The 115,343-nt window shown below is 69.7% G+C and carries 95 protein-coding genes (1 of these 95 running past the window's edge); 40 read left to right on the top strand and 55 right to left on the bottom strand.

Going from position 1 to position 115,343, the window contains the following annotated elements; translation table 11 throughout:
* From DC434_RS04585 to DC434_RS04575, 3 genes are all read right to left on the bottom strand, one after another.
* Positions 1 to 3,645, bottom strand: partial view of an Ig-like domain-containing protein gene (locus DC434_RS04585; protein WP_243408806.1) — the 5' portion only. 2,394 nt of this gene lie to the left of the window's left edge; 3,645 of the gene's 6,039 nt are visible here — the first part of the coding sequence; the start codon lies at positions 3,643 to 3,645; its stop codon lies beyond the left edge, outside the window.
* Between the two features lie 149 nt (positions 3,646 to 3,794).
* A complete protein-coding gene (locus tag DC434_RS04580; RefSeq protein ID WP_116634127.1) occupies positions 3,795 to 4,364 on the bottom strand; it encodes a DNA-3-methyladenine glycosylase I in 570 nt (189 codons plus the stop codon).
* A gap of 28 nt (positions 4,365 to 4,392) precedes the next feature.
* Positions 4,393 to 5,439, bottom strand: coding sequence for an NAD(P)-dependent alcohol dehydrogenase (locus DC434_RS04575; RefSeq protein ID WP_116634126.1), 1,047 nt, complete (start codon positions 5,437 to 5,439; stop codon positions 4,393 to 4,395).
* Positions 5,440 to 5,528: 89 nt separating this feature from the next.
* On the opposite strand from DC434_RS04575, the gene DC434_RS04570 reads away from it, so the two are divergent.
* Positions 5,529 to 6,482 carry a hypothetical protein gene (locus DC434_RS04570; protein ID WP_116634125.1) on the top strand — a complete coding sequence of 318 codons (954 nt, stop codon included), beginning with the start codon at positions 5,529 to 5,531 and terminating at the stop codon, positions 6,480 to 6,482.
* 12 nt (positions 6,483 to 6,494) lie between these two features.
* On the opposite strand, the gene DC434_RS04565 is transcribed toward DC434_RS04570, so the two are convergent.
* From DC434_RS04565 to DC434_RS04555, 3 genes are all read right to left on the bottom strand, one after another.
* On the bottom strand, positions 6,495 to 8,579 hold the full coding sequence (locus tag DC434_RS04565) for an acyl-CoA dehydrogenase (protein ID WP_116634124.1): 2,085 nt from the start codon (positions 8,577 to 8,579) through the stop codon (positions 6,495 to 6,497).
* Positions 8,580 to 8,735: 156 nt separating this feature from the next.
* Positions 8,736 to 10,505: a glycoside hydrolase family 3 N-terminal domain-containing protein gene (locus DC434_RS04560; RefSeq protein ID WP_116634123.1), complete on the bottom strand. Its 1,770-nt coding sequence runs from the start codon at positions 10,503 to 10,505 to the stop codon at positions 8,736 to 8,738.
* Positions 10,502 to 11,800 carry an MFS transporter gene (locus DC434_RS04555; RefSeq protein WP_116634122.1) on the bottom strand — a complete coding sequence of 433 codons (1,299 nt, stop codon included), beginning with the start codon at positions 11,798 to 11,800 and terminating at the stop codon, positions 10,502 to 10,504. The genes DC434_RS04560 and DC434_RS04555 overlap by 4 nt, the downstream gene beginning before the upstream one ends.
* Before the next feature lie 131 nt (positions 11,801 to 11,931).
* On the opposite strand from DC434_RS04555, the gene DC434_RS04550 reads away from it, so the two are divergent.
* Entirely contained in the window at positions 11,932 to 13,206 is a 1,275-nt protein-coding gene (locus DC434_RS04550) for a TetR/AcrR family transcriptional regulator (RefSeq protein WP_116634121.1), read from the top strand.
* A gap of 12 nt (positions 13,207 to 13,218) precedes the next feature.
* Here DC434_RS04550 and recQ read toward each other — a convergent pair whose 3' ends face one another.
* Positions 13,219 to 15,279, bottom strand: coding sequence for a DNA helicase RecQ (gene recQ / locus DC434_RS04545; RefSeq protein ID WP_116634120.1), 2,061 nt, complete (start codon positions 15,277 to 15,279; stop codon positions 13,219 to 13,221).
* An 89-nt stretch (positions 15,280 to 15,368) separates the two neighbouring features.
* Here recQ and DC434_RS04540 point away from each other — a divergent pair, with 89 nt between their 5' ends.
* Both DC434_RS04540 and DC434_RS04535 read left to right on the top strand, forming a co-directional pair.
* Positions 15,369 to 15,701, top strand: coding sequence for a GNAT family N-acetyltransferase (locus tag DC434_RS04540; RefSeq protein ID WP_116634119.1), 333 nt, complete (start codon positions 15,369 to 15,371; stop codon positions 15,699 to 15,701).
* On the top strand, positions 15,698 to 16,633 hold the full coding sequence (locus DC434_RS04535) for a pirin family protein (RefSeq protein ID WP_116634118.1): 936 nt from the start codon (positions 15,698 to 15,700) through the stop codon (positions 16,631 to 16,633). The genes DC434_RS04540 and DC434_RS04535 overlap by 4 nt, the downstream gene beginning before the upstream one ends.
* A gap of 41 nt (positions 16,634 to 16,674) precedes the next feature.
* Here the strand turns inward: DC434_RS04535 and DC434_RS04530 are convergent, their stop codons facing one another.
* The 7 genes from DC434_RS04530 to DC434_RS04500 form a co-directional block, all read right to left on the bottom strand.
* Complete coding sequence (locus DC434_RS04530; protein WP_116634117.1) at positions 16,675 to 18,132, bottom strand: cation acetate symporter; 1,458 nt, start codon at positions 18,130 to 18,132, stop codon at positions 16,675 to 16,677.
* A complete protein-coding gene (locus tag DC434_RS04525; RefSeq protein ID WP_116634116.1) occupies positions 18,129 to 18,503 on the bottom strand; it encodes a heavy metal transporter in 375 nt (124 codons plus the stop codon). Before DC434_RS04525 ends, DC434_RS04530 begins: the two co-directional genes overlap by 4 nt.
* Positions 18,500 to 19,219, bottom strand: a complete 720-nt coding sequence (locus DC434_RS04520) for a LytTR family DNA-binding domain-containing protein (RefSeq protein ID WP_116634115.1) — start codon at positions 19,217 to 19,219, stop codon at positions 18,500 to 18,502. The genes DC434_RS04525 and DC434_RS04520 overlap by 4 nt, the downstream gene beginning before the upstream one ends.
* Entirely contained in the window at positions 19,216 to 20,409 is a 1,194-nt protein-coding gene (locus tag DC434_RS04515) for a histidine kinase (RefSeq protein WP_116634114.1), read from the bottom strand. The genes DC434_RS04520 and DC434_RS04515 overlap by 4 nt, the downstream gene beginning before the upstream one ends.
* Positions 20,410 to 20,427: 18 nt before the next feature.
* Positions 20,428 to 20,625, bottom strand: a complete 198-nt coding sequence (locus tag DC434_RS04510) for a YbdD/YjiX family protein (RefSeq protein ID WP_116634737.1) — start codon at positions 20,623 to 20,625, stop codon at positions 20,428 to 20,430.
* Positions 20,626 to 20,677: 52 nt separating this feature from the next.
* Positions 20,678 to 22,933 carry a carbon starvation CstA family protein gene (locus DC434_RS04505; protein WP_116634113.1) on the bottom strand — a complete coding sequence of 752 codons (2,256 nt, stop codon included), beginning with the start codon at positions 22,931 to 22,933 and terminating at the stop codon, positions 20,678 to 20,680.
* A 177-nt stretch (positions 22,934 to 23,110) separates the two neighbouring features.
* Positions 23,111 to 26,275 carry a S8 family peptidase gene (locus tag DC434_RS04500; RefSeq protein ID WP_165807996.1) on the bottom strand — a complete coding sequence of 1,055 codons (3,165 nt, stop codon included), beginning with the start codon at positions 26,273 to 26,275 and terminating at the stop codon, positions 23,111 to 23,113.
* Between the two features lie 225 nt (positions 26,276 to 26,500).
* On the opposite strand from DC434_RS04500, the gene DC434_RS04495 reads away from it, so the two are divergent.
* The 5 genes from DC434_RS04495 to DC434_RS04475 all read left to right on the top strand — a co-directional run bounded on the left by DC434_RS04495 (position 26,501) and on the right by DC434_RS04475 (position 31,130).
* A complete protein-coding gene (locus DC434_RS04495) occupies positions 26,501 to 27,043 on the top strand; it encodes an ECF transporter S component (protein ID WP_116634111.1) in 543 nt (180 codons plus the stop codon).
* A gap of 98 nt (positions 27,044 to 27,141) precedes the next feature.
* Positions 27,142 to 28,836, top strand: a complete 1,695-nt coding sequence (locus tag DC434_RS04490; RefSeq protein ID WP_116634110.1) for an ABC transporter ATP-binding protein — start codon at positions 27,142 to 27,144, stop codon at positions 28,834 to 28,836.
* Between the two features lie 44 nt (positions 28,837 to 28,880).
* Positions 28,881 to 29,666, top strand: coding sequence for an energy-coupling factor transporter transmembrane component T (locus DC434_RS04485; RefSeq protein WP_116634736.1), 786 nt, complete (start codon positions 28,881 to 28,883; stop codon positions 29,664 to 29,666).
* Between the two features lie 10 nt (positions 29,667 to 29,676).
* Positions 29,677 to 30,552, top strand: coding sequence for a siderophore-interacting protein (locus DC434_RS04480; RefSeq protein ID WP_116634109.1), 876 nt, complete (start codon positions 29,677 to 29,679; stop codon positions 30,550 to 30,552).
* A complete protein-coding gene (locus DC434_RS04475; RefSeq protein WP_116634108.1) occupies positions 30,549 to 31,130 on the top strand; it encodes an ECF transporter S component in 582 nt (193 codons plus the stop codon). The genes DC434_RS04480 and DC434_RS04475 overlap by 4 nt, the downstream gene beginning before the upstream one ends.
* Positions 31,131 to 31,209: 79 nt before the next feature.
* Here the strand turns inward: DC434_RS04475 and DC434_RS04470 are convergent, their stop codons facing one another.
* Both DC434_RS04470 and DC434_RS04465 read right to left on the bottom strand, forming a co-directional pair.
* Positions 31,210 to 32,373, bottom strand: coding sequence for an acyl-CoA dehydrogenase family protein (locus DC434_RS04470; protein WP_116634107.1), 1,164 nt, complete (start codon positions 32,371 to 32,373; stop codon positions 31,210 to 31,212).
* Between the two features lie 151 nt (positions 32,374 to 32,524).
* Entirely contained in the window at positions 32,525 to 33,457 is a 933-nt protein-coding gene (locus DC434_RS04465) for a M15 family metallopeptidase (protein WP_116634106.1), read from the bottom strand.
* Positions 33,458 to 33,547: 90 nt separating this feature from the next.
* On the opposite strand from DC434_RS04465, the gene DC434_RS04460 reads away from it, so the two are divergent.
* Positions 33,548 to 34,555, top strand: a complete 1,008-nt coding sequence (locus DC434_RS04460; protein WP_243408805.1) for an aldo/keto reductase — start codon at positions 33,548 to 33,550, stop codon at positions 34,553 to 34,555.
* 181 nt (positions 34,556 to 34,736) lie between these two features.
* Here the strand turns inward: DC434_RS04460 and DC434_RS04455 are convergent, their stop codons facing one another.
* From DC434_RS04455 to DC434_RS04420, 8 genes are all read right to left on the bottom strand, one after another.
* Positions 34,737 to 36,251 carry an aldehyde dehydrogenase (NADP(+)) gene (locus DC434_RS04455; RefSeq protein ID WP_116634104.1) on the bottom strand — a complete coding sequence of 505 codons (1,515 nt, stop codon included), beginning with the start codon at positions 36,249 to 36,251 and terminating at the stop codon, positions 34,737 to 34,739.
* Entirely contained in the window at positions 36,248 to 37,438 is a 1,191-nt protein-coding gene (locus DC434_RS04450; protein ID WP_116634103.1) for a fumarylacetoacetate hydrolase family protein, read from the bottom strand. Before DC434_RS04450 ends, DC434_RS04455 begins: the two co-directional genes overlap by 4 nt.
* 168 nt (positions 37,439 to 37,606) lie before the next feature.
* The gene (locus DC434_RS04445; protein ID WP_116634102.1) at positions 37,607 to 38,377 is read right to left on the bottom strand and encodes an enoyl-CoA hydratase/isomerase family protein; all 771 of its coding nucleotides are present in this window, start codon (positions 38,375 to 38,377) and stop codon (positions 37,607 to 37,609) included.
* Positions 38,374 to 39,561 (bottom strand): hypothetical protein, encoded by a 1,188-nt coding sequence (locus tag DC434_RS04440; RefSeq protein WP_207769902.1) that lies wholly within the window; start codon positions 39,559 to 39,561, stop codon positions 38,374 to 38,376. The genes DC434_RS04445 and DC434_RS04440 overlap by 4 nt, the downstream gene beginning before the upstream one ends.
* Positions 39,558 to 40,784: a CoA transferase gene (locus DC434_RS04435; RefSeq protein ID WP_116634101.1), complete on the bottom strand. Its 1,227-nt coding sequence runs from the start codon at positions 40,782 to 40,784 to the stop codon at positions 39,558 to 39,560. Before DC434_RS04435 ends, DC434_RS04440 begins: the two co-directional genes overlap by 4 nt.
* 23 nt (positions 40,785 to 40,807) lie before the next feature.
* Positions 40,808 to 41,875, bottom strand: coding sequence for a Gfo/Idh/MocA family oxidoreductase (locus tag DC434_RS04430; protein WP_165807995.1), 1,068 nt, complete (start codon positions 41,873 to 41,875; stop codon positions 40,808 to 40,810).
* Entirely contained in the window at positions 41,872 to 42,831 is a 960-nt protein-coding gene (locus tag DC434_RS04425; RefSeq protein WP_116634099.1) for an MBL fold metallo-hydrolase, read from the bottom strand. Before DC434_RS04425 ends, DC434_RS04430 begins: the two co-directional genes overlap by 4 nt.
* Positions 42,828 to 43,982, bottom strand: a complete 1,155-nt coding sequence (locus DC434_RS04420) for a mandelate racemase/muconate lactonizing enzyme family protein (protein WP_116634098.1) — start codon at positions 43,980 to 43,982, stop codon at positions 42,828 to 42,830. Before DC434_RS04420 ends, DC434_RS04425 begins: the two co-directional genes overlap by 4 nt.
* Before the next feature lie 111 nt (positions 43,983 to 44,093).
* On the opposite strand from DC434_RS04420, the gene DC434_RS04415 reads away from it, so the two are divergent.
* From DC434_RS04415 to DC434_RS04380, 8 genes are all read left to right on the top strand, one after another.
* A complete protein-coding gene (locus DC434_RS04415; protein WP_116634097.1) occupies positions 44,094 to 44,840 on the top strand; it encodes a FadR/GntR family transcriptional regulator in 747 nt (248 codons plus the stop codon).
* Between the two features lie 150 nt (positions 44,841 to 44,990).
* Positions 44,991 to 46,253, top strand: a complete 1,263-nt coding sequence (locus DC434_RS04410) for an extracellular solute-binding protein (RefSeq protein ID WP_116634096.1) — start codon at positions 44,991 to 44,993, stop codon at positions 46,251 to 46,253.
* A 4-nt stretch (positions 46,254 to 46,257) separates the two neighbouring features.
* Complete coding sequence (locus tag DC434_RS04405; RefSeq protein ID WP_207769901.1) at positions 46,258 to 47,232, top strand: sugar ABC transporter permease; 975 nt, start codon at positions 46,258 to 46,260, stop codon at positions 47,230 to 47,232.
* Positions 47,232 to 48,059 carry a carbohydrate ABC transporter permease gene (locus DC434_RS04400; protein WP_116634095.1) on the top strand — a complete coding sequence of 276 codons (828 nt, stop codon included), beginning with the start codon at positions 47,232 to 47,234 and terminating at the stop codon, positions 48,057 to 48,059. Before DC434_RS04405 ends, DC434_RS04400 begins: the two co-directional genes overlap by 1 nt.
* 4 nt (positions 48,060 to 48,063) lie before the next feature.
* A complete protein-coding gene (locus DC434_RS04395; RefSeq protein WP_116634094.1) occupies positions 48,064 to 50,208 on the top strand; it encodes a right-handed parallel beta-helix repeat-containing protein in 2,145 nt (714 codons plus the stop codon).
* 36 nt (positions 50,209 to 50,244) lie between these two features.
* The gene (locus DC434_RS04390; protein WP_116634093.1) at positions 50,245 to 50,793 is read left to right on the top strand and encodes a DUF2716 domain-containing protein; all 549 of its coding nucleotides are present in this window, start codon (positions 50,245 to 50,247) and stop codon (positions 50,791 to 50,793) included.
* A 54-nt stretch (positions 50,794 to 50,847) separates the two neighbouring features.
* A complete protein-coding gene (locus tag DC434_RS04385; RefSeq protein ID WP_116634092.1) occupies positions 50,848 to 51,966 on the top strand; it encodes an Rv2578c family radical SAM protein in 1,119 nt (372 codons plus the stop codon).
* A gap of 37 nt (positions 51,967 to 52,003) precedes the next feature.
* Positions 52,004 to 52,543, top strand: coding sequence for a YaeQ family protein (locus DC434_RS04380; protein WP_116634091.1), 540 nt, complete (start codon positions 52,004 to 52,006; stop codon positions 52,541 to 52,543).
* Between the two features lie 242 nt (positions 52,544 to 52,785).
* On the opposite strand, the gene DC434_RS04375 is transcribed toward DC434_RS04380, so the two are convergent.
* Positions 52,786 to 55,050, bottom strand: a complete 2,265-nt coding sequence (locus DC434_RS04375; RefSeq protein WP_116634090.1) for a DEAD/DEAH box helicase — start codon at positions 55,048 to 55,050, stop codon at positions 52,786 to 52,788.
* A gap of 276 nt (positions 55,051 to 55,326) precedes the next feature.
* On the opposite strand from DC434_RS04375, the gene DC434_RS04370 reads away from it, so the two are divergent.
* Positions 55,327 to 56,223: an aldose 1-epimerase family protein gene (locus DC434_RS04370; protein WP_116634089.1), complete on the top strand. Its 897-nt coding sequence runs from the start codon at positions 55,327 to 55,329 to the stop codon at positions 56,221 to 56,223.
* A gap of 121 nt (positions 56,224 to 56,344) precedes the next feature.
* On the opposite strand, the gene DC434_RS04365 is transcribed toward DC434_RS04370, so the two are convergent.
* From DC434_RS04365 to DC434_RS04350, 4 genes are all read right to left on the bottom strand, one after another.
* Entirely contained in the window at positions 56,345 to 59,563 is a 3,219-nt protein-coding gene (locus DC434_RS04365) for an efflux RND transporter permease subunit (RefSeq protein ID WP_116634088.1), read from the bottom strand.
* A gap of 15 nt (positions 59,564 to 59,578) precedes the next feature.
* A complete protein-coding gene (locus tag DC434_RS04360; protein ID WP_116634087.1) occupies positions 59,579 to 60,178 on the bottom strand; it encodes a TetR family transcriptional regulator in 600 nt (199 codons plus the stop codon).
* Positions 60,179 to 60,256: 78 nt separating this feature from the next.
* On the bottom strand, positions 60,257 to 60,616 hold the full coding sequence (locus DC434_RS04355) for a CrcB family protein (RefSeq protein WP_116634086.1): 360 nt from the start codon (positions 60,614 to 60,616) through the stop codon (positions 60,257 to 60,259).
* The gene (locus DC434_RS04350; protein ID WP_116634085.1) at positions 60,613 to 61,002 is read right to left on the bottom strand and encodes a CrcB family protein; all 390 of its coding nucleotides are present in this window, start codon (positions 61,000 to 61,002) and stop codon (positions 60,613 to 60,615) included. Before DC434_RS04350 ends, DC434_RS04355 begins: the two co-directional genes overlap by 4 nt.
* 77 nt (positions 61,003 to 61,079) lie before the next feature.
* Here DC434_RS04350 and DC434_RS04345 point away from each other — a divergent pair, with 77 nt between their 5' ends.
* Positions 61,080 to 62,609: an FAD-dependent oxidoreductase gene (locus DC434_RS04345; RefSeq protein WP_116634084.1), complete on the top strand. Its 1,530-nt coding sequence runs from the start codon at positions 61,080 to 61,082 to the stop codon at positions 62,607 to 62,609.
* 9 nt (positions 62,610 to 62,618) lie between these two features.
* Here DC434_RS04345 and DC434_RS04340 read toward each other — a convergent pair whose 3' ends face one another.
* The 3 genes from DC434_RS04340 to DC434_RS04330 form a co-directional block, all read right to left on the bottom strand.
* Positions 62,619 to 63,440: a nitroreductase family protein gene (locus DC434_RS04340; RefSeq protein WP_116634083.1), complete on the bottom strand. Its 822-nt coding sequence runs from the start codon at positions 63,438 to 63,440 to the stop codon at positions 62,619 to 62,621.
* 4 nt (positions 63,441 to 63,444) lie between these two features.
* Positions 63,445 to 63,819 (bottom strand): hypothetical protein, encoded by a 375-nt coding sequence (locus DC434_RS04335; RefSeq protein WP_116634082.1) that lies wholly within the window; start codon positions 63,817 to 63,819, stop codon positions 63,445 to 63,447.
* Between the two features lie 122 nt (positions 63,820 to 63,941).
* Positions 63,942 to 64,721, bottom strand: a complete 780-nt coding sequence (locus tag DC434_RS04330) for a MerR family transcriptional regulator (protein ID WP_116634081.1) — start codon at positions 64,719 to 64,721, stop codon at positions 63,942 to 63,944.
* Between the two features lie 213 nt (positions 64,722 to 64,934).
* On the opposite strand from DC434_RS04330, the gene DC434_RS04325 reads away from it, so the two are divergent.
* Positions 64,935 to 65,777 (top strand): DUF4097 family beta strand repeat-containing protein, encoded by an 843-nt coding sequence (locus tag DC434_RS04325; protein WP_116634080.1) that lies wholly within the window; start codon positions 64,935 to 64,937, stop codon positions 65,775 to 65,777.
* The gene (locus tag DC434_RS04320; RefSeq protein WP_116634079.1) at positions 65,774 to 66,406 is read left to right on the top strand and encodes a PadR family transcriptional regulator; all 633 of its coding nucleotides are present in this window, start codon (positions 65,774 to 65,776) and stop codon (positions 66,404 to 66,406) included. The genes DC434_RS04325 and DC434_RS04320 overlap by 4 nt, the downstream gene beginning before the upstream one ends.
* Positions 66,407 to 66,533: 127 nt before the next feature.
* Here DC434_RS04320 and DC434_RS04315 read toward each other — a convergent pair whose 3' ends face one another.
* On the bottom strand, positions 66,534 to 67,082 hold the full coding sequence (locus DC434_RS04315; protein WP_116634078.1) for a universal stress protein: 549 nt from the start codon (positions 67,080 to 67,082) through the stop codon (positions 66,534 to 66,536).
* A 149-nt stretch (positions 67,083 to 67,231) separates the two neighbouring features.
* Here DC434_RS04315 and DC434_RS04310 point away from each other — a divergent pair, with 149 nt between their 5' ends.
* Complete coding sequence (locus tag DC434_RS04310; RefSeq protein ID WP_116634077.1) at positions 67,232 to 67,417, top strand: DUF3073 domain-containing protein; 186 nt, start codon at positions 67,232 to 67,234, stop codon at positions 67,415 to 67,417.
* A gap of 64 nt (positions 67,418 to 67,481) precedes the next feature.
* On the opposite strand, the gene DC434_RS04305 is transcribed toward DC434_RS04310, so the two are convergent.
* On the bottom strand, positions 67,482 to 67,817 hold the full coding sequence (locus DC434_RS04305; RefSeq protein WP_116634076.1) for an L-rhamnose mutarotase: 336 nt from the start codon (positions 67,815 to 67,817) through the stop codon (positions 67,482 to 67,484).
* 59 nt (positions 67,818 to 67,876) lie between these two features.
* Between DC434_RS04305 and DC434_RS04300 the strand changes: the two genes are divergently transcribed.
* The 4 genes from DC434_RS04300 (at position 67,877) to DC434_RS04285 (ending at position 72,199) form a co-directional block, all read left to right on the top strand.
* Positions 67,877 to 68,677, top strand: coding sequence for an MOSC N-terminal beta barrel domain-containing protein (locus DC434_RS04300; RefSeq protein ID WP_116634075.1), 801 nt, complete (start codon positions 67,877 to 67,879; stop codon positions 68,675 to 68,677).
* A gap of 218 nt (positions 68,678 to 68,895) precedes the next feature.
* The gene (locus DC434_RS04295) at positions 68,896 to 70,209 is read left to right on the top strand and encodes an extracellular solute-binding protein (protein WP_116634074.1); all 1,314 of its coding nucleotides are present in this window, start codon (positions 68,896 to 68,898) and stop codon (positions 70,207 to 70,209) included.
* Between the two features lie 89 nt (positions 70,210 to 70,298).
* On the top strand, positions 70,299 to 71,276 hold the full coding sequence (locus DC434_RS04290; RefSeq protein ID WP_116634073.1) for a sugar ABC transporter permease: 978 nt from the start codon (positions 70,299 to 70,301) through the stop codon (positions 71,274 to 71,276).
* Entirely contained in the window at positions 71,273 to 72,199 is a 927-nt protein-coding gene (locus tag DC434_RS04285; protein WP_116634072.1) for a carbohydrate ABC transporter permease, read from the top strand. Before DC434_RS04290 ends, DC434_RS04285 begins: the two co-directional genes overlap by 4 nt.
* Positions 72,200 to 72,287: 88 nt before the next feature.
* Here DC434_RS04285 and DC434_RS04280 read toward each other — a convergent pair whose 3' ends face one another.
* The 3 genes from DC434_RS04280 to DC434_RS04270 form a co-directional block, all read right to left on the bottom strand.
* Positions 72,288 to 73,742: an HNH endonuclease signature motif containing protein gene (locus DC434_RS04280; RefSeq protein WP_116634071.1), complete on the bottom strand. Its 1,455-nt coding sequence runs from the start codon at positions 73,740 to 73,742 to the stop codon at positions 72,288 to 72,290.
* 136 nt (positions 73,743 to 73,878) lie between these two features.
* On the bottom strand, positions 73,879 to 79,068 hold the full coding sequence (locus DC434_RS04275; RefSeq protein WP_116634070.1) for an endo-alpha-N-acetylgalactosaminidase family protein: 5,190 nt from the start codon (positions 79,066 to 79,068) through the stop codon (positions 73,879 to 73,881).
* A gap of 222 nt (positions 79,069 to 79,290) precedes the next feature.
* The gene (locus DC434_RS04270) at positions 79,291 to 81,084 is read right to left on the bottom strand and encodes a beta-galactosidase family protein (RefSeq protein WP_116634069.1); all 1,794 of its coding nucleotides are present in this window, start codon (positions 81,082 to 81,084) and stop codon (positions 79,291 to 79,293) included.
* Between the two features lie 92 nt (positions 81,085 to 81,176).
* Here DC434_RS04270 and DC434_RS04265 point away from each other — a divergent pair, with 92 nt between their 5' ends.
* Positions 81,177 to 82,211 carry a substrate-binding domain-containing protein gene (locus DC434_RS04265; protein ID WP_116634068.1) on the top strand — a complete coding sequence of 345 codons (1,035 nt, stop codon included), beginning with the start codon at positions 81,177 to 81,179 and terminating at the stop codon, positions 82,209 to 82,211.
* Between the two features lie 6 nt (positions 82,212 to 82,217).
* Here the strand turns inward: DC434_RS04265 and DC434_RS04260 are convergent, their stop codons facing one another.
* Genes DC434_RS04260 through purM form a run of 3 tightly spaced genes read right to left on the bottom strand, consistent with a single transcriptional unit; the run spans position 82,218 to position 86,194 of the window.
* Entirely contained in the window at positions 82,218 to 83,519 is a 1,302-nt protein-coding gene (locus tag DC434_RS04260) for an MFS transporter (RefSeq protein WP_207769900.1), read from the bottom strand.
* Positions 83,516 to 84,988: an amidophosphoribosyltransferase gene (purF, locus tag DC434_RS04255; RefSeq protein ID WP_116634067.1), complete on the bottom strand. Its 1,473-nt coding sequence runs from the start codon at positions 84,986 to 84,988 to the stop codon at positions 83,516 to 83,518. Before purF ends, DC434_RS04260 begins: the two co-directional genes overlap by 4 nt.
* A gap of 6 nt (positions 84,989 to 84,994) precedes the next feature.
* A complete protein-coding gene (purM, locus tag DC434_RS04250; RefSeq protein ID WP_116634066.1) occupies positions 84,995 to 86,194 on the bottom strand; it encodes a phosphoribosylformylglycinamidine cyclo-ligase in 1,200 nt (399 codons plus the stop codon).
* A gap of 86 nt (positions 86,195 to 86,280) precedes the next feature.
* Between purM and DC434_RS04245 the strand changes: the two genes are divergently transcribed.
* Positions 86,281 to 86,886 (top strand): zinc-binding alcohol dehydrogenase, encoded by a 606-nt coding sequence (locus DC434_RS04245; protein ID WP_116634065.1) that lies wholly within the window; start codon positions 86,281 to 86,283, stop codon positions 86,884 to 86,886.
* On the opposite strand, the gene DC434_RS04240 is transcribed toward DC434_RS04245, so the two are convergent.
* Together DC434_RS04240 and DC434_RS04235 are read right to left on the bottom strand one after the other, a co-directional pair.
* On the bottom strand, positions 86,883 to 87,212 hold the full coding sequence (locus tag DC434_RS04240; protein WP_116634064.1) for a potassium transporter Trk: 330 nt from the start codon (positions 87,210 to 87,212) through the stop codon (positions 86,883 to 86,885). The two genes, DC434_RS04245 and DC434_RS04240, sit on opposite strands and share 4 nt — an antisense overlap.
* Positions 87,213 to 87,363: 151 nt before the next feature.
* A complete protein-coding gene (locus DC434_RS04235) occupies positions 87,364 to 91,086 on the bottom strand; it encodes an HtaA domain-containing protein (protein ID WP_116634063.1) in 3,723 nt (1,240 codons plus the stop codon).
* Between the two features lie 162 nt (positions 91,087 to 91,248).
* Between DC434_RS04235 and DC434_RS04230 the strand changes: the two genes are divergently transcribed.
* Genes DC434_RS04230 through DC434_RS04220 form a run of 3 tightly spaced genes read left to right on the top strand, consistent with a single transcriptional unit; the run spans position 91,249 to position 94,210 of the window.
* Positions 91,249 to 92,355 carry an ABC transporter substrate-binding protein gene (locus tag DC434_RS04230; RefSeq protein WP_116634062.1) on the top strand — a complete coding sequence of 369 codons (1,107 nt, stop codon included), beginning with the start codon at positions 91,249 to 91,251 and terminating at the stop codon, positions 92,353 to 92,355.
* Positions 92,352 to 93,440, top strand: a complete 1,089-nt coding sequence (locus DC434_RS04225) for an iron ABC transporter permease (RefSeq protein ID WP_116634061.1) — start codon at positions 92,352 to 92,354, stop codon at positions 93,438 to 93,440. The genes DC434_RS04230 and DC434_RS04225 overlap by 4 nt, the downstream gene beginning before the upstream one ends.
* Positions 93,437 to 94,210, top strand: a complete 774-nt coding sequence (locus DC434_RS04220; RefSeq protein WP_116634060.1) for a heme ABC transporter ATP-binding protein — start codon at positions 93,437 to 93,439, stop codon at positions 94,208 to 94,210. The genes DC434_RS04225 and DC434_RS04220 overlap by 4 nt, the downstream gene beginning before the upstream one ends.
* Before the next feature lie 141 nt (positions 94,211 to 94,351).
* Here the strand turns inward: DC434_RS04220 and DC434_RS04215 are convergent, their stop codons facing one another.
* A complete protein-coding gene (locus DC434_RS04215) occupies positions 94,352 to 94,723 on the bottom strand; it encodes a sterol carrier family protein (RefSeq protein WP_116634059.1) in 372 nt (123 codons plus the stop codon).
* Positions 94,724 to 94,798: 75 nt separating this feature from the next.
* Here DC434_RS04215 and DC434_RS04210 point away from each other — a divergent pair, with 75 nt between their 5' ends.
* The 4 genes from DC434_RS04210 to DC434_RS04195 all read left to right on the top strand — a co-directional run bounded on the left by DC434_RS04210 (position 94,799) and on the right by DC434_RS04195 (position 98,870).
* Positions 94,799 to 95,479 (top strand): CoA pyrophosphatase, encoded by a 681-nt coding sequence (locus tag DC434_RS04210; protein ID WP_116634058.1) that lies wholly within the window; start codon positions 94,799 to 94,801, stop codon positions 95,477 to 95,479.
* 174 nt (positions 95,480 to 95,653) lie between these two features.
* Positions 95,654 to 96,931, top strand: a complete 1,278-nt coding sequence (purD, locus tag DC434_RS04205) for a phosphoribosylamine--glycine ligase (RefSeq protein ID WP_116634057.1) — start codon at positions 95,654 to 95,656, stop codon at positions 96,929 to 96,931.
* 110 nt (positions 96,932 to 97,041) lie between these two features.
* On the top strand, positions 97,042 to 97,515 hold the full coding sequence (locus tag DC434_RS04200) for a helix-turn-helix domain-containing protein (RefSeq protein ID WP_116634056.1): 474 nt from the start codon (positions 97,042 to 97,044) through the stop codon (positions 97,513 to 97,515).
* An 11-nt stretch (positions 97,516 to 97,526) separates the two neighbouring features.
* The gene (locus DC434_RS04195; protein ID WP_243408859.1) at positions 97,527 to 98,870 is read left to right on the top strand and encodes an MFS transporter; all 1,344 of its coding nucleotides are present in this window, start codon (positions 97,527 to 97,529) and stop codon (positions 98,868 to 98,870) included.
* 36 nt (positions 98,871 to 98,906) lie between these two features.
* On the opposite strand, the gene DC434_RS04190 is transcribed toward DC434_RS04195, so the two are convergent.
* From DC434_RS04190 to DC434_RS04165, 6 genes are all read right to left on the bottom strand, one after another.
* On the bottom strand, positions 98,907 to 99,635 hold the full coding sequence (locus tag DC434_RS04190; RefSeq protein WP_116634054.1) for an amino acid ABC transporter ATP-binding protein: 729 nt from the start codon (positions 99,633 to 99,635) through the stop codon (positions 98,907 to 98,909).
* Positions 99,632 to 101,101 (bottom strand): amino acid ABC transporter substrate-binding protein/permease, encoded by a 1,470-nt coding sequence (locus tag DC434_RS04185; RefSeq protein WP_116634733.1) that lies wholly within the window; start codon positions 101,099 to 101,101, stop codon positions 99,632 to 99,634. The genes DC434_RS04190 and DC434_RS04185 overlap by 4 nt, the downstream gene beginning before the upstream one ends.
* 96 nt (positions 101,102 to 101,197) lie before the next feature.
* Positions 101,198 to 101,728 (bottom strand): GNAT family N-acetyltransferase, encoded by a 531-nt coding sequence (locus DC434_RS04180; protein WP_116634053.1) that lies wholly within the window; start codon positions 101,726 to 101,728, stop codon positions 101,198 to 101,200.
* A 134-nt stretch (positions 101,729 to 101,862) separates the two neighbouring features.
* A complete protein-coding gene (locus DC434_RS04175; RefSeq protein WP_116634052.1) occupies positions 101,863 to 103,413 on the bottom strand; it encodes a DHA2 family efflux MFS transporter permease subunit in 1,551 nt (516 codons plus the stop codon).
* Positions 103,410 to 104,033, bottom strand: a complete 624-nt coding sequence (locus DC434_RS04170; protein WP_116634051.1) for a PadR family transcriptional regulator — start codon at positions 104,031 to 104,033, stop codon at positions 103,410 to 103,412. Before DC434_RS04170 ends, DC434_RS04175 begins: the two co-directional genes overlap by 4 nt.
* A gap of 73 nt (positions 104,034 to 104,106) precedes the next feature.
* Entirely contained in the window at positions 104,107 to 104,655 is a 549-nt protein-coding gene (locus tag DC434_RS04165) for a GNAT family N-acetyltransferase (protein WP_116634050.1), read from the bottom strand.
* Between the two features lie 50 nt (positions 104,656 to 104,705).
* Between DC434_RS04165 and DC434_RS04160 the strand changes: the two genes are divergently transcribed.
* Together DC434_RS04160 and DC434_RS04155 are read left to right on the top strand one after the other, a co-directional pair.
* Positions 104,706 to 105,593, top strand: coding sequence for a phosphoribosylaminoimidazolesuccinocarboxamide synthase (locus tag DC434_RS04160; protein ID WP_165807994.1), 888 nt, complete (start codon positions 104,706 to 104,708; stop codon positions 105,591 to 105,593).
* Between the two features lie 150 nt (positions 105,594 to 105,743).
* Complete coding sequence (locus DC434_RS04155) at positions 105,744 to 107,072, top strand: solute carrier family 23 protein (protein ID WP_116634049.1); 1,329 nt, start codon at positions 105,744 to 105,746, stop codon at positions 107,070 to 107,072.
* Between the two features lie 50 nt (positions 107,073 to 107,122).
* Here the strand turns inward: DC434_RS04155 and DC434_RS04150 are convergent, their stop codons facing one another.
* Positions 107,123 to 107,794, bottom strand: coding sequence for a TetR family transcriptional regulator (locus DC434_RS04150; protein WP_116634048.1), 672 nt, complete (start codon positions 107,792 to 107,794; stop codon positions 107,123 to 107,125).
* Between the two features lie 124 nt (positions 107,795 to 107,918).
* Here DC434_RS04150 and DC434_RS04145 point away from each other — a divergent pair, with 124 nt between their 5' ends.
* Together DC434_RS04145 and DC434_RS04140 are read left to right on the top strand one after the other, a co-directional pair.
* On the top strand, positions 107,919 to 108,791 hold the full coding sequence (locus DC434_RS04145; RefSeq protein WP_116634047.1) for a DUF1266 domain-containing protein: 873 nt from the start codon (positions 107,919 to 107,921) through the stop codon (positions 108,789 to 108,791).
* A complete protein-coding gene (locus DC434_RS04140; RefSeq protein ID WP_116634046.1) occupies positions 108,764 to 109,828 on the top strand; it encodes a hypothetical protein in 1,065 nt (354 codons plus the stop codon). The genes DC434_RS04145 and DC434_RS04140 overlap by 28 nt, the downstream gene beginning before the upstream one ends.
* A 90-nt stretch (positions 109,829 to 109,918) precedes the next feature.
* Here DC434_RS04140 and DC434_RS04135 read toward each other — a convergent pair whose 3' ends face one another.
* From DC434_RS04135 to DC434_RS04115, 5 genes are all read right to left on the bottom strand, one after another.
* Positions 109,919 to 110,917, bottom strand: coding sequence for a LacI family DNA-binding transcriptional regulator (locus DC434_RS04135; protein ID WP_279303201.1), 999 nt, complete (start codon positions 110,915 to 110,917; stop codon positions 109,919 to 109,921).
* A 145-nt stretch (positions 110,918 to 111,062) separates the two neighbouring features.
* Positions 111,063 to 112,493, bottom strand: coding sequence for a GH1 family beta-glucosidase (locus DC434_RS04130; protein WP_116634044.1), 1,431 nt, complete (start codon positions 112,491 to 112,493; stop codon positions 111,063 to 111,065).
* A 5-nt stretch (positions 112,494 to 112,498) separates the two neighbouring features.
* Positions 112,499 to 113,389, bottom strand: coding sequence for a carbohydrate ABC transporter permease (locus DC434_RS04125; protein ID WP_116634043.1), 891 nt, complete (start codon positions 113,387 to 113,389; stop codon positions 112,499 to 112,501).
* Positions 113,386 to 114,423 (bottom strand): sugar ABC transporter permease, encoded by a 1,038-nt coding sequence (locus DC434_RS04120; protein WP_243408804.1) that lies wholly within the window; start codon positions 114,421 to 114,423, stop codon positions 113,386 to 113,388. The genes DC434_RS04125 and DC434_RS04120 overlap by 4 nt, the downstream gene beginning before the upstream one ends.
* Before the next feature lie 117 nt (positions 114,424 to 114,540).
* Positions 114,541 to 115,343: extracellular solute-binding protein (locus DC434_RS04115; protein ID WP_116634042.1), on the bottom strand; the 803-nt coding region annotated here is incomplete at its 5' end.

Genomic DNA, 115,343 nt, shown 5'->3' with positions numbered 1-115,343 from the left:
CAGTGTGCGCTCGTCCTTCACGAGGTCGGAGCCGTCGGCCTTGAGAGCGCTGACCTTCGCGTGCTCGGTGATGACGACGTCGCCGCCACCGGCCACGGTGACGTACTTGTCGAGCGGCACGTCCTTGGTCTCGCCGCTCTTCACCTCGAGCGGCTTGGTCGAGGTCAGCGTCGGGCGCAGGCCGTCCTGCGACGGGACGAAGATGAACGCCGAGGACTGCAGCTCGTCCTGATCCGTGAGCGTGTACCGGATCAGCTGCAGCTCGTCGGTGACGGTGACACGCACCTTGCCGTTCTCCAGCACCGTCGCGCCGGGACCGACGTCGAGCGCGAGGCGCTCGGTCGTGCCGTCGGGATCCTCGTCGTTGTCGAGGATGTCGAGGTCGGCGGTGAGACCGCCGTCTTCGAGGTCGACGGGACGCAGCCGGTCGTCTCTCGCCACCGGTGCCTGCAGCGGCACGTTCTCATCGACCGTGACCTGCAGCACGGCCGTCGCGGTCGCGCCGCGCGCGTCGCTGACCGTGTACTGCAGAGACGACTCGAGTGCGCGGTCGGGCGCCTGCACGAGCACGCGGTCTCCGGAGACGCGGGCCTCCAGCTCGCCGGGGATCTCGAGCCCGTCCTTCACGAGCGAGATCTTGTCGCCCTCGGGGTCGGAGTCGTTGAGCATGACGGGCACGGCGATCTCACGACCGGGACGCACCACGACGGCATCCTTCACCGCATACGGCGCCTGGTTGACCTCTTCGGCCGGGGCGATGCCCACGCGGATCGTGGCGGTGCCCTCCTTGCCGAGACGGTCGCGCACCCGGTACTTGAAGACGTCGACACCCGTCGCTCCGTCGAGCGCCTCGTAGGTGAAGTAGTCCTGCGCGACCTCGGTGATGCGCCCCTTCGTCGGATTCGACGCGATGTCCAGGAGCTCGACCGAGTCGCCGTCGGCGTCGATCCCGTCGAGCGGCACGGCGATGTTGGTCTCGGTGCCCGCGAGCGTGCGGGCCACGAGATCGCGCGGCCGCGGTGCCGCGTTCGTCTCCTCGTCGATCGGCAGGATCTGCACGGTCACGTACCCGGCGGCCTTCTGCTGGCGGGAGTCCACGGCCTCGTAGGTCAGGTAGACGGTCTTGGCGACGTCGCCGGCCTTGAACCGCACCTCGTCCTGCGACACGAAGGCCTCGCCGTCCTCCGGGTCGACGAAGGGCTCGATGAGCTCGGGGGCGAGGTGCAGCGCGTCGTCGCTCGGATGCGTGTCGTTGTCGAGCACCGGGATCGTCACCACATCGCCGGCGCGGACGTACACCGAGTCGGGGTTGGCGACCGGCTGCAGGATCTCCTCGGGCGCCGGGATCGGCACCACGACGACCTCGCCCTCGGCGGACTGCTCGCCGTTGGAGATCCGATACGCGATGCGGACCTGCTCGTCGAGGGTGCCCTGGTCGGTGATGCGGAGAGTCTCGTGGTTGAGCACCGACACCGAGACGCCGGTGCCGGGCTCGACCGAGACGGACTGCACGACGAGGATGCCGCCGGACGGGTCGGTGTCGTTGTTGAGCACGCCGATGAGCGCGTCGCCGCCGGTGGGCAGCAGCGCCACATCGCGCACGGCGACCGGCGGCAGGGTCACCTCGGCGGCCTCGGTCACGTCGATGCGGACGAGTCCCTCGCCGTTCTCCGGGCCGGCGGTCGCGAGGTACTGCACGTAGTACACGCCGACGGTCGGCGCGGTGAAGCTGAAGGTGTTGTTGGTGATGTCGGGCAGCACGGTGGCACCCGGGACCTCGTCGACGCGGCCGAGACGCAGGCGCTCCCGACCGGAGCTGGTGTCGTTCGCCAGCGGAGCGACCGTGATCTGCTCGCCGACACGCGTGACCACGTGGTCGGCGTTCGTCTTCGGCTTGGTGGTGCCCTGCGGTCGCACATCGAGGGTGACCGTGGCCGTGGCGTACTCGCCGAAGCCGTCGGCAACCGTGACCTGGATGTCCTTGCGGCCCTGCAGGCTGGCCGTCGCCTTGTAGGTCAACTGGCCGTCGGTGCTGAAATCGACCTCGTCACCGGGGGCCGCGACGACGTCCTTGAGGTAGATGTCGTCGCCGTCGGGGTCGATCCAGTCCGGGAGGATGTTGTACGACACCGTGCCGCCGGTCTCGACCGTGAGCGAGGTCTTGCGCTTGGGCGTAGGTGCGCCGTTCGTGCCCTCGTCGTGCACCGACAGCGTGACCGTCGCGGTGTCCTTGCCGCCGCGGCCGTCGTCGACCTCGTACTGGAAGGTGGACGTGCCCGAAGCGTCTTCGGCGACGGCGATCTGCAGCGAGGCGCCGTTGTAGATCGGCTGGACGGTGCCGATCGACGGCTGCTCCTGTGCCATCGCGGCGACCAGGACGTCGCCGTCCGGATCGTTGTCGTTGTCGATCACCGGGAGCAGCGCCGAGGCGCCGGGCCGCACGCCGAACGAGTCATCCTCGGCGATCGGCACGGTGTTGATCTCGCTGCGCTCCGGGAGCGTGGTCTCGACCGTCTCCTCTGTCGAGTCGTCCTCGTTCTCGGTCTCGCCCTCGGGCGGGGTGAGGTCGTTCCAGTTGTCGACGCGCTGGAGGCTCTCGTTGGCCAGCCACGCCGCGCCGCCGACGGCGTCGTTCAGGATGATCACGTCGCGGTTCACACGGAAGACGAGGCTCTTCGACTCCTGCGCCTCTTCGATCGTGGCCGAGACGTCGTTCGCCGACCCTGCGCACTCGCGCACGAACGCGCCGGTGCCTCCCCAGGCGCCGTAGGTGCAGCCCTGCAGCCACACGGGAGCCGCCGGGGAGCCCTTGCCGCCGGCATCCGTCGTCGTCACCTCGGAGCCGTCGAGCGGAACGCGCACCAGCGCGGATGCCGTCGCGACCGCGACCGCATCCGTCTCGGCCGAGGCCTGCTGGATCACGGCGCCGTCGGCGTCGGGGATCTCGGTGCGGAATCCGCCGGGTGTCAGCACCGCACCGGATGCCGTCTCCAGGACCACCGGGGTTCGACCGACGGCGGTGATGGTCACCGGCTTCGACGCATCGAGCTCGCCGACCGAGGCGGTGGACGACTCGAGGGGCTCGCCCTCGTTGTCGACGGGGACCGTGACGACCTCGCCGTTCGCGCTCGACAGGGCGAAGACCGTGCCGTCTTCGGCGACGACGACGTCCGCGCCCTCGCCGAGCTCTGCGACCGGGTCGGCGGCCTCGATCTCGAACGAGGCGATGCCCTTGACCGGAACGACCCACAGGTCGCCGGACTTCTTGTCGAGGATGGCGGCGGTCTGAAGGCCCATCGCCACCTTGGCGGAGCTCGGGATTCCGGCGGAGTCCCCCAGCGAGACCCGAGCCGGGTCGACCGCCGTGACGGTCGAGGCTCCCTCGTCGACCACGAGCACGTTCGCGGCGTCCTGGACGATGTCGTAGTCCTCGCCGGCGGTGCGCAGACCTCCGTCGAGGACGGTCGACTCGTGGTTGAAGTGCCCGACGAGCAGGCCCGACGTCTTGGTGATCCAGACGCCGCCGTCGTTCAGATCGACCTTGGTGGTCGGAAAGCCCTCATACGTGAGCGCCATCGTCGTGATGGCGATCACGCCGACGGTGACACCGGCGGCAGACGCCAGCATCTTCGGCCGCGCCCTCATCCACGACAACGCCTTCATACCCGGTTCCCCCCAGGGTCGACACACTTCGACACTTCCGTGCAGGGCACGACAGCCCCACAACGCACCCGTTCATCCTAACCGCGCGCCGGAACATCGTTCGATGGGCTGATCTGCCCATCCTGCAGGCGTCAGGCGCGCCAGCAGCCTGCCAGGTGATCGTCGACCATTCCCGCCGACTGCATGAGCGCGTACATGGTCGTGGGGCCGACGAACCGGAACCCCCGGCGGCGCAGCTCCTTGCTCAACGCGGTCGACTCCGGCGTGACGGCCGGGACGTCGGCCATCGTCGCCGGACGGACCCCGGATGCCGGCGGCGCGAACGACCACATCAGCTCGTCGAGCTCGCCGTCGGCCATGCCGCGGACGATCCGCGCATTGCCGATCGTGGCCTCGATCTTCGCCCGGTTGCGGATGATCCCGGCATCCGTCATCAGCCGCTCCACGTCGGACTCCCCGAACTCCGCGACGACCTCGGGCTCGAAACCGGCGAACACCTCGCGGAATCGCGGTCTCTTGCGCAGGATCGTGATCCACGAGAGACCGGCCTGGAACCCCTCCAGCGCCATCTTCTCGAACAGGGCCCGGTCGCCGTGCAGCGCCGTGCCCCATTCCTCGTCGTGATAGCGCCGGTACTCGTCGTCGTCGCCGACCCACGCGCAGCGGGCGCGGGAGTCGGGGCCCGCGAGGAGGGAGGTCATGCGGCGAGGCTACCCGCGACGACCGACATCACTCGCTGAACGTCGCGGCGTCGATCACGAACCGGTAGCGGACGTCGGACGCCAGCACCCGCTCGTAGGCGGCGTTGATCTCGGATGCCGGGATCACCTCGATCTCCGCGGCGATGCCGTGCGCGGCGCAGAAGTCGAGCATCTCCTGGGTCTCGGCGATGCCGCCGATGTTCGATCCCGCCAGCGAGCGCCGACCGCCGATCAGCGACATGACCTGCACGGGCAGCGGTTCCGCCGGCGCGCCGACGCACACCATGGTGCCGCCGACGTCGAGCAGGCTCAGGTACGAGCGCATGTCGATCACGGCGCTCACCGTGTTGAGGATGACATCGAAGGAGCTGCGCAGCTCGCGGAAGGTCTGCCGATCGCTCGTCGCCCGGTAGTCGTCGGCGCCGAGCCGGAGGCCGTCGTCCTTCTTGCTCAGCGTCTGCGAGAGCACGGTCACCTCGGCGCCGAGGGCGTGCGCGATCTGCACCCCCATGTGGCCGAGTCCGCCGAGCCCCACCACCGCGACACGGGTGCCGGGGCCGACGTTCCAGTGCTTCAGCGGCGAGTACGTCGTGATGCCCGCGCACAGCAGGGGTGCTGCCACGTCGAGCGCCAACCCGTCGGGGATGCGGAGCACGAACGACTCCGTCACGACGACCTGCTCGGAGTAGCCGCCCTGGGTGACGGTGCCGTCGCGGTCGGTCGCGCCGTACGTGAAGATCGCGCCCTCGGTGCAGAACTGCTCGTCGCCGCGCAGGCAGTTGCGGCATTCTCCGCACGAGTTCACCAGGCAGCCCACGCCGACCCGGTCGCCCACGGCGTGCTTCGTCACCTCGGCGCCGACGGCCGCGACGGTGCCGGTGATCTCGTGTCCGGGGGCGAGCGGGTACTGCTGCGGCCCCCAGTCGCCCTGCACGGTGTGGATGTCGGAGTGGCAGATGCCGGCGAACGCGATGTCGATCAGCACATCGTGCGGGCCGAGCTCACGGCGCTCGATGACGGTCTTCTCGAGCGGGGCGGCTTCGCTGGGGGCGGCGTAGGCGTGGACGCGGGTCATGCGGGCTCCTCGGGTGTGCGGTCCTTCGAGACTACCCACCGCACGCGGAGTCGATACGGTGGACCGAGACTCCGGAGGGGGAAGTCATCATGCGCGGATCCCGCACGCTCGCTCGTCTGATCACCGTCGTCATCGCGGTGATCGTCACACCGGTCGCCGTGGGGCTGCTCTCCAGCGGCGGCACGTCATGGCTCATGACCTACTTCCAGTACGGCGGCGCCCGCGACGGCTTCGGCTCGCTGATGATGCCGACGCTCCTTCAGGCGCTCGGCATCCTGCTCCTGATCGCCGTGGTGCTGACCGGCATCTGGAGCTCGGCTGGCCTGATCGCCGCGGGGGTGATGGCGGTCGTGCCGCTCCTGCTCGCGCTCCTGCCGGCGCTGCTGCTGGAGTCGTATCGGATGCTGGGGCCGATCCTCCCGCGCGAGTGGCTCGACGGCCTCACCTACGGCATCCCGCTGGTCCTGCTCCCGGCGCTCGGAGCGATGGGCATCGTGCTCGCGATCGTGCGCCACTGCCCCCAGCGGACCGCGACCGGTCTCTCGATCATCGGCCTCGTGGCCGCGCCGGTCCTCCTCGCGGCGGGGATCTGGCTGCTGTCGTGGGGCATCGCCCGCGGTCAGTTCACCGCGCTCCAGCAGTTCCGGTTCGACTTCCTGCCGGATGCCGCTGCCGCCGTGCTGCTCGGGACGCTGCTCTCCGTCGCCGGGGTGTTCGCCACGCGGTGGTCGACGTTCGCGCTGGTGCTGCCGGCAGCGGTCCTGCTGCTGCTCGGTCTGCTCGTGCTCGTCCCCGACGCGGTCTTCATGATGGTCGGGCGGATCCCGATGGTCGGCCGAACGCTTCCTCAGCTGCTGATCCTCGGAGTGGGGACGGCGGTCGCGCTGGTCTATCTCGCCTTCACCGCGGTGCTGCTGCGCGTCCGGAAGCAGGCGATGTCGACGGCGGCGGGAACGGGCGAGTCGCCGTTCCCGGCCGCCGGCTATCCGCCCGTTCCTGCGCCGCCGTACCCACCGCAGTACCCGCCGGCCGCGGGCATCTGACGCCCGGCGCGATCAGCGCTGCTTGAGGTCGCCCAGCGGCTCTCGCTTGACCTTCTTCTCGCGCACCGGAGCCTGGCCCGACGCCTCGAGGTCGGCGTAGTACGCGCGCGCCTCGTCCTGACGCTGCTTCTCGATGCCGCTCGCGATGGGCGCACGCACGTGCTCGGGCTCGTACCCGAACGCATCGACGAGGTCGAGGGCGTAGGGGCGCAGTCGCGCGCACAGGCGGTCGATGTAGCTCGATACGGCGGCGGCGCGCTGGGTCGACAGGCGGCCGTTGATCAGGTGCCAGGCGAGGTGCTTCTCGATCAGCTGCAGGCCGAAGAGGTCGCGCAGCCAGGTGAGCACCTTCTTGGTGTCGGCATCCTCGATCTCGTGCACGGCGTCGGTGAAGGCCTCCCACTGGAGCAGCTCTCCGTGCGCGCGGGCCGCCTCGATGAGCTCGGCCTGGTTCTCGTTGAAGAGGCGGGCGCCGAGCGCCTTGTCCTTCGCGCCGGGACGCAGCCGGCTCGCGATGTCCGCCACCATCTGCTGCACGCGGCCGGCGAGCAGATCGTGCTGCTGCTCCTCGCGGAGGCCGCGCTCGACCGACCGCGACACCTGGCCGAAGTCGGACACGGCCTGACCGAGCTGACGGAGGCCTGCGCCGTGGAAGACCTTGCCGGCGGTCATGCCGACGGCGAACTTCGCCAGCGCCGCGGCATCCTTGCCCTTGAACTGCTGGGCGTAGTCGGTGAGCAGACGCTTGCCGACCAGCTGCAACAGGACGTTGTTGTCACCCTCGAAGGTGACGTAAATGTCGAGGTCGGCGCGGAGTCCGACGAGGCGGTTCTCGAACATGAAGCCCGCGCCGCCGCAGGCCTCGCGCGCCTCCTGCAGGGTGTCGAGCGCGTGCCAGGTCGACAGCGGCTTGAGGGCCGCCGCGAGCGTCTCGAGGTCTTCGCGGTCGGCCGGGGTGTCGATGCGACCCGAGAAGACGCCGTCGAACTTCTGCAGGAACTCGTCGTGCGCGAAGATCTGCGCGTACGTGGTGGCGAGACGCGGAAGCAGCCGGCGCTGGTGCTTGCCGTAGTCGAGCAGCACGACCTCCTGCCCGTCGGCGCCGTCGAACTGGCGGCGCTGGGTCGCGTAGGTGATCGCGATCTTCAGTGCGAGGGCGGATGCCCAGTTGGCCGCGCCGTCGAGCGAGACCCGCCCCTGCACGAGGGTGCCGAGCATCGTGAAGAAACGGCGACCGGGGCTGTCGATCGCGCTCGAGTAGGTGCCGTCGGCGGCGACGTCGCCGTAGCGGTTCAGCAGATTGGTGCGCGGGATGCGGACCTGGTCGAACGAGAGCCGGCCGTTGTCGATGCCGTTGAGCCCGCCCTTGAGGCCGTCGTCCTCACGGCCGATGCCGGGAAGATCGTCGCCGTCCTCGCCGCGCAGCGGCACGTAGAAGCAGTGCACGCCGTGATTGACGCCGTTCGTGATGAGTTGCGCGAACACGGTCGCCGCGATGCCGTGCAGTGCGGCGTTGCCGAGGTACTCCTTCGTCGCCGCGCGGAACGGCGTGTGGATGACGAACTCCTCGGTCGCAGGATCGTACGTCGCGGTCGTGCCGACGGCCGCGACATCGGAGCCATGGCCGATCTCGGTCATCGCGAAGGCCCCGGGGATCGACAGGTCCATGACGCCGGGCAGCCACTTCTCGTGGTGCTCCTTCGTGCCGAGCTGCAGGATCGCCGACCCGAACAGCCCCCACTGGACGCCCGACTTGATCTGCAGGCTCGGGTCGGCGACCACGAGCTCCTCGAACCCGGCGATGTTGGCGCCGTTGTTCTCCTCGCCGCCGAGCGACTTCGGGAAGGCCCGGTGCACGGCCTTGTTCTCGACCAGCAGGTGCAGCTGGCTGAGGACGCGCTCGCGGTGCTCGTCCTTGCCGAGCTCGTCCTTTCGCCAGAAGGCGGAGTCCTTGATCATCTCGCGCGCCTCGCGGCGCGTGTCTGCCCAGGTGCCCATCAGCGCGTCATTGACGGCGGCGACATCGATCTGCGGGGTGTGCGCCGCATCCTGCGGCTCGGCGGGTGTCGTCGAAGGACGGACGGCGGCGTCGACCATGGCATTCCTCCAGGGAGAAGTAGGGATGCTCCCATGGTAGGTCTGCGACAAATCTCCGTGAAGTCGACTGTACCGATCCTCTAACGAAGCGCCGGGACGCCGGGTCCGCGGATTGTCGGCTCCGGACAGGAACCGGCAATCCGCGGAAGCCTCGCGTCAGAGCGCGAGGCCGTGCCCGAAGCGGAACAGCGGATCGGCGGTGTCGAACGGCACGTCGGGACGCGAGGCCTCGACGGCTGCCATCGACCGCGGGAGATCGAAGGGGAGCTTCCCCCGCGCGGCGACGGCACCGCTCAGCACGTCGAGGAGAGCTGCTGCCGAAGCGCCCCAGTTCACGGTGACCGCCGCGACGGCATCCGTGATCGGGGTGAGGACGGGCGGGCGGTCGGCGAGCACATCGACCACCGTCGGAACGACGGATGCGACCTCGCGTACGTGGGCGACCGCGTCGTCGGCGAAGTCGAGCGACCCGGCGTGGAAGAAGTTCTCGAACATCGTCTCCCGCTCCTCGAACGGGGCCTGCAGGCGGATGATCGCGAGATCGGCCTCGGCCGGCGTCGCGACGACCTCGCCGAAGGATGCCGCGACCTCGGCGGCGATCCCCTCGACGTACAGCTTCAGACCTCGCGCGAACGGCAGGGCCCCGTCGTTGGTGAGCACCGTGATCGACGCGCGCTGCGCTTCTTCTCCTGCGGCGCGGAAGTCGGCGCGGCCGACGACCTCATCGGCGGCATCCTCGTCGACGAAGGGATTCTCGAAGAGCCCCAGCTCGAACTTCTCCCGGAGGATCCGCCGGGCGGAGACGTCGATCCGTTCCTCGGTGATCTCGCCGTCGGCGACGAGCTCGAGCAGCAGCTCGGGGTTCGCCTCTCCGCCGAACTGGTCGGCTCCGGCATCCAGCACCTTCTTCATCCGCTGACGCGGTGTCAGATCCTCGACGCCCCACGCGCGGGCGGGGAACGGCTGGCCGAAGATCTCGGAGTCGCTGATCAGCCCCCAGTCGGTGCAGACGAGACCGTCGAAGCCGTAGCGCTCGCGCAGGAGTCCGGTGATGATCGACTTGTTGAAGCCGAAGCCGACCTCCTCATACTCGGTGCCGACCGGCATCCCGTAGTACGGCATCATCTGGCGGGTGCCGGCGGCGAGCGCGTCTTCGAACGGCTTCAGGTGCAGCTCGAACTCCCCGCCGGGGTAGACCTGCTCGCGGCCGTACGGGAAGTGCGGGTCCTCGCCGTCCTTCTGCGGTCCGCCTCCGGGGAAGTGCTTCGTCATGGTCGAGACCGAGCCAGGCCCGAAGGCCTCCCCCTGGAACCCGCGGATGTAGGCGGCGCCGAGCCTGCCCGACAGCTCGGCATCCTCTCCGAACGTCGCCGTCTGGCGTGCCCAGCGCGGCTCGGTCGCGAGGTCGACCTGCGGGTGCAGCGCGACGCGCAGTCCGACCGCCGTGTACTCCTGGCGGGCGATGTCGGCGAACCGCTCGACCAGCGCCTCGTCGCCGATCGCCGCGAGACCGAGGGTCTCGGGCCACTGCGAGAAGGGCCCGGCGAGGATCGAGGCGCCGGGGTTCTCGCTGAACGAGTGGCGCGGATCGGTCGACAGCGTCACAGGGATGCCGAGGCGGGTGGATGCCGCGAGCCGCTGCAGCGCGTTCTGCCAGGCCGCGATCTCCCGGCCGGTGGGCGCGGCGCCGAGCAGGTTGAAGTGCGTCATCTGCTTCGTCTCGAGGAACTCGCGCGCAGAGGGCGTCGCGAAGACGGGGTTCGGCTCCTCGAGATCGCCGATCGCGATCATCGTGTGGAAGAAGAGTCCCGCCTTCTCCTCGATGGTCATCTCGTCGAGAAGCAGCTGCACCCTCTCGTCGACCGGCAGGTCGGCATCGAGCCAGGGGCGGACGGTGGTCGTGGTGGTGGTGCCCGAGATGGTCACTTGACTCCCTTGATGCGGTAGACGAGAACGGCGCCGGCCAGCGCGACGAGCGCGCCGAACAGGTACCAGGTGGTGTATCCGCCGAGCGGCGTGGCCGCGCCCAGCGCGATGATGCCGGGAGCGATGGCTGGGGCGATCGACTGCGGCAGGGCGTTGGCGATGTTCAGCACGCCGAGGTCCTTCGCCACGTCGTCGGGGTTCGGGAGGACCTCGGTCGCGAGAGCGAGGTCGACGGAGAGGAACGAACCCGCGCCGAGACCGATGATCGCCTGCGCCACGATCACGGTCGTGATGTCGGGGGCGACGGCGAGGATGACGAGGCCGACGACCATGATGAGTCCGGCGACGGCGACGAACGGGCGACGCTTGCCGATCTTGTCGGAGAGGAACCCGCCCAGCGGCGAGGAGATCGCCATCGCGGCCATCGAGGCGAGGTTCGCGGCGAGGATGATGCCGACCGCGCCCTGCTCGTCGAGGCCGAACTTGGTCACGAGGTACAGCGGCAGGAAGGTGGCGATGCCGGCGTAGCCGAACATGACGAAGAACTTGGTGAGCCAGGTCCAGCCGAAGTCCGGGTGCTTGCGCGGGTTGAAGACGAACGACCCGAAGAAGGTGCCGACGGTGAAGCGGTCGGCGGGCTTCTCGGCGAGGCGGCGGTCCTTGAGCAGCAGGACGAAGACGATCACGAGGACGAGGGCGATCGCGCCGGGCACGAAGAACCGCTCGAAGTCGCCCGGAAGGAAGTTCACGAGGAAGCTGCCCGCGAGGATGCCGATCGGCGTGGTGATGCCGATGATGCCCGAGACCTTGCCGCGGCTCGAGACCGGGACCTGGTCGGGCAGTGTGGCGTTGGCGGCGGCGAGGACCGCGTTCATCGAGGCCTGCACCAGGCACCAGGCGATCAGCACCACGAGCACGGAGCTCGCGACGCCGATCAGGGCGAAACCGCCGAGTCCGACGATCGCGCCGCCGAGGATCCACGGGCGGCGCATGCCCCAGCGCGAGGTCGTGCGGTCGGAGAGTCGGCCGACGAGAGGGTTCGCGATGAGCGCGAAGGCCGCGCCGACGCCCATGACGAGGCCGAGGCTCCCCTCGGTGTTGGTCGGGTCGATGTGCTGGATCTTGAACGCCATCGACACCATCACCGGGGTGAGGAGGGCGAGGTAGACGCCGAAGTTCACGGCGGCGAGGCCGGGCGTGTAGCCGCGCGGCGTCTTCGGCGGGGTGGTCCCGGGCGCCTTGAAGCCGGTGGTGCCGACCGCGGCCGCGTTCGCGGCGGATGACAGCTCTGTCATGACAGTCCTTTCGATGCGCCGCACGTCTTCGGGCGAGGCGGCTCTGGGAAGAAGATACACCAATCTCGACCGTTTGGTAAGTGAATGTCGACCGGTCGGTAATGAGGGAGGATGGTGGTGGAGAGGAAGCGATGACGATCACGACGCCCCGGGGCTCACGGCACGCGCGCGCCGCGGAGACGCGGCAGCGGATCATCGCCGCCGCCCGCGAGCTCTTCATCGGCCACGGCTACCGCTCCACGTCGCTGCGCGACATCGCGGCGGCGGCATCCGTCAGCCATCCCGGCCTGCTCGGGCACTTCTCCTCCAAAGACGCGCTGCTCGTGGAGGTCGTCGGCGAGTTCGAGGCCGAGAACGAGGACGTGTTCAGCACGATCGCCGCGGCATCCGAACCCGGCGAGCTGATCTTCGCCCGGCTCGCCGAGCGGAACTCCCGGACCGAGGGATACCTCGAGCTCTTCGCCGCTCTCACGGGCGAGGCGTCCTCACCCGGACACCCCGCCCACGAGCGGATGCGCGAGCGCTACGCGCGGCTGCGCGAACTCAGCCGTGACGTGCTGGCCGACGCGCAGCATCTCGGCGCCATCGACCCGGAACGCGACGTCGACGGCGAGGTCACGCGCCACACCGCCGGCTGGGACGGCCTGCAGCTTCTGGCGCAGTACCTGCCCGACCAGGTCGACGTCGTCGAGATGCTCGAGGAGCGCGAGGCGCTGTGGGTGCTGCCGACCGGATGGCGCGATCCCGACGACGGAGAACCTTCACCCGAGGCGTCGGGTCCGCTGCCTGCTCCGTTCGGCGTCAAGCCGGCCGACGTCGATCCGGGTTACGCGGTGGGACGACGGCGACGGACGCAGATCGTCGCCGACGCCATGCGCCTCTTCTCGCACGACGGCTACGGCGACACCAGCCTGCGCGACATCGCCGAAGCCGTCGGGGTCTCGAAGTCGACCCTGCTGCACCACTACCCCTCGAAGGAGCTGCTGCTGAGCGCGGTGCTCGCCGAACGCGACAGCGCCATCCGGGAGAGGGGCGTCATCCGCACCTCGGATCGCGCCGGCGACCTGCTCCGCGGCATCGCAGACGGCGCCCGCGTGAACGCGCTCGAGGAGCCGGGCCTGATCCAGGTCTACGCCGTGCTCTCCTGCGAGGCGGTGCCGGCGTCGCATCCGGCCCACGACTACTTCACCGAGCGCTTCTCGAGCGCGATCGCCTACTTCACCGAGCTGTTCCGACTGGCCCAGCTCGACGGCGATCTTCCCTCGCACCGCGACCCCGCGCGCGAGGCGATCTGGCTCATCGCGATGTGGGACGGCCTGCAGTATCAATGGCTCTACGATCGGGACGCCGTCGACGTCGCCGCGCACCTGCGCGCGCACATGGACGATGTGCTGCCGGTGCGCTGACCGAGGTGCCGGTCAGGCGGCGGCGATGACCGCGAGCACGCCCTCGCCGTAGGCCTCGCGCTTCTTCGCGCCGATACCCGTGATGCCGTCGAGATCGCCGAGGGATGCCGGGCGATGCTCGGCCAGAGCGCGCAGCGTCGCATCGCCGAACACGATGTACGCGGGCACGCCCTGCTCGCGGGCGGTCTCGGCGCGCCAGGCCCGCAGGGCCTCGAACAAGCCGCGGTCACCGGCATCCAGAGCATCGGCGGCGCTGGCCTTGCGGGCACGGGTCTGTGACGTCGGGCGCCCGATCGTGTCCTTGCGCAGCGGCACGGGCGTCTCGCCGCGGAGCACGGCGGCCGCCGCCTCGCCTGGAGCGAGCGTGCCGTAGTCGCCCTGTGCGACGAGGATGCCGCGGGCGAGCAGCTGCCGCACGACGCTGCGCCAGTCCTGGTCGGAGAGGTCGGCGCCGATGCCGTAGGTCGCGAGCTTGTCGTGCCCCTGCTGACGGATGCGCTCGGTCGAGGCTCCGCGCAGGATGTCGACGAGGTGTCCGGCGCCGAACGCCTGGTTGCGCTCGCGCTTCAGCCGCACGATCGTCGAGAGCAGCTTCTGCGCCGGGACGAGACCGTCGAACGTCTCGGTGTCGTCGAGGCAGGTGTCGCAGTTGCCGCACGGCTGCGACTCCTGGCCGAAGTACCCGAGCAGATTCTGGCGACGGCACTCGACCGTCTCGCAGAGCGCGAGCATCGCGTCGAGGTGCTGCCCGAGCCGCATCTTGAAGGTGCGGTCGCCCGGGCTCTGGTCGATCATGCGGCGCTGCTGCACGACGTCGCCGAGGCCGTACGCCATCCAGGCCACCGACGGCTCGCCGTCGCGGCCGGCACGACCGGTCTCCTGGTAGTACCCCTCGACGGACTTCGGCAGGTCGATGTGCGCGACGAAGCGCACGTCGGGCTTGTCGATGCCCATGCCGAACGCGATGGTCGCGACCATGACCACGCCGTCTTCCCGGAGGAAGCGCGACTGGTTCGCGGCGCGCACCTCGGCCGGGAGACCCGCGTGGTACGGCAGCGCGTCGAGCCCCTGGGCGGCCAGGTAGGTCGCGGTCTGCTCGACCGACTTGCGGCTGAGCGCGTAGACGATGCCGGCGGGCGGGGTCCCTGCGTCTGTCGAAGGGGTCTGCGAGCGGATGAACGCGACGAGCTGCTTGCGCGGATCGACCTTCGGCACGATCCGGTACTGGATGTTCGGGCGGTCGAAGCTGGCGACGAAGTGCTTCGCCGTGTCGAGGCGGAGCCGCTCGGTGAGCTCCTTGTGCGTCGCCGCGGTCGCCGTGGCGGTGAGCGCCATGCGCGGCACACCGGGGAACCGCTCGCCGAGGTCACCCAGGGCGAGGTAGTCGGGGCGGAAGTCGTGCCCCCACTGCGACACGCAGTGCGCCTCGTCGATCGCGATGACGCTGAGCGTGCCACGCTGCAGCAGCGCCGTGGTCTGCGCGCTCGACAGGCGCTCGGGCGCGACGTAGATGAGGTCGAGCTCTCCGGCCACGTAGGCCCGCTCGACCTCACGCCGCTCGTCGATGGCCTGGGTGGAGTTCAGATACGCGGCCTTGACGCCGTTGGCGCGCAGCGCGTCGACCTGGTCGTGCATGAGCGCGATGAGCGGGCTGATGACGAGACCCGTGCCCTCGCGCACGAGCGCCGGCACCTGGTAGGTGATGCTCTTGCCGCCACCGGTCGGCATCAGCACGACCGCGTCGCCGCCCGCGATCACCTGCTCGACGATGGCCGCCTGATCGCCGCGGAACTCGTCGTAGCCGAAGACGGTGTGCAGCGCCTCGCGCGCGGTCGGGTACCTGCTCGGCGTCGCCTTGCGGACGGCCGGGGCGACCTTGGTGACCGGCCCGGGACCCCAGTCGAGCGGCGGTTCGAAGCCCGCGCCCTGCGGCTCCCAGTCCATCGGCTCGGGCGGAGCGGACGACTCCCAGCCGTCGTCGTAGGGCTCGTCGCCATATCCCCCGACAGGGACAGGCCCTTCGACAGGCTCAGGGACCCAACCTTCGTACGGGTCACGGGGAGTCTGCGGCATCCCTCCAGCGTAACGATCCCCGCCGACGTCGACGGCGCCTGTCCACAGATCCGGGCGTAGGTTGGATGCAGACGCATGAAGGAGCCCCCATGACCGACATCACCGTCACCCGCAACGACGAGGAATCGCGCTACGAGATCCGCTCGGGCGACGTGCTCGCGGGCTTCGCCGCGTTCGATCTGCGCCCCGGCTCCATCCGCTTCCTCCATACCGAGATCGACGACGAGTTCCAGGGTCAGGGTCTCGCGGGGAAGCTCGCTTCGGCGGCGCTGACGGATGCCGCGGGTCGCGGCGAGGCGATCGTGCCGCTGTGCCCCTACATCGCGAAGTACCTCGAGACGCATGAGATCGAGGGCGCCGAGATCCGCTGGCCCCGCCCTTCGACAAGCTCAGGGACCCAGAGGGCTCAGGGGTCCGAATGATCGGGCAGCGCCGCCTCGTCCTGGAACCGCGCGAGGTTCCGCTCGGCGGGGTGCGCGGCATGAGCGTGCTGCGCGCGCTTCCGCATCGCAACCTGCCCACGATCGGCGCCTGGTGCTTCCTCGACCGGTTCGGCCCCGCCGACACGAGGATGCGGGTGGAGCCGCATCCGCACATCGGCCTGCAGACCGTGACCTGGCCGCTCGTCGGCGAGATCCGGCACCGCGACTCGCTCGGCAGCGACGCCGACCTGCGCCGCGGCCAGCTGAACCTGATGACGGCCGGGAACGGCATCTCGCACTCCGAGTACTCGATCGGCGACGACCCGATCCCCCTCGACGCCCTGCAGTTCTGGGTCGTGCTGCCGGAGTCCACCCGCCACGGCGCTGCCGGATTCGAGCGGCACACCGAGTTGCCGGGCGTGGCCCTCACGGCGGATGCCGGAGCCGACGCCACCGCGACGGTCGTGCTCGGCGAGTTCGCCGGCGTCCGCTCGCCGGCGACCGTGCACACCCCGATCGTCGGCACCGAGATCGTGCTCGCCCCCGGCTCCCGCGTCCGCCTGCCGCTCCGCCCCGACTGGGAGCACGCGCTCATGCTCGTCGAGGGCGATGTTGTCGTGTCCGAGCATCCGATGGAGCGCAATGATCTGCTCTACCTCGGCGACTCCCGCGATGAGGTGGAGGTGTCATCGACCGAGGGCTCCCTGCTGTTCCTGCTCGGCGGCGAGCCGTTCGAGGACGACATCGTGATGTGGTGGAACTTCGCCGGCCGCACGCACGACGAGATCGTCGCGGCCCGCGAGGCGTGGGAGGCGGAGTCATCCCCCGACGCCGCGACGCCGCGGTTCGGTGCGGTGGATGGTCACGATGTGCGCATCCCCGCCCCGCCGCTGCCCGACGTGCGGCTGATGCCGCGCGGCCGCCGGATCTGACGGCGCCGTTCGTCTCACTCCGCTCGCCCAGGAACCGGGGCTCAGCCGGGCTCCGGCGTGTGCACCCGCGCGAGGAAGCGCTCGGTGCGCGGCGACGGCCCGCGCGGGTCGAGGAGCGACACCACGACCGTGACCACGGCAGCGAGCGGGATCGTCCACGCCGCCGGCTGCGCCAGATACGGGGCAGCCGCTCCGACTCCCCCGATCACGGCATGCACCAGCAGCGCGAGCCCCGCCGCGACCCCGCCCGACAGCATCCCCGCCACCGCGCCGCGGGCGGTGAGCCCGCGCCACCACACCCCGAGCAGCACGACCGGCGACAGCGTCGACGCGGCCACGACGAACACCACCCCGACGCTCGACCCGAGGCCCGCGGGGGCGGTGAGCAGCGCCACCACGAGCGGCACGACCGCGCACAGCACGGCGGACAGCCGGAACGAGCGCACCGAGCCGGAGAACACGTCCTGGCTGATCACGCCGGCGAGCGACACCACGAGCCCCGCCGATGTCGCCAGGAACGCAGCGAACGCGCCCGCCACGATGAGCGCGGTGAGCAGTTCGCCGAACACCCCGGGGAAGACGCGCGAGGGCAGCAGCAGCACGACCGTGTCGGCGATGCCGGGCACGGCGAGGTCGGGGGCGGCGATGCGCGCCAGCAGACCCATGGTGCTCGACACCGCATAGAAGGCGCTCACCATGGCGATCACGATGACGGTCGTGCGCCGGGCCGACACCCCCGTCGGACTCGTGTAGAACCGCACGAGCACGTGCGGGAGCCCCATGGTCCCCAGCAGCAGGGCGAGCAGGAGGGATGCCGTCTCGTACGCGTCGAACCCCGACGGCCCCGCCTCGGCGGGGAAGACGAGCGCCGGATCGAAGTCGTGCGGTCCGCCGCTCAGCGCGAAGGCGATGCACACGACCGGGACCAGCAGCGCCGTGAGCTTGAGCCAGTACTGGAACGCCTGCACGTAGGTGATCGCGCGCATGCCGCCGGCGGCCACCGCGGCGGCCACCAGCACCGCGACGGTCACGGCGCCCACCCATTCCGGCACACCGGCGACCACGAGCAGGGTGATCCCCGCGCCGTGCAGCTGCGGCACGATGTAGAGCCACCCGATGATGAGCACCGCGATGCTGGTGACCCGCCGCGCGGCGCCCGAGTCCAGCCGCGCCTCGATGAAGTCGGGGATCGTGTACGCGCCGCTGCGGCGGAGCGGAGCCGCGACGAACGCCAGCACGAGCAGATACCCGGCCGCGTAGCCGATCGGGAACCAGAATCCCCTCGCACCGTCGAGCAGCACGAGCCCCGACAGGCCGAGGAAGGTGCCGGCCGACAGGTACTCCCCGCTGATCGCGGAGGCGTTCCAGACCGGCCGAACCGTGCGGGAGGCGACGAAGAAGTCTCCGGTGGTGCGCGAGATCCGCAGTCCGTACACGCCGATGAGCAGCGTCGCGACGATGACCAGCGCGACGCCGACGAGGTCGAGGACCGCGTTCACTCGCGGTCCCGAAGCGCCCGATAGCGCCGCTCGTTGCGGGCGGCGGTGCGCACGTAGAGCACCGCGAACACGAGGATGATCGGGTAGAACGCGTAGGCCTGCAGCAGCCACGACAGCGGCAGCCCCCAGATGAGGACCCGGCCGATCTCGGGGATCAGCGCGATCGCCAGAGTCAGCGCGACCACCACGAGCACGAAGCCGGCAACGGTGCCGAGCGCGAGGCGGAGCTGGCTGCGCATGAGGGCCCTGGCGTACACGGCATCCGCTTCGTCCACCGGTGAACCGGGCAGGGCGATGCCGCGGGTCGAGGTGGACGGCCGCCGTGCGGGGAGGTCGGCCGTCACCCGCACGCGCTTCGGGATCTCGCTCATCCGATTCCCTCGCCACGCACCAGGGCTTCGCGCACGGCCGGCACGAGGCGCCGGCTCACGGGCAGCGACAGCTCGCCGATCGACACCGCGGGGTCCGAACCGGACAGGCGCGCCTCGGTCACCGCCGCGGTGCGGACCAGCGATGAGCGATGGATGCGGAGGAATCCGGCATCCGCCCACCGCACCTCCAGCTCCGAGATCGGGATGCGCACGAGATGTCCGGCGCCGTCGCCGGTGTGCAGCCGCGAGTAGTCGCCCTGCGCCTGCACCCAGCGCACGTCGCTCCGGCGCACGAAGCGCACCGCCGAGCCGACCGTGACCGGCAGCATCTCGTCGTCACCCGGTCGCGCCGTGTCGGCCAGTTCGATGACGCGATCGATCGCCTGTCGCAGCCGCTCGGCGCGGACCGGCTTGAGCAGATAGTCCGCCGCGCGCAGCTCGAAGGCCTCGACGGCGCGGGCATCGTCTGCCGTGACGAACACGACGGCCGGCGGCTGGGCGAGGGCGAGCAGCGCCCGCGCGAGCTCGGTGCCGGTCAGCCCGGGCATGTGGATGTCGAGGAAGGCGATCCGCACGGCCCGCTCGGAGAGCTGCCGCAGAGCATCCGCCCCGCTGCTCGCGGTGAGGATCTCGCCGATCCGATCGTCGGTGCGCAGCAGGTGGACGAGCTCGTCCAGCGCGGGCCTCTCGTCGTCGGCGACCAGCACGTCGATCATGGGCTCACCTGGTCGCGCAGCGGATCGTGCAGCGGCTGGGATTTCGGGACCCGCATGCGCACCAGGGTACCGGCGCCGGTGTTGGTCTCGACGACCAGTCCGCCCTCGGCGCCGTAGAGCTGGCGCAGGCGGGTGTCGACGTTGCGGAGTCCCACGTGCAGGCCGTCGTCACCGGCGGTGAGCGTGGTGCGCAGCCCCTCCGGATCCATCCCCACACCGTCGTCCTCGACCGCGATCTCGGTGTGCGTGCCGTCGTCGCGGGACAGGATGCGGATCTCGCCGCCTCCTTCCCCCGGCTCCAGCCCGTGCCGCACGGCGTTCTCGACGAGCGGCTGCACCGACAGGAACGGGATGACCGTGGCCAGGGTCTCCGGCGCGATCTGCAGGGTGACCCGCAGCCGGTCGCCGAAGCGCGCGCGTTCGAGCTCGAGATACGAGTGGATGCTGCCGAGCTCCTCGGCGAGCGTGGTGAACTCGCCCTGCCGGCGGAACGAGTAGCGGGTGAAGTCGGCGAACTCGAGCACCAGCTCCCTGGCGCGGGCGGGGTCGGTGAGGACGAACGACGCGATGGCGGTGAGGGCGTTGTAGATGAAGTGCGGGGAGATCTGCGCGCGCAGCGACCGCAGCTCGGCCTCAGCCAGCTGCGTGCGCGAGGCGTCGAGGCCGCCGAGCTCGACCTGCGCCGCGCACCAGTCCGCGACCTCCTCCGCCGCGCGCACGAGCGCCGCGCGCGCCGGAGCCGCGAACGCCACGACGACGCCGATCACGCGGCCGTCGACGAGGATCGGCGCGCCGACGGCCTCGAGATCATCGTCGGGGCCGGGCGACGGGAAGACCTGCCGACGGCCCGACTCCTCGACCTGCCTCGCGATGCGGAGCGCCGCCGACTCCAGCCCGTCGGACGGGCCGTCGAACGACACGGTGCCGTCGGCGCTCACGATCGCGACGGCCGCGCTGCCGAGCAGCACGCGCAGATGCCGCGCCGCCTTCACGACGTCGGGCGCCGACAGCCCGGCACGCAGGTGCGGGGCGGCGAGGCTCGCATGGTGCAGGGCGTTGAGCGCCGCCTGCTCGGCGTCGCTGCCGAGGTCGGCCGCCCCGCGCGCGAGGCGACGAGCGAGCAGCAGCAGCACCGTCAGGACGATCCCGCCGAGCACGCCCAGCACAGCGGCGAGAACGACGTCGGTCATGCGTTCAGCCTAGGGACGTCAGCAGCACCGGGCACCGGGGTTGCGATCCTGGTCGTCCATCTTCTGCCGCCAGAACTGCCGCTCCGTCATCGGCTCCTCGCCCGGATGCTCGCGACGATGGTGCGTGACGTACGTCGCGTACGCGGTGTCGCCCATCAGGGTCGTCATGTACCACCGGATGCCGCGGCCGACCCGCCCCACGGCACGCGCGAGCATGCGCAGGGGGTGGGTGGTCGCGGCATCCGCGTGGTTCGTCATGGTGACCATCTCAGTGGGTCGACGCCTTGCGGTCGTCGGCCAGGATCGGCTCCCACTGCTTCTCGAGCTCGCGCTCCGCGGAGTTGGGCAGGAAGCCGGCCGGGGCGAAGCGCCGCGAGGCCACGGGCTCCTCCTCGGTGTTCTCACCGCCGCCGTTGCGGATCGCCTTGATCGTCACGATCACGGCCGCGACCATGACGATGATCGCCAGCGTGACGAAGATGATCGACAGCGTGCCCTGCACCGCGGTGTTGCGGATGACCGCCTCGAGCACCTCGGGAGCGCCGAGCGAGTCGTCGCCCGAGTCGCGGGCTGCCACGTACTTGAAGTGGTTCGCCCAGTATCCGATCCCCGGGACCGGCGAGAGGATCTTGTACAGCGAGGCCGTGATCGTGACGACCGCGGTGAACGCGAGCGGCAGCCCGATGATCCACAGCCACTTGAAGTAGCTCTTCCCGCGCTTGGCGACGATGGCCAGCACCACGGCGAGCGCGATCGCGGCGAGCAGCTGGTTCGCGATGCCGAACAGCGGGAAGAAGGTGTTGATGCCGCCGAGCGGGTCGGTGACACCGAGGATGAGGATCGCTCCCCAGCCGGCCACCATGATCGCGGTGCAGATCCAGACACCGGGACGCCACGAGACGTCACGGAACTTCGGGAACCAGGCGCCGATGGAGTCCTGCAGCATGAAGCGGGCCACGCGGGTTCCGGCATCCACCGCGGTGAGGATGAACAGCGCCTCGAACATGATCGCGAAGTGGTACCAGAAGGCCATGAGCGCCTGCCCGCCGAGTGCCTGCTGCATGATGTGGGCGAGTCCGAGCGCGAGCGTCGGGGCGCCGCCGGTCCGGGAGACGATCGATTCCTCGCCGACCAGGGTGGCCGTGCCGGTGAGCATCTCGGGCGTGAGGTTCACCCCCGTCAGCCCCAGCGAGTTCACGAAGGCGACCGCCCCTTCGACCGTGCCTCCTGTGGCCGCGGTCGGCGCGTTCATCGCGAAGTAGATGCCCTGGTCGATCGAGATCGCGGCGACGAGCGCCATGATCGCGACGAAGGACTCCATGAGCATGCCGCCGTACCCGATGAAGCGCGTCTGGCGCTCCTTCTCGATGAGCTTCGGCGTGGTGCCGGAGGCGATCAGGGCGTGGAAGCCCGACAGCGCTCCGCAGGCGATCGTCACGAACAGGAAGGGGAAGAGCGGACCGGCGAACACCGGCCCCATGCCGTTCTCGCCGAAGATGCTGATCGCGGGGACGGTGATCTCCGGGCGGACGAGGATGATCGCGCCGGCGAGCATGACGATCACGCCGATCTTCATGAAGGTGGACAGGTAGTCGCGCGGGGCGAGCAGGAGCCAGACCGGGAGCACCGCGGCGATGAAGCCGTAGATGATGATGCCCCAGGCGATCGTGGTGCGGTCGAGGTGGAAGATCGCCTGACCCCAGTCGGTCGCCGCGACCTGACCGCCGCCGATGATCGCGGCCATCAGCAGCACGAATCCGATGATCGAGACCTCGGTGACCTTGCCCGGGCGCAGGAACCGCAGGTAGATGCCCATGAAGATCGCGATCGGGATGGTCATCGCGACGGAGAAGACGCCCCACGGGCTCTCACCCAGGGCGTTCACGACCACGAGCGCGAGGATCGCGACGATGATCAGCATGATCAGCAGGGAGGCGATGATCGCCGCCGTGCCGCCGATGCGGCCGAGCTCCTGCCGGGCCATCTGGCCGATCGTGCGACCACCGCGGCGCATCGAGAAGAAGAGGACCGTGTAGTCCTGCACGGCACCGGCGAGCACGACGCCGACGATGATCCAGATCGTGCCGGGGAGGTAGCCCATCTGCGCGGCCAGCACGGGGCCGACGAGCGGGCCGGCGCCGGCGATCGCGGCGAAGTGGTGGCCGTAGAGCACGCGGCGGTCGGTGGGGACGTAGTCCTTGCCGTCCTGCTTGACCTCGGCAGGGGTGGCGCGGCGGTCGTCGGGGCGGGTGATGTACTTCTCGATCACCTTCGAGTAGAAGCGGTAGCCGATCAGGTACGTGCAGACCGCCGCGAACACGAACCAGATCGCGTTCACGGTCTCGCCGCGGACGATCGCGAGCATGGTCCAGGCGACGGCCCCCAGCAGCGCGATCGCCGCCCAGAGGACGATCTTCGGCAGGGTCCAGCGGTTCGCCTTCTCGTGATGCTCGTCGGAGAGAGCGGTGGAAGGGAGTTTCGGGTCGGTGACGATGACGGGTTCGGTGCTGCCCGGTGCGGTCATGGGGGTCTCCTCGGGGTACGCGTCGTTGCGTTCCCCCACGCTAGGAAAGCCCCGGCACCGACGGACGGCCACCGGACGGATGCTGCGACGAGCGGCGCCGATCGCGCGACGAGCGGATGCCCGGACGCACACAGCGCCCCGCGGTCCGTCGACCGCGGGGCGCTGTGCTGTGGGGGCCTACTCCGGCTTCGGCGTCTCCGGCGCCTCGGTCGGCGGAGCTTCCGTCGGCGGAGCCTCGGTCGGCGGAGCCTCGGTCTCCGGCGCCTCCGTCGGCGGGGCCTCGGTCGGCGGAGCCTCCTTCTCCGGAGCCTCGGCGGCCGGGGCGTCGACCGTCAGGATCGTGCGGACCGCCGAGTCGCCGTACTGCACGAGCCCGAGGTAGCGGGTGCCGGCGGTGAGGCCGGTCCAGCCGAGCTGGTAGCTCGTCTTCACACCGCGGACCACAGGGAGCGGGTTCGGCGTCGCCGTGAACGCTCCCTCGCCGCCGGGCACCACGTTGGCGTAGGACATGTCCCACGTCATCGGCCCGGTCGTCGAGTAGATGTTCGCCACCACGAGGTAGGTGCCGGCGGTGGGCGCGGGGATCGTGACCCTCTCGTCCGCCGAACCGGTCGCCGACTGCCAGCGCTCGTAGTAGCGCAGATCGTCGGCGCTCACCACGCGGTAGACGGTGAGGTCGAGATCGCTGCCGTCGTCATCCGACGAGTCGAGGTCGAACCGCGAGAGCGTCGTCCCCGCCGGCACGTCCACGATCCAGGACACGTCCTTGTTCGCGTCGCCCGAGTTCTCGTCGCCCGAGTGCCCCTCGACCGGGTTGTCCAGGTCGGCGAGCAGCTCGAACGGGGTGAGCCCGGAGAGGTTCAGCGGCAGATCGCCGTCGAGACCGGGGGTGATCTCCACGGTGGTGCTGCCGTCGACGCCGGTGCCGGAGACCTCGGCCGGAGCATCCGCCGTCACCGGGAACACCGCGATCGGAGAGCGGACCGTGTTCTTGGTGCTCGTCCAGACGAGAGACCCGGTGGTCCACTGCTCGACCGGGGCGTCGGCGTTGTCGAACGTCACCGTGAACGTCTTCGTCTGCCCCGCCTTGTCGAACGTCAGCTGCTGCGGCGAGACCTTCACGTTCAGGCCGGGGACCGACGCCTGCGCCGTGAAGACGCCCTTCTCGGTCGAGGTGACGGAACGGGTCACGGTCTGCTCGCTGGCCAGGGAGCCGATCGAGATCGACGCCTGGTTCAGATCGCTGCCGTCGATGGGCTCGATCCCCGGGAAGTCCGAGAGACCCTTCCCATCGAGGAAGGCGGCCCAGTCCTTGACGCCGTTGAGGTAGAGCAGGCCGGGGTTGAAGTAGCGCCGCGGGTCGACGTGACCCGCCCCCTGTTCGAACGGATTCGTGTTCGGCGAACCGTCGGCCAGCACGGTGTCGTAGGCGGTGGTCATCATCGCCGACTTGACCTCGGCGGGCGTCGCCTTCGGGCGCTCCCCGAGGTACAGGGCGCCGAGGCCCGCGACGTGGGGCGAGGCCATGGACGTGCCGGAGAGGATGCCGAAGCTCGGCTCCTCACCCGGTGCGTTGTGGGTCGCCGCGAGGATCGCGACGCCGGGAGCCGAGACATCCGGCTTCAGCACGTCGCTGCCGTCGGCGAGCATCGGGCCGCGGCTCGAGAAGCCGGCGATCTGCGGCGTCGGCGTGGTCACGCCGGTCGTGTTCTCCCCGACCAGCGCGATGGGCAGGTCGGTGCCGCTCTGCACGTAGGCGAGAACGGCTTCACGATGCACGGATGCGAGGTGCACGGTCGGCACCGCGTGGAAGTCGTTGTCGAGGGAGTCGGCGCCACCGGGCACGTTCACCAGGACCATGCCGATGCCACCGGCATCCTTCACGACCTGCGACTTCTCGGCGCGCGCGTTGTTGCCGCGATCGCAGACCACGATGTGACCTGCGACCTTTGCGGGGTCGAGGGTGCCCGGCAGGCAGACCTGCGCGTCGACGGCACCGTCGGCGGCGGCATCTGCTGCGGCGATCGACGGACCGGTCACGGTCGTGCCGAACGGCACGCTCACCGAGGCGCCCGCCTGCGCGAACCCGTCGAACTGCACCGTGCCCTCCCAGGTCGGGATGGTGGATGCCGCGACGGTCGTGTACCACGGCGAGGCGTGGTCGGCCGTGACGGGGTCGGGGCCGTCGTTGCCGGCGCTGGTCGCGACGAAGACGCCGGCGGCGGCCGCATTGAAGAACGCGAGGTCCTCGGGCGCGAGCACGGTGCTGGCTGCGCCTCCGCCGATCGAGTAGTTGATCACGTCGACGCCGTCGGCGACGGCCTGGTCGATCGCGGCGACGAGGTCGCTGAGTGCGCAGATGTCATCGGTCGTGACGGTCGTGTCGGGCCCGACGTAGCAGGCCTTGTAGGCAGCGACCTTCGCGCCGGGGGCAACACCCGAGATCGTGCCGAACTCCACATCCTCGATCTGGGCCTTGACCTTGAAGTTCCCGGCTGCCGTGCTCGCGGTGTGCGAGCCGTGGCCGTCGCCGTCGCGCGGCGAGAGGTAGTCGTACTGGAAGTCGAAGCCTGCCGCCTCTGCACCGGCGTAGAAGTACTGGCCGCCGATGAGCTTGGACGAGTAGTCGCGCTTGTCCCAGTCCTGGCCCTCGACGATCGCGGACTGGAACTGCCCGCCGTCTGACTTGTCGAAGTAGACATACGTGCCGTCGGTGTACGGCTGGCTGCCCTTGTGGCGGTTCTGCTGCTTGTTCTGCTTCTTGAGCTTCTTGCCCTCGAACGACGGATGCTCGGGCGCGATGCCCGTGTCGATCACGCCCACCACGACGCCTTCTCCCGCCTTGTCGACGCCGCCGGTCTGCTGCCAGACGCCGCCGCGGCCCTTGCGGTCGTCGCCGAGTCCGAGGAAGTCGGTCGAGGTCTGCGCGTCGGGGTGTCGGATCTCATCCGGGTAGACGCCGAAGACGTCCTTCGAGGCGCGGAGCTCGTCGACCTGCGCGCCCGTGAGGTCGGCGCTGAAGCCGTTGAGCACGACCTGGTAGGTGGTGTCGGGCGTGATGCCGACCTGCGTGGCGAGGTGGGTCTGCTCGGTCTGGAGATGCTCGACATAGCGCTGGGAATCCTGCGACTGGGTCTCGAGCTGCTCGCCTTCGGCGGGCTTGGTCGCCTTCAGGCCATCGACGTCGCCTTCGTAGCTGGCGAGCGGATCGGACTTCATCACGACGATGTAGTGCCCGGGGGTGCCGGCGACGGGGACGGGGTGCGTCACCTCCTCCGCCGCGTAGCCTGCGGTTGCCGTCGATGCGATGAACAGCGTGGCCAGGGTGGTGGCTGCTGCCATCCGGAGGGGTGTTCGACCCATGTGCTTCTCCCGATGATCTCGGAGCGGCGTCGTTGCCGCACCGCGGCTCAAGGTAGTCCGGGGTCGGCGACCGCGCCAGGTGCATGCCGGAAACATAGACGAAGGGCCACAGGGGGGACTTTGGTCGAAGGGGAGACGGTCGCGCGTCGTTTTTCCCGGCCCTCCCGCGGCGCTCCTCGGCGGCGGCGCAACTAGGCTGGGAGGGTGGCCCGAACACCCGTCCTCTCGACCAGATTGCTGCTGGTCTGCGCGGCGATCGGCGTCGCCACGGGCATCATCGGAGGGATCGCGGGGCTGCTGACACCGGTCGTGCTGCTCGCCGCCCCGTTCGCCTACGGGCTGCTTCTCGGGTCGCATGTGCTGCCCGGCATCATCGCGCAGGAGGTGCTGCGTCGCCCGCTCGTGGCATTGATCACCCATGTGATCGCGGCTCTCGTCGCCAGCGCGTTCAACCCGGCATGGGCTCTGCGCTTCCTCGGTACGGCACTGCTGTTCGGCGCGATCCAGGAGGGAGTCGCGGCGCTCACCCGGTACCGCGCCTGGGGCGCCTGGCGCTTCTTCGTCTCTGCCGTCGTGATCGGCGTGCTCGTCGCGGTGGTCGTCTTCTTCGCCGCGCATCTCGGGGCTCTGCCGCTGTGGGCCCAGGTCCTGTACCTCGTGATCTCGGTGCTCGGGCCGATCGCGTGGACGGCGGTCGGACTCGCGATCGGGGCGGCTCTGCGACGGGCCGGGGTCGCGCAGCGCTGAGCCCTCGCCGTGCTGGCCGCAGGATTCGGCCCGATGGCGGATCAGGTAAGGCTCAGCTAAGTTAGAAGCGTTCGATCCGCCGACTCCGGGACTCCGCCGTGCGCTCATCCGCGCCTCTGCTCCGCGTGCGTGAGCTCTCTCTCACCCACGCGGATGCCGCGCACCCGTCGCCGCGCGACGTGACGTTCGACATCGCCGCCGGGGAGGTCGTGCTGCTGCTCGGACCGTCGGGTTCGGGCAAGTCGACGCTCACGCTCGCCTTGAACGGGCTCATCCCCCACGCCGTGCCGGCGACCATGACGGGCACGGTCGAGGCGGGCGGGCTCGACACGGCTGCGGCGCACACGGCGACGCTGAGCACCCGGGTCGCGATGGTGTTCCAGGACCCGGATGCGCAGATCGTCACGGGTACGGTCTACGACGAGGTCGCGTTCGGTCCGGAGAATCTGCTGCTCCCGCTGGAGGCGGTACGCGCCAGGGTCGAGGACGCGCTGCGCCGCGTGGGGCTGTGGGAGCGTCGCGACGACAACCCCGACCATCTCTCCGGCGGCGGACGGCAGCGTCTCGCGATCGCCTGTGCGCTGGCGATGGGATCGCCAGTGATCGTGCTCGACGAGCCCACGGCCAATCTCGACCCGCAGGGCATCGACGACGTGTACGCGGCGCTCGCCGATGTGGTGGCGGCGGGCGATCGCGCGATCCTGCTCGTCGAGCACAACCTCGACGCGGCGATGGCCTTCGTGACACGCACGATCGTGCTCGACCGCGACGGACGCGTGGTCTTCGACGGACCGGCGTCCGAGATCATCCGCACGCACGCCGAGGAACTCGTCGCGATGGGCGTGTGGCTGCCCACGGCGACGCTGGCCGCGCTGCGGCTGCGTGAGGAGGGATACCGATTCGATCCGCTGCCGCTGTCGCCGGAGGAGCTGGCGCGTTCACTGCCCGCGGCGGACGTCTCGTCTCGCCCTGCTCGCTCGATTCGCGCGACGACCGAGGATGCCGCTCCGGCGATCATCCGCGCTCGAGGCCTGACGGTGCGGCGGCGCCGGACCGAGATCCTGCACGGGATCGATCTGGATCTCGCGGAGGGGAGCCTCACCGCGATCGTCGGCGCGAACGGCGCCGGCAAGACGACGCTGATCCAGGCGCTGGCGGGCGTCGTGCCGCCGCCGAAGGGCCAGGTCAGCGTCGACGGCACGGATCCGGGGTCGGCATCTCCGCGGGATCTCGCTTCGCGCATCGGCTTCGTGTTCCAGAATCCGGAGCATCAGTTCATCGCGCACACCGTGTTCGACGAGTTGGCGCACGGACTGACCCTTCGACACGCTCAGGGGCCCAGGGATCAGAGGATCTCGGACGCGGAGATCACGACGCGCGTGGAGGAGATGCTCGCCCGGTTCGGACTCGAGCACAAGGCGGGCGTGCATCCGTTCCTGCTGTCGGGCGGCGAGAAGCGGCGCCTGTCGGTGGGAACCGCGCTGATCACGCGCCCTCGGGTGCTGGCGCTGGACGAGCCGACGTTCGGTCAGGATCGAGCGAGGGCATCCGAACTGCTGGCACTGCTGCAGAGTCTGCGCGCCGAGGGCACGACGATCGTGATCGTCACGCACGACCTGCAGCTGGTTGCCGAGCACACGACGCACACGGTGGTGCTGAAGGACGGACGCGTTCATGCAGCGGGTCCCACGTCGACGCTCTTCCGGGACGAGCAGCTCTTCGCCGAGGCGGGGCTGCGTCTACCCGCACTGCAGGGGGTTCTGGCATCCGCCGGTCTGGAGGTGGCCTCGTGACCGCCACGACTCCCACGACAACGGCGTTCGATCCGTATGCGACGATGACGGGGAGCTCGCGCCACCAGTTCCTGTACGCCCTGAATCCGCTCGCGAAGGTCGTGGGTTTCGCTCCGGCGATGGTGCTGCTCATCTTCGTGCGGGATCTCGCGACGCCGGCGGCGTTCCTCGTGCTGGCTTACGCGGTGATCCTCATCGGTGCACGGCTGACGGGGAGGCTGCTCGCGCTGATGCTGCTCGCCCTGCCGGTCGGGATGCTCGCGATCGGCGTCGGATTCTCGCTGTGGGTGGATGCCGGGCTCGTCGCGGACACCGCCCCGTTCCTGCGCATCGGCGAGTGGACGCTCTACACCGGCGCCCTCGAGATCGGCTTCGCGACCGCACTGCGTCTCGGCGCGATCATCGCTCTCGCGCTGATCGGCGGACTCACGACGACGGGTCCGGATCTGGTGCGGGCGAGCGTGCAGCAGCTGCGCGTGCCGTATCGGATCGGATACACGGCTCTGGCGGCCTTCCGGTTCGTGCCGCGGTTCGGTCATGAGCTGGCGGTCATCCGGGCGGCGCATCGCGTGCGCGGGCATCACGGCGGACGGGGTCCGTTCGCCCGGATCGCTCGCGGGTGGGGGTATATCGTGCCGTTGCTCGCGGGAGCGATCCGGCATGCGGAGCGGGTGGCGCTCGCGATGGATTCGCGCGCGTTCGGCGCCCACTCGACGCGGACGGAGCGGCATCTGGTGCCGTTCCGTGTGCGCGACATCATCTTCACGGTCGCGAGTCTCGCGGCATCCGCGGCGATCTTCGTCGTGTTCTTCCCCTGGCAGCTTTCCTGAAAGGCGTCGTATGGCATACAGCAAGCTGGTCAAGCCCGAGTCGGCCGAGCTCATCCACCTCACGGTGCTGCGCAGCGAACAGCTGTCGGCGCATTGGATCAGGGTGACGCTCGGCGGCGGCGAGATCGAGAAGTTCCGGCCGATGGGCTTCGACCAGTGGTTCCGGCTGTTCCTGCCGATCGGAGGCGATGCGGGCCTCGATCGTGTGCCGGCGAAGGCGAACAAGATGTTCGGGTATCTGAAGTTCCTTCGGATCCCCGATGGCGAGCGGCCTGTCATGCGCAACTACAGCGTGCGGGCGTATCGCGCGGCGACCGCGGATGCCGGGGCGGAGATCGATGTGGACTTCGTGCTGCACGGCTCCGCGGCGGAGGGCACGGCCGGTCCGGCGTCGCGCTGGGCAGAGACGTGCCGGCCGGGGGAGCATGTGCTGATCATCGACGAGGGGCTGACGTTCAATCCGCAGCGCGGGACGGATCGTGTTCTTCTGGTCGGCGACGAGACGGCTCTGCCGGCGATCGCCTCGATCAGCGCCTCGCTGCCGGAGGATGCCGCCGGCCTCGCGATCATCGAGGTGCCGACGCGGGAGGACGCACTGTCGTTCCCCCATCCGGCGGGCGTCGAGGTCGTCTGGATCGTGCGACCGCATGAGGCCGCACCGGGTTCTCTGGCATTGGAGACACTCGGCAGGACGGCACTGCCGGATGCTCCGTTCCATGCATATGCGGCAGGCGAGCAGGCTCTCGCCTCGGGGGTGCGCAAGCATCTGGTGGGTGAGCGCGGTGTCGACAAGAATGCGGTGAGCTTCTGCGGATACTGGAAGATCGGTGCGGCATCGCCGGCGTCGAAGGCCGCGCGCGAGGCAGCTGCGGAGCCCCTCGCATGAGCGGGACGAACGCGAGCACACCCCGGTCGCGCGGGCGCTTCCGCTTCCCGACCGCGATCCTGTTGACGTGCGCGGCGCTCGGCGTCGCGGGCGGTCTGCTGCTGGCTCCGGCGAACTGGATCTCGACGATCCTCTTCCCCGGCCTGCCGTTCGTGAGCGTCGCACTGGCGGGGCTCTGGCTGCTGCCGTCTGTCATCGCGCTGCGACTGTTGCGCCGGCCGCTGGTCGGATTGCTGGTCGGTCTGCTCGCCGGGCTCGTGATCGTGCCGTTCTCGGGCTATGGATTCGGCAGCGTCGCGACGAACCTGTGGTGGGCGGCCTTCACCGAACTGCCCTTCCTCTTCGTGATCTGGCGGTACTGGGGAACGTGGCTGCACTATGTCGGCGCGGTGGTCGTCGGCGTCGTGTATCCGCTGCTGGCGTGGGCCTCGTTCAACCTCGAGACCATGCCCGTGGGTGTGCGCATCGCGTTCTTCGCCATCACGCTGGCGAGTTGCGTCGGGGCGACGGCTCTCGGCATCCTGATCGCGGATCGCCTGCGCCGCGCCGGCGTCGGCGGGCGGCTCGGAAGGACCTGACAGTCGGCGTGGATCAGAAATGCTCCCCCGGGCGCTTCCAGGGGAGCATTTCTGATCCATCGTGATCGCGGCTGCGTGACTACCGCTTCCCCGCGATCTGCCGCCCGACGATCTCGCGCATGATCTCGTTCGTGCCGCCGTAGATGCGGTGCACGCGGGCGTCGAGGAAGGCGCGGGCGATCGGGTACTCCGTGATGTAGCCGTAGCCGCCGTGCAGCTGCACGCCGGTGTCGAGCACCTCCCACTCGCGCTCGGTCGCCCAGAACTTGACCTTCGCGGCCTCTTCGGCCGAGAGCTTGCCCTTCGAGTAGGCGAGCAGCGCGCGGTCGACGTAGGCCCAGAGCGCGTCGACCGTGGTCGCCATGTCGGCGATCTTGAAGCGGGTGTTCTGGAAGTCGATGATCCGCTCGCCGAAGGCCTCGCGGTCCTTGGTGTAGGCGACCGTCCAGTCGAGCGCGGCCTGCGCCGCTGCGGCTCCGGCGACGCCGATCGACAGACGCTCGAGCGGCAGGTTCATCATGAGCTGCACGAAGCCCTTGCCCTCGACGCCGCCGATGAGGTTCTCCTCAGGCACGAACACGTCGGTGAACGAGAGCTCCGCGGTGTCGTGACCCTGGAAGCCCATCTTGTGCAGCTTCTTGCCGTGCTCGAAGCCCTCCATGCCGTCCTCGAGCAGCACGAGGCTGAACGCGTCGGGACGGTTGCCCTCGCCGGTCTTCACGAACGTGACGACGAGGTCGGCGGTGGCGCCGGAGGAGATGAACGTCTTCGCGCCGTTGACGATGTAGCCGCCGTCGACCTTCTTCGCGGTGGTCTTGATGCCGCGCAGGTCGGATCCGGCGCCGGGCTCGGTCATGGCGAGAGCGCCGACGACCTCACCGGTGGCCATGCGGGGCAGCCACTTCTCCTTCTGCTCCTGCGTGCCCATGTGAACGAGGTACGGCACGGCCAGGTCGTCCTGGATGCCGAACGCGCCGGCGAGCGAACCCGCCCCGGCCGCGATGACCTCTTCGTTCACGACGGCCCGGAAACGGTAGTCCTGCAACATCCCAGCGCCGCCGAACTCCTCGGGTACCGACAGGCCGATGATCCCGGCCTCACCCGCCGCCAGCATCGTGGCCCGGTCGACCTCGCCGTCGGCGTCCCACTTCTCGATCGTCGCGTTGGTGACGTAGCGCTTGACGAAATCCTTGACGAGGTCGCGGAATGCCTCGTGATCCTCTTCGTAGATGTCGCGTTCCATGCGATCCTCCTGAACGTGTCGTGCCTCATTGCTCCGGCGATTCTATGTCCGGATGCCGACGCGCAGCAGGTCATTGTGAGAATGCATCCCACAGATGGTGGCACTGGGTACCGCGCTTGTGGGATGCCGCAAAGTCGTCCGTCCCGCCGGTTCAGTAGAGGTAGTCGGGCGCCGCCGGCAGCCCGAAGAACTCCTCGAGCGTGTGGTATCCGCCCGCGTGATAGGCGGCTGCGAGGTCGACGCCGACATAGCGGAGGTGCCACGGCTCCGGCGTGTACCCGGTCACCGGAGTGCCCACGCCCTCATAGCGGACGATGAACCCGTACTCCCACGCGTGCGCCGCCACCCAGTCGCTCTGCGCCGTCGCGCCGAAGTCGTCGAGCCCTCCGCACCCCCCGCCGCACGCGACCACATCGAGTGCGAGCCCCGTCTGGTGCTCGCTGTGCCCGGGTCTCGCCGATCCGGCATCCGCCCCCTCCTGGCCCTCGGCGCGGACGTGCGCATCGTACGTCGACACCTGCAGTCCATAGGAGCGGTAGCCGTTGTTCGCTCCGATGACTCCGACGCCGGCCGCCGAGGCCGCCTCCGCCATCTGACCGACCGCGACCGCGACATCCGACCGCACCAGCCCGGAGAGCGTCGTCATCTGCAGCGGCACCGAGTCCAGCCCCGCGGGTTCGAACTCGACCGGATCCAGCGGTCGCGTCTTGTTGACGACCACCCAGAGGCGCGACGGATCGCTGAGAGAGATGCACGGCGCGTTCCCGGCGACGACCGCGGCACGGAAGTTCGCGCCTCCGCCGAAACCGGCGATGGTCGCCGCGTCGTCGCCGCTCGCGAGAGACTCCAGCACCGAGGGCTCGGCGCACGGATCGGCCGCGACGGTCGCCCCGACCTTCACCGTCGGCACCTGCACCACCGCGACCGGCTCCGGCATCGACGAGGGCTCGACCGTCGTGTCCATCGGTGCGGACGCGATCGAGAACAGCATCCCGATCGCCGTCACGGCGACACCGATGGGCAGGGCGGGACCGCGGATCGGGGAGCGCGGAGCCGCGTGCTGGGCGTGCGGCGAGGAGAGCATCGCATCCATTGTCCCCCGTCTGGACCGTCGCGCGAGCACGGGTTGCGGGAGCCATTGGTAATTCATCATACGTCTGGGTACGCTGGCATCGTGCGAGAAGAAGAGCCATCAGAGCGGATGCCGACGGTCCGGCTGCGTACCGGAACCCCCCTCACCCGCTTCGGTCTGGGCGGCGCCCAACTGGGGAACCTCGGCCGCGTCACGACCGACGAGCAGGCGCGCTCCGCTGTCGACACGGCCTGGGACCGCGGTTCGAGGCTGTTCGACACCGCCCCGCACTACGGGCTCGGCTACTCGGAACGCCGTCTGGGCGAGCTGCTCGCCGAGCATCCGCGCGACGAGTACGTGCTGTCGACCAAGGCCGGGCGCACGCTCGTGCCCCAGGACCATGCCGAAGGACAGCTCGACGACGGCGGCTTCGCGGTACCCGCCGCCTACCGCCGCGCGTTCGACTTCTCGCGCGACGCGATCCTCCGCGGCGTCGAGTCCAGCCTGGAGCGGCTCGGCGTCGACCGCCTCGACATCGTCTACCTGCACGACCCCGACGACCACTGGGCTGTGGCTTCGACGGAGGGCATCGGCGCGCTGATCGAGCTGCGCGACCAGGGCGTCGTCCGATCGGTCGGCGTCGGCATGAACCAGTCCGCCCTGCCTGCCCGCTTCGTGCGCGAGACCGACATCGACGTCGTCATGCTCGCTGGACGCTACACGCTGCTCGAGCAGCCCGCGCTCGCCGACCTCCTGCCCGCCGCGCTCGCGCGCGGAGTCGGCATCGTGAACGTCGGCGTCTACAACTCCGGACTGCTCGCGCGGCCACGCGTCGCCCCGGATGCGACCTACGACTACATCCCGGCTCCGCCCGCGCTCATCGCCCGAGCCAACGCGATCGCCGACGTCTGCGAGGAGTTCGGCACGGACCTGCCGACCGCGGCCATGCAGTTCAGCCTGCGGCATCCGGCCGTCTCGTCGGTGGTGCTCGGATGCCGCGACGGACGCCAGGTCGCCGAGGGGATCGAGCGCCTCGAGGTCGACGTCGACGGCGCGCTCTGGGACGCTCTCATCGCACGCGGGCTGCTGCCGGAGGGCGTCTTCGGCTGAGCCCGCGCGGTCTCGCGTCACAACTTCGGAGATCGCGGCCGACGAACCGAGGAAACCCGATGCCCTGGCGGCGTGTCGCTCCGGAACTCCGAAGTCATGCGGGGAAGCCCTCGGAACTCCGAAGTCATGCGGTGCGGGGCGAGGCGGGACCCTGAGGCCCGCTCCGGGCCCGGAGCAAGCGTCAGGAACCCGCGAGCTGCAGCACCCCGTCGACCCGGCGCGGCACGTCGACCGGGCCGTCGCGGAGCTCGTCCGGGAGGACATCCACCGGAGCATCCTGCCACGCGAGCGGACGCAGGAACCGTCGGATCGCCGTGACGCCGACCGAGGTGTGCTGCGTGTTGGTCGCCGGCCACGGACCGCCGTGGTTCATCCCCCACGACACGCGCACGCCGGTCGGGTAGCCGTCGTAGACGATGCGGCCGACCAGGTCACGGGCGGCATCCGTCAGCTCTCCGCGCACGGCGCTCTCATCCGACGCCGAGTGGATCGTCGCGGTGAGCGAGTGCGGCACGGCCTGGAGCGCGTCGCGCACCTCCGACACCGTCGAGTACCGCATCACGACCACGAGCGGCCCGAACGCCTCTTCCGCCACTGCGGGAGTGACATCCTTCGCATCGATCTCCAGCACGGCCGGCGTCAGCGAGAACCCGTCCTCACCCGCTCGGGGGGCGACGAGGCTGCGCGCTCCGCCCTCTGCGATCAGGCGCGTGCGGATCTCGTCGAACGCCCCGTGGATGCGGGAGTTCAGCAGGGTCTGCGCCGCAGCATCCGTCGCCCGGGCGACCACGTCGGCGACGAGTGCGTCGCCCTCCGCGCCCACGGGCACGAACGCGACACCCGGCTTCGTGCAGAGCTGCCCCGCCGAACCCGTCACCGAGGTGAAGAGTCCCTCTCCGATCGCGGCGGTGCGCTCCGCCGCCGCACCCGGCGTGATCACGAGCGGGTTGAGGCTCGACAGCTCGCCGTAGAACGGGATGGGCGTCTCGCGCTCGTCGATGATGCCCTGCAGGATCTTTCCGGTCGAGAGCGAACCGGTGAAGCCGACCGCCGTGATGCGCGGGTCGGCGACGAGCTGCGATCCGGCCTGCTGGCCGTAGACGATCCCCAGCGTGCCCGCGGGCGCACCGTAGGCGGATGCCGCCCGCGACAGCGAGTCGAACGAACGCTGCGAGGTGACCAGGTGCGAGCTGTGCGCCTTGATCACGACGGGGCAGCCCGCGGCGAGCGCCGACGCGGTGTCGCCGCCGACCACCGAGAACGCGAACGGGAAGTTGCTGGCGCCGAACACCGCGACGGGGCCGATGGGCACGAGCATCCGCCGCACATCGGGACCGGGCCCGAGCGGGGTGTCCCCCGCGTGATCGATCACGGCTTCGAGGTAGCCGCCCTCGTCGACGGCATCCGCGAACAGCCGGAACTGGAACGCGCTGCGCGACAGCTCGCCGTTCAGCCGCGCCTCGGGCAGCCCGGTCTCGGCCAGCGCCGCTCCCACGAGCGAGGCGCGGTCGGCCTCGAGCCCGTCGGCGAGCGCCCGGAGCAGCCCCGCCCGCCACGCGCGCGGCCGGGACCGCAGCTCCGTGAACGCGGATGCCGCCGCCTGGGCGAGAGCCGCGACGCCCGCGGCATCCGTGGGCTCGATGTCGGTGGCCGACGTGGCCCCGGTGCGGGGATCGGTCGTGGTGAGGGTGGTCATGCACTCGTCCTTCCGAGCAGGCCCCGCTGCGCGAGGTTGGCCATGAGGGCGCCGATGCCGAAGCTCCACGGCGCGAGTTCTTCGCTGTGCTGCACGCGGTTCACCAGGGCACCGAGGCGCGGGGAGGCGATGCGCACGACGTCGCCGACATGGTGCGTGAAGCCGTGGCCCGGCTCGTCGCGGTCGTCTGTGGGGGCGAACATCGTTCCCAAGTACAGCACGAAGCCATCGGGGTAGGCGTGGTGCGCGCCACTGGCCTGCCGCGCGAGATCGGCGGGGTCGCGGCTGATCTGCGCCATGTGCGACGACGCCTCCATGCGGAAGCCGTCGTCGCCGTCGACCGAGAGGGTGACGGTCTCGGAGCGCACGTCGTCGAGCCCGAAGCGGTCGTCGAACAGCCGGATGAAGGGACCGACGGATGCCGATGCGTTGTTGTCCTTCGCCCGCCCGAGCAGCAGGGCGGAGCGCCCCTCGATGTCGCGGAGGTTGACGTCGTTGCCGAGGGTCGCGCCGACGATGGCCCCGTTCGACGCGACCGCGAGCACGACCTCGGGCTCGGGGTTGTTCCACTTCGATTCGGCGAGCACGCCGACGTCGGAGCCCGCGCCGACCGTGGCGAGCACCGGGGCCTTGGTGAAGATCTCGGGATCCGGTCCGATGCCGACCTCGAGGTACTGGCTCCACAGGCCTGCGGCGATGAGCACCTGCTTGAGGCGCGCGGCCTCGGGCGACCCCGGCACGAGGTCGCGGATGTCGCCGCCCAGCGCGTCGAGGATCGTGGCGCGGATGCCGTCGGCCGACTCGGCCTCGCCACGGGCGCGCTCCTCGATGATGCGCTCGAGCATCGACACGGGGAACGTGACCCCGGATGCCTTGACGACCTGCAGGTCGATCGGCGACAGCAGCCACGGAAGCGCGTCGTCGCGGGCATCCGGTGCGGTGTTCGCCCAGACCTCGTCGAACGATCCGATGACGGGACCGTCGGCGGCGCGCACGGCGGATGCCGGGTCGGCCGTCTCGGTCAGCGAGGCCATGGTCGGGAACGTCGCCGACAGGTCGTGGAGGCGGCCGTCGCGGAGCACGACCACGGTCGGGCCCTCGGGCAGCTGGACGCGTCCGACGAGCAGCGCGTCCGCGGCATCCGCCGGCAGCACCTCTGCGGCATTCCCGGTCCAGTTCTCGGTCATCTGATCCTCGTCTCCCACATTCGGGCGGTCGGTGTTCGCGGGTCGGTGTTCACAATTCAGCAAGAATCTGCGCGAGGGAGCGGTTTCGGCCGCGGTTCGCCCGAACGGGCCGAGGTTTGGCTGAATTGTGACCGGGGGTTCCCGCAGCCGCGCCTCGACAGATGCGCATCAGCGCCGCCGGAAGACGCCGGGGCGCTTCTCTGCGAACGCCGCGCGGCCCTCGGCGGCATCCTCGGTCGCGAACGTGATGCCCTGCATCTCGCGCTCGTACGCGATGGCCTGGTCCTGCGGCAGGTTGAACGCCGCGCGGAGGTTCGCCTTGGCCGTCTCGGCGGCGATCGGCGGGCGGGACGCGATCGTCGACGCGAGTTCCTGCGCGCGCTCGATCAGCGCGTCGGCCGGGACCACCTCGCTGATCAGGCCCCAGGCCAGTGCACGCTGCGCGTCGATCGGGTCGCCGGTGAGCAGCATCAGCGCCGCGTTGCTCGCGCCGATCGAGTTCGCGAGCAGCACCGACATCCCGCCGCCGCCGATCCAGCCGAGCTTGATCTCGGGCGCGGCGAAGCTCGCGGTGTCGGCGGCGATGCGGATGTCGCAGGTGAGCGATGCCTCGAGCCCTCCGCCGAACGCGTATCCGTTGACGGCCGCGATCACGGGCTTGCGGAGCTCCCTCAGGGCATCGCAGTAGTCGCGCCGGTTGCGGAAGTCCCACGGCGTCTCGTACTGGTCGAGCGTCGAGATGTCGCTGCCCGCGCTGAACGCACGGCCGGTTCCGGTGTAGACGACGGCTCGCACCTCCGGGTCGTCGTTCAGGTCGCGGACGATGCGCACGAGCGCGTCGCTCATCTCCTGCGTGACGGCGTTCAGCTTCTGCGGCCGGTTGAGCCGCACGGTCGCGACGTGCCCCTGACGCTCGACGACGATGAGTTCCTCGGTCATGGTCGTACCTCCTGGAGGGATGTCGAAGCGCCGGCCCCCTGGGTCGCTGAGCCTGTCGAAGCGCCGGCCCCCTGGGTCGCTGAGCCTGTCGAAGCGGCGAGCGGAGCGAACCGCTCCTCGAGCTCGTCGAGCGCGCCGTCCGCGGACCGCTCCCCCGCGACGACAGCGCGGACGACGGCGGATGCCGCGGACTGGAACGGGATGTACCCCGCGACGCGCGGTCGCACCCACGAGGCCTCGATGGTCGAGAGGGTCTGCGAGTAGAACCCGTGCGCTGCCGCGTCGACCGCGGCATCCGTCCACGCCGCCCGCAGGCCCGGCTGTCCCTCGTGCTGCGGGATGAACCCCGTCTGCACCTCGCCGCTCAGCAGGCGCCGCAGATGCGCGAGCAGCGCGGCCGACGGCTCGGACCGCCGGGTGACCGCGATGCCGGTGCCGCCGATCGTCGAGCCGATCCTGCCCGCGAACGCCGGTGCGGGGCCGAACGCGAGCGTCGGCGAGCTGTGGGTCACGTACCCGTAGACGAGGGGGATGTACCCGATGTCCCCGCGATCGCGCAGACGGTCCAGCAGACCGATCGGATTCAGCAGCTCCGTGCCCTCCGGCGCGTTCGCGGAGAGCCGGGTGAGCAGGTCGAGGGCGCGCAGCGCGATGTCGCGGTCGAAGAGTGCCGACCCGCGACCCGGATCGTCGCCGAGCGACACCGCGATCGAGCACAGCGAGAGGAACGCGTGCGGGCCGGCGAGGCTCGTGGCCACGAGGCCGCGCTCGGCCAGCACCAGAGCGTCGTCCCAGGTCTGCGGCGCGTCGACGACGAGGTCGCGCCGGCGAGCGGACACCTGCGTCGCGGCATCCAGCGGCAATGCCCAGAGTCGCCCGTCCATCCGGTACGAGGCGATGCTCGGCCCGACGGCGGCATCCGCCCAGGCACGCAGCTGATCCTCGTCGAAGAGCTCGTCGAGCGGACGGATGCCGTCGCTCGCCAGCGCATCGCCGAGATGCGGATGATCGAGCACGAGCAGGTCGTAGCGCCGCGCCAGCTCATCGATCGGCGCGGACTCGAATCCCTCGAGCGACTGCACCTCCCAGCGCAGGGTGTCGCCGTCGCCGAGATCTCCGGATGCCGCGTCGAGGGCGTTCCGCCCGCGCGGGTGGTCCCAGGTGAGGCCGACGTAGTCGGTCACGACGACACCGCCACCGGCACCGCGGTCTGCGCCACGGCACCGGAATCCAGCAGCTCCTGCGTGCGCTCCGGCGTGACGCCGAGCTCGGCGAGGATCTCGGCCGTGTGCTCGCCGGTCAGCGGTGCGCCGCGATCGATGCGCGCGGGGGTCTTCGCGAACCGGTACGGGAATCCGGGCGTCTTGATGTGCCCCTCGGTCGGGTGCTCGTACTCGACGAAGGTGCCGTTGTGGATGATCTGGGGATCGTTCACCAGGTCCTCATAGCCGTAGACCGGTCCGACCCACATGCCCGCAGGGAGCAGGGTGTCGAGCCAGTGCTGCGTCGGCTGCTCGCGCAGGTGCTTCGCGACCGTCGCGTAGAGCTCATCGCGGTGCGTCCAGCCGTGCACCTCGGCGTCTAGGCCGCGGAACGACGGCTCGTCGAGCACCTCGCCCAGCTTCTCCAGATCGGCGAACCCGAGCGCGAGGTAGCCGTCGGTCGTGGCGAAGATGCCGTAGGGCGCACGGATGTAGACGTGCGCGTTCGGCTCGGTGCCGCGCTGCTGCGGCACGCCGCCGACCGTGTACACGCTGAGCTCCTGCATCTGCAGGGTGGTCAGCGCGTCGAGCATGTTCACCGTCACGAGCTGGCCCTCGCCGGTGCGCTCCCGGTGCAGCAGCGCGGCGAGCACCGCTTCGAATGCGGTCGACGCCGTCACGGCATCCGCCAGGTACTGGCCGGCAGGAGACGGCGGTTCGCCTTCGCGTCCGGCGGACAGCATCGCGCCGCTCATGGCCTGCAGGATGAGGTCCTGTCCCGGACGGTCCTTGTACGGGCCGTCCTCGCCGTAGCCCGACATCGAGACGTACACCAGCGAGGGGTTGATCGCGGAAAGCGATTCGTAGTCGAGGCCGAGGCGCGCGGCGACCCCCGGACGGTAGTTCTGCAGGAAGACGTCGGCTCCGGCGATGAGGTCGCGGACGACCTCGCGTCCGGCATCCGATTTGAGGTCGACGGCCAGCGAGCGCTTGTTGCGGTTGAGGGAGAGGAACGAAACGTTAATCTCGTTGCCCTTCGCTCCGCCGGCCGCGGCGAAGCGCTGCCACTCGCCGGCGGTCGGCTCGACCTTGATCACGTCGGCGCCGAGATCGCCGAGCCGCTGGGCGGCGAAGGGACCGGCCATCGCGATCGAGCAGTCGATGACACGATAGCCGTCGAGGATGCTGCGGGGAGTTTCGGACATGACCTACCTCGGGTGCGGGGGTTTCAGACGGGGGTGTCGACGCCGCCGGCGGCGGACGACCGCAGCAGCGCGTCGATGAGCTCGACGGAGCGCGCGGCGACCGTGACATCGGAGTTGTTCTCGGTGCTCGCACCCGTGATCAGCTCGATGAAGCGCGCCGGCGGGATCAGGCACTCGTACTCGCCCTCGCCCTCCGCGATCGCGACCTCTTCGCGGCGACCGTCGTAGCGGCTGAGCGTGACGCGCTCGCGCTCGACGTCGATCATGAGCACGCCCTCGGTGCCGAACAGGCGGATGTCGACCTGGTACTTGTCGCCGTCGGCGAGGGTGGCGGCGCCCGACAGCGAGCCGATCGCGCCGCCTGCGAAGCGGATGACCCCCGCGTCGAAGAGGTCGACCGGCCCACCGGCGGTGATCACCCGGCCGGCGACCGAGGCCGCCCGGAGACCCGTGAGCCAGAAAAGCAGGGCCGAGGAATGCGTGATCTGCCCGTGCGCGTACCCGCCACCCTTCTCGGGGCTCGACCAGGTGCGCGGGTCGGGTGCGGTGTCGGAGTTCCAGCGCTCGAGCATGTGCGACGGGTCGGTGCCGAAGAGCCCGCGCGTCGGCGAGGCCATGTGGCACATCGCGTACTGGATCTCGCCGATCGCCCCCGACTCGAGGATCCGCCTGGCGGCGACCGTGAACGGCTTGTAGTTCCAGCCGTAGGGGACGAGGAAGACGGTGCCTGCCCGCTCGGCCCGCGCCGCCAGGTCCCAGGCTTCGTCGGCGTGCAGCGTCATCGGCTTCTCGCACAGCACGTGCAGCCCGCGGTCGAGCGCCCGAGCGGCGAGAGGATGGTGCAGATCGTGCGGGGTCGAGATCACGACCGCGTCGATGTCGGCATCCAGCAGTTCGGTCGCGTCCTCGGTCGCGAAGGCGAAGCCGAATCTCTCGCGGATGGACTCGAGGCCGTCGCCCTTGCCGCAGACGCCGACGAGCTCGACGTCGTCGCGTGCTGCGAACAGCGGGAAGTGGTTGCTGGTCGCCCACCAGCCGGCGCCGATCGCGCCGAGACGGACCTTCCTGCCGACCACCGTCGACGTGCTCACGCGATCCACCGCCATGTGCGGATGCCGTCTCTCTCACCCTCGACGACCCGTCCCCGGGCGACGAGTCGCTCGAGGTTACCGGTCATCGGGAAGATGAGGTACTCGGCCGCGGCCTCCGGCCACGGACCGAGATCGGGGGCGGCGCGGTGGATGAGGTCGAGCGAGGTGAGCTCCACCCCCGAGGCCAGCACCTGCTCGATCACCCGGTCGACGCGCTCGGTGTAGGCGTGGGAGTCATCGAGGAACTCCCCGACGGCTGCCCCCTCGTACACGGGATAGTGCGCGGTCAGGAGAAGGTCGGCGTCGAGAGCCCGCAGACGGCGGATGCTGTCGACATACGCGACCGTGTCGCGGTAGGTCGGCGGGAACGCGGCGCGACCGTCGGCCGTCGGCACGGTCTCGCCCAGCACGGCGTCGGAGATGAGGAGCGTGTCGTTCTCGGCATCGCGGAGCGCCAGGTGACCCGGCGAGTGCCCGGGCGCCGACAGCACCTCGATCAGACGGTCGCCGAGGTCGAAGGTCTCGCCGCCGTCGAGAGACCGGTGCACGGGGACCAGCCCCGTCGCACGACGCACCTCCGCCGTGGTCTCGGGCGGGTCGTCGAAGCGGTCACGGGCGGCGAACTCGCCGTAGCGGCCGGAGATGAGCAGCTCGACGTCTTCGGTCATCGGCACATCGGCGCGTCCGGCGAGGAATTCGGCATGCGGGGCGACGGCGGCGAGCGCGGCGTTGCCGCCGGTGTGGTCGAAGTCGCAGTGCGAGCTGATCACCCAGCGGATGTCGGTCGGATCGAACCCGATCTCGTCGAGGTACGGCAGCAGGGTGCCGGGCACGGAGTCCGCGACACCCGTGTCGAACAGCAGCGCACCGTCGGGACCGGTGAGCAGGTGCATCGCGATGAATCGCTCGCCGAGGGGCGCCACGATGCGATGGATGCCGGGACGGAGCTGCATCATTCGCCCCAGGCGCCGTTGTCGACCAGGCGCAGACCGGCGCGCGGAGAGCGCACGTGGGGTCCCGCCGGCTCCTGCCAGTCGGCGTCGCTGCGCGCCTTGAGGATCAGCGCCTCGTCGACGTCGATGCCGACGCCGGGTCGGTCGCCCAGCACGATGCCGCCGCTCTCGAACTCCTGGTCGAGCGTGAGCCCGAACGGGGATCCGAGATCCTGCACCTCGGCGGAGAGATGGTTCGGCACGGCCGCGGCGGCCGCGGTGACCGTGTGGTTCGCAGTGAGGCCCACCGGGCTCACCGGCAGGTCGCGGCTGTGCGCGGTGACGGCGACGCGGAGGAAGTGGGTGATGCCCCAGACCGCTCCGGCCTGCACGATGTCGGCGCCACCGGCGTCGAGCAGCGGCCGGTACTGCTCGAGGCCGGTGAGGTTCTCGCCGGTCGCGACCGACGCCTTGATGGCCGCGCTCAGTCGTGCGTGGCCCGCGGCATCCCATCGACGGAGCGGCTCCTCGACCCAGGTGAGGTCGAGATGCTCCTCGAGGGCGCCGACGTGGCGGACGGCCTGCTTGAGGTTCCACGACTCGTTGGCGTCGAGCATGAGCGCCGGCGGCGCGCCGTTCGCGGTGAGGAGGTCGGTGAGGATGCCGAAGCGACGCAGATCCGCCTCGACGTTGCGACCGCCCTTGAGCTTGGCGGCGGTGTAGCCGCGATCGGCGAAACGGCGGTAGAGCTCGGCGAGCTGCTCGTCGGTCAAGGCAGCGTCGAGGCCGGAGGCGTAGCCGGGCACGAAGCGGTCGCCCGCGCCGAGCAGTCGCCAGAGCGGCTCGCCGGCGAGCTTGGCCTTGATGTCCCAGAGCGCGGTGTCGAAGGCGCCGATGCCGCCGAAGGTCGCACCGCCGTGCGACGACTTGAAGACCCGCGCGAGCATCGCGTCGTAGAGAGTGGTCACCGCGCGGGGGTCCTGCCCCTCGATGGCCGGGAAGAGCCGGTCGAGATCGGCGTGCGATCCCATGCCGACGCCCTCGACGCCCTCGTCGGTCTCGAGGATCACCAGAGGGACGTCGGTGACGCCGGATGCGATGAATCCGTTGACGTCGCCGACGGGCCGCCCCCAGTCGTGGACGGTGCGCAGTGTGCGGTAGCCGGTGATCTTCATGTCGCCCTTGAGTGTGAGAGATCGAGCAGTACTAAACACCATACATCATATGTCTGGGGTTTCGCGAGTGTCCGGTGTCGAGGGGGCAGGGACGTGAATAGAGTGTCTGGCATGACCCTGCCCGCAGATCCTGCCACCGCCGGTCGCGCACGCACCCCGATCGACCGCATCGGCGCGACCGTCCTGAAGGAGCTCGTCCAGTCGATCGTGACCGGCGAGTTCGGCCCCGGCGACCTGCTCCCCCCGGAGAGCGTCATCAGCGTTCAGTTCGGCGTGAGCCGCACCGTCATCCGCGAGACCATGAAGCGTCTGCAGGAGAAGGGCATGGTGACCGTCGCCCAGGGCCGCGGCACGCACGTGAATCCGTCGACGAGCTGGAACGTGCTCGACCCCCTGGTGCTGTCGACGATGATCACGAACGACTCCACCCTCGGCGTCCTCGACGACCTCAGCGTCGTCCGGGGCGCGCTCGAGGCCGCGATGGCGGCGGCAGCAGCGACCGCCGTCGATGACGAGGCGCGGACCCGGCTCCAGGACGACCTGGCCGCGATGGCCGAGTGCGTCGACGACTCCGCCGCATTCCGCGAGGCCGACCTGCGATTCCACCGCTCCGTCATGGAGCTCTCCGACAACGCGCTGGCCGAGAACATCGCCCGCGTGCTGATCACGCACGCCGTGGGCAGCGATCGCTTCACGGGCATCGACCCCGCGCACGCGTTCGAGCTCACCCTCGCCGAGCACGAGAAGATCGTCGAGGCGATCTCCGCCGGCGACGCGGAGGGCGCCAGGGTCGCGATGAGCGCGCACATCCTCGGGTCGTGGTCCCGCCGGCGCCTGCCGTCCGAGAAGCGCGCCTGACGGCATCCGTCCGGCCTACGCGAGAAACCCCTGAACATCAGTCATGTGACCTTTGCTTGCTCGTTTTCATAAGACGTAGTATGTTTCCATCAGAGACCTGCACCCTCGGGTCCTGCAGCAAACTTCTTCATCAACGTTGAGAGGATCGCAATGAAGCGAAGGATCGCCATCCCCGCCGCCATCGGAGTGGCGGCACTTGCACTCACCGGCTGCGGAGGTGCATCGCCCAGCGGCACGACCGGAGGCTCCGGCAGCGACGACAAGCTCGTCATCTGGAACTGGGGCGACGCCGACGAGGCCGCGGCCGCGTACACCGAAGACGTCAAGGCCGCATTCGCGGAGAAGCACCCCGACGTCGAGGTCGAGATCGTCAACCAGCCGTTCGACCAGTACTACACGCTGCTCGGCAGCGCGGTCGAGGCCGGCACCGGTCCCGACCTCGCCCTCTTCAACGGCGGCACGCAGCTGAAGAGCCGCGCCGACACCCTCGTCCCCGTCACCGACGAGCTCGCCGACCTCGAGGACACGCTCGCCGGATGGCCCGCGTTCCAGGCCGACGGCGAGACGTACTCGGCGCCGATGTTCCTGCAGGGCTTCCCCATCTACTACAACAAGGCGCTGTTCACCGCCGCAGGCCTCGACGCCGACACCCCGCCGGCGACCTGGGACGAGCTCGCCGAGGCCTGCACCGCGATCACCGAGAAGACGGATGCCTCGTGCTTCGCGCTCGGCAACAAGGAGGGCCTCGGCATCGAGTTCTTCCTCTCGGGCTTCGCCTCGGGCATCTTCACGCCCGAGGAGTACGACGCCTGGATCGACGGCGAGCGCGACTGGACCGGGGAGCACGCCACGCAGGTCCTGCAGATGTGGGCCGACTCGGCAGCCAACGGCTGGTACAACGAGGGCGCGAACTCCACCGCGATGTTCAACGACTCCTTCGACCTCTTCTCCGGCGGCAAGTCGGCGATGGTCGTCGGCCTCATGAGCGGCACGGCGCACTGGAAGCAGTTCGACGAGTTCCTCGGCGAGGACCTCGGATTCATGATGCCGGTCAGCACCAACGACGGCACGACGCTGGCCCTCCCGGCCGAGGGCGGCATCGGCTACGCCGTGCTGAACGAGGACAAGAAGGAGCTCGGCGTCGACTGGATCAAGGCCACCGTCGACCACGACGCCCTCTCGGCCTACTCGCTCGCGGGTGGCCAGATCACGTCGGACACGACGATCGAGCTCGACACCGACATCGCGTCGGCGAACGACATCGTCGGCGAGCTGCCGGGCAGCAAGCCGCTGCTGCACACGGCCCTCGAGGCCGACACGCTCGACCTGCTGCACCGCCTCGGTCAGCAGCTGCTCGGCGGCGAGGTCACCGTGCAGGACGCCGCAGCCCAGCTGGCAGCGTCGGAGGGCTGATCCCTTGTCGACCGACACCACCTCGACCCGGAGCCTTGTTCTCGAGAACAGGGCTCCGGGCCGCGGCCGCACGAAGCGCGGAGGCCGCGCCGATCTGGGCGTGCCGCTGCGCAAGAAGCCGTGGACGTCCGAGCGCATCGCGCCCTACCTCATGGTGCTGCCGGTCATCCTCATCCTCGCCGTCTTCCGGCTCTACCCGCTCCTGCTCGGCGTGAACTACTCGTTCACCGGCGACAAGGAGCTCAACGGACAGTTCATCGGACTGGACAACTACTTCACCCTCCTCGGCGACGCGCGCTTCCAGGCATCCGCCCGCAACGTGCTGGTCGTGCTGCTGTTCGTGCCGATCCAGGTCTTCGTCGCCGGCATCCTCGCGACGTTCGTCTTCCTCAAGATCCCCGGCCACCGCTTCTACCGCAGCGTGTACTTCCTGCCGGTGGTGCTGTCGCCGATCATCATCGGCGCGATCTTCAACATCCTGCTCGCCGCCAACGGCCCGATCAACGGCGCCCTCGGCGCGGTGAACATCCCCGCCGTCGACTTCCTGGGCCTGCCCGGCACCGCGCTCCCCTCCGTGCTCGTCGTGCACATCTGGGCCACGTTCGGCATGGCCTTCACGATCTTCCTCGCCGGCTTCGCGACCCTCGACGCCGAGCTGCTCGACGCCGCGAAGATCGACGGCGCGAACCTGTGGCAGCAGATCGTGCACGTCATCATCCCGAGCCTCAGCCAGACCATCCAGTTCGTGTTCGTCACGACCACGATCGGCATGCTCACCGGCCTGTTCGGCCTGCTCTACACGATGACCGCCGGAGGGCCGGGAGCCGCGAGCTACCTGCCCGAGTTCCTCATCTGGAAGCTCAACGGCGAGGCCCGACCGGCGCTGGCGTCGGCGGCATCCGTCTTCCTGCTGCTCATCGTCCTCGTGATCGGCCTGATCCAGATCCGCGTGCTCCGCCGCGCCACCAAGGAGGCATGATGCGCCGGGAACGCCTGGGCAAGTGGCTCATCGCCATCCCCATGATGCTGCTGGCCATCGCCACCATCGCGCCCATGCTCTACGGGCTGAACATCTCGCTCAAGACGCGCAAGGACTACGTGCTCGACCGCCTGGGCGTCACGCAGACGTTCAACGTGCAGAACTTCATCGACGCGTGGACCAACGCCGACATGGGCCGCTACTTCATGAACACGATCATCGTGACCGTGTTCTCGGTCGCGATCCTGCTCGTGCTCGCCTCGATGTGCGGCTACGCGCTCAGCCACCTGACGTTCCGCGGCAGCAAGGTCGCGTTCCTGATCATCCTGGCGATGATGATGATCCCGTTCCAGGTGATCATGGTCCCGACCATCAAGGTGCTCAGCGACATGGGGCTGATCAACTCGTTCCCGGGGCTGATCATCGCCTACGTCGCACAGTTCCTGCCGTTCACCGTGTTCTTCATGACCTCGTACTACTCCGGCATCCCGAAGGAGCTCACCGAAGCCGCGCGCGTCGACGGCAACGGCCTGTTCGGGGTCTGGGCGCGGATCATGATCCCGGTGGGCAAGCCGGCGCTCATCTCGATGGGCATCCTGAACGCGCTGTTCGTCTGGAACGACATCCTCATCGCGCTCCTGATCATGCAGTCGCCGCAGAACCGCACCGTCATGGTCGGAGTCAGCGCGCTGCGCGGCCAGTACCCCGACAACGTGCCGACGTACATCGCCGGCGTGCTGCTCGCGGTGCTGCCGATCATCATCGTGTACCTGATCTTCCAGCGGCAGATCTCGGCCGGAGTCACCGCCGGCGCCACGAAGGGCTGACTCCATGAGCACGGACCGGATCGAGGTGTACGCCGCTCCGGACGGATCGCCCTACGCGGACGGCTCGCACGGGTACCCCGCGAACGACCTCGCGCACGCGCTCGCCCTCGTGCGGAAGCGTCGCGAGCCGGGGCAGCGCGCCGTGATCTGGATGGCCGGCGGCGAGTATGCCCACGCCGCACCGGTGTCGTTCTCCGCGGCCGATTCGTTCACCTCGGTGGTCGCGGTGGATGCGTCGCACCCACCAGTTCTCCGAGGATCCGCACGCATCACCGGATGGCGGCCGGTCACGGTCAACGGCGTCGACGCGTTCGCCGCCCCCTCCCCCCGCGCCGTCGCCCGCCGCCTGTACGTCGACGGCGTCGCGGCATCCCGTCCCCGCTACCCGCGCGAAGGATTCCTGCGTGTCGAGGAGCAGACCGGGCTCGACCCTGCCGGGAGCTTCGTGGGCACGCTGTTCGACGGCGCAGCATCCTTCCGGTTCGCCGAGGGTGACATCCCGTCGCTCGCTCAGGAAGAGGCGGTCGAGATCGTCGTGCCGCACTACTGGGTGCAGGAGCGGATGCCGATCACCTCGGTCGACCGCGAGAACCGGGTGATCACGAGCTCGCTGCGCAGCATCTTCGCCCTGCGAGACGATGCCGCCGCGCTCTTCGCACGGTACTACCTCGACAACGTCGCCGAGAGCTTCGGCGAGGTCGCGGGCGAGTGGTACCTCGACCCGACGGGCGCACTCGTCGGCGCATCCGGCCCGCACGTGCTGTACCTGCCCGCGCCGGGTGTCGACATCGCGGACCTCGACGTGCGGATGCCGGTGGTCGAGGCCTTCGCGACGCTCGACGGCACGGCCGAGGCGCCGGTGCGCGAGGTGCGGTTCGAGGGCATCCGCTTCGCCGAGGCCGACTTCGAGGCTGTGCCGGCGGCCGTTCCGCCGTTCGGCGTGCGGGAGGACCCGCAGCTTCCCGCCGACGGACGGTACGCGGCCGACGTGCAGGCGGCGAGCAGCGTGCCGGCGGCCCTGCGGTTCTCCTTCGCGCGGTCCTGCGCCGTCGTCGGCGGGGCGATCGAGCGCGTCGGCGGATACGGCGTCAGCCTGGATGCCGGAACGCGCGGCACGCTGATCAGCGGCGTCGAGTTCCGCGATCTGGGTGCGGGCGCGGTGCGCTCGGGCGGCGGGATCGACGCGCTGGCCGCCGACTACAACCAGGCCAACGAGGTCTCGGACTGCCTGATCGAGCGCGGCGGACAGGTCTACCCGAACGCCGTCGCGGTGCTGTTCCAGCACGGGTCGCACAACGTCATCGCGCACAACGAGATCCGCGAGTTCCTCTATTCGGGGATCTCGGTCGGCTGGATGTGGGACTACCTGCACAGCCCGTCCGAGGGCAACCGCATCGAGGGCAACCACATCCACCACCTGGGCGGCGGACTGCTCAACGACATGGGCGGCGTCTATCTGCTGGGCATCGCGCCCGGCACCGTGATCCGCGGCAACCGCATCCACGATGTCGAGTGCGCGAACTACGGCGGGTGGGGCATCTACCTCGACGAGGGATCCTCGCACGTGGTCATCGAGCAGAACGTCGTGCACGACGTCTCGAGCCAGGCGTACCACCAGCACTACGGCCGCGAGGCGATCATCCGCGACAACGTCTGGGCGTTCGGCCGCAACGGGCAGATCTCGATCACCCGGCCGGAGGACCACGTGTCGTTCACGTTCCACCGCAACATCGTCGTCGGCGACGGGATGCCGGCGTTCGTCGGATATCCGGACCACCGTGACATCCGGAACTTCGGCATCGACAGCGACCTCAACCTGTTCTGGGACGCGGCGCCGATCGACGGCGCCGCGCGTGCGGCGAACGCGGCGCGCGCGACCGGCGCGGACGGACGGGTCGGCTTCGAGATCGTCGAGCCGCTCGACGACGAATGGGCCCGGCTCGGGCACGACCGTCATTCCGTCACGGCCGATCCGCTGTTCGTGGATGCGGAGGCGCGCGACCTGCGGGTGCGTTCCGGGTCTCCGGCGGAAGAACTGGGTATCCGAGTGCCGGACGTCCGCGGTGCCGGGCCGCGGCCGGTCGCTGAGCGTTGGCATCCGCTGGCCTCGGAGACGCGCGTCGACCCGTTCCTCCCCACGCAGGGCTAGGCGTTCGAGACGTCGGCGACTGGATAGGGTTGCCGGATGGAGATCGTCGAACCGGGCCGGCCAGGGTGGCGGCCGATGACGCCGATCGAGCGGGAGACCGCCTGGGATCGCTTCGACGAGACTTTCGATTTCCGCGCGTCGGTGAATCCTGAAGGCTGGCCGGCGATTGATGAGCCGGCTCCGTCGGTCACTTTCGATCTCTCGGTGTCGAACGGGCCGCGCCTGCTCACGGCGTTCGCGGCGCTGAACGCCGAGGCGCTGCGCTGCTTCGTCTGGGCACTCCCCGACATCGACGAACTGCTGGTGCTCGATTGGCAGCACACGGCATGGTGGTTCGATCCGAGGCTCGATGACGCTCCCGCGCAGTGGGACGACGTGCAGCGCGCCCAGCCGACGGTGTTCCCCGACGGGGACTACTTCGCCTTCTTGAGTCCGGACATGACGGAGGGGACGTTCGGGCACCCCTGGGAGCAGACGCTCTGCGTGATGGGCGATCGACTCATCGACACGCTGGGGAAGTCCTTGGCCCTGTGGTTGCCTGTTGTTCGCGTGAACGGTGAATCCACCGAGGGGCGCCGGAGCTAGTTCGTTTCTTCGAATCTCGCTTGCGTTACGTTCGTTCGCATGTTCGAATAGAGCATGCGCTGGCAGGGACAGAAGCTCGGAGAGAAGGATGCTGCGGCACTCCCCGGTCTCGAAGACCGGTCGAGCGTGCTGCGGTCGGTGACGACGCCCGAGTTCGCCGGCATGACCTTCCACGAGGTGCTGTCGAAGTCCGCGCTGAACCATGTTCCGGGCGCTTCGCGCATGCCCTTCGCGTGGACGATCAACCCGTACCGCGGATGCAGTCATGCCTGCCTTTACTGTTTCGCTCGCGGCACCCATGAGTACCTCGACCTCGACGGAGGAGCCGACTTCGACTCGCAGATCGTCGTGAAGGTCAACGTCGTGGACGTGCTCGAGAAGGAGCTCCGCAAGGGCAGCTGGCAGCACGAGACCGTCGCGCTCGGCACGAACACCGACCCGTATCAGCGGGCCGAGGGCCGCTACAAGCTCATGCCGGGGATCATCGAGACGCTCGCGGCATCCGGCACTCCCCTGTCGATCCTCACGAAGGGCACGCTGATCCGGCGCGACATCCCACTCCTCGTCAGGGCCGCCGGGCGCGTTCCGGTCGACGTGCAGATGTCGATCGCCATGTATGACGACGAGCTGCAGAAGTCGATCGAACCGGGGGCTCCGACGACCCAGGCGCGGCTCGACACCGTGCGCGCTCTCGCAGATGCCGGGTTCCGGGTGACGGTCTTCCTGATGCCGATCATGCCGCACATGACGGACTCGGTCGAAGCGATCGACGACGCGCTCACGCGCATCAAGGCAACCGGTGCGCGCAGCGTGATCTACGGCGCACTGCACCTGCGCCCCGGGGTGAAGCCGTGGTTCTTCCAGTGGCTCGAGAGGGCCCGCCCCGACCTCGTGTCGTCGTACCGCGGACTGTATCCCGGTGCCTCCGCCGAGGCCCCGAAGGCATACCGGCAGTGGCTCGCCAAGCGCGCGCGTCCGCTCATCCGTGCCCACGGGCTCGACGGCCGGCACGAAGACGACTATCCGCAGCGCGGAGTCCGCCCCGGCCAGGGGCACGTCGAGTCGATCTGGCGTCAGGGCGGCGTGCAGAGCACCGGCCGCCCGAGCAGCGCCGTCACGTTCCGGACGACAGGGTCGGGCTCGGCATCCCTCGCGCAGCCGATGCTCTTCTGAACGGGCGTGCTCCCGCGGCCGCGTAGGCTCGACAGTTATGGCTACCGGCTCCACGATGCACACGTTCGACGTCCAGCTGGCCGACACCGATCGGGGCGTCTACGAGGACTACGCGCTGCGCGTGGCGCGGCATCCGTCCGAGACCGACGCCTACATGATCACGCGCGTCCTGGCCCACGGTCTCGAGCACGCGGAGGGGATCGCGTTCGGCGACGGCATCTCGTCGACGGAGGAACCCGCGGTGATCGTGCGGGACATGACCGGTGCCATCATGGCCTGGATCGAGATCGGCGCCCCCGACGCCGAGCGCCTTCACTACGGCAGCCGCCTCGCCGAGCGCACCGTCGTCTACACGCACCGCGACCCCGCCAAGGTGATCGCGCCGTGGGCGGGGAAGAAGATCCACCGGTCGGATGAGATCCGCGTCTACAGCTTCGATCCCGGCTTCATCGACGCGGCCGCGGCACTGATCGAGCGCCGGAACACGATGACCCTCACGGTCACCGAGCAGGTGCTCTACCTCGACCTGAACGGCACGAGCCTCACCTCGGCCATCCACGAGCACGAGCTGGCCTGACGGCACCTCGCCCTCGGGCGGAGATCTCTCCGTCGGGAGGAGCCCTCGGCGCGGAATCTCAGCCCGACGCTGCGATCTCAGCCCGACACTGCGATCTCAGCCCGACGCGGTGTTCTCAGCCCTGTGCGGTCGTTCACAACTCAGCAAGAACAGTGCCGAAAGGGCCCAAGACATGTCGTCCCGGGCCCTTTCGAGCGAATATTGCTGAGTTGTGAACGCGTCGACCTCTCGGCCCGGGCGACTCAGCTCGTGAGAGCCGCCGCGGTCGGCATGCGACCGGTGATCTCCTCGATGATGTCGTCATCGAGACGCGCGTTCTCGAACGGGGCGTCGATCTCGGCGCGGTCGAGCAGCTCGGTCATACGGCGCTGACGCTGACGCGTGATGAGCGTGACCACGCGACCCGAGCGACCGGCGCGGCCGGTGCGGCCGGAGCGGTGCAGGTACGTCTTGTACTCGTCGGGGGCATCGGCCTGGACGACCAGGTCGATGTCGTCGACGTGGATGCCGCGGGCCGCGACATCCGTCGCGACCAGCACGTTCACGCGGCCCGAGGTCAGACGCTCCAGGTTGCGCGTGCGCTTGGCCTGGTTCAGGTCGCCGTGCAGCGAGACGGCCGGGATGCCGGCGTCGTCGAACTGCTCGGCGAGCATGTCGGCGTAGGCACGGGTGCGGGCGAACACGAGAGTCTTGCCCTCGCGATCGACGAGCGAGGTGAGGATGTCGGCCTTGTCGCGGTGCTCGATCACGAGCACGCGGTGCTCGATCGTGCTCGAGCCCTGGTCCTCACCGGCGACCTCGAAGACCGCGGGATCGATCAGGAACTCGTCGACGAGAGCCGCGACCTCACGGTCGAGCGTCGCCGAGAAGAGGAGCTTCTGGCTGCCGTTCGCCGTGTGCCGCAGGATGCGCTGCACGGGCTCGACGAATCCGAGCTCGCACATGTGGTCGGCCTCGTCGAGCACCGCGATGCGGCAGTCGGAGAGGTCGAGCTTGCCCTGGTTGATCAGGTCCTCGATGCGACCGGGGGTGCCGATCACGATGTCGACGCCCTTCTTGAGCGCACCGACCTGACGGCCCTGCGGCACACCACCGTAGATCTGCGTGGTGAACAGGCCGACGCTGCGGGCGATCGGCTGGATCGTGCGGTCGATCTGCAGCGCGAGCTCGCGCGTCGGAGCGAGGATGATCGCGCGCGGGGACCGGCCGAACTCACGGCGCTTACCGGCCTGCGACTTCAGCACGTTCTCGACGAGCGGAGCGCCGAAGGCGATGGTCTTGCCGGAGCCGGTGCGGCCGCGGGCGAGGACGTCGCGGCCCTCGAGCACTGCGGGGATGCTGGCGGCCTGGATGGCGAACGGCGATGCCGCTCCCAGACCGGCCAGAGTCTCGACGATGTTCGAGCCCAGCCCGAGATCGCTGAAGCTCACGCCGTCGACCTCGACCGCCTCGACGGACTTCGCCTCGAGGCGCTCGTGAACGACGTCGGCGCCCGGCTCGAACTTCGCCGCCGCAGGTGCGGGGCGGCTCGTCGCATTCCAGTCGTTGCGGCTCGGACGCTCGTTGCGGGCCGGACGCCCGCGGGTGTCCGAGGTCAGCGGACGCACGCGCTCGGTGCGGTACGCGCCGCCGGTCGACGGACGGGTCCGCTCGCCGCCGCGGGAATCGCGCGCGTCGCGGTCGTACCGCGGGCGCTCGGTGCGGTCGGACGAGGTGCGGTCGTCGCGGCGGGGACGATCGTCGCGCGGCGCGTCGAACGAACGCTGCGTGCGATCGCGGTCGAAAGCGCGGCGCGCGCGATCCGCATCGTACGAGCGCTCCGGGCGCTCGGCGCCTCCGCGGTTCGGGCGGTCGTAGCCACGACCCTGCGGCGCGGCACCCCGATCGTCACGACGCGGACGCTCGTCACGATCGAAGCGCTGGCCACCGCGGTCATCGCGGTAGCTGCCGGGACCGGTGGGACGCTGGCCGCGGCGGTCGTCACGGACCGGACGTCCGCCGTCGCGGTGATCGTTGTCGCGGAAGCCCCGACGCTCGGTCGATGCCCCGCGGTCATCGCGGCGCGCACGGTCGTCGCGATCGAAGCCCTGACCACCGCGGTCATCGCGGTAGGTGCCGGGACCCGTGGGCCGACGGTCGTCACTGCGGTGGTGCGGCGCCTCGCGACGGCCGGACTCGGCGCGGTTGCGGATGCTGCGGGCCTCGTCGCGCCCGGCGCGCTCCTGCGCGTTCCAGCGCTGCTTCGGGGCGCCCGACTCGGCCTCGGCCGGACGATAGCCGCGGTGACCGGCGCTGCGGCTGCCCGGTCGACGGTCGTAGCCGCCGGCGGCGGGAGCGGTGCGGCGTTCGCCGGCATCCGCACGTCCACCGCGCTCAGGGCGGGCGCCGTCACGGGCGGCGTCGCGGCCACCCGCGTGACGGTCGTGGAACGAGGTCTTCTTGGCGCCGTAGCGCGGCTCGAAGTTGGCGGAGGGTCGTCCGCCGCGGGGCTTCTTGTTCTTGGGCAAAGCAGGTGTCCTTCTGAGTTCTCGCACGAGAACAGCGCTGCGCGCACGCGCGAGCACCCGGTGCTTCCTCGCAGAGGAGATGAAGCGGGGTTCCGGACTGTCAGCGGCCGGGGCCATTCATGTGATGGTTGATTTGCGTCGATCGACGCTCACCATCGGCCCCTGGACTCACACTTCTTACACAAAAACGTCCGCGCCATGCGCGGGTGTCCGAAGCCGACCGGACGAGTCTAGCGGTCGCACCTGAGAGAGTCATCCGCGCCATACGATGGCGAGGTGAGTTCCGCATCCCCCACCGGCACCCAGGTGCACCTCCAGTCCGGCGACGTCTCGGCCCAGATCGCCCAGGTCGGCGCCTCGCTGCGTTCGCTCCGCATCGGCGACGTCGACCTCGTGACCCCCTATGCGCTCGACATCCCGACCCCGTCGTGCTCCGGTGTGGTCCTCGCACCCTGGCCGAATCGGGTGCGCGACGGGCTCTGGGACGACCGGGGGACCGCGCGCCAGCTCGCCCTCACCGAGCCCAGGTTCCGCAACGCCAGTCACGGGCTGCTGCGCTTCTCGGCCTACGAGATCGAGCAGACGGATGCCGCCGCCACCCTCAGCGCGACGATCGTGCCGCAGACCGGATACCCGTATCTGATCGAGACCTCGGTCACCTATCTGCTGACGGATGCCGGCATCGAGGTCGTCCACGTCCTGACGAACCGGTCGGCCGAACCGGCGCCGGTCGCGCTCGGCACCCACCCGTTCGTCACGATCGGCGATGTCGACCCGCGCGACCTCGTGCTGCGGGTTCCGGCCCAGACCGCGTTCGTGACCGACGAGCGGATGCTCCCCACCGGCACACGTCCGGCCGATGCCGCTCTGCGGGACGGCATCCGTCTGGGCGACACGACCCTCGACACCGGCTTCACCGATCTCGCGCGCGACGAGGACGGGCTGGTCCGCACCACGCTCACGGCTCCCGACGGCCGCCGACTGGCTCTCTGGCAGGGCGAGGGGTTCGACTTCGTGCAGGTCTACACCGCGACGAACTACCCGGGTCAGGACCTCGCTGTCGCGATCGAGCCCATGACGGCGCCGGCCGACGCGCTCAACAGCGGCCTCGGCATCCGCCGTCTCGCCTCCGACGAGTCCTGGACCCTGCGCTGGGGCATCACGCTCGGCTGATTCGCCGCGGTCTCGTCCCTGGGCCGTTCATAACTCCGCAAGAACGGAGGCCACCGGGGCGGGAATGGTCGATTCCGCCCCGGCGGTCCGGATTCTTGCTGAATTGTGAACGCCGTGGCGGCTAGACGAGCCCGCGGTCGCGCAGCTCGCGGCGCGTCAGGTGCGACAGATCGGGCAGACCGCTCGCATCCACGGTGACCGATTCCGGCGATCCGTCCGCAGACGCGCGCGCCTTGGGATCGACCGGCGCGTCCGGATCGGAACCCGCGCCCGCGGCATCCGATCCGCCGCCCTTGCGGGCACGGCGCCGCTCCTTCGCACCCTCGACGAGGTTGTAGAGCGTCGGCAGCACGATCAGGGTCAGCACGGTCGAGGAGAGCAGTCCGCCGATCACCACGATCGCGAGCGGCTGCGAGATGAAGCCGCCATGCCCCGTGATGCCGAGAGCCATCGGGGTCAGCGCCAGGATCGTCGCGAGCGCCGTCATGAGGATCGGCCGCAGTCGCTTCTCGCCACCGGCCTTCACCGCCTCGACGGTCGACAGACCCTTCTCCCGATACTGGTTCACGAGGTCGATGAGCACGATCGCGTTCGTCACCACGATGCCGATCAGCATCAGCACGCCGATCAGCGACGCCACACCGAGCGGCACGCCCGTGACGATCTGCAGCAGGATCGCGCCGGTCGCCGCGAACGGCACCGACACGAGCAGCAGCAGCGGCTGACGCAGCGACTTGAACGTCGCCACCATCACGACGTACACGATGAGGATCGCGGCCAGCATCGCCAGACCCAGCTGCGAGAACGAGTCGGCCTGCTGCGAGGCGACACCGCCGACCTCGGCGGAGGCGCCGTCTGGCAGCTCCGCGGCGGCGAGCGCCTCGTTCACCGACGCCGTCGCGGTCGCGAGGTTGTCGGATGCCGGCGGCACGGTGATCGTCGCGGTGCGGCGGCCCTGCTCCGTGGTGATGGAGGTGGGGCCGTTGCGCTCCTCGACGGTCGCGATGTCCTGCAGCTGCACGATGCCGAGCGGGGTCGGGATCGCGAGGGCCTTCAGGGCGTCGATGGTGGTCGGCGGCTCCGGTGTGACGATGTAGATCGTCAGCGCGGTGTCGTCGATCTCGACGGTGCCGGCCTGCTGCGGGCGCATGGTGCTCGACACGATCGAGCCGACCGCGACCTCGGACAGCCCCCGCTGGGCGGCTGCCGCACGATCGACCACGACGGCGATGTAGGGCAGCGATGCCGCCAGGTTGTCGGTCACCTGGCCGACACCGGCACGTCCGTCGAGCTCGTCCATCACAGACGTCGTCGCGGTCTGCAGGTCGTCGGCGTTCGACGCCGAGACGGCGATCTCGATGTCGCTCGAGCCGAAGCCGGCGGATGCCGCCACCGACACGTCGCCGACCTCGTCGCCGAGTCCGTCGATCGCGTCCTGCACGTCGGCGCGCAGCTTCTCCTGATCGGCGTCACCGTCGGTCAGCACCGAGTAGGTGACCCCGGCCCCACCCGAGAAGGCGTCGCGCAGCGCCGAGCCGCTCGACCCGATCGATGCCTGCACGTGCTCGATGCCGTCGATGCCCAGCAGAGCGTCCTCGACCTGGACGGCGGCCTCCGACTTCGCCTCGAGGCTCGCGGTCGGACCGAGGTCCTGGGTGACCGTCATCGTGTTCTGGCCCGAGTCGCCGAGGAAGTTGACCTTCATCAGCGGCGCGGCGGCGAGCGTGCCGCCCAGCACCACCACGGCGAGGATCACCGTGACGACCGAGTGCTTCAGAGTCCAGCCGAGGATGGGCCGGTACCGGCGCTGCAGCCATGTGGGCGGAGCATCCGGGTGCTCGGGGTCGATCGCCACGCCGTTCTCGTCGAGCAGCGGCTTGCCGGGGCGGAGGAACCAGTACGCGAGCACCGGCACGATCGTCAGCGAGACGAGCAGGGACGCGATCATGGCGATCGCCACGGTCATCGCGAACGGACGGAAGAGCTCGCCGACCATGTCTCCGACGAACACGATCGGGAGGAACACCGCGACGGTCGTGATCGTGGATGCCGTGACGGCCATCGCGACCTCGCGCACCGCGAGCCTGATCGCATCGCCCTTGTCGGCGTCGCCGACGTAGTGACGCTTGATGTTCTCGATCACGACGATGGAGTCGTCGACCACGCGGCCGATCGCGATCGTGAGCGCGCCGAGCGTCAGGATGTTCAGGGAGTAGCCGAAGGCCTGCAGCCCGATGAAGGTGATGAGCACCGAGGTCGGGATCGAGATCGCCGTCACCAGGGTCGAGCGGATCGACAGCAGGAAGACCAGGATGACGATCACCGCGAACGCGAGTCCGAGAAGGCCCTCCGTCGCGAGGCTCTCGATGGACTGCACGATGAACGGCGCCTGGTCGAAGATGACCGTGAACTCGGCATCCGGGAACGCCTTGCCGATCTCGTCCAGCGCGGCGAGCACGCCCTGCGAGACCTCGACGGTGTTCGCGGCAGGGAGCTTGGTGATCGAGATGGAGAGCGCGTCCTTGCCGTCGACGCGCGAGATCGAGCTGATCGGGTCGGACTCCTGCGCGACCGTCGCCACATCGCCGATCGTCAGCGCGCTGCCGACGAGCGGAAGAGCGGCGATCTCGTCGACGGACGTGATCTTCGCGCCCGTCTGGACGGTGAGGGTCTGGCCGTTCTCGGTGATGTCGCCGCCCGGGAAGAGCGTGCCGTTCTGCTGCAGCGCCGACGTGATCGCCTGCGTGCTCTGCCCCTCGGCGGCCAGCAGCGCGAAGTCGGGGGTGATGGTGATCCGCTGGCCGACGCCGCCGATCAGCTGCGCGGCGTTGACGCCGTCGACGTCTTCGAGGTCGGGGATCGCGACGCTCTGGAGCTCTGCCTGTGCGTTGTCCGCATCCTCGAATCCGGTCACCGCCACCTGGATCACCGGGAAGTCGTCGATCGAGACCGCGAGCACCTGCGGGCTCACGTCTTCGGGGAGCTGGCCCGAGATGCGGTTGATCGCCTGCTGGATCTTCTGCTCCGCGGTCGCGAGGTTCGTGCCGTAGGCGAAGGTCGCCTGCACGATCGACGCGTTCGTGGTGCTCGTCGCCGTCGTCCCCTCGAGGCCGGGCACACCCTGGATGGCGGATTCGACCGGCGTCGAGACGTCGTTCTCGACGACCTCGGGCGACGCTCCGGGGTACGTCGTCATGACCATGAGGTTGGGCAGCTCGAGCGAGGGGATGAGCTCCTGCTTGAGGTTGGTCAGCGCCAGACCGCCGAACACCGCGGCGACGATCGTGATGAGGGCGATGAGCGCCCGGTTCTTCAGACTCAGGACGGCGAGATTCGACACGGCGGATTCCTCGGTTCAGGGTGCGGACGGCGCAGCGGTGCGACCGGGGCTGTCATCATTCTCGGGCATGCCGAGGAGCTGGGTGAGTGCGGTCTCGATGAAGGCGCGATCCGGGGTGGTCTCCCGGATCTGGGTGCTCCACATGACCCCGTCGATGAAGATCATCGCGGCTGTCGCCCTGTCGTGCCCGTAGGCAGGCTCGAGCAGGGCGACCAGCTGCTCGGACAGGTGCTGCGCGAGCTTGCGCAGGCGGGGGTCGTGGATGGCGGCGGTGACGACGGCCCGATCGGCTTTCACGGCCCGGGCGTCGTCGAGGCCCTCGGTGATCAGGTCGGCGATCACGGCCGGGCTGACCCCGCGCTCGGCGAGGGCGATGCGCACGCCGTCGAGACGCGCGTCGACCTCGTCCGCGAGGGCGCGGAGAGCGTCGGAGCGGAGGTCGTCGAGCGTGTCGAAGTACTGGGTGGTCGCGCCGAGCGGAACGCCGGCGCGGGCGGCGACCATGCGGTGGGTGAGGCCGTCGGCGCCGACCTCGACGATCAGCTCCGCCGCGGCGGTGACGATCTCCCGACGGCGCGCTTCAGGGTCACGTCGACGACGCGTGCTCTCCCCCATCGGGCACCCCCTGGACTTCCGTACATGTACGTTTGTACATTTTCGGATTGTGAGGATGCTGGGAGCCGTGCTCGCGCCTCAGAGCGCAGCGCCGAGCATGAGCCCGAGCCCCGCCGCGGCGAGCCCCAGCACCAGCATCCCGATCGCGTTGACAGCGGATGCCGGGCGCTCGCCGTCGCGCCAGAGCGCGACCGTGTCGAGCATCGCGGTGCTGAAGGTCGTGTAGCCGCCGAGCAGACCCGCGCCGAGGAGGAACGCCGCATCGGGCAGCGCGGTGGTCACGAGGCCGAGCGCGAAGGACCCGGTGACGTTCACGATGAGGATGCCCCACGGGAGACGGCGGCCGGCGAGACGCGCGACGCCGAGGTCGGCGAGGTAGCGCAGCACGGCACCGATCCCGCCGGCGAGGGCAGCCGCGACGAAGAGCAGCGGATTCACGACGCGGCCTCCGTCGTCCGGCGCGGGCGGCCGAGTCGCAGGCCGAGAGACGCGGCGGCGACGCCCAGCACGAGACTTCCGAGGGCGTAGGCCCCGGCCAGCAGCGGCGCGTCCGTCCACAGCGCCAGCGTGCCGGTCATGAACGCGCTGTATGTCGTGAACCCGCCGAGCACGCCGGTGCCGAGCAGCAGTCGAAGATCGGTGGATGCCGCAAGGCGCGCGGCGACGACGCCGATCAGGAACGCCCCGAGGATGTTCGCGACGAGGACCGCGACCGGGAATCCGCCCTGGTCGGGGATCGCGAGCCCCAGCCCCAGCCGGGCCGCCGTGCCGATCGTCCCGCCGAGGGCGACGAGCAGGACGCGGCGGAAGTTCACTTTCGTCACTGTAGTCGCCTGTGGCAGCGCGGCGCCCCGATGTCAAGGCAGTGGGTCCTGAGCCGCCGAGGGCGTTGACTGAGCGCATGAATCCGCTCTGGAAGACCGGCACGCTCCCGTCCCTCGGCTCGCCGTTCGAGCCGGGTGCCTCGCACGATGTCGTCATCGTGGGAGCGGGGCTCACCGGCCTGAGCACCGCGGTGATGCTGACCCGCGCCGGCCTCGATGTGGCCGTGATCGAGTCGGGCGACATCGCCGAGCTCGCGACCGGAGGGAACACCGGCAAGCTCTCGCTGCTGCAGGGCAAGCGGCTCGCCGAGATCCGCCGGCACCACCCCGCCGCGCTCGTGCGCGCCTACGTCGACGCGAACCGCGAGGGCATGGAGTGGCTGATCGCGTTCGCCGACAGCGCGGGAGTCCCGTACACGTGGCGCACGGACCACTCCTACGCGCAGACGCCCGACGGACTCGGGACGGTGCGGGCGCAGCATGCCGCCGCACGCGAGGCGGGACTGGCGACGAGGATGCTGACTCCGAGCGACCTGGATGCGACCCCGTTCCCGGTCGCCGGGGCCGTCGCGCTCGACGACCAGGTGACGATCGACCCGGTGGTGATCACGCGCGCCCTCGCAGGGGAGTTCCTCGAGGAGGGCGGGACCCTGCACACCGGCATCCGCGCCACCGGCGTTCACGCACTCCCCTCGGCGCGTGTCGAGACGGCGGACGGACCGCTCTTCGCCGACCACATCGTGCTCGCCACCGGAAGCCCCCTCCTCGACCGCGGCCTGTACTTCACCAAGACCAGCGGGATGCGGTCGTACTGCGTCTCGTTCCGCGTGCCCGGCGAGGCGCCGACCGGCACCTTCCTCTCGGTCGACGCGTCGACCCGCTCGATCCGCCCGGTGACGGAGACCGACGGCCCCGCCGGCACGGCGCAGCTCGTCGTCGGCGGGAACGGCCACCCGGTCGGACGCTCGGACAGCGAGGCCGCGGCGATCGAGGACCTTGTGTCGTGGACCGCGCAGTACTTCCCGGGCGCGGAGGAGACGCACCGCTGGTCGGCGCAGGACTACACCTCGCACAACCAGATCCCGTTCGTCGGAGCGATGCCGCGCGGACTCGGCGCGATCCGATTCGCCACCGGCTACGCGAAGTGGGGGCTCTCGAATGCTCCGGCCGCGGCACTGCGCCTCACCGCCGAGATCCTCGGCACAGGGTGGCGCGACCGGCCCCGCTGGATGAACGCGCTGGCCACACGGCTGACCGTGCCGGCCGATCTCGCGACGGGCGCGGTCGAGGGCGCCAAGGTCGCGGCGGCCGCCGCCTCCGGGTGGGCGGGCGCCGAATCGCGACAGATTCCGGTCCCCCGCCCCGAGGAGGGCAGCGGCGTGCGGGCCAACAGAGCGGGGCTCCCGGTCGGGATCTCGACCGTCGACGGCGTCACACGGGCGGTCTCGGCCGTGTGCACGCATCTCGGCGGGGTGCTCGAATGGAACGACGCGGAGTGCACCTGGGACTGCCCGCTGCACGCCTCCCGCTTCGCTCCCGACGGCACGCGCATCGAAGGCCCGGCACTCAAGGACCTCCCGGAGCTGCCGCGGGTCGGCCGCCCCTGACGCCCGGGCTCACGATTCGTGCGTGAGCCTTCCGGTCGGCGCGTCATCCCAGCCCTGCTGCGGAGAGTCGCAGGTCTCGCGGAACACGTACTGGGACGCGAGCTTGCGCTGGCTGCTCGACCAGTCGATCGCCGGACGGCGCTGCTCGGGCGGCAGGTAGCCGAGCCGGTACACGGCCATCAGCTCGAGATCGTCCGGAACCTTCAGCAGGCGGATGATCTCCTCCCACCGACCGGGCACCTCCATCGGGAAGGAGATGAACTGGATGCCCATGCCGAGCTCGACCGTGGTGAGCCAGATGTTCTCCATGGCCGCGCCCATGCTGAACACCGAGTAGAACGACGAGAGCTGACCGGGGCGGTACTCGCTGCGATCCAGCATGACCCCGAGCAGCAGCGGGGATCCCGCGACGAGCTTCCGGTTCTCGGAGCCCAGGGTCTTCGGCACGCCGAACGTGTTCATCAGCGTCTGGCCGCGCTTGGTGAACACCTGGCTCGTGAACGGCCGGAGCGCGGCAGGGAGCTTGTCGAACAGCATCCCGCTGCGCTTCTCCTCCATCTCGGCCTCGCTGAAGCGGAAGTACGGCTTGTACCGCTCGAAGAAGGTGCCGTTCGACATCGCCTCGGTCATGCTCTCGCCCGAGATGCGCGCGATCTCCTCGATGGTGTCGCGGCTCTCGATCACGACGAACCGCCAGGGCTGACTGTTCAGCTGGGAGGGAGCGCGTCCCGCCGCCTCGAGCAGCAGACGCTGGTGCTCCGCGGAGACCGGATCCGGCAGAAGCGGCCCGTTCGTGGTCTTGCGGCGGCGGATGGCGTCGAGCAGTTCCATGCGTTCACTTCCGGTCGGCTCGGAGCGAGCACACGAGGCCCGCGAGGAGGAAAGGGGCGGCGGCGAGCGCGGTGAGCGGATGCCGGCGACCGTGGGTCCCGAGATACGGGATGGCCGCGAGAGGCGCGGCGGCGGGAAGGAGCAGGAGGGCCGCGCGGCGGCTCGCTTCGCGCGGCGCCGACCGGAACAGGCCCACGACCACAGCGGCCGCGGTCGTCGCGCAGGTCGCGATGTAGATCGCGTGATGCACCCACCGGAAGTTCGCGGTGTCGACGACTCTCGTCGCGACGGCCGTGCCGAGGGCGACGTTGGCGGTGTACGCGGCGGCGGCAGCCACGAACAGCGGCGCAGCGTCGCTGCGTCGGGGTGGCTGCCTCATGCCCCGACCCTACGCCTCACCGCCGGATGCCGAACCACCCCCTTGCGCGCGAGCGGCCCCCTTGAGTACGACCACGAAGGGGTGGCTCGTACGCAAAGGGGCCGCTCGGGTGCGGTGCGACGCTAGAGGTTGCCGTCCGCGTAGATGCGGAGCGCATCGCGGACGAACTCCGCGCCCTGCGTGCCGCCGGATGCGGTCGCGTAGTTCGCGCCGAAGCGCGGGTCGGCGACATACATCTCGCCGAGCCCGATCACGTAGCCCTTGACGTCGCCGCCCGGGACGGATGCAGGAGTGCCGGGCACACCGGTCAGCCACTCGACGTGGCGACGGGCGACGGCCTGAGCCTCAGCGGATGCCGGATCGACACCGCTCTCGGCGGCGGCGATCCAGTCGCGTGCGAGATCGGACACGCGCTGCTGCCAGTCGGCACGCTCGGCATCCGTCATCCCGCGCCACCAGCGGTCGCTGTCGGCGTAGGCCTTCTTGCCCCAACGGTCCTCGACCTCCTCCTTGTACCGGGTGTGGTCGAAGCCGTCGAACATGTTCTCTGCCATGAGTTCTTCACCTCCTCTCAATGCGTCGATGGTGGATTCGACCGACGCGATCTGTCGCGCCAGCCGGGTCTGCTCCTCGCGCAGCAGCGCGAGATGGGTCTGCAGGGCGGATGCCTCCTCACTCTCCTTCGCGAGGATCTCGGCGATCTGCGGTAGCCCGAGCCCGAGTTCCCTCAGCAGCAGGATGCGCTGCAGACGCACGAGAGCCTGTCCGTCGTAGTGGCGATAGCCGTTGGTCGCGATGCGCGACGGCGGGAGCAGCCCGACGTCGTCGTAGTGACGCAGCGTGCGGCTGGTGGTTCCCGCGAGCCGCGCGATCTCCTGAATGGACCAGTCCTTCTGCTCCATCTGCAGCCTCCTTCCGTTGTCGATGTCTCGACTCTAGAAGTTGACGTTACGTCAAGGTCAAGCCGGCATCGGGATTCGGAACAAGGCGCTGCCCTGACGCGGGCGGCGCCTTTTCTGTGAAGTCAACCGGCCCTCTTGACATGATCGAGATATATCGTGTTACTCTCAATCCACACGATATATCTCGATCCCCCGAAACCAGGAGAAGCAGACATGACCGAGAAGTGGCTCATCGCCCCCGGCGAGGAACGCGTCATCGACATCGAATCCATCAGCCGGCTCAAGGTCGGTCTCGTCGGCGGCCAGGTCGACATCGTCGCGCACGACGAACCCGGCATCCGCATCGAGGTGCACGGCGTCACCACCAAGGACCTCCGCATCGAATCCCACGACGGCGAGGTCGAGATCGACCACCCGCAGCTCGGCTGGGACAACTTCCTCGAGGTGTTCCGCAACTTCGGCTCCGGCGGCCCCCGCGCCGAGGTGAGCGTGGCCGTTCCGCGGTCGATCGCCCTGAACCTCGGCGTCGTCAGCGCCGGCGCCCTGGTGTCCGGCATCCGCAACGACGCCCGGCTCAACACCGTCTCCGGCGACATCATCGTCGACACCCTCATCGGCGATCTCAACGTCAACTCCGTCTCGGGCGATGTGCAGGTGCGCGGACTCACCGGCTCGATCACCGCCAACAGCGTCTCGGGCGATGTGGCCGTCACCGGGGCCGTGCGCAAGGCGACCGTCGACATCGTCTCCGGCTCGACGCTGGTGGATGCCGCGGGCGACGTGAACACCATCAACGTCAACTCCGTCTCGGGCGGGACCACCGTGCGCCTCGACGAGTCGCTCGCCGCGAACTACGTCATCCGCTCGCTCAGCGGACGCCTGCTCATCGACGGGGTGGAGCGCAGCTCCTCCGGGCCCAGCAACTACACCGGCACCACCGGCGAGCTCGCCGGACGCTTCGTCGACCTCCGGGCGAACTCCGTCTCCGGCGGCGTCACGGTGCTCCGCCGCGCTCCCGAATCGATCACGAACGACGCGGAGTGGGAGGAATCATGAGCCCCGCCGTCTTCTCCCACGGCGACCTTCGCCTGTACCTGCTGTCGCTTCTCGCCGAAGCGCCGCAGCACGGCTACGGCATCATCCAGTCGCTCACCGATCGCACCGGGGGCACCTACACTCCCAGCGCCGGCACCATCTACCCGCGACTCGCAAAGCTCGAGGAGGAGGGCCTGGTCTCCAAGACCGTCGACGGCCGCACCACCATCTACGCGATCACCGATGCCGGCCGCGCCGAACTCGCGTCGCGCGAGGGCGACCTCGCCGGCATCGAGGCGGGTCTCACGGACTCCGTGCGGCTCATCGCGAACGAGGTGCGTCAGAGCGTGAAAGAGGCCATGAAGAGCCTCCGGGCCGACCTCGCCTCAGCCGAGCACGACGAGCGCTCGGCCGCGAAGACCCGACCGCGCGCCGCGTCGGATGACGCCCGCATCATCAGTCGCGAAGAACTGCACCGTGCGGATGCCGTGGTCAACGCCTTCCGCGCACGGGTGCGGACCGATCTGCGCACCCACGTCGCGAAAGGCGGCGTGCTCCCGGCATCCGTCGTCAGCGAGCTCGAGGACGGGCTGGATGCCGCCGCGCACGCGGTGACCCGCGCGCTCGGAGCGCTCGGCTCCGGCCGCTGACGGGGCGGCCACGAGAGGCCCGGTGTCCGTCGAGGACACCGGGCCTCTCGTGCGTCCAGTCCGCCGAGGCGCCATACCCTGACGGCATGAGGTTGACCGGACGAAGGGGTCTCTGAGCGGAAGGAACCTACGCGTTCTCCGGCCAGATCTCCTTCTGCGAATCCGGCACGGACTCCCCGAGCGGGACGACCAGCACGGACCGATGCTGACGATGCGTGAGCCGCGCCGCCACCGAGCCGGTGAAGAACTCCCGGATCGACTCGCCGATCCCGCGCTTGCGCGTGCCGACCACGATCAGCGACGCGTCGAGCTTGTTCGCGAGCTGCTTGATCGCCAGGGCGGGATCCCCGACCAGCTGCCGCGCGGTCCAGGTGAGACCGGTCCCGTCGAGGAGAGACGCGGCCGCCGCCTGCACGGCTTCGAACTCGGCCACCCCCGCGTCGAAGTTGATGTCGATGGGGGCGGAGTGCACGTAGCCGTCGGGGTCCTCGTAGGTGACGAAGCGGGTGACGTCCACGTGCGCGACGACGAGCGGCGCACTGAGCAAACGGGCGAAGCGGACGGCCTCGTCGATCACATGCCGATCCTGATCGGGCTGCATGCCCACGATGACGGCTTTCTGCAGCGCTACGTTCTGTGCGGCCTCGTCGGACGGGGTGGAGGTGCTGTCAGTCATGAGAATCGCTCCGTTCACCTGCCTGGCGTCGGCCAGAGGGTCTTACCCGCGTGCTATTCTGAATGCTACTCTTACCGGCTTCGAGCCGGTGTCGTGAAATGCATCGGGCTCCTGTCGCCCGCAGCTGAAATCGTGAGGGGGTCTGGCGTATGGGCCGTGGCCGTCAGAAGGCGAAGCACACAAAGATCGCCCGCGAACTCAAGGCGTACAGTCCGTCGGTGAACTACTCCGCGCTCGAGCGCGAGCTGGGTCATCCGACAGACGAAGACGCCTACGTCGACAAGTGGGCCGACGAGTACGCAGACGAAGACGAGGACGAGCTGGAAAAGGCCTGACCGCCTGCTCCGTCGTTCCGCCCCCGTGCGACCCACGGGGGCTTCGTCGTGCCCGCGGAACGGGTCAGGACGCGCTCGACCGCTGATCCTCCAGCGACCAGACCTGCTCGATCGGCAGGAACCCCTCTTCGCCGTCGGGTCCGTGGAAGCCGTCGACGAACCGACCGATATCGGCCTGCCATGCGGCATTCGCCGGCGCGGCGTCGACGATGCGCATCGCCCGGTCGAAGTCGTCGCACTCGACCAGGTGGAACAGGTTCCTGCCCGACCGCCAGATGATCCAGTCGTGGATGCCGGCTTCGGCGAACAGGTCGCGCAGGTCGTCAGGGATCCGTGCGTGATGCGATCGGTACTGGTCGACGGCTCCGTCCACGATGACCGAGTGCAGGGCGATGCGCATGTTTCCTCCTAGCCGGTGACCCCCGGCGACAGTGTGACGTGACCTGCGAGAATCATTTCATGGCCCGTGTCGTCGCTCTCTACCGTCACCCGATCAAGGGGCTCACCCCCGAATCCCTCGAATCGCTCACGGTGCAGGCGGACGGCAGGGTCGCGGGCGACCGGGTGCTCGCATTCCGCTTCGCCGATGCGGTCACCCCGGAGGACGACGGCGGGCTCGACTACTGGCCCAAGTCGAAGGGGCTCGCCCTGCAGGACTTCCCGGCACTGGCCGCGCTGCGCACGAGCTACGACGACGCGTCACGGCGCCTGCGGATCGAACACGACGGCCGCGTGCTCGCCGAGGCGGGGATCGACGACGCCGGACGGGCCGAACTCGTGGCCGCGGTCACCGACTTCACCCTCTCGACGCGGGAAGGTCGCCGGCTGCAGCGCCCTGGTCGACTCCCCCTCGCCCTCGTCGGCGACGGGGAGACGTCGAGGTTCCAGGATCGCGCGCGCGGGTACGTGTCGGTGCACAGCCGCGGCAGCACCTTGGCCCTGAGCGACGCGCTCGACCTTCCCGTCGATGACCGCCGCTTCCGTTCCAACATCGTCATCGACGGCGTCGCCCCGTGGTCAGAACTCGACTGGGAGGGCGAGGTGCGCATCGGCACCGTCGCGTTCCGGACGGCCGGTCCCATCGTGCGCTGCCTGGCGACGCACGCGAACCCCGACACGGGCGTGCGCGATGCCAAGGTGCTCACCACCCTCACCGGAGCGCTCGCACAGGGCGAGCCGACGCTCGGGCGTCTCCTGCTCCCCACCGACGAGACCGCGGAGGGCATCGTGCGCCTCGGCGACGAGGTGCTGACCGCCTGAAGCACTGTCGGGTCATCCGCGCGGAATGCCCCGCTCTCCTCGCTCGTCAAGCAATGTCAGCGCTATCCTCGTGCGCACGGCGATCGGCATGAACAGTTACGTTCGCGGGCTTGTGAACGCAAACATTCTGATGTTTAATGTCCATGATCAGTACCGCGGTGAAGCGACCCGGCATCCCGGCGATCCTGTAAGAACCTGACCTCGAAGAGGAGAACAGCATGGCTTCCACATCCCCTGCCACACGGGCGGCCGCGATCATCGCGGTCGGCGCTGTGTCCGCCTTCGGCCTCGCGGCCTGCTCCTCGGGCGACGCCCCTGCCGGAGACGGTGGCGGTGAGCCGATCACGATCGAGTACATCCACCGTCTCCCCGACGGCGAGGGGATGACCAGCGTCGCCGAGATCGTCGACCGCTGGAACGCCGAGCACCCCGACATCCAGGTCGAGCCGACCAAGTTCGACGGCAAGGCCGCGGATCTCGTCCTCAAGCTCGAGACCGACATCAAGGCGAAGAACGGCCCGTGCCTCGCCCAGGTCGGGTACGCCGAGGTTCCCCAGCTCTACGTGAAGGGCATGCTGGAGGACGTCGCGTCCGAGGCGAAGAAGTACGAGGACGACTTCTCGGCCGGGGCGTTCAGCGGCATGAGGGTCGGCGACGCCGTCGTCGGCCTTCCGACGGACACCGGGCCCCTCGTGTACTTCTACAACGAGACGGCGTTCGCGGCTCTCGGCGTCGAGGCACCCGCGACGCTCGACGACCTCGCAGCCACGTCGGCGACCGCTGCCGCCGCCGGCAAGTTCGCGACCGCCTTCACGCCCGACGAGGCCCAGTACTGGCTCTCCGCGCAGGCCGCCGCCGCGGGCGACACCTGGTTCTCCACCGAGGGCGACGAGTGGCGGGTGGATGCCGAGGGCAAGGGCGCTGAGCGCGTCGCCGCCTTCTGGCAGGGCCTGCTCGACGACAAGCAGACGCTCGCCACCGAGCGCTGGGGCGAGGGCTTCACGGCGGCGCTCAACGACGGCAGCCTGATCGGGCACGTCGGTGCGGCGTGGGAGGCCGGCTTCCTGCTCGACTCCCTCGACGGCACCCCCGCCGAGGGACAGTGGCGCGTCGCACAGCTGCCGGACTTCGGTGCCGGCGCTCAGAGCGGTCCGGACGGAGGCTCCGGCATCGGAGTGATGAAGGGCTGCGAGCACCCCGCCGAGGCGATGGAGTTCAACGACTGGTTCAACACCCAGGTGGACGACCTGTCTTCGCAGGGTCTCGTCGTCGCCGCCAAGGGCAGCGTGAAGACCCCCGAGAAGATGCTGCGCCAATTCGGCGGACAGGACGTCCTCGCCGAGCTGGGCACGGCCACAGGGAACCTGAACCCCGACTTCCCCTACGCTCCCGGATTCTCGACACTGTCGAAGATGAACGAGACCGCGGCGGCAGCCGTGGCCGGCACAGCCACCGTCGCCGACATCTTCACGACGGCCCAGGAGACGGCCGTCGCGTCGCTGAAGGACCTCGGTCTGCCGGTCGCCGAGTAGGCGCGCGGCAGAGCATCATCGGATGATCGGCGGCGGGGCACACGAACGGTCGTGCACCCCGCCGCCGTCACCAATCGAGAGGCAGCACAATGGTCGTAGCGACCGAGGAGCGGCGCATGTCACCGGCATCCGTTCCCCCGACCCGTCCTGAGCCCGGCCGCCGACGCGGCCGCGGAACCCGTCGGGAGGGCCTCACGGGCTGGCTGTTCATGGCCCCCTTCGCCATCCTGTTCGCGGTGGTCTTCCTGGTGCCGATCATCGTGTCGGTGCGCTCGTCCTTCTTCGCGCAGGTCCCGTCGGGTGGCGGACTGTACGGCGGCGGCGAGCTGGTCGATGCCTTCGTCGGCCTGGACAACTTCGCGGCTGCGGCGACCAACGGCGCGTTCTGGGCCGGCATGGGCCGCGTGGTCCTGTACGCGGGGCTGCAGATCCCGGTGATGATCATCGTCGCACTCGCGCTCGCCCTCCTGCTCGACTCGTACATACTCCGTCGCCCGGCGCTCTTCCGCCTCGCGTTCTTCCTCCCGTATGCGGTGCCCGGCATCATCGCCGCGATGATGTGGCTGTATCTGTACACGCCGGAGGTCTCGCCGCTGCTGCCCTACCTGCCCGAAGGCACCGACTTCATGTCGCCCCAGACGATCCTCTTCTCGATGGCGAACATGACGACCTGGACCTACACCGGCTACAACATGCTCATCTTCCTGTCGGCGTTGCAGGCGGTGCCTCGTGATCTGTACGAGGCCGCACGCCTCGACGGGGCGTCAGGATTCCAGGTCGCGATGCGCATCAAGGTGCCGCTGGTGCGCGGAGCCGCCCTCCTCGCGGTGCTGCTCTCGATCATCGGCACGATCCAGCTCTTCAACGAGCCGGTGATCATGGAGGCCTCCAACACCTGGATGGGCAAGGACTTCACTCCGATGATGCTGACCTACAACACGATGATGGGCGAGATCTCTCCGTCGGGCAGCGGGCCCGCGTCCGCCTACTCCCTCCTCATGGCCCTGATCGCAGGCGTGCTCGCGATCGTCTACGCGCTGCTGCAGCGCCGGAAGGGGGACTCATGACCACCACTTCCCTCCTGACCACGTTCGACCCGTCCGCGAAGCGGGGCCGCCGCCGCCGCGCGCAGGCCCCCGATGCCCCACCCCCGTCCATGGCGCCGGGACCGGTCGCTCGGGCATTCGGCATCATCACCCTGGTCATCGCGACGCTGTACTTCCTCGTTCCGGTGTACTGGCTCATCGTCGCCTCGACGAAGAACAACACGGATCTGACGTCGACGTTCGGCTTCTGGTTCGCCGAGTGGAACCTCGAGACGAACTACGACAGCCTCATGGGCTGGACGCAGGGGCTCTTCTGGCGCTGGGTCGGGAACTCGCTCTTCTACTCGGTGAGCGCGGGCATCATCGGCACCCTGTTCGCCGTGATGGCGGGTTACGCCATCGCCAAGTTCGCCTTCCCCGGCAAGAAGATCGCCGTGGGCGTGATCATGGCCGGCCTCCTGCTGCCGGTGGCGCTGCTCACCGTGCCGCTGTACATCGAGTTCCATGCTCTGGGACTGACGAATACGGCGTGGGCGATCATCATCCCGTCCGCGGTCTCACCGTTCGGCGTGTTCCTGGGCATGGTCTACGCCCAGTCATCGGTGCCGACCGAGCTCCTGGAGGCCGCCCGCATCGACGGCGCCGGCGAAGCGCGGATCTTCTTCACCATCGTGCTGCGACTGCTCGGGCCTGCGATGGTGACGATCTTCCTCTTCATCTTCGTGGCCACGTGGAACAACTTCCTGCTGCCCCTGATGATGATCTCCAGCGCCGACCTGAAGCCGGTGACGCAGGGCCTGTACGGCATGATGACCTACTTCTCGCCGGACAAGGGAGCGGTGATGCTCGGCGCCCTGCTGGGTGTGATCCCGCTCATCATCCTGTTCTTCAGCCTGCAGCGCTACTGGCGTTCAGGCCTCGCGGCCGGCGCCGTCAAGGGCTGAGCGCCGGCGTCGCGTCTCGCGTCTCGGAGCGCGTGTCGGAGCGCGTCTCGGAGCGCGTCTCGCGACACCGTCGGTCAGGTCCCTTGCGTCAGATGAACATGACGCGGTGGGTGGGTCGGTCGGTGTAGGCGTGTCCGAGGGGGCTGTGCCAGGTGATGGTGCCGTCTTGGCGCTGTTGTGCGGTCCACCGGTGTGTGTCGGGGATGTCGGGGTGTTTGAGGGTGTGGTGGGTGCGGCAGAGGTGGGCGAGGTTGTCGAGCCTGGTCTTGCCGCCCTTCGCGTGGTCGTGGGTGTGGTCGATGTCGCACCGGTGCACGGGCATGCGGCATCCGGGGAATCGGCAGTGCTGGTCCCGGGCGCGGAGGAACCTCCGCATCCCCTCCGTCGGGGTATAGGTATCCGTCTCCCGGACCATCCCGTCGGGGTCCAGGAACAGGCGTGACCACCCGGCGTTCCTCCCGGCGAGGTCGCGGGCGATGTCCGGGTGCAGGGGGCCGTGCCCGTCGAGGTCTGCTGGCCGATCATCGGCGCCGGCGAGCGTGCTCCCGGAGATCGTGACCTGGATGCGACCCTGGATGTTGTCGAGCCCGTCGCCGTGGGCGGCGCTCGGGTCGGCGGTGAGCAGGAGATCGGCGAGCAGGTCCGCCTGCACCTGGTCCCAGGTGCGGGTGTCGGCGGGGGCGTGCTCGGTCTCGGTGTCGGTGTCGGTGTCGGTGTCGGTGTCGGTGTCGGTGTCGGGATCCATCGCGAACGTGTCGTCGCTGAAGATCACGCGTCCGTCGTCGCAGGCATCGTCCGAACCCGAGCCCGAGCCGGAGGCATCGTCGGAGTCGTTGTCGGCGACGCGCATGCCGTCGGAACCGTCACCGGCATGCGCACGGTTCCGGATCACCTGTCGAGTCATCTGCGCCAGCCGGTCCGCGATCGCGACCGCGAGCCATTCCGGCAACACGGCCGTCAACAACGCGAGCCCGTCTCCGACTGAACGCACCTTCACGCACCGCTCCGAGGCCGCTCGCTTGTGCCGGTCCGTGACCGTCTCCCCGACCAACGCCGCCGCGACCTCTTTCGCGTGCGCGCCCGTCCGCGCCGCGGTCTCCCGCTCCGCGAACACCAGCACCGCCGCCTCATACAACCCCATCACGCCGGCATCCACCCGCTTGTTCCGGACCGCCTCCGCCACGATCGCACTCTCCCGCACGATCTCCCGCACATGCCCGCTGCTGATCCGGCCCGCCGCGAACGCCTCCCACACCGCGGGCAACTCGCCACTCACCGTGCGGGCGTCGGTGAACGCGAACTCGATCGACCCCTGAGGGATCCGCCCCGCGGCAGAGAACTCCGCGACCATCGACCGGTAGATCGCATCCCGATGAAACGGACTCCCCGCCACATCGGCATCGTGGATGGAGATCTGATCCACGAGCAACCCCATCGCCTCGCACTCCAGCACCGCGATCTGCCGCTTCTTCTCCACCCACGCCTCCAGCACACGACGCCGCTTATCGAGGTCGAGGTGAAGATCCGTCCGCCACTGTGCCATACCCCCACATTAGAACATACATTCGAATATGGCAGTATATTCCGCGGCAGGAATCCTCCCTGGCGATCGCGCGAGACGGCCCGGAGGGAACTCCCTCCGGGCCGTCTCGCCGCGCCTCAGCGGCGAAGCGAACCGCTCAGCCGACCCGACGTCGGCGCGTCCACAGCACCCCGCCGAGAAGTATCAGCGCCAGCGCCGACAGGCCGACTGCCGCCCACAGCGCTCCATCCGCTCCGGTCTCCGAGAGGCTGCCACCGGCAGCCCCGGGTGCGGCCGTCACTGCGAGACCCGTGCGGGCGAGCTCCGCGCCTTCGGCATCCGTCACGACGATCGAATGCTGTCCGGCCGGAGTCGCCGCGGGGATCACGACCCGCGCCAGAGCATTCCCGTCCGCGTCGACCGTCACATCGCCCAGCTTCACCGGCTCGGAGTGCAGCCAGACCTGCACGGCATCGCCGGGCTCGAAGCTGCGCAGCTGCACATCGACGCTGGATCCGCCTCGAACCGTCTCGACAGACACCGTCACCGTCGCGTCCTTCGCCGGCTTCGCCTTCTTCACCTTCAGCGGCGCACTGGCGACCGGTTCGCCCGAGGCGTCCTTGACGATCACCTCGTGCTTCCCGACTTCGGTCGCCAGCGGGATGAGCAGCCGACTCGTCAGCGCCCCCTCGCCATCGACCGCGGCATCGGCGATCTTCACCTCGCCGAGCCAGAAGGACACCGCGGAGCTCGGCTCGAAGCCCGTGAGCTCCGCCCCGACCGTCTCGCCGGCGCGGACCGATGTGGCATCGAGACTCAGCTCCGGATCGGTGACGGGGGTGCATTCGTCGATGTCGTCGGCCGGACGCTCCTTCGGTGCATGTCCGCTCTGCGGTGCGGCCGTGCCGTAGATCGCGATCTCGGCGACGGCGGAGAACTGCGACCCCGAGATCGACGACGTCGCGGTCACTCGCACGTACCGGGCCGTCGTCTCCTCGAAGCTCACGTCCTGCCACTCGGCGACGTTCTTCCACTCTCCTGTGGTCACGGGGGTGAACGTCTGCCCGTCGGCCGAGACGGCGACCTCGTAGCCCTTGATCGGACCGTTCGTGTTCGCCGTCCGGCGCAGGTACGAGATGCCGTCGACCTGTTCGGCAGCGCCGAGGTCGAACGTCAGCACGTGCGGATAGGCCGTGGCATCGGCGGCCCAGCGGCTGACCCAGAAGGTCCCGGCTTCGCCGTCGAGCATGTTCGCCGCCTTGCCGTCTTCGTTCACCGTCTCCTCGGAGTTCGCCGAGGCCGTGATCTGCTCGTTCGGGATCCGCGCCCGCGTCGCGACCGTCGCCTGCACCGAGGTCGCGACCGACCGCACGTCGCAGTCGGCGAGGTAGGTCGCCTCGATGCCGATGCCGACCGATGCGCCGGCCGCTTCCGCCGGGGCGGTGATCAGCCAGGTCGTCTCGACGCTGTCGCCCGCATCGACGGTCTCGAACAGGTTCGAGGAGCCGTCTGCAACCTCGACCGCATACCCCTCCGGCACAGCGAGCTCCACTCCGATGTTCTCGACGGCGATGTCCTCGCTGTTCGTGAACGTCGAGGTGAACGTCGACTGCCCGCCCGGGCTCAGGACCGCGGCTCCGCCCGAGACCGTGGCGCACGGCGTGCCGCCCGTCGTCGGTCCGAGGTCCGTCACCGTGAAGTCGTCGAGCACGAAGTCGACCTCCGGGCCGCCGACGCGTTCGAGTCCCACCCAGGTGTAGTCGCCGCATCCGACCTTCACGTCCTGGACGAACGACGTCGTCTCCAGAGCCTGGGCGAGATCGGTTCGTCCGAGGGTCGTCGAGGTCGCCTCGCCGGCGGCGAGGGCATCCGTGCCCGTCACCCAGCGATAGGCCCCGCTCGCTCCGACCTGGTAGTCGAATCCGACACGGTAGGTGTGTCCGGCCTGCAGCGAGACGAGCGTCGGGTCGGTGCGGTAGACGACGCCGCTGAGCTCCGAGTGCGACAGCAGCGAGTGATCGCCGTGCAGGGTCGAGTCGACCGCGAGACCGGCTTGCGCACCACCCGGGGCGAACGGACGAGCGGTGTTGCGCCAGTCGCTGCCCGTGTACGGGTCGTGACGGCGGGAGATGCTGGTGCGGATGCCGCCCGGATCGCCCGAGTAGACGAACGGACCCCAGCCGGGCTGGTTGCCCTCGAAGTCGCTCGAGTACACCGTGCCTTCCGTCGGCGCCGTCGTGGTGTCGACCATGACCCGCGCATTGTCGACGCGGACCTTCGCCTCACCCGCGGGTGCGGCGATCGAGACGGTCACCTCGCCGGATGCCGGGGCCAGGAACGAGACCGTGCCGCGCTGGTAATGCTGTCCCGCCTTCGAATCCGGGAGCATGAGGTTGAGCGTCGGAGACAGGTTCCAGGTGCGGGTGATCGCGCCGGCAGGGGTGTCGACCGCGACGACGACGTCGCGAGCCGCGGTCTGGTCGATCTGCACCTGCGCCGAGAAGGAGTACCGCTGTCCGGGAGCGAGCCCGGTGACCGTCTGCGAGATCGACGACGCGGCCGCACCCAGCACGGCGACGTTGTCGCCACGCGACTGGTTCTTCTGCGCGCCGAGGTCGGTGCGCTCGATCGAGACGTCGCCCTGCGGGTGCCAGCCGTCGAGAGTTCCGGCGTTGAAGCCGGGGTCGTCGAGTCCTGCGTCGTGGTAGTCGACGGGGGCGCGCTCGGCTCCGCCCTGCGGCACCACGACGTAGGCGGTGTTCTCGTCGCCGCTGAGCGTGAGCTCGCCGTTCACCGCATCGACGGTCGAGACCTTCTGACGACCCTGGTCGCCCAGCTCGAACACGTCGAAGGCGGTGTTGCCGCTGAACGCGTCGGTCACCCCGAACGTGTGGGAGCCGCCGGATGCCGAGAAGAAGTACATCTTGTCGGCGTCGACCGGCGAACCGGCGTCGGCGCTCGATGCGAGGGTCTGCCACGGCAGCAGGTAGGAATCGCCGCGGAGGACGGTCGCGTCGCCCATGGTGATGACCCTGTCGCCGCCGTCGATGGAGATGCCCACGTCATCCGTCAGCGTCGCCGACGTTCCCGCCTCGTACGTGAGGAGATCGAACTGCTGGATGAACTTCGTCGGGAGGCTCTGCGTCCAGATGTTGCCGATGAAGCCGTCCCAGTTGCGGTTGCCGCTCCACCCCTCGGCATCGATGAGCCGCTGCTGGCCGAGGAGCGCGTCGTCGTTCCAGATGTCCGCCTGACCGTTCTGGATGAACCGGACCATCGTCGAATTGATGCCCTTGTTCTCCTTGCCGCCGTAGGCGAGGTCGTTCGGCCAATGCGCCCAGACGGAGTCGTCGACGAACTTGTCGCCCCACTCGGTCGCGACCTCGAGGTCCATCGCATGCAGCTCGTCCGCCAGCTCTTCGGCGACCCACCCGTTCGAGTAGTAGACGTCGATGTACACGCCGCTGAGGCCAGGGACCTCGTCGCGCAGCTGCTGGAAGCGGTCGAGTACGCGTCCGGTGCCGAGGTCGGTCTGCTGGTTGATGTAGTAGGACTGATCGAGCCAGTTCCACCCGGGCTTGTACGGGGCGGCACCGTCGAGGATCGCCGGATCGAACGAGTTCGCCTGCGGGTAGATCTCGGTCGCGTTGACGTGCACGCTCATGTCGGCGTTGAGCTTCGCTCCCTCGTCGACCAGGCGGTTGAGGTCGTCGACACCACCGGCGCGCTCATTGGGGTTTCCGCCGTAGTCGGTGTTCGCCGAGTCGTGCCCCTCGCTGCCGAAGCCCTTGTTGAGCACCCACTGGCCGAGGCCGTCGGTCTGATTCGCGATGCGCTTGGTGTTGTCGAGCGTGAGGTCGAAGTAGTTGGTCGCGGTCGAGGCGAAGTTGAACGGGATGCGGCTGACCACGCGCTCCGCGACCCGGTCGGCGCCGAGGCGCACGGTGTCGACCTCGCGATAGCGGATGCCGGCGTCCTGCCAGTCGACGGCGGCGTCGCCGTTGCGGTCGGACGTGAGGAACACGGTCACCTTCGGCAGCTCGTACGTCGTCACCCGCGCATCGACGGCGGTCGTCGGGTGGATCAGCCAGGGGCTCGATCCGATCTCGGCCGTGCGTCCGCCGGCGGTCGTCACGCGAGTGAGAAGGCGGGTGTTCCACGACGGCGTCCCACCCGATGCCTGCGTCGTCGCGTTCGTGAGCACACTGCCGACGAGGGCGCCGTCGCCGAGGAATGCGAAGGCCGCCCCCTTCTGACCGGTGGCGGTCGCGTCGTTCACCACGATGTGCTCATCGGCGTTCGTCGTGCTGTTCGGATCGATGACCGTGCGGTCGAGGACGGATCCGGAATCGTTCGTGGAGAGGAAGGCGTTGTCCGGCAGGCCCAGCGTGTTCACCGCTGCCCCGCCGCCGACCTCGGTCACCTCGAACTCGACGGTGCCCTCCGCCGTGACACGGATGCTGCTGCTCACCGTCACGTCGATGCCCGTGAGCGTCGACACGTAGTCGACTCCGGTCGCGGTGGCCGTCGAGGTGGTCGAGGCGGCGTAGGAGGTGCCGTCGACCGACCAGGTGTTCGCCGACGCGCGCTGGCCGTCGAACGCGGCTCCGCCGACCAGGTAGCCCGTGATCTGCGGGAAGCCCTTCGCGACGGTGGCGGTGGTGCCGCCGTTCGCGATCTCGACCGTCTCGATGTTGACGGGCACCTCCGGCTCCTCGGGCTCTTCGACGATGGGAGGGAGCTCCTCGTCCGAGAGCACCTCGATCTCGCCGGCGCCGGCGCCGTTGCCCGCCATGTCCTGCGCGTCGATGATCAGCAGCGCGACGTAACGGCCGTCCTTCGCGGTGTCGAGCGTGATGCGCTGCTTCTCGTCGTTCGCCGTCGGCGCGTGCAGCGTCGCCGTGGCGGCCGCGTCGCCCCAGCCGCCCTCGGCGGGCGAGGTCGCAGCCGTCTGTGCGTCGTCGGTGACGTACACCTCGACGGTCTTCGCATCGATCCGCTGGCCGACCTTGCCCGAGTAGTCGAGCGCCTTCACCGAGAGCGACCGCTGCAGATCGATCGAGACCCAGTGCGGGAAGGGAGCCAGCTCCGCGTAGCGGGAGACCCACTGCGTCGCGAAGTCGCCGTCGAAGGCGGCGAGCGCCGTGCCGTCGAGCGCGGGCGGCGCGGGGTAGGGATCCGCAGCGCTCGACACCCCGGTCAGGCGATAGTCGGTCTTGGGCACGGGAACCAGATCGGCGGCCAGCGCCGGCGACGCCTGCGCGGCGACGCCGCCGAAGACGAGCGCGGTGACCAGGAGGGAGCTGAGGGTTCGTGCAGTGCGGGGACGTCGGGGACTCTTCGACACGTGGTGCCTCTCGAACGTAGCGTCGCACGGGAGTCGAGACGCCCCGATGCGCCGCAGATGGAAGCCATCAGCAGAAGCTGATGTTTGCGCTATCACCCTACAGTTGCTGTATTCGCAAGACAAGGATTCTTCTTGATCTCTGCGCAAACATTCTCCATGTCGCGACCGGACGCGAAGAGCCGCCCGGCCTTCACGGCCGAGCGGCTCTGCGACCATCCCCGGTCAGGACCCCACGAACTCCTCGGTGTCGCCGAAGACCGGCTCCTCGCAGATCTCGACGGTCGCGCCGACACCGTCGAGATCCAGGACGCGGATCTCGTTGCGCCCGCGCCGCCAGAGCGGGGCGGGCGCATAGAGGGTCTGCTGCGGGCCCACCTTCCAGTACCGGCCGAGCAGGAAATCGTTCAACCACACCATCCCCTTGCCGCCGCCGGGGAAGGCGAGCCAGGCGTCCAGCGCCTCGTCGACGTCGATGTGCGCGACGGCGAGCCCGTCGCGCGCGCCGAACGCGCTCTCGGCATCCGGCGCATCCTGCGGCACGACGCGGTGCGTCCAGGCGTTGACGAAGCGTCGTCCGATCATCACGCCCCGCATGATCCCCTTGCCCTCACCGGTGTACGGGCCGTAGTTGATACGGCCGAGGCTCTCGACGACGATCGTGAGGAGCCCGGTGCGCGCAGAACCGGGCAGGACCATCGACGTGGCGCCGTCCCGCTCCAGCAAGCCGATCCGCTCATCGTCGAGGAACACGGTCGCGCGGTCATGCAGACCCTCGATCGTGAGCGTCGCCCCCTCGGGGAACGACACCGAGGTCTCGTACGCGACGAGCCCGTCCTCCGCGCCGAGCTGCTCGAACGTCTGCGGACGAGGGGTCGGCGCACCCGCGGGAGGTGCCGAGCGGACGACGTCGAGCAGCGATGCCTGCGGCATCAGGGAAGCGGATGCCGCCGCCTGCCGTCGCGGCGACGGCGGGGTCGCCGGCAGCTCCCCGCCGTGGAACGGGGCGAAGAGCTCACGCAGCGCGTGGAACTTGGCGCCGAGCGACCCGTCCTCCCCGATCGGGGCATCGGAGTCGTAGCTGGTCGTCGTGGGCTGGAGCACACGGTCGTGGTTGGCGCCGTTCCAGAGACCGAAGTTCGTGCCGCCGTGCGCCATGTAGAGGCTCACCGAGCCTCCGGCATCGAGCAGCTCGCCGAGGGTGCCGCCCATGCTCGCGACGGAGCGCACATGGTGCCGCTCCCCCCAATGGTCGAACCAGCCGCCCCACAGCTCGCTGCACATGAGCGCCTCGCCGTGCCGGCGCAGCTTCAGGGCCTCGCCGACACCGGTGCCGAAGGTGAAGGTGGTCATCGCGCCGGGGATGCTGCCGTGGGCGACCATGTCGCCCGTGATCCCGTCGGCCGTCGTGAGCATCTCGACCATCCCGCGCGACCGGAGCCCGTCGCGGAGGTGGGCGAGATACTCCTCGTCGCTCCCGAAGGATCCGTACTCGTTCTCCACCTGCACCGCGACGATGGGCCCGCCGTGCGCCGCCTGCAGCGGCACGAGTCGCGGGATGAGCTCGTCGTACCAGGCGTCGACGGCCGCGAGGAAGGCGGGATCGCTGGTGCGCAGTGCGGTGACGCGTCCGGAGAGCCAGTGCGGGATGCCGCCGTTGGACCACTCGGCGCAGATGTAGGGACTCGGCCGGATGAAGACATCGAGCCCGACCTCGCCCGCGATCCGGACGAATCGCTCGACATCACGCCAGTCGTCGAAACGGCGGTCGCCCTCGACCCGCTCGTGGAAGTTCCATGCCACGTACGTGTCGACCGTGTTCGCCCCCATCGCCGCGAGGCGGCGGAGCCGGTCCTCCCACTGGTCAGGGTGCACGCGGAAATAGTGGATCGCGCCGGAGAGGATGCGGTGCTTCTCTCCGTGACGGAGGATCTCGCCGTCACGCCAGGTCAGAGCGGGCGACCGCCCGTCGAGCGCGGCGGGGGCGACGCCGGCAGGCGATGCGAGAAGGTCAGACATGGGGCTCCCAAGAAAGTGTTTGCGCTCACATTATCGCATGCACACGCTCATTGCTCCCCGGAAACCAGCCGTTTGATCGCTATCATTGCTCCATGTCCCCACGCCGCCCTCGAGAGGATCGAGCCCCGAGCCAGGTCGACGTGGCGCGCCTCGCCGGCGTCTCGACGCAGACCGTCTCCCGCGTCATGTCCGCACAGGACAACGTCCGCCCCGACACCGCGCGACGGGTTCTCGCGGCCGTCGAGGAGCTGGGCTACCGCGTGCACGCGGCCGCCGCGTCGCTCGCCTCCGGCCGCTCACGGATCCTCGGCGTCATCGTCGTCTCCACCGACCGATACTCCTCGGCAGCGCTCGGCGTCGGCATCGAGCAGGCGGCCGCGGCGAACGGATACACGGTCACGACCGCAGCGGTTCCGGACCACGCATCGACCGAGTCGTTCCTCGAGGCGTTCGACCGCCTGGAGCGGCAGGGAGCGGAGGGGATCATCCTCGGCATCCCGGTCGAACTCGACAGCCCGGCCATGAGAGCGCGAACAGAGCGCACGCCGTCGACCCGCAGCGAGCGCGCCTCTCTCGACGAGGATGCGCCGCTCGCCGTCGACCAGCGCGCGATCGCCCGCCTCGCCGTGGAGCACCTGTTGGATCTCGGTCACTCCACGGTCTGGCACGTCTCCGGTGACGACTACTGGGCCGAGACGCAGCAGCGCAGCGAGGCGTGGGAGCAGACGCTCCGCGACCGCGGCATCGTGCCGCCTCCGGTGATCCCCGCCGACTGGACCCCCGAGTCGGGATACCGCGCCGGCCGCACGATCGCGGCGATCCCCGAGGTGACCGCTGTCTTCGTCAGCAGCGATGAGATGGCATTCGGCCTGATCCGCGCCCTGCACGAGGCCGGGCGCAGCGTACCGGAGGACGTGTCGGTCGTGAGCGTCGACGACATCGCCCTCGCAGCCTACGCGTCGCCGGCGCTCACGACGGTGCGTCAGCCGTTCGAGGCGATGGGGCGCGCGGCGGCACTCCGGGTGATCGGGCAGATCGAGGGCCATGAGGCCGTCGGCGACGTGCCGTCGACCGATCCGGAGCTCATCGTGCGCTCCTCGACCGCGCCGCCGAGATCGGCGCGCTGACCCGCGTCACCAGCGACCGCGCCGACGCTCCCACTCGTCTTCGATCGTGCGCCGTCGGCCGGCGACGATCCCGGCGGGGATCGAGAGCACGAGCACGGCAGCGACGACGAAGATCGGAACCTGCCACCCGGCTGTCGTCTCGTGGAGCATCCCGATCAACAGGGGGAAGACGGCGGCGATCGCATAGCCGATGCTCTGCACGAAGCCGCTCAGCGCGACAGCGCTCTCGGGCGTGCGTGCGCGGATGCTGAGCAGTACGAGGCTCAGTGGGAACATGATCGCCGAGAGCCCGAAGATGCCGACCCACAACGGCAGCGCCACGGTCGGTACGAACAGGAACCCGGCCAGACCCACCAGACCGCCGACGACGCCGACGAAGAAGAGCGGACGCGTCGCCTGGTACTTCACCACGAGGACCGGCACGATCATCGAGCACGGCAGACCGACGAGCGCGAACAGGGAGAGCAGCAGACCGGCGGTCGCCGGAGTGACGCCGCCGATGTCGACCAACATCGTCGGCATCCAGGCGAACGAGACGTAGGCCATGGTCGACGATGTGCCGAAGACGAGCGCGAGCGCCCAGGCGAGCGGCAGGCGCCAGAGCCGGGCGAAGTACCGTGGGTTCGCCGGAGCGGTCGAGATCGGCCCGGTCGCGACGGCCACGGCGTCCTGCACGTCATGGCGTCCGTCCGTGGGGTCGATGTCGTCGTACTCGACCGGCGCGACCATCGGTGCGCGGCGTTCACGGAGGGCCAGCGTCACCCACGGCAGCAGGGAGAGGGCTGCGACGACGCCCCACATGCCGAGCGACAGACGCCAGCCGAGCGAGTCGGCCACCGGCACGGCGACCAGCGGTGGCAGGAAGGTCGAGATCGCCAGCGTCGTCGAGTAGACCGTCATCATGAGGCCGATGCGGTCGGGGAAGTACTTCTTCACCAGGGGCGGCAGCAGCACGTTCCCGGAGCCGACGCCCGCGAAGACGAGGGCGGTCGACGCCAGAAGCGTCACGGAGTCGACAGCGAACCCGCGCAGCAGCATCCCCGCCGCCATCAGCGCGATGGCGGTCACCGCGACGCGCTCCAGACCGAACCGCCGCTCGAACAGCGGAGTGAGCAGGCCGAAGATCGCGAAGCACACCGGCGGCGCGGCCCCGATCAGGCCGATGACGACCGGCGAGACGGGGAAGTCCTCGGCCACGTGGTCGATCACCGGCGACAGCGAGGCGACAGCCGATCGCAGCGAGAACGCGACCAGCACGATCCCGACGAGCGCGAGAGCCCTCCCCTGCCAGAGCGGCCTCGGCGTCACGAGGTCTGCGACCCCTCCACCCAGGCGAGGTATTCGTCGGAGACGGTGCCGGTCACGTAGCGGCCGTCGAAGCAGCTCATGTCGAGATCCGTCAGGACGGACCCCTCGATGATCGCGGCCTTGAGGTCTTCGACCTCCTGGTAGACCAGGTGGTCGCAGCCGAGCTCCTCCGCGATCTCGGGAATGGTCCTCCCGTGCGCGATGAGCTCGTGGCGCGACGGCATGTTGATGCCGTAGACGTGCGGATGCCGAACGGGCGGAGCCGCGGATGCGAAGGTCACCGAGGCGGCGCCGGCATCCCGCGCCATCTGGATGATCTCCTTCGACGTGGTGCCGCGCACGATCGAGTCGTCGATCAGGAGCACGTTCTTGCCCTGGAACTCGGTCGACATCGCGTTGAGCTTCTGCCGCACGCTCTTCTTGCGGACCGCCTGCCCCGGCATGATGAAGGTCCGGCCGACGTAGCGGTTCTTGTAGAAGCCCTCGCGGTATTCGATGCCGAGCTTGCGGGCGACCTCCATCGCGGCGGGGCGCGACGAGTCGGGGATCGGCATGACCACGTCGATCTTGTCCATCGGCACGTGCTTGGCGATCGTGTCGGCCAGGCGGTCGCCCATGCGCAGGCGCGACTCGTAGACCGAGACGCCGTTCATGACCGAGTCGGGGCGGGCGAGGTAGACGTACTCGAAGGCGCACGGCGCGAGATGCACGTCCGATGCGCACCGTTTGCTGAACATCTCGCCGTCGTTCGTGATGAACACGGCCTCACCCGGCTCGACCTCGCGGACGACCTCGTAGTCGCCGTTCTCGAGCACGAGCGATTCGCTCGCGACGACCCACTCGTCTCGTCCCTCCGCGCCCTCGACGGTCGACGGACGGCGCCCGAGGATGAGCGGACGGATGCCGAACGGGTCGCGGAACGCGAGCAGGCCGTAGCCGGCGATCACGGCGATCACGGCGTAGGCGCCCTCGATGCGCGCCTGCGTGCGGGTGACGGCCTCGAACACGCGCTCGGAGTCAAGGTCGACGGTCGAGGTGGTCGCCTGCAGCTCACCGGCGAGCACGTTCAGCAGCAGCTCGGTGTCACTGGACGAGTTGAGGTGGCGACGGTCGCGCTTCGCCATGTCGGCGGTGAGCTCACGCGTGTTGGTGAGATTGCCGTTGTGGATGAGGATGATGCCGTACGGCGCGTTCACGTAGAACGGCTGCATCTCCTCCTCGTTCGACGCGGTGCCCTTCGTGGCATAGCGCACGTGTCCGAGGCCGACGTTGCCGAGCAGCGCGCGCATGTCGCGCGTGCGGAACGCCTCGCGCACCATGCCCTGCGCCTTCGCGTTGTGCATGACGCCGTTGGCTTCCGCCGTGGCGATGCCCGTCGCATCCTGGCCGCGATGCTGCAGCAGCAGGAGTGCGTCGTAGATGTCCTGATTGACCGGGGCGGACCCCACCATTCCGACGATGCCGCACATGGGCTCTTACTTCGCTCCGTCCGCGTAGGCGCCCACCAGGCGCACCGCTCCACCGTCGACGCCCTTGGCGCCCTGTTCGAACTCGCCTGCCGGACGCGCGCCGAAGCCGACGGTCCCGACCTGCCACGCGGGCATGCCCTCGGCGGCGAGCGCCGCGATCGCGGCATCCTTCTTGTCTGCGGCGATGACCGCGAGGAACCCGATGCCGAGGTTCCAGGTGCCCTCGGCCGACTCCAGCGTGGAGCCGGCGATGTCGCTGAGCACGCGGAAGACCGGGCTCGGCGACCACGTGCTGCGATCGACCTCGGCCCAGCTGCCCTGCGGGAGCACGCGCGCGAGGTTCGCCGCGATGCCGCCTCCTGTGACGTGGCTGAGCGCATGCACGGCCTGGGTCCCCGACCCCACGGCCTGGGTCCCCGACCCCACGGCCTGGGTCCCCGACCCCACGGCCTGGGTCCCTGAGCCTGTCGAAGGGCCCAGCTCGTCGATCAGACGGAGCAGCGGAAGCGTGTACAGGCGGGTCGGCTCGAGGAGCGCCTCGCCCCAGGTCGTGCCGAAGTCGGCGGCGTTGTCGCCGTAGGAGATGCCGGCGTTCGTGATGATGTGGCGCACGAGCGAGTAGCCGTTGGAGTGCAGTCCGCTGGAGGCGATGGCGATGACCGCGTCGCCGTCCTGCACGCGCTCGGACCCCAGGATCGCGTCGGCCTCGACGACACCGGTGGCGGCACCGGCCACGTCGTAGTCACGCGGGCCGAGAAGCCCGGGGTGCTCAGCGGTCTCGCCGCCGACCAGCGCGGTGCCCGTCGCGGAGCACGCCTCGGCGATGCCGCGCACGATGTCGGCGATGCGCTGCGGGAAGACCTTGCCGCACGCGATGTAGTCGGTCATGAAGAGGGGCTTGGCGCCCACCACGACGATGTCGTCGACGACCATGCCGACCAGGTCCTGGCCGATCGTGTCGTGCTTGTCGATCGCCTGAGCGATCGCGACCTTGGTGCCGACGCCGTCGGTGCTCGTCGCCAGCAGCGGGCGACGGAAGTCGCGCAGTGCGCTGGCGTCGAACAGGCCGGCGAATCCGCCGACACCGCCGAGCACTTCGGGGCCGTGCGTCGCGCGCACGGAAGACTTCATCAGCTCGACGGCGAGATCACCTGCAGCGGTGTCGACGCCGGCTTCGGAATAGGGATTGGTGGGGGAGGCAGCCACACCTCCAGCCTACCGCCCGCGGGCACCCCGACTCTCCGCCGGAACAGAGCTCGGACGGCGGCCCCGCTCCCGCCTACGATGGGGCCATGGCCGACAAGCCGCAGTGGCTCATCCGCGAAGACGCGAGCGTTCCGGTGCTCGTCGCGCTCACGCTGCGCCAGACGCTCGGGATCCGGGCACTGGAGGACCTCCCGAGCCTTCGCGACCTCGCGGTGCGGGCGCCGGATGCCACCGAGGCGTCGGCCGCCGTCGAGGGGCAGTGGCGGGACTACTGGGACATGACGGTCGAGCCGCGCGCTCACCCGTCGGGGGTGCCGCTCGAGCTCGTCGACGGCTTCGACACCCTCGTCGCACTGCCGGCCACCGGTGCGGAGGAGCTCGCCGCGGCCGTCGCTCCGCACGGGGAATCCGCGCTCCGCTACGCGCGCGCCGCGCACGACCGCTACGTGAACTCGATGAAGAGCAGCACCGGTGGCGACGCGTATCGCGCCTACGCGAGTGCCATCGCCGAGTTCGAGCGCGAGGTCGGACGCCGCGCGCATTCGTTCGAGCTGAACGTGCAGGTGCTGCCGTTCTCGCAGCGCGGCATCTGGTGGATCGGCGCCCTCACGGTCGCGGTGACCGACGGGCTCCGGCGCGACGTCGTGGCGTTCGACGCCGCGATCCGTCCGGTGATCGCCGAGCTGGCCTAGTCGGCGGCCGGTCGGTCCGTCTCGACGACGGTCTCCCGGTCGACCGTGACGACGCGGTCGTGACGGCGCGCGATGCGCTCCATGATGATGCCGACGACACCGCCGAGCGCGAGTCCGATCGGCACGGTCCACAGCAGCAGGAAGCCGAAGACCTGACCGGGCGGGTAGACGACATCGAGAGCCTGCGACTCCTCGAAGCTGCCGCTCCAGGTCAGGATGGCGGCCGCGATGATCCCGACCACGACGCCGATGCCCATGAGCACGCCGTAGCGAGGCACGCGACGCACGGTCGCCTCGACGGTCTGGTGGGAATCGGTGGGAGCCATGCCTCCATTGTCCCACCGTTCGGGCACACCTTGCAGCCGGTCTGCGCGTCCCGCTTTGCAGGTCGAGAACACGGATGCAGGTCGAGATCGTCGATCTCGACCTGCATTCGTGATCTGAGCCTGCAAACCGTGCCGTCGCGGGCCCGAAGCGTCAGACCTCCGTCGTCACCTCGGCCGCCCCGGCGCGGTTGCGGCGCGCGATGAGCACCCCGCCCGCCGCGGCGAGAGCGACGACGACGAGGCCGCCGACGATCCACGGCCACACCGGAGCGCCCTCCGTGATCGCCGGTGTCGTCGCGGCGGTGACCGCGGCGGTCGCCTCGGAGTCGGACCCGTCCTCTACCGGTGCCGCGACGCCGCAGTCGGCGTCGACCGGGATCACCGCGGTGACCGGGTCGAGCGCCTCGCCCGCGGCGTAGGTGCCGAACGCGGCGGCACCGGCCTCGGTGAGAGCTGTCGGCACGGCATCCAGCGACAGGACCCCGTCGACCACGGCCGCGTCGCGCGCCGCGAACTCCGCGAGACGCACGCCCTTCTGGTCGACGCTCGCGCCGTCCTGCGTGGTGCCGGTCACGTCGAACACGAGATAGCCGGTGTCGCCGGCGAGCTCGATCCGCGCGTTCGCCAGCGTCGTGTTCAGCGCGCCCTCGTGACCGGTGAAGGCGATGCTGCCGCCGAAGGCGACGAGCCCGGCGAGGGAGGTGTCGTCGAACGATCCGGTGCCGCTCTCCCAGACATAGTCCGGGTATCGGTACTCCACGCCGGTGAGCGTCCAGCCGCCCTTCGCCATGCCCTCGATGTACGTGCGGAACGACTCCTTGTAGCCCCACTTCAGCGTCGCACCCTCGACCGTGCAGGCGCCGATCACGGCCGCCGCTCGGTTCAGGGTGAAGGCGAGACCGCGGTCGACGGATCCCTGCAGCGTCAGGGTGTGCGCGCCGTCCTCGAGGCTGGCGGGCAGCGTGCCCGACCAGGTCGCGACGCCCGTGGCATCCGCCTGCACGGTCTCGAGCAGCACCGGTGTCGAGTAGACGACGACCTGGATGCCCTCCTCGTTCGGCTGGAAGCCCGCGGCGGAGACGGTCGCCGCCTTGCCTGCTTCGAGTGCGGCGAGGTTCTTCTCGTCGACCACGATGCCGTCCGTCGCGGGAGGCGTGTCGGGCAGCGCCGCCTTCTTCGTGACGGATGCCGCCGCGACCATGCCCGTCGTTCCCTGCGGGGCGGCTGCCGGCGAGCCGATCGTGAAGGTGACCGGGTTGAGCACGGTCGAGTTGCCCGACAGGACCGTGTCGCGCCCGGCAGCCGTCAGAGCGGCGGGAGCAGCGGTGTAGCTCACCGCGCCGTTCGCGGTCGTGCGCACGGCGCTGCCGAGGTCGAGCGTCGCGAAAGCCACCTGCGACCCGCCGCTCGACACGAAGAGCGTCGCGCTGTTCGAGGACGTGACGCGGATCACCGGGTCGGAGAGCGTGATGTCGAGCACCCCGTGATGGCCGGTGAAGCGCACCGAGCCGCGGTAGACGACGCTGCCGACGCCGGTCGTGACGTCGAAGTCACCCCCGACGGACTGGCCGAACTGGAACTGTCCACCCGAACGCGTCGCTCCTCCGGAGACGGAGATCGACCCCTGTGCGATCGGACCGGTGACGTAGTCGGCGAAGGACGAGGAGATCGCCCATCGCAGGGAGCCGCCGGGGACGTTCGCCGGCGGGGTCACCGGGGTCACCGGCGGCTTCGGCTCCTCGGGCTTCGTGCCGAGCAGCGCGTCCCACTGCGCCTCGGTGATCGTGACGGTCGAGCGCGCGAGCATCGTGTCGGCGTTCGGCATCGTGTGCTGCTTCCAGACGATCACCGCGTACGACTTCGTCCGGTCGAGCGTGTCGGCGGCCGTCGTGAGGTCGACGGAGAACGCCTCGAAGGTGATCCGGGGGACGTACTTCATGGCGAGGAAGCCGCCGCCGGCGGTCACGCCCGACTCGGTGCCGGCCTCGATCAGCGCGACGTACGCGCCGACGTTCGTGCCCATCTCCGAGCCGGATGCCGTGACGGTGAGGCCGTCCGCAGCCGTGGCTGTCCTGACGCTCGTCGCGACCATCGGTTCGTCGACCGGGAACACCGCGTCCCAGTCCGCGTCGCTGATCGCGACCGCTCCACGGCTCAGGATCGTGTCGGCGTTCGGCATCGTGTGCTGCTTCCAGACGATCACCTCATACGTCTTCATGCGGTCGAGCTTGTCGGCGGCAGCGGTCAGATCGACCGTGAACGCACCACCCGAGATCCCGCGCACGTACTGCATCGCGAGGAACCCGCCACCCGCGGTCACATCCGCCTCGGTTCCCGCCTGGATCAGCGCCGCGTAGGCGCCGGTGATCTCGCCGAGCTTCGAACCGGATGCCGTCACGGTCAGTCCTTCATCAGCGCTCGCGGCCGTGACCGTCGTCGCGACCGTGGGGACCTCCACGGGGAACAGCGTGTCCCAGTCCGCGTCGCTGATCGCGACGGCGCCGCGAGCGAGGATGGTGTCGGCGTTCGGCATCGTGTGCTGCTTCCAGACGATCACCTCGTACGTCTTCGTGCGGTCGAGCTTGTCGGCGGCAGCGGTCAGATCGACCGTGAACGCACCACCCGAGATCCCGCGCACGTACTGCATCGCGAGGAACCCGCCACCCGCGGTCACATCCGCCTCGGTTCCCGCCTGGATCAGCGCCGCGTACACGCCGGTCGTGGCGCCGAAGCCCGTACCCGTGACGGACGCGGTGATGCCGGGCTCGGCCGTCGCGAGGGACGCCGAGATCACGATCTTCGGGGGAACGGCGTAGTCCAGGGCGACGCTGCGCTCCTGGTCGGCGTTCACGACGCCACCGGCCCCGTAGGTGTAGACGCCGTAGGAACCGGGGGATGCCGCGGCATCCTTCAGCGTGAGAGTGGCCTGGAACGTGCCGTCATCGGCGAGGTCGACCCACTGCGCACGGATCGCGCCCTGATACTGCGCGGGGACCTGGTTCAGCACGGACTCCGAGAGAGCCCAGGCCTGCGTGCCGACCGAGCGTGCGGCCGACGCCGCGCCGGCGGAAGGCTGCCAGTTCGCGGCGAAGTTGCCGAACACGACGTAGGTCCCCTGCGAGAGGTTCGCGGGGATCGGCACACCGCGTCCGCCGACGTTGGCCGTCGGGTCGTAGCCCGAGCCCTTCACGACGATCGTGTCGCCGGCCCGGAGCGCGGTGCCCGCGGCCGGGGTGGTGCCGTCGGCGAGAAAGACCTCGATCGCCGCGGATGCCGGGGGCGTGGTTCCCGGGTCGGTGCCGGGATCCGTGCCCGGGTCCGTGCCGGGGTCCGTTCCCGGATCGGTGCCCGGGTCGGTACCAGGGTCGGTTCCCGGGTCGGTACCAGGGTCGGTTCCCGGCTCCGCGCCGAACACGGCATCCCACTGCTCCGCAGTGACCTCCACGTCCCCCCGGGCGTAGATCGTCGTCGCGTCCGGGTTCGAGTGCTGCTGCCAGATCAGCACCTCGTAGGCCTGCGTACGGTCGAGCGATCCGGCCGGAGCCGTGAGCGTGAACGAGCTCGCTCCGCCGCTGACCGCGGGGAAGGGCATGGCGAACGCCGCGTATCCGCCGCCCGCCGAGATCGACCCTTCGGTGCCCTTCACGATGAGCGCGGCATAGGCGCCGGCGACGTCCGGCAAGCCGGATGCCTGCACCTGCACCGTCACACCCGACGTCGACGCAGCGGTGACGCTCGCGTCGACCGAGCCGTCGGCGGCGTGGGCAGGAGGCACGACCACCGCTCCCGCGGCGAGGAGAAGGAAGGAGACGAAGGCGGCGATGAGCACGCGGAGGCGGCTGCTCGCTCGAAGGGGGATGGCTGTGTCGTTCACGGGTTCTCTCCGGACCCCGGGGCACGCGGACACGCGCGCCGGCGGTGCCGCAATGCAGTCGGGCGAAGGGATGAGGTTTGGTTAGGCTCAGCTAAGAAGCCCACGGCCCCGAGCGTAGGGGGCGACCTCGGAGCGCGTCAAGTTTTAGGATAGCCTTGCCTAATGCGTCGCGCCTTTGCCCTCCTCATCGCCGCGGCTCTCGCCGTCGGACTCACCGCGTGCGCCGAGCCGGGTGCGACCGCGGCAGCCCCTTCCGAGTCCGCAGACACCTGCCCCTCGGCATCCGCTCCGCTCTCCTCGCTGGACCTGGTCGACGACGTCCGCGCGGTCACGGGCGGGTCGACGGCCTGCCTGTCGAGCCGCGCGATCGAGGCGGTCGACGACGACACCGCGCCGAAGCTGCCCGTGACCGTGACCGACAGCGAAGGCCGCGAGGTCGAGATCACCGACATCGATCGCATCCTTCCCATCGACATCTCCGGCACGATCGCCGCCACGGTGTTCGCGCTCGGCCTCGGTGACCAGGTGGTCGGCCGCGACTCGTCGACCGCCTTCGCCGGCACCGAGGAGCTTCCCGTCGTGACCAAGACCGGGCACACCCTCAACGCGGAGGCGATCCTCGAGCTCGCGCCGACCGTGATCCTGACCGACACCTCGATCGGGCCGAAGGAGATCCGTCAGCAGCTGCGCGATGCCGGCATCGCCGTGATCGTCGTCTCCAGCGACCGCCGCATCGACACGACCGACGAGCTGGTCACCGAGATCGCCGCAGCCCTCGGCGTGCCGACCCGCGGCGACGCCCTCATCGAGCGGCTGGATGTCGCCCTCGACGCCTCTCTCGCCGAGATCGCCGAGGTGGTCCCGGCCGCCGAGGAGGATCGCGCCCGGATGCTCTTCCTCTACGTGCGCGGCAACGCGAACGTGTACTACATCTTCGGCGAGGACTCCGGCGCCGATTCGCTCATCGACGCCGTGGGCGGTGTCGATGTCGCCGGTGAGATCGGCTGGGAGGGCATGAAGCCGATGACGGCCGAGGCGCTCGTCGCCGCACGCCCCGATGTGCTCGTGATGATGACGGACGGCCTGGAATCGGTCGGCGGCATCGACGGGCTCATCGAGCGGATCCCCGCGGTCGCCGAGACCCCCGCCGGTGCCAACCGTCGCGTGATCGACATGGCCGACAGCGAGATCCTCAGCTTCGGGCCGCGCTCCGCCGACGTCATCGGCGCTCTCGCCCGCGCCCTGTACGCCCCCGAGCCCCAGCAGTGACCTCGACGGCAACGACCTCCGAGGTCGTCACCTCGACGCCGGGTGCGCATCGGGGGCTGCGCTTCGTCCTGGTCCTGGTCGGCCTGATCGTCGCGCTCGCGATCACCTGCATCGCCTCGATCACGAGCGGGCAGTACGACCTGTCCCCCACGGCCCTCGTCGGCGTGCTGCTGCGCGGCATAGGCATCGACACCGCGTGGGCCCCGTCCGCCTCGACGGACTACGGGGTGATCTTCAACCTGCGGATGCCGCGCCTCGTGCTCGGACTGCTCGTGGGCGCTGCCCTGGCCGTCTCGGGCGTGCTCATGCAGGCGATCTTCGGCAACCCGCTGGCGGATGCCGGCGTCGTCGGCGTCTCCTCGGGCGCTGCTCTCGGTGCCGCGGGAAGCATCACCCTGGGCCTCGCCACGTTCGGGATGTGGACAACACCGGCATTCGCCTTCCTCGGCGGCCTCGCGGCGGTGCTCGCCGTCTACTTCATCAGCCGTTCCGGAGGGCGCACCGAGGTCGTGACGCTGCTGCTCACCGGCATCGCGATCAACGCGATCGCGGGCGCGGGCATGGCGTTCTTCACCTTCCTGGGCACGACGTCGACCCGTGAGCAGATCGTGTTCTGGCAGCTCGGTTCGCTCAACGGCGCCCTCTGGTCGAACATCCAGCTGATAGCCCCGCTCGTGGGGATCGGCATCGTGATCGCCCTCATCGTGGCCCCCACGCTCGACCTCTTCTCCCTCGGCGAGCGCACCGCTCGGCACCTCGGCGTGAACGTCGAGCTGCTGCGGATGGTCGTGATCGTGACCGTCGCGATCCTGGTCTGCGCGGCCGTCGCCTTCGCGGGCATCATCGGCTTCGCGGGTCTCGTCGTGCCGCACCTGATGCGCATGGTGATCGGTCCCGCGCATCTGCCGCTCGTGATCGCGTCCGCGGTCGGAGGAGCGCTGCTCATCGCCGTCGCGGATCTCGTCGCGCGCACCGCGGTGCCGCTGGCCGACCTGCCGATCGGCATGATCACCTCGCTCGTGGGCGGGCCGTTCTTCCTCTGGCTGCTCGTGCGCACGCGGCGGCGCTCTGGAGGGTGGGCATGAGCGTGCGGCTGCGCGGCGCCGACCTCACGGTGCGCGTCGGCGAGGGACGCGCGATCCTCGAAGACGCATCGATCACGATCCATGCCGGCGAGATCCACGCACTCGTGGGACCCAACGGCGCCGGAAAGACCACGCTCTTCGGCGTCCTCGCGGGCGATGTCCCCGCGCAGTCCGGTGAGGTCGTCCTCGACGATCAGCCGATCGGAGACGTGCGCGCCCGGGCCCTGGCTCGGCAGCGCGCGGTGCTCCTGCAGGAGAACACCGTGACGTTCCCGTTCCGCGCCGAGCAGGTCGTGCGGATGGGACGGGCACCCTGGGCCCGCACCCCCGCCGCGGACGACGACGATCTCGTGGTCGCCTCGGCGATGGACCTGACCGAGGTGACGGCGCTGCGCGCACGTGCGGTGACCTCGCTCTCCGGCGGCGAGCGCGCCCGCGTCGCCCTCGCCCGCGTGATCGCCCAGAGCACCGGCATCCTGCTGCTCGACGAGCCCACGGCCGCGCTCGACCTCAAGCACCATGAGGACGTGATGCGGCTGATCCGCGCACGAGCGGATGCCGGAGTCGCCGTCGCGATCGTGCTGCACGACCTGAACGCCGCCCTCGCGCACGCCGACCGGGTCACGCTGCTCTCGGAGGGCCGCGTCGTCGCCTCCGGCCCGCCCGCCGAGGTGCTCACGGCCGCGCGCATCGAGGAGGTCTACGGCCAGCCCGTCGACGTCTTCCCGCACCCCGTCACGGCCGTGCCCCTGGTCGTCGCGCGGCGCTGAGGGCAGGTGACCGTCCCGCGCGACGATGCTTCGACACACCCCGGGTCCCTGAGCCTGTCGAAGGGCCCAACCCTGGGTCCCTGAGCCTGTCGAAGGGCCACACCCTGGATCCCTGAGCCTGTCGAAGGGCCCCGATGCAGACTAGGGACGGAGCGGCAGCACGTCCACAAGGCTGGCACGAGTTCCGGAGGCCGCGATGCGCCCTGCCGTCTCGGCATCCGTCCAGATCTCGGCACCCGTGGCGACGGCGATCCAGGTCGCGGCATCCATCTCGACGACGTTCGGCGGGGTGCCACGCGTGTGCCGCGGCCCCTGGATGACCTGCACGGCCCCGAAGGGCGGCACACGCACCTCGACGCTGTTGCCCGGGGCCTTCTCGTCGAGCAGCTGCAGCAGGTAGCGCACGGCGGTGGCGAGATCGGTGCGCTGCGGCGTCGAGCCGGCGGCATCCGCGGCGCGCACGGCGTCGAGGGCCGCGCGTCCGTCGATGATGTCGATCCTGCGGGAGGGCATGAGAACGAGGGTACGCGCACGAAACCGCCTCGCGCGCCCGCCCCGAACGCCTCCGACAGGCATAGGCTCGAATCGATGAGCCCCGACCCCGACACCCTGCATGGCGCCCGCGCCGAGCTGCTCGCGACAGCACAGCGCAGCGACGGGTGGGCGAAGGGCTTCCCTGCGGTGTTCGACGGCGCGCACCCGGCATCCGTGCTGGTGCTCTTCGGCCGGCTCGACAGCATCCCGGCGCAGACGGACGAGCGCACCGTGGCCGCCGACCTCGATGTCCTGCTGCAGCGGCGCGCCGCCACCCTCTCGTCGCACCCCGGGCAGGTCTCGTTCCCCGGCGGACGCCGCGAGAAGACGGATGCCGATGCCATCGCCACCGCGCTCCGCGAGGCGCAGGAGGAGACCGGCCTCGACCCCGCGGGCGTCGAGGTCCTGGCCACGCTGCCGGAGATCCCGCTCGCGGCCAGCAACCACCTGGTCACGCCGGTGCTGGGCTGGTGGCGGTCCCCGTCGCGCGTCGTCGCCGTGGACCACGCCGAGACCGTGGACGTCTTCCGCGTGCCGGTCGCGCAGCTGCTCGACCCCGAGACCCGCTTCACCTCGACGCTTCATCGGCTGGGGCAGACGTTCCGCGGGCCCGCGTTCGACGTCGACGGCACGATCGTCTGGGGCTTCACGGCGATGGTGCTCGACGCGCTCTTCGACGCCGCCGGCTGGACCCTGCCCTGGGACCGCACGGTCGAGCGCCCGATCGAGCTCTGACACGCGCCGCGGCGCGAGGCGAGAGCGCGCCCGTCGGCGTTCACAATTCAGCAAGAACTCGCCCAGAACGCCCTGAAACTCCCCGGACACGCACCTTCCATCGCGATTCGACTGAATCGTGAACGCCGCACGCGCACACCGAAACGCGACGGCCGCGCTCGGTAGGCTGGACCGGTGAAGATTCTCGTCCTCGGTTCCGGTGCTCGTGAGCACGCGATCATCCTCGCTCTGCGGGCAGAGCACGCGGAGCACGAGATCTTCGTCTCCCCCGGCAACGCCGGCATCGCGCAGGACGCGACCCCCGTCACGGTCGATCCGCTCGACGGCGCCGCAGTCACCGCGTTCGCGAACGAGCACGCGATCAACCTCGTCGTGGTCGGCCCCGAGGCCCCTCTGGTCGCTGGTGTCGCCGACGCCCTGCGCGCCCATGGTGTTCCGGTGTTCGGACCGGGCAAGGCGGCGGCGCAGCTCGAGGGCTCGAAGTCGTTCGCGAAGCGCGTGATGGATGCCGCCGGCGTGCCGACCGGACGTGCCGTGCGCGCCTCGACCCCGGCCGGCGTCGAGGACGCGTTCGACCAGCTCGGCGCACCGTACGTGGTCAAGGCCGACGGGCTTGCGGCGGGCAAGGGCGTCATCGTGACGTCCGACCGCGCCGAGGCGCTCGCGCACGCCGAGCACTATCTCCCCTCGGGCCCTGTGCTCGTGGAGGAGTTCCTGTCCGGCCCCGAGGTCTCACTCTTCTTCCTGAGCGACGGCGACACGGTGCGCGCGCTCAGCCCGGCGCAGGACTTCAAGCGTGCGCTCGACGGCGACGCCGGCCCCAACACGGGCGGAATGGGCGCCTACTCGCCGCTGCCGTGGCTCGACGAGCAGTTCGGCAGCGAGAAGGCCTTCGTCGACGAGGTCACCCGCGACGTCGCACTCCCCGTCATCCGCCAGCTCGACGCCGAGGGCACCCCGTTCATCGGCCTGCTCTACGCGGGGCTCATCCTCACTCCCGCGGGCATCCGGGTGATCGAGTTCAACGCGCGCTTCGGCGATCCCGAGACGCAGATCGTGCTGCCCCGACTCGTCACCCCGCTCTCGGAGCTGCTGTTCGCCGCGGCATCCGGCACCCTCGAGGACCAGCCGCAGCCGGTCTTCAGCGACGACGTCGCGATCACGGTCGTGCTCGCCAGCGAGGGCTACCCCGAGGCACCCCAGACCGGACGCCCGATCGAGGGACTCGAGGATGCGGCCGCCGTCGAGGGCGTGCGACTCGTGCACGCCGCGACCGCGAGCCCGGACGCGCCGGGCGGATCGCTGGTCGCGACCGGCGGCCGGGTGCTGAACGTCGTCGCCGTGGCATCCGACTTCCGTACCGCGCGCGATCGCGCCTACGAGGCGATCGGACGCATCCGTCTCGACGGATCGCACTACCGCACCGACATCGCGGCCCGCGTCGCGGACTAGAGGCGCTCCGATCGGAGGATTCCTGCCGAATCGTCCGAGATTCCTGCCAACCTCCGATCTCCGGCCTCACCCGTCTTGACAGCGCTCGCTTTCTTCAAGAAAGTGGGCGGATGCCGCTCCGCTCCGACTGGTCGACCACGACCTGCCCGATAGCCCGTTCCGCCGATGTGCTCGCCGACCCCTGGGTGCTGCTCATCCTGCGCGAGCTGTTCTCGGGCCGGAATCGCTTCGACCAGCTGCGCGACGCCACCGGGGCCGCCGACTCGGTGCTCTCCCGGCGGCTGAGCTCGATGGTCGACACCGGTCTGCTCGTCCGCGACGACGACCCGCGATCGGGCTACCGCATGACGGATGCCGGCCGCGAGACGCTCCCGATCCTGCACGCGTACGCGCGCTTCGCGCACATCACCGACCCCGAGGGCGAGTGGGGGCTGACGGTGACCTGCGGACGCTGCGGCGAGGTCGCGGCATCCGCCGACTGGTGCGCGCCCTGCGCCGCGCCGCTCGACGCCGACAGCACGCGATGGGCGCGACGCAGCATGGGCGATGTCCCGTTCGCCCTCCTCGCGGGAGTCGTGGCGTGACCGCCGAATCGGTGGAGGAGCCCACCAGCACCCCGACCGGCCGCACCGACGGCAGGCCGCGGCGCTTCCACCCGGCGTGGACGGTCGCACTGGTCGCGCTCATCGCCCTCATCGGCGCCGCCGGGTTCCGCGCCGCGCCGGGTGTGCTGATGGTGCCGCTGGAGGAGGAGTTCGGATGGACGACCGCGGAGCTGTCGCTCGCCGTGTCGATCAACCTCCTGCTCTACGGGCTCATCGCCCCTTTCGCGGCCGCACTGATGCAGCGCTTCGGCATCCGCGCCGTGACCGTCGTCGCGCTGTTCGTGATCGGGGCCGGGGCGGCGCTCAGCGTCTTCGTCGCGACGCCGGGGCAGCTGATCCTCACCTGGGGCGTGCTGATCGGGCTCGGCACCGGATCGATGGCGCTCGTCTTCGCCGCCACCATCACCGACACCTGGTTCGCCACCCGGCGAGGGCTCGTGTCCGGCGTGCTCACGGCCGGCAGTGCCACCGGACAGCTGATCTTCCTGCCGGTGATCGCCGCTGCCGCCGAGGACGTCGGCTGGCGAGGAGCATCCCTCATCATCGCGGGAGGAGCGCTCGCAGTCGCGCCCCTCGTCTGGATCTTCCTCCGCAACCGACCGAGCGACCTCGGTGTCACACGCTACGGAGAGACCGAGCCCTACGCCGCACCCGCGCCCGCGCCGCGCGGCTCGGCATGGGGCGCGGCTCGCCTCGCGCTCACCACGCTGCGGGATGCCGCACGCACGAAGACCTTCTGGGCACTCGCCATCGGCTTCGCGATCTGCGGCGCGACGACCAACGGCCTGATCGGCACCCACTTCATCCCCAGCGCCCACGACCACGGGATGGCGACGACGACGGCCGCCGGGCTGCTTGCGGTGGTGGGCATCTTCGACATCGTCGGAACGGTGTTCTCGGGCTGGCTGACCGACCGCGTGAACCCCCGCATCCTCCTCGCCGCCTACTACGCGCTGCGCGGCGTGAGCCTGCTGTTCCTGCCGAGCCTGCTCTCGGCCGAGGTGCAGCCGAGCATCGTGGTGTTCATCGTGATCTACGGGCTCGACTGGGTCGCGACCGTCCCGCCGACGATCGCCCTCTGCCGCGAGGTCTTCGGCACCAAGGGCCCGCTCGTGTTCGGCTGGGTGTTCGCGGCGCACCAGATCGGCGCCGGCATCGCCTCGATCCTCGCCGGGATCGTGCGCGACCACACTGGTCAGTACACGTTCGCGTGGTTCGCGGCCGCCGGCCTGTGCGCGGTGGCGGCCCTGGTCAGCGCGACGATCCGTCGGCACAGGCCCCCCGCGCCGGCATCCGATGCCGCCGTCGCGCCCGCGCAGCCCCTCGCCGACTAGGTCGGCGCGGGGTCCGGGCGCGCTCCACCCAGGGGGTCAGAGCACCTTCGAGAGGAAATCCTTCAGACGCTCGTTCTTCGGGGCGCCGAACAGCTCGGCAGGCGGGGCCTCCTCCACCACGACGCCGCCGTCCATGAAGACCGTGCGACCGGAGACCTCGCGAGCGAAGCCCATCTCGTGGGTCACCAGCACCATGGTCATACCGCCCGATGCGAGGTCGCGGATGACCTGCAGCACCTCGCCCACCATCTCGGGGTCGAGCGCGCTCGTCGCCTCGTCGAACAGCATGATCTCGGGGTCCATCGCGAGCGCGCGGGCGATCGCCACACGCTGCTTCTGACCGCCGGAGAGGGATGCCGGCTTCGCATCGGCCTTCTCGGCCAGACCCACACGCTCGAGCAGTGACATCGCCCGCTCGCGGGCCTGCGCCTTCGACAGCTTCCCGAGCTCGGTCGGCGCGAGGGTGATGTTCTCGAGCACCGTCATGTGCGGGAACAGGTTGAAGTGCTGGAACACCATGCCGATGCGCTGCCGCACCTCGTCGAGCTTGACGCTCTTGTCGGTGAGGTCGACGCCGTCGATGACGACGTGCCCGGACGTGGGCTCCTCGAGCTTGTTCAGGCACCGCAGCAGCGTCGACTTGCCGGACCCCGAGGGGCCGATGACCGCGACGACTTCGCCGTCTTCGACCGTCAGGTCGATGCCCTTGAGCACCTGGTTGTCGCCGAACGACTTGTGCAGATCCTTGACCTCGATCTTGCTCATGCGTTGAACTTCCTCTCCAGGCGGTTCGCGAGCAGCGTCAGCAGCGTGATCACGACGAAGTAGATGATGGCGACGATGGTCAGCACCTGTGCCGACAGGTAGGTGGAGGCGATGATCTGGCGCGACACGAACGTGAGCTCGGCCAGACCGATGACGCTGATCAGCGACGTGTCCTTCAGGGTGATGATGCCCTGATTGACGAAGGACGGGATCATGATGCGGAACGCCTGCGGGAGCACGACCTTCTGCATCGTCTTCCAGTGCCCGAGACCCAGCGAGCGGGAGGCCTCGGCCTGACCGGGATCGACCGCCTGGATGCCGCCGCGGATGATCTCGGTCATGTACGCACCCGTGTTGAGCGACAGCGTGATCGCGCCCGCGACGAACGGGTTGAACGTCAGACCCGGGAACAGCTGCGGGATGGCGAAGAACACGAAGAACGCCTGCACGAGGATCGGCGTGCCGCGGAACACGAAAACGTAGGCCGTCGCGAGCCAGCGGAACGGCGCGAACTTCGAGATGCGTCCGAAGCCGAACACCAGTCCGAGGATGAAGGCGGCCACGAGCGCGACCAGCGTGGCGAGGATCGTGAGCCAGAGGCCCTGCATGAGCGCCGGCCAGTACTGCACCGCGACCGAGAAGATGTCGGTCGCCTGCGCCGACTTCTCGCCGCCCGCGAGATACGCGTCGACGATCTTGTCGTACTCGCCGGATTCCTGCAGGTTCGCGAGACCTGCGTTGAACATCTCGATCAGCTCGGGGTTCATGCCCTTGTTGACCGCGAAGCCGTACTCGCCGCCGAGCTCGGGCTCGCCGACCAGGCGGAATCCGGAGCCCTGCTGGATGCCGTAGGCCAGCACCGGGAAGTCCTCGAAGTAGCCGACGGCCTGGCCGGCCTTCACGGCGTCGACCATGTCGGTCGTGTCGGAGTAGGGGGTGACGGTGAAGCCGTACTCGTCCTGGTTCTCCTCGGCGAAGGTCTGCCCCTGCGTGCCGGTCTTGACCGCCACGGCCTCGCCGTCGAGGTCGTCGAGGGACTGGATGTCGCTGGACTCGAGAACGCCGAGCTGGATGCCGCTGGTGAAGTACGGCTCACTGAAGTCGAACGTCTGCTCGCGCTCCTCGGTGATCGACATGCCGGCCATGACGGCATCCACCTGGTTCGCCTGCAGCGCCTGCACGGCCGCGTCGAACCCGAGCTGTCGGATCTCGACCTCGAAGCCCTGATCCGCAGCGATCGCGCGGAGCAGATCCATGTCGATGCCGACGAGGTCGCCACTCGCATCGGTGAACTCGAAGGGCGCGAACGTCGTGTCGGTGCCGATGACGTAGGTCTCGCCGTCTTCGGCGGCGACGGCGCTCGACGCCCCGCCGAGAAGAGCGCCGGCGGCGACGAACGCGGTCAGCGCAGACGCGACGGCGGTGCGGCCGAAGCGGCGCAGGCGCGCGGAGGGAGTGCGGATCACGACGGATGCTCCTCGGGATCGGATGATGCGACCGGACAGCCGCCGATCATCCACCCTAACGGGCGGCCGCTCACACCTCCGGTTCGCCGGCGCCTGTCAGAGAGCGATCCAGTACCGGCGCAGCATCCCCTGCCCGCGCTCGGACTGGTCGCTCACGTCCTGCAGGACGCCACCCGCCTTCTCGATCGTGCGGGCGGAAGCGACGTTGTCGACGTCGCAGGTGAGGAGCACCCGCTCGAGCCCCATGGCACGGGCACGGTCGAGCCCGAGGGCGAGGGCAGCCGACGCGTGACCCTGACGTCGCCGCGATGCACGGACCGCGTAGCCGATGTGGCCGCCCGCCTCACGGAGCCAGTCGTTGAGCTCGTGCCGGAACGAGAGGAAGCCGATGACCTCACCCTCTTCGACGATCCAGAAGAGGTCCTCGTGCACGAGGCCCTCCGGCAGCTCCGCCGAGGCGTCGGCGTGCAGCACCGCCTTCTCGATGAGGGCCTCGAGCGTCTCACGGTCCGGCGTGACCGGCGCCGACAGACCCGATCCATCGACGTGCCCGTCACCGAACTCGGCGACCGCCTCGGCCCAGCTGTCGAAGAGGTCGGTGGTCGGTCGGATGAGGTCGATCGTCATCCGCCGATGACATCACGATCGTCGGCAGAGACGCAAAACGGCTCAGCGGCGAATCCGTGACGAATCCGGCGCCCGCTCAGGTCGCGAGAAGGCACCCATCCGCGACCGGGATGGGTGCCTTCTCGCGACGGGAGCTACTCGATCGGAGCGGATGCCGTGACGTCGGGCTGTGCAGCGGGCGCGCCCTTCGGAGCTCCGCGCAGGAACAGCGAGGCGACGAGCGCGACGAGGATCACGACGGCGGGAAGCAGGATCGCCTGCGACATGCCGGCGGAGAAGCCTTCGGCGACGGCATCCGGCAGCGCACCGCCCGAACCGATCGAACCCGCGGCATCTCCCATGCCGGGGAGGTTCGCCTCGAGCCGCGCCTGCATGAAGGTCGCGATCGCGGCGGAGCCCACGACCGAGCCGATCGTGCGCGTGGTGTTGTAGATGCCGGCACCGGCGCCGGCCTGGCGCATCGGCAGCATCCGGGTGGCGGTCGTCGCGAGCGGTCCCCACATGCCCGCGCTGCCGATGCCGAGGAGCGCCGACGGGAACAGGAACATCCAGATCGGCGTGTCCATGTTCACGAGCGACGAGTACCAGAACAGCGCGGCGGCGAAGGCGAGAAGACCGGGGATGAGGATGAACCGCGGGTCGGTGCGGTCGAGGATCCGTCCGGCGAGCGGGGCGAGCACGCCGGACAGCACGGCCATCGGGATCATCAGCAGGGCGGCCTGAGTCGGGGCGAGCCCGCGGGCGATCTGCAGGAAGAACATCAGCGGCAGCGACATGCTCGTCACCGCGAATCCCACGGCGGCGATCGCGACGTTGGCGCCGGAGAAGTTGCGGTCGCGGAACAGGTCAAGCGGCACGAGCGCCTCGCTCTTGGTCTTCCACTGCTGCAGGATGAACAGCGCGAGCACGACGATGCCGGCGATGATCAGGCCCCACACCGAGATCGGGCCCCAGATGACGCCCCAGTCGTACTTCTCCCCCTCCTGCAGGCCGAAGACCACGAGGAAGATGGCGAGCGCGCTGAGCACGACGCCGAGGATGTCGAAGCGGTGCGGGTGCGTCTTCAGACGCGGTACGAGGATCCACGCGGCGACGAAGGCGATCACGCCGACCGGCAGGTTGACGAAGAAGATCCACTCCCAGCCGAGGCCGTCGACCAGCACGCCTCCGAGCAGCGGACCGACGAGGGTCGCCACACCGGCGGTCGCACCCCACAGCCCCATCGCCGCGCCGCGGCGGTTCGGCGGGAAGGTGCGGGTGATGACGGCCATGGTCTGCGGAGTCATGAACGCCGCACCGAGACCCTGGACCGCGCGGGCGACGATCAGTCCTTCGAGCGAGGTCGACAGGCCGCACCAGAGCGAGGCGAGCGTGAAGATGGCGAGACCGATGAGGTAGATGTTCTTCGGTCCGAAGCGGTCGCCGAGGCGTCCGGTGATGAGGAGGGGGACGGCGTACGTCAGCAGGTACGCGCTCGTCACCCACACCACGTTGTCGAGGTTGTTCGTGTTCGGGTCGAGCGCGGCCTTGATGGCCGGGTTCGCCACCGAGACGATCGTCGTGTCGACGAGGATCATGAAGAACCCGATGACGAGCGCCCAGAGGGCGGGCCACGGGCTCTTCGGCGCGTTCCCCGCGGCGAACGGCCCGGTCTCGGGGCCGGCGGCCTGTCGTGATTCGGTCATTGCTGTGCAGCCTTTCGCTGAGCGAGGTAGCGGTCGGAGTGGGGGAACTTCGTCGGACCCCAGGGGATGCTGTCGGCGTCGAGGCGGGCGAGCAGGGAGTCGAGCCAGCGCAGCTCGGCCGCGAGGAGGGCCTCCTGGCGTTCGATCTCGACGAGGACCTGCTCGGGGACGGAGTTCGCCCTGGCCTTGGACAGGCCGTCACGGTGCATGGTGTGATCATCGACGAGAGCGACGCGACGTTCCTCCAGCAGCTCGACGACGTCGGCGTGCTCGAGGTTGTGCGCCTCGGCGAGAGCCACGCGGAATTCGGCAGGACGATCGACCTTGGGCAGCTCCCGCCGCACCCAGGCGATGACCGCGTCGCGCCCGGCATCCGTCAGCGTGTAGGTCGTGCGCTCGGGACGGTTGCCGTCCCGGTCGATGCCGACCTCGTCGATCAGTCCGGCCCGCTGCAGCCGCGCCACCGTGTGGTAGAGCGTGCCGTTCGTGATGGTGAGCAGGCGGTCGTCGTGGCGCGTGCGCATGAGCCGCACCATCTCATAGGGATGCATGTCGGCCTCGCGCAGCAGCGCGAGCACCATCACCCCCATGGGCGTGAGCCGATCCACGGCATCCTTCATGTTCCACCTCGATTAGTCCACGTGGACTATACGCCTTTCGGCGCGGTGGGACAAGACGCGACCGCGCGCCGCCTCAGCGCAGCGCGGCGTCGAGCTGCGATGAGCTCAACGGTCGATCCGCGTAGACGAGGCGCATCACGGACGCGTCGGGGTTCCCGGCATCAGGGGCCCGGTGGACGAGAGCGAGGCCGAGCTTCTCGGCGACGTGCGCCGACGCCGTGTTGTGCTCGACCAGGTACGCGACCAGAGGACGGTCGGGATCGATCGCGCGCGCCCGTTCCATGCCGGCCCGCGCCAGCTCGGTCGCGAGCCCCCGCCCGTGATGGTCCGCCGAGATCCGGTAGCCGACGTTCCACACCCGGCCGCCCAGCAGCGTGCATCCGCCGTTGCCGACGACCTCGTCGGTATCGCGCAGACGCGCGACCCACGAACCGAGCCCCGCCTCGGCCCAGCTCCCCCTCCACCTCTCGATCATCTCGAGGGTCTGCGCCGGGTCGGTGTGCCGGAGACTCGGATAGTGCGCCCACACGCGTGGATCGGTCTGGATCGGGAACAGCGCGTCGACGTCGCCGAGGACGGGACGGGACAGACGAAGCCGCTCGGTGAAGGTGTCGTCGCTCACGCCTCCAGGCTAGGCACCCGCGCCGACACCAGGCGCGACGAACCGGGATAATGGGGCGGGTGAGCACCTCATCAGAAGGCACGGCACGGACCATCCCCGGCTGGCGGCACATCTACTCGGGCAAGGTCCGCGACCTGCATGCATCCGAGGACCCGGAGGACACGCGCATCCTCGTCGTCGCCTCGGACCGCGTGAGCGCCTTCGACTTCGTGCTGTCCCCCGGCATCCCCGAGAAGGGCGCCCTGCTCACCCGGCTCAGCCGCTGGTGGTTCGCGCAGCTCTCCGACGTGCCCAACCATCTCGCCGACGGCGAGATCCCGGCGTCCGTCGCCGACCGTGCGATGCTCGCGCAGTCGCTCGAGATGCTGCCGATCGAGTGCGTCGTGCGCGGCTACATCACCGGCTCCGGATGGGCGGAGTACCAGGAGAGCGGCACCGTCTGCGGCATCCCCCTGCCCGCCGGCCTGCAGAACGGCGACCGGCTGCCTGAGCCCCTGTTCACGCCCGCCTACAAGGCGCCGATGGGCGAGCACGACGAGAACATCACCTTCGAGAAGGTCGTCGAGCTCGTCGGCGCCGACCGCGCCGCCGAGCTGCGCGACGCCTCGCTCGCGATCTACGCCCGAGCGGCCGCGATCGCCGAGGAGAAGGGCCTGATCCTCGCCGACACCAAGTTCGAGTTCGGAACAGACCCCGATGGCGTCCTGCGCCTGGCCGACGAGGTGCTCACGAGCGATTCCTCGCGGTACTGGGATGCCGAGGCCTGGAAGAACGGCACCACCCCGAGCGAGCGGATGGCGAGCTTCGACAAGCAGATCGTGCGCGACTGGCTCGCCGCGAACTGGGACAAGCAGGGCGAGCCGCCGCTGCTCCCCGACGACATCGTCGAGCGCACGGCCGACCGCTACCGCGAGCTGATCGAGCGCCTCGGCGCCTGACCCCGCGGGTGACCCGCCCCGACGCACGTCGGTGTGGAGGAAGCCGTCGCCTTCGGTCGGGGCACCCAGCCAACACTCAGGAATCGGTAGTGTGGCTCCAGCACGGTCGCGATCCCCCGCGCGACCATCCCCCGAACCTGAGGAGACCGCATGGCCCTGTGGAAGCTGCATGGAGACGGCCGCACCCTCGAGCCCGGCGCCGTCGTGCGCCCGGACGAGCGCCTGAACTGGCCCGCCACGATCGCGATCGGCCTCCAGCACGTGATCGCGATGTTCGGCGCCACGTTCCTCGTGCCGATCATCACGGGCTTCCCGGTCGCCACGACCCTGCTCTTCAGCGGTGTCGGAACGATCCTGTTCCTCCTCGTCACGCGCAACAAGCTGCCCAGCTACCTCGGCTCGTCGTTCGCCTTCATCGCGCCGGTGACCGCGGCGACGGCATCCGCGAACATGGGCACCGCGCTCGCCGGCATCGTCGCGGTGGGCGTGCTGCTCGCGATCATCGGCGTCGTCGTGCACACCGTGGGCGTCAAGTGGGTCGATCGCTTCCTGCCGCCGGTGCTCGCCGGCACGATCGTCGCGCTCATCGGGTTCAACCTCGCCGGCGCCGCGCACAACAACTACGCCGCGGCGCCGATCACCGCGACGTTCACCCTCGCCATCACGATCGTGTTCGCCGTGGTCTTCCGAGGATTCCTCGGTCGCATCTCGATCTTCCTCGGCGTGATCGCGGGATACATCTTCGCGGCGTTCCGCGGGGAGTTGAACTTCGAGGCCGTCGAGAAGGCGGACTGGATCGGCCTGCCGACCTTCACCCTGCCGAACTTCACCGAGCCCGGCACGCTGACCGCGCTCGCCATGTTCCTCCCCGTCGTGCTCGTGCTCATCGCCGAGAACGTCGGCCACGTGCGCGGCGTCGCCACCATGACCGGTGACAGCACCATCAACGAGCAGACCGGGAAGGCCCTGATCGCCGACGGCGTCTCGACCACCCTGGCCGGCTTCTTCGGCGGCTCCGGCACGACGACCTACGGCGAGAACATCGGCGTCATGGCATCGACACGGGTCTACTCCACCGCCGCCTACTGGGTCGCGGGCGCCGCAGCGATCCTGCTGAGCCTGTCACCGAAGTTCGGCGAGGTCATCAACTCGGTGCCGGCCGGCGTTCTCGGCGGCGTCACCACCGCTCTCTACGGCCTGATCGGCGTCATCGGCATCAAGATCTGGGTCGACAACCGCGTCGACTTCTCCCGCCCGGTGAACCAGTACACGGCCGCCGTCGCGCTCATCATGGCCGTCGGCGGGTTCATGATCAAGGACGAGGCATCGGGCTTCGAGCTCGGCGGCATCGTCATCGCGACGGTGGCGGCGATCCTCATCTACCACCTCGGCAACCTCATCGCCCGGCTCCGCAAGACCGGCGCCGACGACCCGAAGCCGCTCGAGGCGGTCGGCCCTCTCGGCGGCGACCCGGCCTGACGGCCGGGCGGTCCGGGCGGCGCGTCTCGGCGCGTCTCGGCGCGTCTCGCTCAGGAATCGCCTGGGCAGACAGCTCCGCTCGCTCGCGGGCGGGGCTGTCCGTCGCGCACGAGGACGGGTGCCATGGGCATCGGCGCGGCGGGCTCGGGCAGGCCGTAGCGCCGGTGCATCCATCGCCGCGCGTCCTCCAGCGGATAGGTCTCGCCGAACACCGCGTACTTCACGAAGATCCCCTCGAGCGTGCTCCGCAGCATGACCTCCTCGAGCGCCGGGTCGTCGGCGCCGCGGGCGCGGAACAGATCGCGCACGGCATCCTCCGCCGCCGTCGCGGCCGCCTCGTGCCGCGCCTCGGACTCGGCGAAGAGACGGTGCGTCGCAGGCTGCTGCTGCATGGCGAGCACGGCCCTCTGCAGCGGAAGCGCGTAGGCCGTCGCCATGAGGGCCCCGTCGATGACCGCGGCGAGCGCCTCGTCCGGCGTCCCTTCGACGCGGGCGAAACCGAGGACGGTCTCGAACCAGCGGTCGATCACCGCGGCGACCAGATGATCCTTGCCCCCGAAGTGATAGTTCACGAGCCCCTGGGCGACGCCGGCGCGGGAGGTGATCTCGGCGATGCTGGCCCCCGAGACGCCCCGCTCGCTGAAGACCTCGATCGCCGCCTGGAGCAGCGCCTCGCGCGAGCGTTCCCGCGCGACTCTGTTCCGTTCGTCGGAGCGCGCCATGCGGCATCCACCTCCTGAGTTCGCGACCGCAGCTTTCGAAATCCTCCCCGTGCCGTATAGATTACTCACTGAATGTTCGTTCAATCTGTGAACGACCACGGATTCATCCCTGCCAGGAGTAGCAATGCACCCTTTCGCGCGCGTCGACTTCAATGACCTCGGCTCGATCATCGGCTGGCTCATCGAGCAGTGGTGGGTGTGGGCGATCGTCGGCGTCATCGTGCTGTTCTTCATCGTCGTCTGGCTGCTGCCCGACGCGAAGGTGAAGCCCTCGGAGCAGTTCTCCACGGCCGACGCCGAGGCCAACGAGATCGCACTCGGGTTCCTGCAGATCACGAACCTCCCCTCCGGTCCGTGGAACGACCCGACCGCCTCGGGACTCGGCGCGCGGGAGAAGTCCGTGCTCGTCGACCAGTGGGGCGTGCACTCGCGTCAGGACTGGCTCGACAACATCGAGCGCCTCACCAGCGACCGTCGCCGCCGCGAGATGTGGACGCTCTACCTCGCCGTCCGCACCGCGGTCGCCGAACGTCTCGGCCGCACGCCGAAGGCCAAGGAATGGCTCGCGGCGATCGTGGAGGAAGGCGGCGACAAGCGCGATGCGCGCAGCTTCGTCACCGCGATCGAGTACATCGAGTCGGAGGTGCGCAAGCGCGTCGGCAAGGACATCGTGTCGCCCGGGGTCTTCGTGAAGACGCTCGACGGGTACGCCCTGGGCCAGGCCGTCGCGATGACGACCTGGGGTGTCGCGCTGGGTCACGGCGACGTCGCGGAGGCGCGGGAGATCATCCGTCGGATCAACGCCGACGCACGCCCCGGCTTCACCTCGTGGGCCGACTTCGGCCTGAGCTACATCGCGGGGCGCGTCATGCACTGGAGCGACGGCAACGTCGACGAGAAGTCGTTCGAGAAGTTCGGCGACGGCTGGTCGGACTTCAAGGCCGCCGCGACCGAGAAGCGCAACGGCCCGTGGGCGACGCTGTCGTGGAGCCGCTGACCGTCGACCTGGAACCGCTGCGACGCAGCGCCGGATTCCGCGACATCCTCGCCTACGAGCGCATCTGCCGGATGCCGCCGCACCGCCGCTTCGTGGTGATCCTCATCGCCGTGCTGCTGTTCGCCGCGGCGATGCTCGTGGGACTGTGGTTCCTCGGGCGCACCGACATCCTCGCGGTCGCGCCGATCCTCGGGGTGTTCGTCATCGGGTACACCGTGCTCGCCGCGGTCGGATTCGTCTGGTACTCCGTCGGGCTGAGCCGCAGGGTCAAGATCGCCGCGTTCGCCTGGCAGAACGGATGGGCCTACGCCGACACGCTCGAGCACACCCGCCGACCGGGAGCGGCTTTCACCCGCGTCCTGCGCGGCCAGGAGCGCGCGATCGTCGCGTGCGACGACGAGCGGATGCCGTTCGAGCTCGGCGTGCACCACTCGGTATCCCGCGGGCAGGAGCGGGCGACCGTGCAGCGCCCGTTCGCATTCATCGAGCTGCCGCTGCCGGCATCCCTGCCGCACATCGTGCTCGCCAACAAGCGACGCAGCATCATCCCCACGCTGGGGCTCGGCCGGGGAGCGGCCCGGATGGATCTCGAGGGCGACTTCGCCTCGACCTTCCGCCTGATCGTGCCCGAGGGCTACCAGCAGGACGCGCTGTACATCTTCACGCCCGATCTCATGGCCCGGGTGCTGGACCTCGGCGCAGGTGCCGAGATCGAGCTCGTCTCCGACCGGCTCTACGTCTATCTGCCCGCGAGCACCCGATTCGATCGCGCCGAGACCATGGCCGCCGCGATCACGCTCGCCGAGGAGTTCCACCGCCGCTTCGCCGCGCGCACCGCGCTGTACCGCGACGACGACGCCGGCGAGATCGCCGCGAGGGCCGGCGTCTCCGTCGGGCTCCGCGGGCAGCGGCTCGGCGGCCGCGGGATCTCCGTCCTCGCCGTCGCGGGGACCGCCGGCGTGCTGCTGCTGTCAGCCGGAGTGACGGCGTTCTCGCTGTTCGGCGGCGGCCTGCTGCGAACGCTCGGCCTCGGCTGAGCTCCTAGACCCACGGCTGTGGGCCTGGCCCGGAGGGGGCGCCAGGGCCACAGCCGTGTTCACCTCTCCCGTGCCGCGAACTCGAGCCCGCTAGGCCGACTCCCGCACCACGAGCTCGGTCGGCAGGATCGTCGTGTGCGCCGGCTCCTCGCCCGCGAGCCGCGCCAGCAGCACGCCCGCCATGGCCTCACCCTGGGCGTACATCGGCTGGCGCATCGTGGTCAGCGCGGGCTCGGTCGACGTCGCGACCGAGGAGTCGTCGAAGCCGACGAGCGCCACATCCTCCGGAACGCGCAGTCCTGCCGAGCGCAGGGCTGTGAGCGCGCCCCGCGCCATCAGGTCGCTCGCGACGAACACCGCGTCGGGCGCACCCGCCGCGAGGATGCGGCGCATGGCATCGGCTCCGCTGGCCTCGCTGTAGTCGCCGGCCTCCTCCGCGAACGGCTGCAGCCCGGCATCCGCGAGGGCCCGCCGGAATCCCTGCATGCGGTCGATCGACGACACCATGGTCGGCGTGCCGGAGACCGTCGCGATGCGGGTCCGACCGATGTCGACCAGTCGGCGGGTGGCGTTCTCCGCCCCGGCGACGTTGTCCACGTCGACGACGTAGTCGGTCTCGCGTCGGCGCACAGGGCGTCCGCCGTAAACGACAGGAACGGCATCCGCGATCCGATCGATGAACGCGTCGCTGGTGTGGTGCGACACGATCAGCGCGCCGTCGACACCGCCGTTGCGCACGAAGCTCGTCATCTTGTCGCCGGGGTCGTCGCTGGCGATCAGCAGGTTGAGCAGGTAGTCCGAGCCGCCGAGCCTGCCGGTGATGCCGGCGACGATCGCGGCGAAGAACGGGTCGCCGAAGAAGCGGTTCGTGTCCTCCGGGACGATCAGGGCGATCGCGTGGGTCTGCCGTGATGCCAGCGACCGGGCGGCACGGTTGGGCACGTAGCTCAGCTCGTCGATCGCGGCACGCACCGCGGCGAGCGCCTCGGGGCTCACCGCCGTCGAGCCGTTCACCACCCGCGACACCGTCGACCGGGACACCCCGGCAGCGGATGCCACCTCCTCGATGGTCGCCCGTGACGACATCACCGCACGCTCTCTTCCATCGCCCTATTCTGTCTGCTCCGCGTGCATCTCCGGCGTCGACCGGCCCCGGAGCCCTGTTCGAATCGGCTGACTGGTCCCTTTTCCGGCCCGCAGGCGACCATTCGCGCGATTCGAACGGCGGATCGGCTCAGAGGCTGCGGGCGGCGATGATGCGCGCGTACTCCCTGCCGGAGTCCTTCAGGCTCCGCTCCTGCGTGTCGTAGTCGACGCGCACGATGCCGAACCGCTTGTCGTAGCCCCAGGCCCACTCGTAGTTGTCGAACATCGACCAGTAGAAGTAGCCGCGCACGTCGACGCCCGCATCCGCGGCATCCAGGACGGCGCCGAGGTGCAGGCGCAGGAACTCGGTGCGCTCGGCGTCGTGCACCCGGGTCTCGCCGTCTTCGACCACGGCGACGTCGTCATAGGCGGCACCGTTCTCGGTCATGTAGAGCACGGTTCCCGCAGGCTCCGCGTACTCGGTCCACACGCGCTGGAGGAGGCGGGTGAGCCCCTCCGGCTGCACCTCCCAGTTCTGCGCGGTGCGCGGGAGACCCCGCTCGACCGAATGGATGCCGTCGCTCGAGGGGTACGGGCTGCGCCCCTTCCGCTCGGTCGCGGGACCGCCCGAGACCGGCGGCTCGGCGGGAGCCGCGCCCGCCACGAAGTCGCCGTGGTAGTAGTTCACGCCCTGGGTGTCGATGTGCTGCGAGATGGTCTCGAGGTCGCCATCGTGGACCGCAGCCTCGAACAGGGCGACGGCATCCGCATCGACCGCCCGGATGTCCTCGACGATGTCGGCCGGGTAGGCCCCGCGGTAGATCGGGTCGAGGAACCAGCGGTTGAACTGCCCGTCGACACGGCGCGCGGCATCGACGTCGGCGGGGTTCTGCGGGTCGGCCGGGTCGGCGACCGTGTGGTTCAGCGTGATGCCGAGGTTGAGCGACGCGTCGCGGCCGCGCAGCTCGCGGACCGTGGCGCCGTGCGCGAGCAGCAGGTGATGCGACGCCAGCAGCCCCTCGGCGATGCTCGTGTGCCCCGGCGCGTGCTCACCGCCGGTGTACGACAGGAACGACGAGCACCACGGCTCGTTCAGCGTGGTCCAGACGTTGACCCGGTCGCCCAGCGCGTCGTGCATGGTGCCGGCGTACTCCAGGAAGCGGTCGACGGTGTCCCGGTTGGTCCAGCCCCCGGCATCCTGCAGCGCCTGCGGCATGTCCCAGTGATACAGCGTGAGCCAGGGCAGGATGTCGGCGGCGAGCAGCTCGTCGACCAGGCGCTCGTAGAAGTCGACGCCCTTCGGGTTCACGGCGCCGCCGTCGGGGCGCACCCGCGACCATGACGTGGAGAACCGGTACGTCTGCAGCCCGATCTCGCGCATGAGTGCGACATCGTCGGCGTAGCGGTGATAGTGGTCGCACGCGACCTCGCCGTCGTCGCCGCCGATCACCGCACCCGGCACCTTCGAGAACGCGTCCCAGATCGAGGCGGTGCGTCCGTCCTCGAAGGCCGCTCCTTCGATCTGATACGCCGCCGTCGCGGCGCCGAAGAGGAAGTCCGAAGGGAAGGGGCGCGTCATAGAGGTCATCCTTTCACCGCGCCCGCCATGATGCCACTGACCAGCTGCCGCCCCGCGACCACGAAGAGCACGAGCAGCGGAAGGGTCGCGAGCACCGCGCCGGCGAGCACGATCGAGTAGTCGATGTAGTACCCGGACTGCAGCTGGCTGAGCGCCGTCTGCAGGGTCGGGTTCTGGGGGGAGAGCACGATCAGCGGCCACAGGTAGTCGGTCCACGCGGTCATGAACGTGAAGAGGCCGAGGATCGCCATGGCGGGGCGGGCAGCCGGGAGACCGACGGTGAGGAAGGTGCGGAACTGGTTCGCGCCGTCCATCCGCGCCGCCTCGATCAGCTCGTCCGGGATCACGTCGACGAGGTACTGCCGCATGAAGAACACCCCGAACGCCGTGACGAGCGTCGGCACGATGACCGCGCCGATCGACCCGGTCCAGCCGAGCTCGCGCATCAGCATGAACAGCGGGATGATGCCGAGCTGGGTGGGGATCGCCATGGTCGCGATCACGAAGATCATCAGTCCGTCCCGCCCCTTGAAGCGCAGCTTCGCGAAGGCGTAGCCGGCGAGCGTCGAGAAGGTCACGACCGAGATCGTGATGATGCCCGAGATGAGGAAGGAGTTGCCGAGCGCCAGCCAGAACGGGATCGCGTCGAAGACCTTGGCGGCGTTGACGAGGAAGTTGCCGCCGGGGATGAGGGGCAGCGTCTCGCCGCGGGTGGCGTTGGTGCCGCTCGCCACGACCACGGACCACCACAGCGGGTACACGCTGCCGATGATGAAGGCCGCGAGCAGGCCGTAGGTGAGGAAGCCGGGACGGCTGCCGATGCCGGCGTTCCCTCCGGTCGCGCTGCGGCGGCGGCGGATCTTCTCCGGCACGCTGAGGGCCTGGGTGGCGGTCATCGCGCCTCCTCCTTGGTCGAGCGGACGCGGCGGCGCGCAGCCCGGTTCTTCGGATCGCTGCCCGTGGAGATGCGACGGGAGATCAGGAAGTTGATCACGCCGATGCCCACGATGAGCAGGAACAGCAGGATGGCTACGGCGGATGCCTCACCGAGGTCGCGGCGGAAGAAGGCGAGCTCCCAGAGGAAGAGCACGGTCGTCTGGAACTGACGATCGCTGCCGCCGATGCCGCCCGCCGTCGACACGTCGAAGAGACGCGGCTCGGCGAAGATCTGCAGCCCGCCGATCGTGGCGGTGATGATCACGAAGATCAGCGTCGGCCGGATCGTGGGGATGGTGATGGAGAAGAAGCGGCGTGCGGCCCCGGCGCCGTCGAGCGCGGCGGACTCGTAGAGGTCGCGCGGGACGGCCTGCATCGCGGCGAGGAGGATGAGCGCGTTGTAGCCGGTCCAGCGGAAGTTGACCATCACCGCGATGGCGATGTGCGACAGCGCCGTGTTGTGCTTCCACTCCTGGTCGGCGATGCCGATGAGGTTCAGGAGGTTGTTGGCGAGACCGTCGGCCTCGTTGAAGATGCTCGAGAAGATGATCGCGACCGCGACCGGCGTGACGACGAAGGGGATGAGCACGCTCATGCGCCAGAACGTCGGAGCGCGCAGCCCGCGGTCGAGGAGATAGGCGATCACCAGGGCGACCGCGAGCTGCGGGATCGCGGAGAGCAGGAAGATGCTCAGGGTGTTGCCGATCGAGTTCCAGAACATCGAGTCGCCGAGGATCTCGACGAAGTTGCCGACGCCGACGAAGTCGCCCTCGCCCTTGAGCAGGTCCCACTCGTGCACGGCCACCCACACGGTGTAGAGCAGCGGGAACAGTCCGACGAGCCCGAAGAGCAGGAAGAACGGGGAGATGTAGAAGTACGGAGATGCGTTCTGGTCGAAGCGCGAGACGCGATGGCGCCACGGCCGCTTCGGCGCGGCATCCGTCTTCTGCGGGGGCGCGGATGCCGTCGCCCGGCGCTCATCGGTGAGAGTCATGGGTCTTCCTTGGTCCGGAACCGGGGTCCCTGAGCTGGTCGAAGGGGCCGCGTGGGGGTGCTTCGACAGGCTCAGCAACCCAGTGAGGGGTCACTGAGCCTGTCGAGGCGGAGGTTGTCAGCCGACGAGCTCGTTCAGGAGCTTGATCGCGGCATCCCAGGCACCCTGGGTGTCGGTGTCACCGCGGTCGAGTCCGCTGAGAGCCGGGCCGAAGACGTTCTCCTGGATGACGGAGTCGTCGGCGCCCTTGAACTGCGCCACGACGCCCTTCGCGCGCTCGGCCAGGATCGCGCCGGTGGGTGCGTCGTTGAAGAACGCGTTCGGCGTCGCCTCGGAGGCGAGAGTCTCCTGCGCCTTGACGGTCGAGGGGAAGTTGCCCGCGGCGGCGGACTGCTTCACCTGCTGCTCGGGCTGCGTCAGCCAGTCGGCGAGCTCAGCGGCCGCCTCCTGGTGCTGCGAGCTCTCTGGGATCGACAGGAAGGCGCCGCCCCAGTTGGCCGCCCCTCCCGGGAAGACGTCGGCGAAGTCCCAGCCGGTCGCCGCGTCTCCGCCGCCGGCCTCGACCTGGCCCTGGACGACGCCCAGCATCCAACCCGGGCAGACGAAGGTGGCGAAGGTGCCGTCGACGAACGACTTGCCGCCGTTCCAGTCCCAGGCGGTCTGCGCAGCGGACTGGCCGCCCTCGGTCGCGGCTCCCAGCAGCTCGAAGCGCTCCTTCAGCTCGGCGTTGTCCTCGACGTTCACCTTGCCGTCGGCGGTGTAGTAGCCCTCGTCGAGCTGGTTGACCATGGCGTTCCAGACGAAGCCGGAGTGGTCGTACCAGGCCTTGCCGGTCTTGGCCGTGTAGTCGGCGCCGACGGCGAAGTAGTTCTCCCAGTCGCCGTCGAGCAGCCGACTACACGGCCAAGACCGGCAAGGCC

It is taken from the genome of Microbacterium sp. TPD7012, from assembly GCF_003075395.1.
GTDB lineage: Bacteria > Actinomycetota > Actinomycetes > Actinomycetales > Microbacteriaceae > Microbacterium.
This window is presented reverse-complemented; position numbering and strand designations above follow the sequence as displayed.

Coding starts and splice junctions, on each gene's coding strand:
- DC434_RS04400 (WP_116634095.1), top strand. CDS start 47,232: ATGCGCCGGGAACGCCTGGGCAAGTGGCTCATCGCCATCCCCATGATG.
- DC434_RS04425 (WP_116634099.1), bottom strand. CDS start 42,831: ATGATGCAGCTCCGTCCCGGCATCCATCGCATCGTGGCGCCCCTCGGC.
- DC434_RS04305 (WP_116634076.1), bottom strand. CDS start 67,817: ATGCGCATCGCCCTGCACTCGGTCATCGTGGACGGAGCCGTCGACCAG.
- DC434_RS04220 (WP_116634060.1), top strand. CDS start 93,437: ATGAGCGTGCGGCTGCGCGGCGCCGACCTCACGGTGCGCGTCGGCGAG.
- DC434_RS04180 (WP_116634053.1), bottom strand. CDS start 101,728: ATGACGATCGACCTCATCCGACCGACCACCGACCTCTTCGACAGCTGG.
- DC434_RS04395 (WP_116634094.1), top strand. CDS start 48,064: ATGAGCACGGACCGGATCGAGGTGTACGCCGCTCCGGACGGATCGCCC.
- DC434_RS04310 (WP_116634077.1), top strand. CDS start 67,232: ATGGGCCGTGGCCGTCAGAAGGCGAAGCACACAAAGATCGCCCGCGAA.
- DC434_RS04465 (WP_116634106.1), bottom strand. CDS start 33,457: ATGCTCTCCTCGCCGCACGCCCAGCACGCGGCTCCGCGCTCCCCGATC.
- DC434_RS04420 (WP_116634098.1), bottom strand. CDS start 43,982: ATGAAGATCACCGGCTACCGCACACTGCGCACCGTCCACGACTGGGGG.
- DC434_RS04265 (WP_116634068.1), top strand. CDS start 81,177: ATGTCCCCACGCCGCCCTCGAGAGGATCGAGCCCCGAGCCAGGTCGAC.
- DC434_RS04285 (WP_116634072.1), top strand. CDS start 71,273: ATGACCACCACTTCCCTCCTGACCACGTTCGACCCGTCCGCGAAGCGG.
- purF (WP_116634067.1), bottom strand. CDS start 84,988: ATGTGCGGCATCGTCGGAATGGTGGGGTCCGCCCCGGTCAATCAGGAC.
- DC434_RS04160 (WP_165807994.1), top strand. CDS start 104,706: ATGGGGCGGGTGAGCACCTCATCAGAAGGCACGGCACGGACCATCCCC.
- DC434_RS04470 (WP_116634107.1), bottom strand. CDS start 32,373: ATGGAACGCGACATCTACGAAGAGGATCACGAGGCATTCCGCGACCTC.
- DC434_RS04210 (WP_116634058.1), top strand. CDS start 94,799: ATGAGCCCCGACCCCGACACCCTGCATGGCGCCCGCGCCGAGCTGCTC.
- DC434_RS04280 (WP_116634071.1), bottom strand. CDS start 73,742: ATGGCACAGTGGCGGACGGATCTTCACCTCGACCTCGATAAGCGGCGT.
- DC434_RS04300 (WP_116634075.1), top strand. CDS start 67,877: ATGGCCCGTGTCGTCGCTCTCTACCGTCACCCGATCAAGGGGCTCACC.
- DC434_RS04170 (WP_116634051.1), bottom strand. CDS start 104,033: ATGAAGGATGCCGTGGATCGGCTCACGCCCATGGGGGTGATGGTGCTC.
- DC434_RS04155 (WP_116634049.1), top strand. CDS start 105,744: ATGGCCCTGTGGAAGCTGCATGGAGACGGCCGCACCCTCGAGCCCGGC.
- DC434_RS04245 (WP_116634065.1), top strand. CDS start 86,281: ATGGCCGACAAGCCGCAGTGGCTCATCCGCGAAGACGCGAGCGTTCCG.
- DC434_RS04540 (WP_116634119.1), top strand. CDS start 15,369: ATGACCGACATCACCGTCACCCGCAACGACGAGGAATCGCGCTACGAG.
- DC434_RS04535 (WP_116634118.1), top strand. CDS start 15,698: ATGATCGGGCAGCGCCGCCTCGTCCTGGAACCGCGCGAGGTTCCGCTC.
- DC434_RS04340 (WP_116634083.1), bottom strand. CDS start 63,440: ATGGAACTGCTCGACGCCATCCGCCGCCGCAAGACCACGAACGGGCCG.
- DC434_RS04330 (WP_116634081.1), bottom strand. CDS start 64,721: ATGGAGCAGAAGGACTGGTCCATTCAGGAGATCGCGCGGCTCGCGGGA.
- DC434_RS04505 (WP_116634113.1), bottom strand. CDS start 22,933: ATGACCGCACCGGGCAGCACCGAACCCGTCATCGTCACCGACCCGAAA.
- DC434_RS04435 (WP_116634101.1), bottom strand. CDS start 40,784: ATGTCCGAAACTCCCCGCAGCATCCTCGACGGCTATCGTGTCATCGAC.
- DC434_RS04575 (WP_116634126.1), bottom strand. CDS start 5,439: ATGACCCGCGTCCACGCCTACGCCGCCCCCAGCGAAGCCGCCCCGCTC.
- DC434_RS04390 (WP_116634093.1), top strand. CDS start 50,245: ATGGAGATCGTCGAACCGGGCCGGCCAGGGTGGCGGCCGATGACGCCG.
- DC434_RS04125 (WP_116634043.1), bottom strand. CDS start 113,389: ATGACCGCCACCCAGGCCCTCAGCGTGCCGGAGAAGATCCGCCGCCGC.
- DC434_RS04120 (WP_243408804.1), bottom strand. CDS start 114,423: ATGACTCTCACCGATGAGCGCCGGGCGACGGCATCCGCGCCCCCGCAG.
- DC434_RS04215 (WP_116634059.1), bottom strand. CDS start 94,723: ATGCCCTCCCGCAGGATCGACATCATCGACGGACGCGCGGCCCTCGAC.
- DC434_RS04480 (WP_116634109.1), top strand. CDS start 29,677: ATGGCATACAGCAAGCTGGTCAAGCCCGAGTCGGCCGAGCTCATCCAC.
- DC434_RS04240 (WP_116634064.1), bottom strand. CDS start 87,212: ATGGCTCCCACCGATTCCCACCAGACCGTCGAGGCGACCGTGCGTCGC.
- DC434_RS04555 (WP_116634122.1), bottom strand. CDS start 11,800: ATGACAGAGCTGTCATCCGCCGCGAACGCGGCCGCGGTCGGCACCACC.
- DC434_RS04565 (WP_116634124.1), bottom strand. CDS start 8,579: ATGGTCGACGCCGCCGTCCGTCCTTCGACGACACCCGCCGAGCCGCAG.
- DC434_RS04550 (WP_116634121.1), top strand. CDS start 11,932: ATGACGATCACGACGCCCCGGGGCTCACGGCACGCGCGCGCCGCGGAG.
- DC434_RS04290 (WP_116634073.1), top strand. CDS start 70,299: ATGGTCGTAGCGACCGAGGAGCGGCGCATGTCACCGGCATCCGTTCCC.
- DC434_RS04485 (WP_116634736.1), top strand. CDS start 28,881: ATGACGGGGAGCTCGCGCCACCAGTTCCTGTACGCCCTGAATCCGCTC.
- DC434_RS04130 (WP_116634044.1), bottom strand. CDS start 112,493: ATGACGCGCCCCTTCCCTTCGGACTTCCTCTTCGGCGCCGCGACGGCG.
- DC434_RS04380 (WP_116634091.1), top strand. CDS start 52,004: ATGGCTACCGGCTCCACGATGCACACGTTCGACGTCCAGCTGGCCGAC.
- DC434_RS04520 (WP_116634115.1), bottom strand. CDS start 19,219: ATGATCGACGTGCTGGTCGCCGACGACGAGAGGCCCGCGCTGGACGAG.
- DC434_RS04145 (WP_116634047.1), top strand. CDS start 107,919: ATGCACCCTTTCGCGCGCGTCGACTTCAATGACCTCGGCTCGATCATC.
- DC434_RS04570 (WP_116634125.1), top strand. CDS start 5,529: ATGCGCGGATCCCGCACGCTCGCTCGTCTGATCACCGTCGTCATCGCG.
- DC434_RS04320 (WP_116634079.1), top strand. CDS start 65,774: ATGAGCCCCGCCGTCTTCTCCCACGGCGACCTTCGCCTGTACCTGCTG.
- DC434_RS04230 (WP_116634062.1), top strand. CDS start 91,249: ATGCGTCGCGCCTTTGCCCTCCTCATCGCCGCGGCTCTCGCCGTCGGA.
- DC434_RS04410 (WP_116634096.1), top strand. CDS start 44,991: ATGAAGCGAAGGATCGCCATCCCCGCCGCCATCGGAGTGGCGGCACTT.
- DC434_RS04415 (WP_116634097.1), top strand. CDS start 44,094: ATGACCCTGCCCGCAGATCCTGCCACCGCCGGTCGCGCACGCACCCCG.
- DC434_RS04190 (WP_116634054.1), bottom strand. CDS start 99,635: ATGAGCAAGATCGAGGTCAAGGATCTGCACAAGTCGTTCGGCGACAAC.
- DC434_RS04500 (WP_165807996.1), bottom strand. CDS start 26,275: ATGGCAGCAGCCACCACCCTGGCCACGCTGTTCATCGCATCGACGGCA.
- DC434_RS04295 (WP_116634074.1), top strand. CDS start 68,896: ATGGCTTCCACATCCCCTGCCACACGGGCGGCCGCGATCATCGCGGTC.
- DC434_RS04525 (WP_116634116.1), bottom strand. CDS start 18,503: ATGAGCGAGATCCCGAAGCGCGTGCGGGTGACGGCCGACCTCCCCGCA.
- DC434_RS04475 (WP_116634108.1), top strand. CDS start 30,549: ATGAGCGGGACGAACGCGAGCACACCCCGGTCGCGCGGGCGCTTCCGC.
- DC434_RS04345 (WP_116634084.1), top strand. CDS start 61,080: ATGAATCCGCTCTGGAAGACCGGCACGCTCCCGTCCCTCGGCTCGCCG.
- DC434_RS04150 (WP_116634048.1), bottom strand. CDS start 107,794: ATGGCGCGCTCCGACGAACGGAACAGAGTCGCGCGGGAACGCTCGCGC.
- DC434_RS04360 (WP_116634087.1), bottom strand. CDS start 60,178: ATGGGGGAGAGCACGCGTCGTCGACGTGACCCTGAAGCGCGCCGTCGG.
- recQ (WP_116634120.1), bottom strand. CDS start 15,279: ATGCCGCAGACTCCCCGTGACCCGTACGAAGGTTGGGTCCCTGAGCCT.
- DC434_RS04450 (WP_116634103.1), bottom strand. CDS start 37,438: ATGACCGAGAACTGGACCGGGAATGCCGCAGAGGTGCTGCCGGCGGAT.
- DC434_RS04510 (WP_116634737.1), bottom strand. CDS start 20,625: ATGCTCGCGCGTGCCGTGGGGCGGGTCGGCCGCGGCATCCGGTGGTAC.
- DC434_RS04315 (WP_116634078.1), bottom strand. CDS start 67,082: ATGACTGACAGCACCTCCACCCCGTCCGACGAGGCCGCACAGAACGTA.
- DC434_RS04455 (WP_116634104.1), bottom strand. CDS start 36,251: ATGACCACCCTCACCACGACCGATCCCCGCACCGGGGCCACGTCGGCC.
- DC434_RS04385 (WP_116634092.1), top strand. CDS start 50,848: ATGCGCTGGCAGGGACAGAAGCTCGGAGAGAAGGATGCTGCGGCACTC.
- DC434_RS04270 (WP_116634069.1), bottom strand. CDS start 81,084: ATGTCTGACCTTCTCGCATCGCCTGCCGGCGTCGCCCCCGCCGCGCTC.
- DC434_RS04335 (WP_116634082.1), bottom strand. CDS start 63,819: ATGAGGCAGCCACCCCGACGCAGCGACGCTGCGCCGCTGTTCGTGGCT.
- DC434_RS04175 (WP_116634052.1), bottom strand. CDS start 103,413: ATGACCGAATCACGACAGGCCGCCGGCCCCGAGACCGGGCCGTTCGCC.
- DC434_RS04515 (WP_116634114.1), bottom strand. CDS start 20,409: ATGACCGACGTCGTTCTCGCCGCTGTGCTGGGCGTGCTCGGCGGGATC.
- DC434_RS04325 (WP_116634080.1), top strand. CDS start 64,935: ATGACCGAGAAGTGGCTCATCGCCCCCGGCGAGGAACGCGTCATCGAC.
- DC434_RS04580 (WP_116634127.1), bottom strand. CDS start 4,364: ATGACCTCCCTCCTCGCGGGCCCCGACTCCCGCGCCCGCTGCGCGTGG.
- DC434_RS04200 (WP_116634056.1), top strand. CDS start 97,042: ATGCCGCTCCGCTCCGACTGGTCGACCACGACCTGCCCGATAGCCCGT.
- DC434_RS04445 (WP_116634102.1), bottom strand. CDS start 38,377: ATGACCGAGGAACTCATCGTCGTCGAGCGTCAGGGGCACGTCGCGACC.